The sequence below is a fragment of the Mesorhizobium sp. WSM4884 genome, from assembly GCF_029625675.1.
Taxonomy (GTDB): Bacteria; Pseudomonadota; Alphaproteobacteria; order Rhizobiales; family Rhizobiaceae; genus Mesorhizobium.
Genome location: NZ_JARTVO010000002.1, coordinates 227432 through 340618, shown reverse-complemented (window position 1 = coordinate 340618; position 113187 = coordinate 227432). Strand labels below are relative to the sequence as shown.

Here is a 113187-nt window from a genome sequence, read left to right as displayed (position 1 = left end):
ACCGAGGACGGCAAGAACCTGCTCGCCGGCACCAAGCGCGCCGCCAACATCCTGGCCGCCGAGGAGAAGAAGAAAACGCTCATCGCCGAGACCGTTGAGCCGGCTCTGTTCCGCGAAGACGCGGAAAAGAAGCTCCATGCCGCGGTGAATCACGCCGAGAAGGAAGCCGGACAAGCGATTCAAAACGAAGATTTTTCCGCCGCCATGCTGGCGCTTAGCGTTTTGCGTGAACCCGTTGATTCATTCTTTGAAGGCGTTCTCGTGAATGATGAGGACCAGGCCGTGCGCGCCAACCGCCTGGCGCTGCTTGCCCGCATCCGCGCTGCCACCGACCAGGTCGCCGATTTTTCAAAAATCGTCGGCTGACGGCTGAAAAATCGCCGATCCGAAGCTGCCTGCGTCCCATAAGGCGCGGGTGCGCTTCGACAATTTCATCGCCCGAATTTAATACGCCGGAGCCGGCTTACAGTCATATGACGATGACCTCCGCATGGGAGAACCATGCATGTCGCCCAGAGGTGTTCAGCGGTTCTGGGACAACGACATGCATCAAAAGCGCGTCGCCTGAATTCGTTTCAGAGCGACGCGCCTTGAGACGTTCCCAAACCACGGAGGCATGCCATGAATTCCGTTCACGATATCGAATTGACCGAAGAAACCCCGGCCGCCGCCGAGGGTGTCGAGCCCGCTTCTGAAAACCTTCTCGACCATGCCGCCGCCGCGGCCATCGAAGCCGCCGATCCGTCTGAAGACGACGAAGAACACGCCGGCGATGACGAGGACGATGAAGACGCTGAGGAGGAAGCCGCTGCCTCAAGCGATGCCGAGTCGGACGACGACGAGGACGAGGACGAAGACGATGAGGACGCCGACGAAGATGCCAAGGCCTCGGACGACGAGGATGAGGATGGCGAGGACGAAGACGAGTCCGATGATGACGATAAGGAAGAAGCGGCCTGAGCCGTTTCTCGTCGCTTGAAAAGTGAAGGGCGGCGCAGCAGGCGTCGCCCTTCTTCTCGAACATCGAGATCACCGGGAGCGAGGACGGCCTACATGGCCTTGCCAACCGGCCGCAACGTCGAATTGTTTTGCGGTTTGGCTTGCGGCTGCGCCTGGCCGCCCGATCCGTTTGCGGCCGGCTTGTTGTCGGCCGCTTTGGTGTCGCCGTTGGGAGCTGCCGCGGCGGCGCCGTTGGCAGGCGTGGCGGGCGCGGTGCCGTTTGCCGGTTCCGCGGATTTGGCTGCCGCGGTCGCAGCGGGTGTCGCGAAGGCGCCGCCGACGATGCCGCCGCGAATGATCGTCGGCGTCTGCGCGTGCCTCTGCTCCGATTTCTCCGGGATCGCGGCCACCTTTTCGTCGGTGACGGCTGGCACCGGTTCGCCGAGTGCCACGATCGATGGTGTCGAGGTCTTGCGTGGTTCGATCGCGGCCAGCCTGATCACGGAAGGCGTCGAGGTCGAAACGCCGAGCACGATGACGGACGAGGCCTGTGCCAGACCGGTCGTCGCCAAAAAGCCGATACCGATTGCTGCTAGGGCAATTGCGGGAAAACTGCGTAACGGTTGGGCTCGGCGACTTTGCCGTAGCCTTCCGTCTGCAATTGCGGCGAAGCAAGGCACACGCATCACGATCACTCCCCGAGCCCAACAACCGGAAATCCACACCCTAGAGGCGGCGAATTGATGCCGGCTTGCGCGGAAACTTAACATTTTAGGGATTGATAAATCGCCAATGCCCGCCTTGCCCCGCATTGCCGGCCGTATTACGGGACCGGCGTGTTCAGGATCGGTGATGAATTTGGCTGAGATACTTGCCGTCGACGAGGCGATGGAACGGGCGCTGGCGCTGCTTGAAGCCGGCGATGTCGTCGCAATCCCGACCGAGACCGTTTACGGGCTCGCCGGCGACGCCACCAATGGCGTCGCCGTGGCGCGCATCTTCGAGGCCAAGGGCCGGCCGCGCTTCAATCCGCTGATTGCTCATGTCGCCGATCTGACCATGGCAAACCGCATCGCCGAATTCGATCCGCTGTCGACGAAACTGGCCAGGGCCTTCTGGCCCGGTCCGCTGACGCTGGTACTGCCGCAACGCGCGGAAAACAACATCCATCCGCTGGTCACCGCAGGGCTGGACACCATCGCGCTGCGTATGCCGAGGGGTTTTGGCGGCGAATTGATCGCGCGGCTTGGCCGCCCCCTCGCCGCCCCCAGCGCCAACTCCTCCGGCAAGATCAGCGCCACGACGGCAGAAGCGGTTGCGGCCGATCTCGGCAGGAAGATCAAGCTGGTGGTCGACGGCGGCGCAACGCCCGTCGGCCTGGAATCGACCATCGTCAAGATCGAGGACGGCAAGCTGAGGCTGCTGAGGCCGGGCGGCATTGCCGCCCGTGAGATCGAAGCCATTGCCGGCGCAAAGATTGTCCGCGGCGCTGCCGGCATCCAGGCGCCCGGCATGCTCGCCTCGCATTACGCTCCGGGCGCCGCGATGCGTCTCAATGCCGATAGGGTGGCCGGGGACGAGGCGCTGCTGGCCTTTGGCCGCGATCGTGCCGAAGGCTGGCGGGACGCGGTGGCAGTGCGCAATCTTTCCGAAGCGGGCGATCTGCGCGAGGCGGCCGCCAATCTGTTTGCCTATATGCAGGCGCTCGACCACAGCGGCGCCGCTACCATCGCCGTCGAGCCGATCCCGCTCGACGGCCTGGGCGAGGCGATCAACGACCGGCTCGCGCGCGCCGCCGCCCCGCGTGACAAGATCGACTGAGCACCATAGTTTGGACTCCATGAACGATCAGACCGACGATCAGCCCTTCGACCTCGATCCTGCCCTCATCAACCGTTTCGCGGCCATCGTCGGCGACAAATACGCGCTGCGCGACCAGGCCGACATCGCACCCTACATCACCGAGCGGCGCGCCCTGTGGCATGGCCGGACGTCGCTGGTGCTCAGGCCGGGCAGCGTCGAGGAAGTAAGCCGCATCATGCGTCTGGCAACCGAGACCGGAACGCCGGTCGTGCCGCAGAGCGGCAACACCGGCCTGGTCGGCGCCCAGGTGCCGGACAGATCCGGCCGCGATATCGTCCTGTCGCTGTCGCGGCTGAACCGCATCCGCGAGATCGACATATTGTCGAACACGGTCACGGCAGAGGCCGGCGTTATCCTGCAGACGCTGCAGGAAGCGGCCGACGCCGCGGACCGGCTGTTTCCGCTGTCGCTCGCGGCCCAAGGCTCCTGCCAGATCGGCGGCAATCTTTCCTCGAATGCCGGCGGCACGGGCGTGCTTGCCTATGGCAATGCGCGTGAGCTCTGCCTCGGCGTCGAAGTGGTGCTGCCGACCGGAGAAGTGTTCGACGACCTGCGCAAGCTGAAGAAGGACAACACCGGCTACGATCTGAAGAACCTTTTCGTCGGCGCCGAGGGCACGCTTGGCGTTATCACCGCCGCCGTGCTCAAGCTGTTTCCCAAGCCGAAGGGCAGGGAGGTTGCCTTCGTCGGCCTGTCTTCGGCGAGAGACGCGCTGTCGCTGTTCACCCTGGCGATGGATCAAGCCGGTGCCGCGCTCACCGCTTTCGAGCTGATCGGCAAGCGGCCTTATGATTTTACGCTCAAGCATGCGCAGGGCGTGACGCGGCCGCTGGCCGGCGACTGGCCGTGGTACGTACTGATGCAGATTTCTTCCGGCCGCTCGGAAGAGGACGGCAGGGCGCTGATCGAGGAGGTGCTGGCGGCCGGCCTCGAGAAAGGCATCGTCGGCGACGCCGTGGTCGCGGCCAGCTTGGCTCAGGGCGATGCCTTCTGGAATTTCCGCGAGGTGCTGCCCGAGTGCCAGAAGCCGGAGGGCGCTTCGATCAAGCACGACATCTCGGTGCCGATCGCCTCGATCCCGGACTTCATCGAGACCGCGGCAGGCGCTGTCGACTCCGTCAGCCCAGGCGCGCGCGTCGTCTGCTTCGGCCATATGGGCGACGGCAATCTGCACTATAACATTTCCCGCCCCGAAGGCGGCGACGATGAGGCGTTCCTCGGCCTCTACCGAGCGATGAACAAGGCCGTGCACGACGTCGTGCGCTCCTTCCACGGCTCCATCTCGGCCGAGCATGGCATCGGCCAGCTGAAGCGCGACGAACTGATCGCCACTGCGCCGCCGATGGCGATCGATCTGATGCGCCGGGTGAAGGCCGCCTTCGATCCGGCCGGCATCATGAATCCCGGTAAGGTTATCTAATTCTTCCAACATCTTGTGGCTGGTCGCATTCCGATAACCATCGGCTCCGATCAGCAAAATTTAACCGACTTTCTTAAGCGCGGCGGTAAGAAGCGAGCGCTAATGTTTCTCCCATAACGAGGCCGGAAAAAAACCGGCCCGGAGAGAACCGGAAAACGGCCCTCAGGAGAAACAGGAAGGCACTCGATGAACACTGGACTGAAGCCAGTCTGGGCGGGGCGCAACATGCGTCTCGACCCGTTTCGCCTGCCGCAGATGGTGAGCTATGCCACGCGCGACGACTATGGCGATGTTACCTTCACGATCGATCAGCGTGGCGCCGTCATCCGGCGCATGCTGGAGATGAGCGGCCTGCCGGCGATCATCGCGCTGCCCGCCAATGCCTTCCGCGGCGTCGCTGCCCGCGCCATGGAGGATCCGGACGGCAACGTCACCGTGACGCTGGAACTTCTGCACAATGATCCGATGCTGTCCGTGCCGCTTCTGGTTGCCGACGATCTCGACGACGTCGCCGCCGACTGGCGCGCCTGGGCCGACGCCTATCGCCTGCCTATGCTTCTGATCGAGGCCGACGGCGTTGCCCGCACACTGGAAGAATCGCTCGGCGCCGCCATCAAGGCGCTGCCGCCGCAGGAACGCCGCAAGGGCCGCGTATCCAACATGCGCCGCCCGCGCTTCCTCGCCCGCCGCAGGACCGGCAATCTCGGCCTGAGGCTCGTCATCGGCGGCGAGGAGATCATTGCGCGGGAGTAGCGCAGTTCCCCCTTCTCCCCTTGTGGGGCCCCTTGTGGGAGAAGGTGTCGCCGAAGGCGACGGATGAGGGGTGCTCCAGGGAACGCCAACCTATCACTCCGCTGGAACACCCCTCAACCGTCTCGGCGCTGCGCGCCGATCCACCTTCTCCCACAAGGGGAGAAGGAAAAGTGGCGCTACACCAGCGGCTTCAGCGCCACCCACAGCGCGCCGCCGATCAGTCCCAGAAAGATCAGCCAGCCGACCTGATTGTTCGACTTGAACAGCTTCAGGCATTGGTCCGGATCGTTGATGTCGAGCCGGACGATCTGGCGCGCCATATGCGCGCCGGCCGCGATCAGTCCGGCCAGTGCCGGCATCGGCACCTGCGCCGAGGCAAAGGCGATCGCGAAGCATACGAGCGTGCCGCCATAGAGCCCCACCAGCCACATCTTGGTGTTGTCGCCGAACAGCCGCGCCGTCGAGCGCACGCCGACAATGGCGTCGTCTTCCTTGTCCTGATGCGCGTAGATCGTGTCGTAGCCGATCACCCACAGGATCGAGCCGATATAGAGCATGACGGCGGGGCCATCGAGATCGCCGAACTCGACCGCCCAGCCCATCAGCGCGCCCCAGGAGAAGGCCAGCCCCAGCACGAATTGCGGCCAGTTGGTGATGCGCTTCATGAACGGATAGACGGCGACGATGGCCAGCGAGGCAATGCCGAGCGGAATGGCGAAGCTGTTGAATTGGAGCAGCACCGCGAGCCCTACCAGTGCCTGGATGATCAGGAACGCCCATGCCTGGCGCTTTGTCACCTTGCCAGCCGGCAGCGGCCGCGAGCGCGTGCGCTCGACCTGGTTGTCGATGTCCTCGTCGACGATGTCGTTATAGGTGCAGCCGGCGCCGCGCATCGCCACGGCGCCGATAAAGAACAGCAACAGGTACCAGGGCGCCGGCAAAAGCGTCAGCAGCGGGTCCGTCGGGCGCGGATAGGCACTGGCCGCAAGGGCTGCCGACCACCAGCAGGGCCAGAGCAGCAATTGCCAGCCGATCGGTCGGTCCCAGCGCGCGAGCTGCGCATAGGGCCACAGCCAGCGCGGCAGCACCCGGTACGCCCAATGGCCGCTCGGCGCGTCCGCGACGCGGCCCTGGGCGGCTTTCGACTGAATGGTTTCCATTGCGCTGGAGTGGCAGCAGCGATGGACGGCGTCAAGCGGCAGCCTGGAGCAATTCCAGGAAAAGTGTGAAGCGGTTTTCCGTCCGGAATTGCGTGAAAACAAAGAGATAGAATGGTTCGCCGTTTCCGTGAAACGGTGAACCGCTCTATCCGGTCAGCCGGTGAAAACATCGTGAGGCAGCGAGGTCATCGCAGCCCAGAGCCTAGCCGGCGGGCTATTGTTCTCGTGTGCAACTGTTACCAAATTGCCAACACGCCTTGACCCGTCGCCCTTGGACCAATAGCGGGTTCAGGGCAGAGACGATCGGCAGCAAGAGGTGGCCATGAACGTTCTTCTTCTCGGTTCGGGCGGCCGCGAGCACGCGCTTGCCTGGAAGATGTCCGCCTCGCCGCTGCTCACCAAGCTCTATGCCTCGCCCGGTAATCCCGGCATCGGCCGCCTTGCCGACCTGGTCAAGCTGGACATCGCCGACCATTCCGCGGTCGCCGCCTTCTGCCAGGAGAAAAAGATCGACCTCGTCGTGGTCGGTCCGGAAGCGCCATTGGTCGCCGGCATCGCCGACGACCTGCGCGCCTGGGGAATCCGCGTCTTCGGTCCGTCCAAGGCCGCGGCGCGGCTCGAAGGCTCGAAGGGCTTCACCAAGGATCTTTGCGCGAAATTCAACATCCCGACGGCAGCCTATGGCCGCTTCAGCGACCTCGCCTCGGCCAAGGCCTATGTCGAAAAGACCGGCGCGCCGATCGTCATCAAGGCCGACGGACTTGCCGCCGGCAAGGGCGTCACCATCGCCATGACGCTAGAAGAGGCGATGGCCGCGCTCGAGGCCTGTTTCGAGGGTGCTTTTGGCGTCGCAGGTACCGAGGTCGTCGTCGAGGAATATCTGACCGGCGAGGAAGCGAGCTTCTTCTGCCTCTGCGACGGCGCCACCGCGCTACCTTTCGGCACCGCGCAGGACCACAAGCGCGTCGGCGACGGTGATACCGGCCCGAACACTGGCGGCATGGGCGCCTATTCGCCGGCCCCGGTGATGACGCCCGAAATGACCGAGCGCACCATGCGCGAGATCATCGAGCCGACCATGCGCGGCATGGCCAATCTCGGCTCGCCCTTCGCCGGCATCCTGTTCGCCGGCCTGATGATCACCGACCAGGGCCCGAAGCTCATCGAATACAACACCCGCTTCGGCGATCCCGAATGCCAGGTGCTGATGATGCGGCTGAAGGACGACCTGCTCGTCCTGCTCAACGCCGCCGTCGACGGCCAGCTCGCGCATATGTCGGCGCGCTGGAGCGATGAGGCGGCGCTGACGGTGGTGATGGCGGCGAGGGGCTATCCCGGCACGCCGGAAAAGGGCTCGGTCATCCGCGGTCTCGACGAGGCCGCGAGCGACGGCGCTGAGATCTTCCACGCCGGCACCGCCATCAATGGCGGCGCGCTGGTCGCCAATGGCGGCCGCGTGCTCAACGTCACGGCGCTCGGCAAGACCGTCGGCGAGGCGCAGCGGAAGGCTTATGCGGCGCTCGACCGTATCGACTGGCCGCAAGGCTTTTACCGCCACGACATCGGCTGGCGCGCCGTCGAGCGCGAGAAAGCTGGCGCCTGACTCCGCCAGCCTTTTGAGATCAGGCGGCTCGCGTATTGCGGTTGCCGCGCGCCCAAGCCGGCAGCCAGTCGCCATGGGCGGCGATGAGATCGTCGACCAGTGACCAGATCTGGTCGAGGTCGAGCTCGGCCGCGGTGTGCGGATCCATCATCGCTGCATGGTAGATGTGCTCGCGGTTCTCGCTCACCAGCGCCCGCACGGTCAGCTCCTGCACATTGATGTTGGTGCGGATCAGCGCTGTCAGCTGCGGCGGCAGCTCGCCGATATAGGTCGGCTGGATGCCTGAAGCATCGACAAGGCACGGCACCTCGGCAGCGCAGTCGAAAGGCAGGGAGGTGATGCAGCCATTGTTGCGGACATTGCCGTAGATCACCGATGGCTCGCCGGTCCAGACCGAGTTCATGATCGAGGAAGCGTATTCCTTCGATTGCTCGACCTCGATCCGGTCGGCCGAGCGGTAGGCCTCCGCCTGGCCTTTCCAGCGCTCGATCTGCTCGATGCAGCGCTTGGGATATTCGTCGAGCGGAATGCCGTATTTCTCGATCAGGTCGGCGCGACCGTCCTTGATGAAATAGGGCGTGTACTCGGCGAAATGCTCCGAGCTTTCGGTGACGAAATAGCCGAGCCGGATCAGCATCTCGTAGCGCACCTTGTTCGGGCAGCGCGGGTTCCAGCCCGGCTTCGGCGCGCGGCCTTCGCGATAGGCCCGCACCAGGTCGGGATAGAGGTCGCGATAGGAGCCGTCCGGCTGGCGATGCTCGAACTTGAGATAGAAGGCCATGTGGTTGATGCCGGCTGCGCGGTAGCGGATTTCCTCGTAGGGGAGGTCGAGGTCGTGCGCCAGTTCCATCGCCGTGCCCTGCACCGAATGGCAGAGCCCAACCTGCTTGATCTGGGGGTACTTCTCCGTGATCGCCCAGGTGTTTATCGTCATCGGGTTGACATATTGCAGCATGATCGCCTCGGGGCAGACCGCCAGCATGTCCTTGCAGATCTTCCACAGATGCGGCACGGTCCTCAAGCCGCGCATGACGCCGCCGACGCCTAGCGTGTCGGCGATCGTCTGGCGCAGGCCGTATTTCTTCGGCACCTCGAAGTCGGTGACTGTGCAGGGCTCGTAGCCGCCGATCTGGAAGGCGACGACGACGAAGTCGGCGCCGACGAGCGCCTTGCGCTGGTCGGAATAGGTCTCGGCCTTCGCCTTCACGCCGAGCGTGGCGATCAGCTTGTTGACGACGACGGCGCTTTCTTCCAGCCGCTGCGGATTGATGTCCATCAGCGCGATCGTCGCGCCCGAAAGCGCCGGCCGCTGCAGCACGTCGCCGACGATGTTCTTCATGAACACCGTCGAGCCGGCGCCGATGAAGGTGATCTTGGGATTTCTAGCCACTATGAACCTCCGGCATATGGTCACGCCACGTCGAAAGCGGCTCTGACGAGCCGTTCGGTGTAGGCGGTCTTGGGATTGGTGAGGACCTCGTCGACGGGTCCCTGTTCGACGATCTTGCCGTGCTGCATGACGATGACGCGGTGGCACAGCGCCCGCACCACCTTGAGGTCGTGCGAGATGAAGAGGTAGCTCAGGCCGCGCTCGTCCTGCAGCTTGCGCAAAAGGTCGATGATCTGCGCTTGCACCGAGAGGTCGAGCGCCGATGTCGGCTCGTCGAGCAGGATGAATTCGGGCTCCAGCGCAATCGCGCGCGCGATGGCGATGCGCTGCCGCTGGCCGCCGGAGAATTCGTGCGGAAAGCGCGACAGGATATCGCCGGGCATCCCGGCGCTGACCAGCGCCTCGCGCACCCGTTCGACCCGCTCGCGCCGGGTCGCACCGATCCTGTTGACGACCAGCCCTTCCTCGATGATCTGGCCGATCGTCATGCGCGGATTGAGCGAGGAGAATGGATCCTGGAAAACGATCTGCATGCGCGAACGCAGCGGCCGCATCTCGGCCCGCGTAAGACCCTGGATCGGCTGGCCGTCGAAGCGAATCTCGCCGCGCTTGGCGTCCAGCAGCCGAAGCAGCGCTTGGCCGAAAGTGGTCTTGCCGGACCCGGATTCGCCGACCAGCCCAAGGGTTTCATGGCGGCAGAGCTTGAGGCCGAGGTCGTCGACCGCGACCAGCTCGCGCCAGTCGGGCTTGAGAAACGTGCCGTGGCGCAGCGTGAAGCAGACGCGCACGCCGTCGGCGTCGAGAATGGTGCCGCATTTATCGGGCAGCGGCTTCGGCCGTCCGTGCGGCTCGGAAGCAAGCAGCCGCCGCGTGTAGGGATGCTGCGGGTCGGCAAAGAGCCGCTCGGTGACGTTGTGCTCGCGCATCTCGCCATGCTGCATGACATAGACGTAGTCGGAGAACTTACGCACCACGGTGAGGTCGTGGGTGATCAGGATCACCGCCATCCGCAGCTCTTTTTGGAGGTTGCGGATCAGGTTCAGGATCTGCGCCTGCACCGTCACGTCGAGCGCGGTTGTCGGTTCATCGGCGATGAGCACGTCGGGATCATTGGCCAAGGCCATGGCGATCATCACGCGCTGGCGCTGGCCGCCGGAAAGCTGATGCGGATATTGTTTGAGCCGCGCTTCCGGCTCGGGGATCTGGACATGCTTGAGAAGCTCGAGCGCCCGCGCCCAGGCCTCCCTGCGGTTCACCTTGCGATGCACCCTGATCGCTTCGACGATCTGGCTGCCGACCGTGTAGATCGGATTGAGCGAGCTCATCGGCTCCTGGAAGATCATCGAGATGCGGTTGCCGCGCAGCTTGCGCCGGGCGCGCTCCGGGAATTTCAGGATGTTCTGCCCGAGATATTCGACGCTCGACCTCGGCGACACGGTCGCCCGCCGTGACAGCAAACCCATGACGGTGCGCGCCGTCACCGACTTGCCGGAGCCGGATTCACCGACGATCGCGATCGTCTCGCCGCGATAGAGCTGGAACGAGACGTCCTTGACCGCGTCGACGATGCCGTGTTCGACCTTGAAGGCAACCTCGATGTTGCGGGCGTCGATGACGGGCTGGTCATGGCGCCCACCATGGTCAAGCCGGACGGCAGGTGCGAAGGATTCGGCAAGCGCGATCGTCGTCATCTCTGCACCTCAATAGGGATCGACGGCATCGCGCAGGCCGTCGCCCAGCGCGTTGAAGGCAAAGACGGTGATCAGCACGAAGCCGACCGGCGACAGGATCCAGGGATAGGTGCCGATCACCGAATAGGCCGCGGTGTCCTGCAGCATCAGTCCCCAGGAGATCAGCGGCGGCTTCACCGCGAAGCCGAGGAAGCCGAGGAAGGATTCCAGAAGCACCACCGTCGGGATCGCCAGCGTCACGGCGACGATCACATGGCTCATCACGTTGGGAAAGATGTGCTGCATGATGATGCGCCGATCGGTGGCGCCGACCGCCATGGCGGCGCGCACATAGTCGATGCGCGCCAGCGCCAGCGTCTTGCCGCGCACCTCGCGCGACATCTGCGCCCAACCCAGCGCCGACATCACGACGATGACGAAGCCGAGGAAGACATTGGTCGGCGCGGTGACCGGGATCAGCGTGGTCAGCGCGAGATAGAGCGGCAGCTGCGGGAAGGCCAGCACCAGTTCGACGAAGCGCTGCATCCAGACATCGAACCGGCCGCCGAAATAGCCGGAGACCATGCCGACGGTGGTGCCGATGACGGTAACGACGAAGACGACGGTGAGCGCGATCATCAGCGACACGCGCGAGCCGTGGATGGCGCGCGACAGCACATCGCGGCCGAACTTGTCGGTGCCGAGGAAATGCACCGGCTGGCCGTCCATCGAGCCGAAGAAGTGCCGGTTCGCCGGGATGAGGCCGAGGAGCTTGTAGGGCGCGCCTTCGACGAAGAAGCCGAGCAGTCGCGGATGGTCGTAGTCCGGCCCGACGATCGGCTGGAAGGTGACCGGGTCGAGATCGGCCGACTCGGCCAGCGCATAGATCCTCGGCCGCGCTACGAAATTGCCGTCCTTGTCGTGGAAGCTAGCCACCTGCGGCGGCGCGAAGGCGATATCGGTGGCCTTCGGGTCCAGAGGCGCCAGGAATTCGGCGAAGACCGCCATCAGCAGCAGGAGCACGACCAGGCAAAGTCCGGCCATGCCGGTCCAGGAGCGCCTCAGCCGGCGCCAGACCAGCGCGATGTAGCTCTCATTGCCATGCGCTGGCTGGCTGACGGCGCCTTCGGCCGGCGGTGGCGGGGGTGAAGGGTCGCGCGCCAGCATCTCAGTGCTCCCCGAACTGGCGCACGCGCGGGTCGAGCAGCGCGAGCAGCATGTCGGCGATGATGTTGCCGACGATCAGCGTCGCCGACAGCACCATCATGAAGGTCGCCGTCACATAGACGTCGCCCACCGCCATCGAGCCGACGATCGCCGGCCCGACGGTGGGCAGAGCGAAAATGATCGCCGTCTCGATCTCGCCGGTCAGCATGTAAGGAAGCACCACGCCCTGATACATGACCAGCGGATGCAGCGCGTTGGGCACCGCGTGGCGCATGACGACGGCGCCGCCGGTCAGGCCCTTGGCTTTCGCCGTCTCGACATATTGCGCGTTGAGCGTGTCGAGCAGATTGCCGCGCATGACGCGCATGTTGTAGGCGAGCCCGCCGAAGGTCGCGATCGCCACCACCGGCCAGACGTGCTTGACGAGGTCGACGAACTTCGCCCACGACCATGGCGCGCCGCCATATTGCGGCGAGAAGAACGAGCCGATCTCCGACACGTTGAACTGGAAGACCAGCAGGTAGACGATGATCAGCGCCATCAGGAAGCGCGGTACCGTCATGCCGAGGAAGGAGATGGCCGAGAGCGTCGAGTCGATCCAGGAATACTGCCGGGTCGCCGCCCAAATGCCGAAGCTGATGCCCAGCACCGACGCGAGCAGATGGCAGACCAGCGCCAGGAGCAGCGTGCGCGGCAGGCGCTCGCCAACCACATCTGCGACCGGCTTGTTGTAATAGAGGCTGTAGCCGAAATCGCCGCGGGTGACGATGCCGCCGATCCAGTTGAGATACTGGACGGGCAGCGGCTTATCGAGGCCGTGTTCTTTCCGGTAGGCCTGCGCCTGCGCGTCGGCCTCGGCGTAGGAGGCCCCGCCCTGGTTGATGAGCTGCGATTTGATGTAGTCGGCATAGTCGCCAGGCGGCGCCTGGATGATGGCGAAAGTGACGAGGCTCAAGATGGCGAGGACTGGAATCGCCGACGCTATGCGCATGAGCAGGAATCGCAGCATGGACGGTCCGCTTCCTTCTTCTGGGCCGGTCGCTCCCTCGGGGTGCGTTCGGAGGTTCTGTTTGTCCGGCCGCGCCGCAACGCGGCCGGACTGTCTTCGTCAGGGGAGGTAAAGCTTAATCCATCGGTCCCTTCTCTCCAGGCTTGCCCGGAAGTTCCTGGGGAAAGAGCTCATACTTGGCCTGCTTGTCGGCCGCGACGAAAACGCGTTCGCGGACGATCGAATCTTCGGCCCAGTTGAACATGAAGATCGGCGTTCCCTGCGGAATGTTCGAGAAGCGCTTGTTGATGATCAACGCGCCCGGATATTCGGTCAGGCCGACATTGTAGACATGCTCGGTCGAGATCTTCTGGAAGTCTTTCATCAGGCTGGCGCGCTGGTCGTTGTCCTGCGTCGAGACGAATTTGTTGACGATGTCGACAAGGTCCCTCTCGAAGGGCATCAGGTCGACCTCGCCGCTTTCCGGCGCGCGGTGGTTCCAGCTGGTCTTCGGACCGACAGGGGCAAGCTGCTCGGTGTTCTGCACCACGGAAGTGAGCTCGGTGTCGTTGCGCCGGATCAGCCAGTCGAAGCGGCCGGAATATTCGGCGGCATCGCGTTGGGTGCCGTTGACCCCGTTGAGCACGATCCTCAGTCCAAGCTTCTCCATCTGCGCGACGACGCCTTCCGCAAGGCCCTTGTCGGTGGTGTAGTCGTTGTTGACCAGCATCACGATCTCGACATTCTTGCCGCCGGCAGTGCCGGCCGGGAAGTTTACGAAGCCGTCGCCGTCGGTATCCTTCAGGCCGGCCTTGGCGAGCTCGGCCTTGGCGCCTTCGAGGTCGAACGGATAGTAGACGGTCGACTTGCGGTCATAGAAGCTGGTGCCGGACGAGAAACCGCCCGGATAGATGGCGGTGAACGGCCCCTTGACCAGCGAATTGCCGAGCGCCTTGCGGTCGAGCGCCATGGTGACGGCCTTGCGGAAATCCTCGTTGCGGTTGAGCTCGCGCAGCGCCTGGCCGCGCTCGTCCGGATTGCCCCAGCCATTGGCGGAGAAGTTGAAGCGCAGATTGTAGCCGATGAGGCGCGGACCGAAGGCGAGCCGTGCCGGCGCGTTCTTCTCGGCGGCGCGCTTCAGCGAGGCGACGAAGTTTTCCGGCTGCTCGAGGTTGGAGAAGTCGCCCGAGCCTGCCACCGCCTGGACGTCGCGGTCGGCCCAGGTCGAGAGCTTGTATTGCAGCTCGTTGAGATAGGGCAGCTGGTTGCCCTTCTCGTCGACCTTCCAATAGTAGGGATTGCGCCGCATGACGATGATGTCGTCCGGCCGGTATTCGACCGGCACCCAGGCGCCCATCACCGGCATGTTCATGAACTCCGGCGGGAAGGCGTTCTTGAACTGGTCGTAGGTGTTTTTCGAATATTTCGGGTGCTGCGGCTTCAATATGTGCGCGGGACCTGGGCAGAAGGTGCCGTAGGCCATCGCATAGAGATACTGCTTCGGGAACGCTTCCTTGAAGGTCCATTCGACGGTGTAGTCGTCGATCTTCTTGAGCGTCGTGCCAACGCCGAAGGTTTCCGGCGTCGCGCCGTTCAACGGCGAAACGTTCGGGTCGACGACCTCGTCGTCCCAGTAGAACATGACGTCGTCGGCGTTGAAGGGCACCCCGTCCGACCATTTGGCGCCCTCGATCAGATGCATGGTGAGCTTGTGGCCGTCCTTTGACCACTCCCAGCTCCTGGCGAGGTTCGGCAGCGGCTCGGTGTCCTTCGCTTCGACCTGGAACAGCGGCGCCGTGCGCGTCAGGCATTCGGAGAGGCCGATGTCGATGCCGCCCCAGCCTTGCGTCTGGCCGGCGCCGTAGTTCCAGCCTTCCGGCCTGCCGCCGATGACATGCCGCATCGTGTCGCCATAGACGCCGATGCCGTCCGGCATGTTGGCGGTCTTGAAGACCAACGGCTCCTTGGGCAGCCTGTCCTTGACCGGCGGCAGCTTGCCGGTCTTGACGTATTTCTCCGTCACCCAGTCCGGCTCGTGATACTCGGGCAACGCCTTGAACTCCAGGATGGAGTCGCGCGCCACATAGTGGATCTTGCCCTCGGCCGGGAACGTTGCCGGCTCCGGCGGGATCGTCGGCTCGGATGCGAAAGCGTTGAGTGCTAGAACCGAAACGCCGAGCGTCAGTCCGGCGGCAATGCCAATCCTGCGTAAGGTCCTCATTGTCTCCTCCCAGTTGTTTGGACGTCTGTTGCTGCCCGCCTCTTGTTTCGGGACGGCTGAAGCGGCCGGACGTGCCTCCTGCGCGTCCGGCCTCGCGCCGAGTTTTCAGCCGGCCTGTTTCAGCGCCGCCTTTTCGGCGCGCAATTCCTCGATCGAGCGCACGTTGCGCCGCGCGGCCCCCGCCCATTCGCGGGTCTTGACCTTCGATTTCGCAAGCCGCTCCTTTGCTGCCGGAACGGCATGCGCGTATTGCGGCAGCCAGGCGGCTTCGGCGACCACCATCTCGTCGACCATCTGCCAGACCTCCTCCGGCGTCGACACCGCGCCGACCAGCGGGTCGTGCAGCACCGCGAGCTTCAATAGGTCGATGTCGCCGGCGATCGCCGCATGCACCGACATGCGCTGGACGTTGATAGAGGCCATGCAGGTGGCGGCGCAGGCTTCGGGCAGCGTGATGCCGGCGGCCATGTTGATGCCGAAGCGGTCGACGAAGCCGGGCGATTCGATGATGGCGTCCTGCGGCAGGTTGGCGATCACGCCGTTGTTCTTGACGTTGAAATGGCCGCGATAGACGCGGTTGGTCTCCAGCGCCTCCAGAATGTGGCTGGCATGCTCGTTCGAGCGCTTTGCGGGGTCGATCGGCTTCGACGCTGCTTCGAGGAACTGCAAATATTCGGTCTCGAACCAGTTGCGGGTCTCGGTCGAGTAGCGAAGGTAGCCCCCTGTCTCGCCGTGGATCCAGTCCGACATGTCGATCCAGCGCGTGATCTCGTCGGGGCGCTTGCGGTACCAGGGCAGATATTCCGACAGATGGCCGTTGCTTTCGGTCGAATAGACGCCGAAGCGCTTCAGCACGTCGATGCGCAGCTTTTCCTGTTTCGAATAGACCGGATGCGCCTCGAAGGCGGCGACCAGCTCGTCCTTGCCGATCGGCCGGCCGTTCAGTCGCAGTTCGATGAACCAGGTCTGGTGGTTGATGCCCGAACAGACATAGTCGAGCTCCCCGGGTGATTTCGCGCCGAGGACCTCGGCGATCTGCGCGGCGCCGTGCTGCACGCCATGGCAGAGACCGACCGTGTCGACCTTGCCGTATTCGATCGCGGCCCAGGTGTTCATCGCCATCGGATTGGCGTAGTTGAGGAACTTGGCACCGGTGTCGGCGACCTCGCGGATGTCCTTGCAGAAATCGAGGATCACCGGGACGTTGCGCTGGCCATAGAGGATGCCGCCGGCGCAGATCGTGTCGCCGACGCACTGGTCGATGCCATATTTCAGCGGAATGCGGATGTCGTCGGCATAGGCCTCGAGGCCGCCGACGCGCACGCAGCTGATGACGTAGCGCGCGCCCTCCAGCGCCTTGCGGCGGTCGGTCGTCGCCGTCACCTTGGTAGGCAGATTGTTCGCCTCGACGATCCGGTCGAGGATCGCCTTGATCATCCCGAGATTGTGCTCGCTGATGTCGGTCAGCGCGAATTCGATGTCCTTGAATTCGGGCACGCACAGAATGTCGGTGAACAGCTTCTTGGTGAATCCGACGCTGCCGGCGCCGATAATAGCGATTTTGAAGCTCATTACCTTCACCTCGATCCAATCGAATGCTAGGCAAGGAGCAGCAAGGGAGGACATGGCCGCACGCCAGCATGCGTGCTCGCCATTTCGAGCCGGAAATCCGGCTCTTTCTCCTCCCGCCCGCTCCTCGACCGCGGGTCTTTCCCGTTCTTGAGGAGCCGAATTATGCGCTTATTCGAAGGCGCGGCCAGAGAAGGATTATGCTTTCGAGGGTAATTTTGTGCTGCAGGACCTGATCGCGAACGGAAAGTTGATGCGGACGATCTCGCTGCCGCGCGGACGCCAGCGCCTGCATGCCATGCCGACCAGCACCGGCTACGAGGTGCGCGAGGACGAGACCTACGATTGGGACGGGCGCAAGCGCGGCCAGACCCCGTTCACGGTGCTCCAGCATACGATCAGCGGCACCGGGCAGCTGCGCTATGAGAGCCGCAACTACCGACTGCAGGCGAACGACACGCTGCTGGTGCTGGTGCCGCACAACCATCGCTACTGGCTGGCCAGAGGCGACCGCTGGGAATATTTCTGGATCTCGATGAACGGCGAGGAGGCGCTGCGCATCCACAAATCGATTCTCAGCGTCTCAGGCCCCGTCCTCCGGCTGCAGCCGGCGACCATCGATCACCTCGCCGATTGCAGCCTGCGCCTCATCAAGGGCGCCGCCTCGCCGGGCGCGGCGTCGGCGATCGCCTATGAGGCGGCGATGGCGCTCTATGACGATGTCTTCGGCTCGCACGCCTTCGCCGAGAAGCAGAGCGCGATGCAGCCGGTGATCGATCACATCAACGCCAATCTCGACAAGCCGCTGCCGGTGGCGGAGCTGGTCGAGATCAGCGGCCTCAGCCGCGCCCATTTCTCGCGCTGCTTCGCCGAGAGCGAAGGATTGCCGCCCGCCGAATTCGTCCTGCAGCAAAGGCTGCAGCGCGCCGCCAAACTGCTGACCAAAGCGGATTTTCTGCCGGTCAAAGAGGTCGCCGTGCTGTGCGGCTTCGAGGATGCGAATTACTTTTCCAAAGTCTTTCGCCGCTGCTACGGCATCACGCCGACGCAGTTCCGCACCACCGGCATGTATGCCAGCCTGGGCAATCATCGCTGACTACTGCCTGCGGTGGTCGAGCGCCGTCGATGCGGTGTTGACCGGGTCGGCTGCGGCGAAGGCGGCGTCGAGCTGTTCAGGCGTGCGCCGTCCGGCCCGCTTCCAGGCGACATATTGGACGATGCCGAAGCTCGGGCGCCGCGGCACGGTCTTCACCACCGGGATGCGGAACCCATCGCGGAATTTCTCCCAGCGCGCGCCAAGCACCGCTACCAGTTCCTCGAAGGTCGGCGGCGTCGCCACATCGGCGTAGGTGATGGTGACCTTGCCTGCCAGGCCCGCTTCGCGCGGTATCGGCACCGGGACCGAGGCGAGGTAATCGGGCGGCACGTCGATCAGCCCGCCGAAGGCCCATTGCTGGCGCAGTTCATCTGCTTTCATCGGCGCGACGTTGACGTCGATGTCGTTGGGCGTGCCCGGCACGCGATAGGGGCAGCTGAAGCGGCCGCAATTGGCCTTTGCCGAGAACTGCCAGAGCGCGTAGCCTTGCCAATTGCCCATCGGGAAATGCACGTCGATGTCCGGCTTGTAGCGCGCGTACCAGAGCGGCAACCTGGACAGCAGCCGGTAGGTATAACGGTTGTCGGCGATATACTCGGCGGTCTTGCCGTTCGAGTAGAGCACCGGGAAGCGGCCGAGGCGGCGATGCACCTGGCGCACGAATTCTTCCGCGTCCTCGAGCGACATCCATTGCGTCGAATCGATGCCTTCGATGTCGAGGGCTATGAGGTCGTCCGGTGCCGGCTCGGCGAAATCGACGAAATTGTTGGCCTGCTCGATCGGATTGCCGGGACGGGCAAGATGATAGGCTCCCCATTTCAGGCCGAGTGCCTTGGCCACCACCTTGCGCGTCTGGAAGAGCTCGCGCGTCACGGCGTAGCGCTTCCACAACGCCTTGCAGAGTTTGACGTCGGTCTCGCCGCCGAAGCAGAAATAGGGCGGCGGCAGCCCGTCGGAGGCCTTGTTGATGAAGCCGACGATGCGCTTGTCGGTGGCAAGCTCGGCCCAGTCGATGGAATTGTATTCGTAGGCGTCGATGACCAGCGCGCGGTCGGCATTCTTCCAGGGCTCGGAGAAATCCGAGGCCTTTGCCGCCGTGCCCAGCACCATCGCAGCCGCGAGAAGCGCCAGGCGGCGAAGAGGGCGCGCCGGCTTTTTCAATCAGGGTGTCCCCACTGACCAGAGGATGATCCTGAACCGCTATGGTTAAGGAAGTGCTTTCAAAGCCGATTAGGCGTTCAGCGCCGGAACAGCGGCTGCACATCGAACGGATCGGGCGCCGGCTCTCGCGGCAGCGTGCCTTCGGCCGCGCGCTTTTTGTGATGCGCCAGCGAGCACTGCGGCGAGCACAATATGCCGCGGTCCGTCCAATAGGCCGGTCCATGCTCCATCTTGCCTTCATGATACCAGAAGCCCGAGGCCCGATAGGGGAGGCCGCATTCGATGCAGCGATAGGCGTCAGGTCTGGCAAGCATGGGTATTCCGGTTCGCTTTGGTTCGTAATCGGCGGATGATACCAGCCGGATGTAGTTCGTCGTAGAAATTTTGAGCGATAATTGCAGCCTTGAAAGTTGGCCATGGCTTTCGCGATTTCGTCATTCTATGGCGGAGCAAGGAGCGAAGCGACGCGCGCAGACCATAGAATCCATTCCGTGACGTTGAGGCGCTTTCATGGTTCGGAATTCTGCTCCGCCGAGCCCCTCGCGCGAGGTCATGGAACGGATACTCGGGTCTACGCGTCCGTTGTGCTCCCGCTCCGCCCTTGGATGAGGAAGTCTAGGCTTGCAAAATCCGCGTGACAAAGTTTGACGTTTACGTAAAAAGGAGACGGCAGCCAACCCAAAGACGGATGGTTTAGCTGCGGCTGGAGTCGTACGATCGACCGGCCGGAATGGAGGAGGAGCAGCAGATATGTATAGCGCGCCGGTCGAGGACATCGCTTTCACGCTGAAGCATGTGGCCGGGCTGAAGCCTGCACTGGATGCCGGTACCTTCGGCGATCTCGGCGAAGATCTGGTCGACGCGATCCTGGCCGAGGCCGGCCGTTTCGCCAGCGAGGAAGTCGCGCCGCTCTACAAGATCGGCGACGAGCATGGCGCGGTGCTGAAGGACGCCGCGGTCACCACGCCGCCCGGCTGGAAGGAGCTTTACCGGCGTTGGATCGACGGCGGCTGGAACGCGCTGTCGGGGCCGGAGGAATTCGGCGGCCAGGGCCTGCCCACCATGCTCGCCGTCGCGGCGCTCGAAATGTGGAATTCGGCCGCCATGGCCTTCGGCATCGGCCCGACGCTCACCATGGGCGCGGTCGAGGCGCTGGACAAGCATGCCTCCGAAACGCTGAAGGCAAAATATCTTGCCAAGCTCGTCTCCGGCGAGTGGATGGGCACGATGAACCTGACAGAGCCGCAGGCGGGTTCCGACCTCGCGGCGCTGCGCACGCGTGCCGAGCCCGCCGGCGACGGTACCTACCGCATCTTCGGCCAGAAGATTTTCATCACCTATGGCGAGCACGATTTCACCGACAACATCGTGCATCTGGTGCTGGCGCGGCTGCCCGACGCGCCGACCGGCACGCGCGGCATCTCGCTGTTCCTGGTGCCGAAATTCCTGGTCGATGACGACGGCTCGCTCGGCGCGCGCAACGACGTCTTCTGTTCCGGCCTCGAGCACAAGCTCGGCATCCATGCCTCGCCGACCTGCACCATGATCTATGGCGACGGTTTTCAGGGCACGACGCCAGGCGCCATCGGCTGGCTGATCGGCGAGGAGAACAAGGGTCTCGCCTGCATGTTCACGATGATGAACAATGCCCGCCTTGCCGTCGGCATGCAGGGCGTGGCCGTTGCCGAGACCGCGACGCAGAAGGCAATCGCCTATGCCAATGAGCGCCGCCAGGGTAGGGCGTCGGACTATTCCGGGTCCGGCATGGCCCCGATCGTCCATCACCCGGACGTGCAGCGCAATCTCTTGACCATGCGGGCGCTGACCCAGATCGCGCGCGCAATCAGCTATTCCTGCGCGCACGCCATCGACCGCGCGCGCGTCGCCGAAGGCGAGGCCGCCGCCAATTGGCGCGACCGCGCCAATCTTTTGACGCCGCTGGCAAAGGCCTTTTCGACCGATGTCGGCGTCGAGGTCGCTTCGCTTGGGCTGCAGGTGCATGGCGGCATGGGCTTCATCGAGGAGACCGGCGCGGCAGCGCTTTATCGCGACGCCCGCATCGCGCCGATCTACGAAGGCACCAACGGCATCCAGGCGATCGACCTCGTCTCGCGGAAACTGCCGCTTGGCGGTGGCGACCATGTGCATCGCTACATCGGTGAGTTGAAAGCGGTGGCCGATGGCGTGCGCACGTCCAACATTGCGGGCTTCGGCCACACCGCAGACAATCTCGACCGCGCGCTTGCCGATCTCGACGAGGCGACGCGCTTCCTGCAAGAACTGATGGACGACGGCAAGGCCGATGCCGCCATGGCCGGCGCCACGCCCTATCTGCGCCTGATCTCGCTCGCGGCCGGCGGCGCCTATCTGGCACAAGGTGGGCTGGCCGACCGCGGCCGCATCGCGCTCTGCCGTTTCTTCGCCGAAAACCTGCTCGGCGAAACGCGCGCACTGAAGGAGCGCGTCGTCGACGGCGCCGAGAGCCTTGCTGCAGCCGCCCAGGCGCTGATCTCCGCTTGAGCATTCCGACATTCAAAGGACCGATTGTGACCGACCATATCCTCATCGAGCGCCGGGGCGCCGTGCAGATCATCCGCATGAACCGGCCGGACAAGAAGAACGCGCTGACGCGCGCCATGTACGCGAAGATGTCGGCTGCCCTTGCTGAGGGCGACGCCGATCCGGCGGTTCGCGTGCACGTCTTCCTCGGCGTGCCCGGCGCCTTTTCGTCCGGCAACGATCTCGCCGACTTCCTGACCGTCGCCACCGGCGGCGAAGGCGGCAGCGAGGTCTGGGACTTTCTTATGGCGCTGGCCAAGACGGAAAAGCCGATGATCTCGGGTGTCGACGGCATCGCCGTCGGCATCGGCACTACGCTCAACTTGCATTGCGACCTGACCTTCGCCACGCCGCGCACGCTCTTCCGCACCCCCTTCGTCGATCTCGGTCTGGTGCCGGAGGCGGGTTCCAGCCTGCTCGCGCCTCAAATCCTCGGCCGCCAGGGCGCCTTCGCGCTGCTCGGTCTCGGCGAAGGCTTTTCGGCCGAGCGCGCCAAGGCCGCCGGCCTGATCTACGACGTAGTCGCGGAAGACGCGCTTGAGGGCGCGGTGCTTTCCGCCGCTGCCGAGATCGCCGCCAAGCCGCCGCAGGCGCTGAAGATCGCCCGCGATCTGATGCGCGGCTCCCGCGAGGAACTCGTCGCTCGCATCGAGATCGAAAGCGAGCATTTCCGTGAGCGGTTGACGTCGGACGAAGCGCGCGCCGCGCTGACGGCTTTCGTGACTCGCAAGAAATAGTTCGCGCTGGGCCGGGTGGGTCGAAGCGCCGGCAGGGTAGAAATCCGTTTACCGGTGCTCGGTCGCGATGCGGATACCGAGGCCGATCAGCACCATTCCGGTCACGCCCTCGATGGCGCGGCGGATCGGTGGGCGGCGCAGGAAATCCCCTGCCTTGGCGACCACGGTCGCGTAGAGCGCGAGCCAGGTGAAGGTCATGACGGCGAAGACGGCGCCGAGGCCGAGCAGCGCCGAAAAACTTTCTCCGCCGGGAGGCACGAACTGCGGCAGCAGGCTCGCGAAGAACACCGCCATTTTCGGGTTGCCGAGATCGCTGATCAGCCCCTGGCGATAGGCGCTCGCCGCGGTCAGCCGCCGAGCCGGCCTGGCGACGGTCGCCATGTCCTGCCCGAGGGACGGCCGCATCGCCTCCTGCAGCGCCTTGAAGCCGAGATAGACGAGATAGGCCGCGCCCGCATATTTGACGGTAAGGAACAGCGGTTCCGAGGCGACGAGCAGCGCTACGATGCCGGCGCTGGTGGCCAGCGCCCAGATCGTCTGGCCGCTGGAGATGCCGAGCGCGGTGAACACGCCCGCCATGCGCCCGCCAAGCAGCGTGTTGCGAATGGTGATGGCGGTGTCGCGTCCAGGCGTGGCAAGCACGATGAACGAGACACCGAGAAAGGCCAGGAACAGGCTCATGCGTCTCTCCTTTTTGCGGCCAAGGCAGCTGCGAGCGCCATCCTCACAACCTCAGGGATAAAGCCTGGTCTTGTCCCAGCCGCCCTGGGCATTGCGCGAAAAGACGACACGGTCATGCAGCCGGAACGGACGGTCGTGCCAGAACTCGATCGTCTGCGGCAGGATGCGGAAGCCGGACCAGTATTTCGGCCTGGGGATGTCGCCGATCGCGTAGCGCGCCGTGTATTCGGCCACGGCCTTCTCCAGCGCGAAGCGGCTTTCCAGCTGCCGCGACTGTTTGGAGGCCCAGGCGCCGATGCGGCTGCCGCGCGGCCGCGTCGCATAATAGGCGTCGGCCTCGGCGTCGCTGACGATCTCCACCGGCCCGCGCACGCGCACCTGGCGGCGCAGCGATTTCCAGTGGAAGCACATCGCCGCCTTCATGTTGCCGAGAATCTCGTGGCCCTTGGCGCTCTCGAAATTCGTGTAGAAGACAAATCCCTTTTCGTCGAACCCCTTGAGCAGCACCATCCGCACATCCGGCATGCCGTCGGCGTCGACGGTCGCCAGCGCAACGCCATTGGGGTCGTTGATCTCGCTTTTGGTGGCGTCTTCTAGCCATGCGGCAAAAAGCCGGAACGGCTCCGCTGCATCGGTGAAGTCACTGGTTGTTAACTCGGTTTCGTTCATAGTTTTCCAAATTTTTAACGTTGCGGGAGGAGTTCGCCGATTGTCGCGTATCGCGCAAGCTTTTGACAGCGGGCAATGGAGCGTTATTGCTTCGGCCAGTGCCAAGGCTGCGCTGCTGATATTGGCGCTTCCACTCACGGCCTGTGGCGCCGGCGGCTTCAGCCTCGAGAAGGCCGAGGTCGACCGCTCGATCGTCACCGCCAGCGCCCCTTCCGCGCCTGCCCAGCCGGCAAGCAGCGACAAGGATTCCGACCAGACCACGATCGGCAATGCGGTCTCCTCCGCCGACATTGAGGAACTCGGCGGCCAGGCCGTGCCATGGGCCAATGCCGGCACCGGTTCGCGCGGTGCGATCACCGAACTGGTGGAGCTCAAGGATGGCGGCCTCAACTGCCGCCGCTTCACCGCCACGCGGGAGAGTTTCGACGGCGTTGCCCTGTATAAAGGCGAGCTCTGCATGGCCGGCGCCGGCGGTTGGCGCATGCAGGAATTCAAGGCGCTCTGATCTGGTTCGGGGGTGCTCTGATTTTCGCCAGCCAATCCCTCTTGCGCCACTGGAATTTCTTCCTATCCGAGCGCATATAGGGGGCACCGTGGATTCATCTTCTCTTACAGGCAGGAAGCATGCGCGACCCCTATGAGGTGCTGGGCGTTGCCAGGAACGCATCGGCCAAGGAAATAAAATCGGCGTACCGCAAGCTCGCCAAGCAGCATCATCCGGACCAGAATCCGAATGATCCGAAGGCGAAGGAGCGTTTTGCCGCCGCAAACCAGGCCTACGAGATCGTCGGCGACGAGAAGACGCGCGCCGCTTACGATCGCGGCGAGATCGACGCCGACGGCAAGCCGAGATTCCAAGGCTTCGAAGGCGCGGCCGGCGGCGACCCGTTTGCCGGCTTCCGCCGTCAGCAGGGTCCCGGCGGCGCGCATTTCGAATTCCGCACCGGCCGTCCGGGCGGCGATCCCTTTGACGGCAACAGCGACATTTTCAGCCAGATCTTCGGCGATGCCTTTTCCGGCGCGCGCGGCGCTGGCCGTGGCGACCGCCGCCAGCCGGTTCAGGCGGCTGACCTGAACGTCACGCTGGACATCACCGTCGAGGAGGCCGCCACCGCCGAGAAGGTGACGGCGATGTTCCCCGACGGGCGCAAGATGGCGGTCAAGCTGCCGACCTATGTCGAGGAAGGCCAGACCATCCGCCTCAAGGGCCAGGGCGAGCAGGGGCCTGGCCAGCCCGGCGACGCGCTGGTCAAGATCCACATCCGCCGCCATCCGCGCTATCGCATCGAGGGCCGCGACCTGCATGTCGACCTGCCCGTCGATCTGGCCGACGCGGTGCTCGGCTCCAAGGTGGCGGTCGAGACGCCGACCGGCAAGCTCGCGGTCAACGTTCCGGCATGGTCGAGCTCGGACAAGGTATTGCGCCTGAAGGGCAGGGGTTTGCCGGAAAAAGCAGGTGGCCACGGCGACCTTTATGCCCATGTCCGGCTAATGCTGCCGGAGGGCGGAGATGCCGATCTCGAAGCCCTGATGCGCGATCGAAAAGGCTGATCGAGGCGGTTTTCTCCTCGAGCCAGTCCGTTTTCGGCGCTTGAAGGGGCTGTGTGCCTGTGCGATAGGGCTCCACAAAAGCTGACATCTCTTGCGGAGAACGTGCACATGGCGGGTGGACAGGGCCTGATGGCCGGTAAGCGAGGCCTTATTCTCGGCGTCGCGAACAATCGGTCGATCGCTTTCGGCATCGCCAAGGCTTGCGTCGATCACGGTGCTGAGATCGCGCTGACCTATCAGGGCGAGGCGTTCAAGAAGCGCGTCGAGCCGCTGGCGGCGGAACTCAACGCGCATGTCGCCGGTCATTGCGACGTGACCGACCCGGAAAGCCTCGACGCCGTCTTTGCCGACATCGCCAAGCACTGGGGCAAGCTCGACTTCCTCGTCCATGCGATCGCCTTCTCGGACAAGGACGAGCTCACCGGCCGCTATGTCGAGACGACGCGCGACAATTTCCTGCGCACCATGGATATTTCGGTATTCTCCTTCACCACCATCGCCAAGCGCGCCGAGCCGCTGATGGCGGAAGGCGGCTCGCTGCTGACCCTGACCTATTACGGCGCCGAGAAGGTGATGCCGCACTACAACGTCATGGGCGTCGCCAAGGCGGCGCTCGAAGCAAGCGTCCGCTATCTCGCCGTCGACCTCGGCGCCAAGAAGATCCGCGTCAACGCGATCTCGGCCGGCCCGATCAAGACGCTGGCCGCCTCCGGCATCGGCGATTTCCGCTACATCCTCAAGTGGAACGAGTACAACGCGCCGCTGAAGCAGACGGTGACGCAGGAAGAGGTCGGCGATTCCGGCGTCTACTTCCTGTCGGACCTGTCGCGCGGCGTGACCGGCGAGGTCCATCACGTCGATTCGGGCTACCACGTCGTCGGCATGAAGGCGGTCGACGCGCCGGATATCTCGACCGTCAAGGACTGAATCCTCCCGCATACCCCTCCGCCCAGGCCCTGCCCCGACCTCCGGAAGACCTGATGTATCCGCTCGTCTACATCGCGCGCCATGGCCAGACGCAGTGGAATGCTGAGCGTCGGCTGCAAGGTCAGGCCGACACCGACATCAACGCGCTTGGCCGCGAGCAGGCGACCCGCAACGGCCAGCGCCTGGCGCGGCACGTCGGAAATCCTGCGGATTTCGACTTTGTCGCCAGCCCGATGCGGCGCGCATGCGAAACGATGGAACTGATGCGGGCGGCAATGGGGCTCGACCCGCTCGCTTACCGGACGGACCCGCGTCTGGTGGAATTGAGTTTCGGCGACTGGCAGGGCTTTACTTTCGCCGAGCTCGAGGCCCGGCATCCCGGATCGACGCAAGGCCGCCGCGCCGCCAAATGGGATTACCTGCCGCCGGGCCAAGGCGCGGAAAGCTATGAGATGCTGCTTGAACGGGTCAAGCCGTGGTTCGACGCGCTTGAGCGGCGGACGGTCTGCGTCACCCATGGCGGCGTCATGCGCTGCCTGTTCCGCTTCGTCGAAGGCATGTCCAAGAAGGAAGCGGCCAGCCTGGAGATCCCGCAGGATCGTCTGCTCCGGCTGCAGGGCCGAAGCCTGGAGTGGTTGTAGAGCTTAGGGCGGCGAACTCAGGTCAGGCCGGCCTCACCTGAATTTAATTCTGATCGCTGTCCGGCAGCTGCATATCCGTCACGACATTCTCGCCGTTGGTTACGTCGTAGGCGATGACGATGTCCATGCCGGGCTTCAGCGCGTCGAGGTCGGTCTCGGCGTTGAGCTTGTAGGACTTTCCGTCGTCAAGCGTCAGGGTCAGCGTGTCCTTGTCGACTTTCTTGATCAGGCCCTCGGTCTGGCCGGCGAATGCGGCGGTGGAAATCATGAGCATGGCGCCAACGGCGCCAATCAGGGTACGCATCGTCGTCCTCTTTTGGTCATTGCGCCGGCATGAGCAACGGCGGATCCTCAACGGCGGTGGAAGAGAGCAGAAACCAACCGAATGTGTCAAAACTAAATCGGCCAGATCACAGATTGATGCATCCGATCACCGTTTGACCGCTGTGGAAAACGCCAATAGAAGGCAGCCTTGAACCGGCGAACCGGGCTTCGCCGCCGGGCAGGGCGCTTTTCCATGTCTCACAACACCTTCGGCCATCTGTTCCGCGTCACCACTTGGGGTGAAAGCCACGGCGCCGCGCTCGGCTGCGTGGTCGACGGCTGCCCGCCCGGCATCCGCTTCAAGCGCGAGGATATCCAGGCCGAGCTCGACCGTCGCCGCCCCGGCCAGTCGCGCTTCGTCACCCAGCGCCGCGAGCCGGACGAGGTGAAGATCCTCTCAGGCTTCATCCTCGACGAGGACGGCGAGACCATGGTCACCACCGGCACGCCGGTGTCGATGCTGATCGAGAATGTCGACCAGCGCTCCAAGGATTATGGCGAGATCGCTCGCCAGTACCGGCCGGGCCATGCCGACTACACCTATGAGGTCAAATACGGCCTGCGCGACCATCGCGGCGGCGGGCGTTCCTCGGCGCGCGAGACGGCGGCGCGGGTGGCGGCCGGCGCGCTGGCGCGCAAGGTGGTGCCGGGCATGGTGGTGCGCGGCGCGCTGGTTGCGATGGGCGAAAAGTCGATCGACCGCGCCAACTGGAACTGGAATTTCGTCAGTGATGCCGAGAACCCGTTCTTCACTCCCGATCCGGCCTCTGTCCCGGTCTTCGCCGCCTATCTCGACGGCATCCGCAAGGCCGGCTCCTCTGTCGGCGCGGTGATCGAGATCGTCGCCGAGGGTGTGCCGGCAGGGTTGGGCGCGCCGATCTACGCCAAGCTCGACCAGGACATCGCCTCCGGCCTGATGTCGATCAACGCCGTCAAGGGCGTCGAGATCGGCAACGGCTTCGAGGCCGCCCGCATCACCGGCGAGCAGAATGCCGACGAGATGCGCATTGGCAATGACGGCAAGCCGGTGTTTTTGTCCAACAATGCCGGGGGCATCCTTGGCGGCATTTCGACCGGCCAGGCGATCGTCGCCCGCTTCGCCGTCAAGCCGACCTCATCGATTCTCACGCCGCGCAAGTCCATCGACAAGGACGGCAAGGACGTCGAGGTGATGACCAAGGGCCGCCACGATCCGTGCGTCGGCATCCGCGCCGTTCCGATCGGCGAGGCCATGGTTGCCTGCGCGATCGCGGATCATTATCTGCGGCACAGAGGACAGACGGGAAAGGCAGTAGGGATTAGGCAGTAGACCGCCGACACAGCCGTTTTTCTTTCTTCTACTGCCTACTGCCTAATTCCTGCGAGCGAAGCGAGCGTTCCATGCCTTACGACCAGAAGAAGATCGTCGAAGCGATCCGTGCTTTCGAGCGCGGCGAGATCGTCGTCGTCATGGACGATGACGGGCGCGAGAACGAGGGCGACCTGATCGTCGCCGCCATCCACTGCACGCCGGAAAAGATGGCCTTCATCGTCCGCAACACTTCCGGCATCGTCTGCACGCCGATGCTGCGCGAGGATGCACGGCGGCTGAACCTTGCGCCGATGGTGGCGGACAATGATTCCGCTCACACCACCGCCTTCACCGTCAGCGTCGACTTCAAGCACGGCACCACGACCGGCATTTCCGCCGATGACCGCACGCTCACCGTGCGCAACCTCGCCAACGGCAATGTCGGCGCCTCCGACTTCGTGCGTCCCGGCCACATCTTCCCGCTGATAGCGCGTGAGGGCGGCGTGCTGATGCGCTCGGGCCATACGGAAGCCGCCGTCGACCTCTGCAAGCTCGCCGGACTGCCGCCGGTCGGCGTCATTTCCGAGCTGGTCAACGACGACGGCACCGTCAAGCGCGGCCCCGAGGTCCAGGCTTTCGCGGAACAGCATGGCCTGAAGCAGGTTTCGGTCGCCGACCTCATCGCCTACCGCCAGCGCAAGGAAACGCTGGTCGAGCGCGTCGCCTGCTCCGACATCGAAACGCCGGGCGGCACGGCGCAGGTCTTCACCTACACGCTGCCTTGGGATTCCATGCATCACCTCGCGGTCGTCTTCGGCGACATCCGCGATGGCGAGGAGGTGCCGGTGCGCCTGCATTCGGAGGATGTCGTGACCGACGTCTTCGGCACCAGCCACCGCCTGGACGGCATCATGAAAGCGATGGGCGAGCGCAAGCGCGGCGTCATCGTCTATCTGCGCGAGGGTTCGGTCGGCGTTGCCCATCAGGAGCGCAAGCGTCCTGCCAGCGGCGACCGCGAGGACCATGAGGAGGCACGCCGGCGCGAGAACGAATGGCGCGAGATCGGCCTCGGCGCTCAGATTCTCAAGGATCTCGGCATCTCCTCGATCAACCTGATCGCCTCGCGCGAGCGCCATTATGTCGGCCTTGAGGGGTTCGGCATTCATATCGCCAAGACCGAGATTCTCTAAATTCCCGCAGATATTCGGTCTACAAGGGCCGGACGATTTCAGCTTGGGGCTATTCGATCCCCCCGCCGGCTTCGGCGCTGCCGGATTGCCGGATGGGAAAGCCGGCGGCCACTGCGGCGGCGGCGAAGCCGGATGCCGCGCCGACACCGAGCGCCCAGCGAGGACCGAATGTGTCAGCGACCCATCCAACGATTGGCGCGCCGATCGGCGTGCCTCCGAGCGCGATGCCGATGCGAAGCGCCATCACCCGGCCGCGCATCGACGGCTCCGTCGAAAGCTGCATCAGGCTGTTCGTCGCGTTGGCGAAGGTCAAGGCGGCGACGCCTATGACCACCAGAGCACCGGCAAAGAACCAATAGCCTGGCGCCAGCGCGCCGAACGTGCAGCCGAGCCCGAAGACGACGGCGCCCGGCAGCAGCGAGCCGAAGCCGATCTTGTCGCGGCTGGCGGCTATCAAGGCCCCTGACATCGTGCCTATCGCCATGATCGATGACAGGAGTCCGAAGGCGCGCGCGTCCGCGTGGAAGACGCCGACTGCCATGGTCGAGGTGAAGATCGGGAAGTTCAGGCCGAACGTCCCGATCAGAAACAGCATGACCAGCATCGTCTTGAGGTCCGGGCGTCGCCACACGTAGCGGAAGCCTTCGAGGAAGCTGCCCTTTGCGCGACCCGCCCGCGCGCTGGGACGCAGCTCCGAGACCTGCAGCCGGGAGAGCGACATCAGCACCGCGGCGAAGGAGACCCCGTTGATCACGAAAGCCCAGCCGGTGCCGATCGCGGCAATAGTGATGCCGGCGATTGCCGGTCCTATCATCCGTGCTGCGTTGAAAGAGGTCGAGTTGAGCGCGACCGCATTCGGCAGGTCCTCGTCGCCGACCAGCTCGGCGACGAAGGTCTGGCGCACGGGGGCGTCGAACGCGGCGGCGCAGCCCTGAAGAAAAGCCAGGACATCGACCTGCCAGAGCTGGACGACGCCGGCGACAGTGAGGATTCCCAGGATCAGGGCCAGGATGCCGAGCGCCGCTTGGGTCGCGATCAGCAGGTTGCGCTGGTTGAAGTGATCGGCGGCGAAGCCCGTCCATGGCAGAAGGAGAAGCTGCGGTCCGAATTGCAACGCCATGACGGCGCCAACAGCCGAGGCGCTGTGCTGCGTGAGTTGCGTAAGCACGAGCCAGTCCTGGGCCATGCGCTGCATCCATGTCCCGATATTCGAGACGAGCGCACCGGTTGCCCAGAGACGGTAATTGGAGTTCCTGAGCGAACGGAAGACGCCGGCGCCAGGGGGCTTCACGACCGGTCCGGCGTGTTGCCGCCATTGAATCGGCCGAACCGTCGCGCCGTCGTGACTGCCAGCAGGAAGATGCCAAGTCCCAGCGCCGCGACGTCGGCAGTGTCACGCAGCTCGAAGTCGCCGACACGGCAAACAAGAAGATAACCGACGACGAGGTTGAAGAAACCCCAGAGCGCGTTCACGGTCGAGGAGGACAGACCTTGTCCCGGCGGTTTGGCAAACGGGCTTTGGAACGGCCTCCCCATCATGCCGCTGACGAGGTGCGGAACGGCGTTGGCCAGGAACGCCCCGCCGAAGAAATAGGACACCAGATAATGCCAGGGCATATCACGCGCTCCTCGTCCGCGCCAGGAGATCGATGATCTCCTGGCTGGTTCCGGTTTCTCCCAGTCGTGGGAAGACGTTCTTGATGCTGTATTCGTGTGCCTCGGAACGCGTGTCCGTCATGGCGTCGGTCGCCAGGGTGACGTTGAACCCCAGCTCATAGGCCTGCCGCGCGGTTGCCTCGACGCCCGTTCCGGTGGCCACGCCCGCGATGACCACCTGGGTCACGCCCGCTGCCCCCAACTGCTCGTTGAGATCGGTGCTGGCGAAGGCGCCCCAGCTCCGTTTGGTCACGACAATGTCGTCTGGCTGTTGGTCCAGTTCGGGGATGAAATCGGTGAACCGGTCTGGAAGGGTGCCGCCTTGACGCGGTGGCTGCTCCGTGCGGCCGGGCGCGCTGCCGGCGACGTTAATCAGCACGACCGGCAAGCCATGTTTGCGAAACACTTCGATCAGCGTGCGGGCCTGGCCCACCACGTCTTCCAAGGGATGGTTGAAGGGCGAGCCGACAAGGCCCTTCTGCAGATCGACGACGAGCAGGGCTGTATTCGGGTCGAGCGTTGTCAGCGCCATGGGATGTCCTGTTGAGAGACGTGGTTTCGCGGGTTCGGGAATGGCTCAGTCGTCAACGACGCGATTGAGCAGTTCGGCTGCCTTATCGACGATTTCCATTTCGTCGCTGGAAAGCCGGGCCCGCAGCCGTCGTGACAACCAATCCTGCCGCGCCGTCCGTCCCTCCTGCACCCATTGGCGGCAGGCGTCAGTGAGCGACAGGAGGGTCTGCCGCCCGTCGGCAGGGTCTGGCACACCGCTCACCAGGCCTGCCGATTCGAGGGCGGCGACAACAGAGGCCATGGATTGCGGCCGCATGCCCTCGGCGCGCGCGAGGCTGGACGCGGTGGCCTGACCGTCTTTTTCCAGGCGAAGCAACACCGACACCTGGGATGGTGTCAGATCACCGACATCCGCCTGTTCGCGAAGGCGGCGCTTGAGCTTACCGACCAAGGCTCGGAGTTCGGTAGCCAAGGCGGCGGCGCGTGCGGAGCGAGGGTCTTCCGATTGATCGTGCATGGCGATCAAATGTCATATATTCAGGTAAACTGTCAAGTTAAACTTAGCAGTCTATCTGTATTATTGCTTGACCGGCACAGCCGGAATCTCGCCTCCCTCAACGGCGCCAGTAGCCAGGCCTCGCAGCGCATCGCCAGTTCCAAAGACCCCGAAGCGACATCGAAGAAGGCGATAGCGGCCTTCAAGCAGCTGCTCGAAGGCTTGCGCAAAAGCCCTGACCGCACGATCGGGTAACGATATCGCCGGTTTGTGCACCGGTTTGAGGCGGTCACCGCGCCGCCGCAATTGACAATCGCAGGCCTGAGCGCATCCTTCCCGGCCAACTCTGAGGCGGGAGAGTCGGGGCCATGTGGGACTTCAGCATCGGCCGGTCGGTGTCCATCATGATGCGGACATGGCCGTTCATCGTCTTTCGCATGATCGTCTATTTCGGCATCACGGTGGCCTACATCATGGCGACCGGCACCGGCGCGAGCGTCGGCTACGGCGTCGGCCATATCTCCACCGATCCGGACGGGCCGATGTCGTTTGCCTTGTGGGGCGGCGTGGTCGGTTTCGGTGTCGTCTCCATCGCCGTCTACTGGATCCGCGAATATATCCTCTATGTCCTCAAGGCCGGCCACATCGCCGTCATGGTTCATCTCATTGATGGCCACGACGTTCCCGACGGCCAGGGCCAGATCGCCTATGCGAAGGAAGTGGTGACCCAGCGTTTCGCCGAGGCCAACATTCTTTTCGTCGTCGATCAGCTGGTGAAGGGGGCCGTCCGCGCCATCACCGGCCTGATCGGCGGCATCGCGGCGTTCCTGCCCATTCCCGGCTTGAGCGGCCTCGTCAGCTTCATCAACACGGTCATCCGCCTGTCGCTGACCTATGTCGACGAGATCATCCTCGGCTACAACATCCGCATCAACTCGAACTCGCCATTCGAGACCGCCAGGCAGGGCGTCGTGCTCTACGCGCAGAACGGCAAGCACATGGTCAAGAACGCCGTCTGGCTGGCTGTGATCATGTGGGGTGTGTCCTTCGTCATTTTCCTGCTGATGCTTGCCCCGGCAGCCGCCATCCTCTGGGTGATGCCGGGGCAGCTTGCCGGCTGGGCCTTCGTGCTCGCTATCGTCTTCGCCTGGGCCTTCAAGGCTGCCTTCATCGAACCCTTCGCCATCGCTTCGCTGATGCAGGTCTATTTCGACACCATCGAGGGCCAGGTTCCGAATCCTGACTGGGATCGGCGGCTGGCCGAGGCCTCGTCGAAATTCAGGGAGCTTCGCGACAAGGCGCTCGGCTCCTTCGGCGGCTCGCGCTGGGATTCGCCCCGGGCTGCTTGAATGGCAGCCTCCACGACGGCAGACTGATCACGGCTTCGCTCGTTCCCACGAACCAAGGCGGGCGATCGCCGACTTGAGCGGTGCCTCGCCGGCACCGCAAAATGTTTCGCTCATCACCAACTCGGGCAGCGGCAGGCGCTTGCCCCAGCCATGCGCTTCGAGGTCCGGCTTCGGCGCGAATGCCGAGACGCGGCCGACGCAGAGATAGGCGATCGGCGTGACATGCTCGGGGATCGACAAGAGCCGCTTCAGCGCCTCGGTTTCGATGATGCTCACCCAACCGACGCCGACGCCTTCGGCGCGCGCCGCCAGCCAGAAATTCTGTACCGCGCAGACGGTGCTGTAGAGGTCCATCTCCGGATTGTGCCAGCGCCCGAGCGGCGAATTCTTCGAGCGCTGTCGGTCGCAGGTGATGCACAGGTTTAGCGCGCTTTCGCAGATGCCCTCGAGCTTCAGCTTGCGGTAGAGCGCCTGCCGCTCCGCCTCGATCGCCGGCAGTTCCTGCTCGCGCGCGGCCAGAAACAGGTCGCGCACCTGTCGTCGCCTTGCCGCATCGCGGATGACGATGAAGTTCCACGGCTGCATGTAGCCGACCGATGGCGCGTGATGGGCGGCCGTCAGCAGCCGCGCAAGCACGCGATCGTCGAGATCGTCCGAAACAAAATGGCTGCGCACGTCCCGTCTTGTGAACATCGCCCGGTAGACGGCGTCGCGCGCCAATTGGTCGAAGTCGTCGCCGCTCGTGGCGGCCGTTCGTTCCTGCATCGCTTGTCCCCTTGCGATAAGCAGTCTTCCGCCTGACCATGCGGACGACCATGTCTGCCGGGCCGGTCTTCTGGCTCGGGATCGACCCGCATCCGGCGCCTTCCCGTCCAGGACAGTGGCTTTTGCCGGCGCGGTCCCCCTCACAGCGTTGGGCACGCCACGGAATTCAACCGTGTTCCCGATTCTCCCGCGTCCGCGGGCACCAGGCAGCAATGGGACCTTATCGTGAAGCGGAGGCCGCGCCAATGCCGCCAGCGACACGGCACGGCGTGATTTTCCCCAATCATTCGGTGCTGGAACATGGCTATCCGGGCGACAGGTGCCTAGATTAGGGGGCATGGCTACCCGTCTCTACACCCATCCGGTATTTCTGGAACACCTCACGCCGCCCGGCCATCCCGAGCGGCCGGACCGTTTGCGCGCCATCGAACGCGTGCTGGACGACGAGGCTTTTTCGGCCCTCGACCGTGTCAAGGCGCCGGAAGGCGACGAGGCGACGATCCTCTACGCGCATCCGGAGGATTTTGTTGCCCGCATTCGCGCGGCCATTCCCGCGAGCGGTATCGTCTCGATCGACGCCGACACCAGCGCCAGTCCGAAAAGCTGGCAGGCCGCGGTGACGGCGATCGGCGCCGCCAATGCAGCGATAGACGATGTCTTCGAAGGCCGCGCCGCCAATGTCTTCGTTGCCGCCCGCCCGCCCGGCCATCACGCTGAAAAGACCACCGCGATGGGTTTTTGCCTGTTCAACACTGCGGCGATCGCCGCTCGTCATGCGCAGAAGAAGCATCAGGCCGAGCGTGTCGCCATCGTGGACTGGGACGTCCACCACGGCAACGGTACGCAGGACATTTTCTGGGACGATCCGTCGGTGCTCTATTGCTCGACGCACCAGATGCCGCTTTATCCTGGCAGCGGTGCCAAAAGCGAAACCGGCGCAGGCAATATCGTCAACGCGCCGCTTGCGCCGAGCACCGGCAGCGACACGTTCCGCGACGCCTTCCTGTCGCGCGTGCTGCCGTCGATCGATGCATTCAAGCCGGACCTGATCATCATTTCCGCCGGGTTCGATGCGCACCATCGCGATCCGCTGGCCGAGATCAACCTGACCGAGGATGATTTCGACTGGGCGACTGGCCAACTGATGGATCGCGCCGGGCGCCACAGCGGCAACCGGCTCGTCAGCCTGCTGGAGGGCGGCTACGATCTGCAAGGACTGGCATTTTCGGTCGCCGCCCATGTCGGGCGGCTGATGAAGGGATGAATTATGGCTGATGAAGCTAACGAAGACGTCAAGGCGATGAGCTTCGAACAGGCGCTCGACGCGCTGGAGAAGATCGTCGACGATCTGGAGCGCGGCGATGTCCCGCTCGACCAGTCGATCAAGATATACGAACGCGGCGAGGCGCTGAAGGCCCACTGCGACCGGCTGCTCAAGGCCGCCGAGGACAAGGTCGAGAAGATCAGACTGTCGCGCGACGGCAAGCCGGTGGGAACGGAGCCGCTCGACGCCGAATAGAACGGAAGCGGCGGGGGGGAGAAACAGGCAAGGAGTCCAAGCATGTGCCGAAACATCAAGACCCTGTTCAATTTCGATCCGCCGGCGACCGACGACGAGGTCCATGACGCGGCCTTGCAGTTCGTGCGCAAGCTGAGTGGCTCGACCAAGCCGTCCAAGCGCAACGAGCATGCCTTCCACCACGCCGTCGAGGCGATCGCGGCCGCCGCGCGCGAGCTGCTCGACAACCTCGAAACCACCCAGCATCCGCGCAATCGCGAGGAAGAGGCCGCCAAGGCGAAAGCCAGGTCCGCGCTCCGCTTCGCCTGAGGTCGTGACATGAGCTTCTTCCCGGGTAACGATCCGGAGGCCGGCGATGCATTCGCCTGCGACCAGATCGAATTGATGGTCATCCCCAACGCCAAGGACATTGGCGGCTTCGAGGTTCGCCGCGCCTTGCCGACCGCGAAACGCAGGCTGGTCGGACCGTTCATCTTCTTCGACCGCATGGGTCCGGCCATCCTGCGCGCCGGCCACGCGATCGACGTGCGTCCGCATCCGCATATCGGGCTCTCCACCGTCACTTATCTGTTCGACGGCAAGATCAGGCATCGCGATTCGCTCGGCACCGAGATGGTGATCGCGCCAGGCGACGTGAACCTGATGACCGCCGGCCGCGGCATCGTCCATTCGGAACGCACGCCGGAAGAGCTGCGCGGCGCGCCGATGTCGATCTCCGGCCTGCAGACCTGGCTTGCGCTGCCGGACGGCCAGGAAGAAATCGCCCCGGTTTTCGCGAACACGTCGGTGATCCGCCTGCCCGAGATCGACGCCGAAGGCGTCAGCGGCCGCGTCGTCATCGGTGAATTTTCCGGCCTGCGCTCGCCGGTCGCGACCGCCTCGGAAACGCTCTATGCCGATCTGCGGCTCGCGGCGGGCGCCAGCGTGAAAATCACGGCCGACGCCGAGGAGCGCGCCATCTACACGCTGGAGGGCGAGGTTTCGATTGCCGGCGACCGCTTCCCGGCCGAGCGGCTTCTGGTGTTCAAACCGGGCGAGGAGATCGTCGTTTCGTCGGAGCGCGGCGCGCATTTCATGCTGTTCGGCGGAGCGTCGCTGGGCTCCAAGCGTTATATATGGTGGAACTTCGTTTCGTCCTCGAAGGAACGCATCGAGCAGGCCAAGGAAGAATGGAAGACAGGCCGCTTCGATATCGTTCCTGGTGATGAGGAAGAATTCATTCCGCTGCCGGAAGGTTAGAGCTGGACGGACATCCTGCGCCAACCGCGTCACTGACACGCATTTACATTCGCTCGCCAGCGGCATATTTCGCGCATGATCAAGGCGCATATTGTGAAGGTTGGAGCAATTCCGGGAAAGTGTGAAGCGGTTTTCCGTCCGGAATTGTGTGAAACAGAAAAGACAGAGCGGTGCGGTGAAACGGTTAACCGCTCTGATGCAACGTTAAGATTTCAGCAGGCCGCACCAGAGTGAACCCGAAGCCCGATACGCCGCTCCTCGACAAGGTCCGCATCCCCGCGGATTTGCGGACGCTTGAGGAGAGCGAGCTGCCGCAGCTGGCGGCGGAACTGCGCGCCGAGCTGATCGATGCCGTGTCGCACACCGGCGGTCATCTCGGCGCGGGCCTCGGCGTCGTCGAGTTGACGGTTGCGCTGCACTATGTCTTCAACACGCCGGAAGACCGGCTGATCTGGGATGTCGGCCACCAGGCCTATCCGCACAAGATACTGACCGGCCGCCGCGACCGCATCCGCACGCTCCGCCAGGAGGGTGGTCTCTCCGGTTTCACCCGGCGGGCAGAGAGCGAATACGACCCATTCGGCGCCGCCCACTCCTCGACCTCGATTTCCGCCGGCCTCGGCATGGCCATGGGACGCGAGCTCGCTGGCGGCCGCAACAACGTCATCGCCGTCATCGGTGACGGCGCCATGTCCGCCGGCATGGCCTATGAGGCAATGAACAATGCCGGCGCGCTCGACGCCCGCCTGATCGTCATCCTCAACGACAACGACATGTCGATCGCCCCGCCGACCGGTGCCATGAGCGCCTATCTGGCCAGGCTCGCATCCGGCAAGGCCTATCTGGGTTTGCGCGATTTCGGCAAGAAGCTGTCGTCCTATCTCGGCAAGCGCGCCGACCGCGCCATCACGCGCGCGGTTGAGCATGCGCGCGGCTACGTCACAGGCGGCACGCTGTTCGAGGAGATGGGCTTCTATCATATCGGCCCGATCGACGGGCACAATCTCGAGCACCTGATCCCGGTGCTGAAGAACGTCCGCGACAATGCCGACGGCCCGGTGCTGATCCATGTCGTGACCCAGAAGGGCAAGGGCTACGCGCCGGCGGAAGCGGCCGCCGACAAATATCACGGCGTCAACAAGTTCGACGTCATCACCGGCGCGCAGGCCAAGGCGCCGGCCAATGCGCCGAGCTACACCAAGGTCTTCGCCGAGAGCCTGATCCAGGAAGCGCGCGAGGACGACCGCATCGTGGCGATCACCGCCGCGATGCCGAGCGGCACCGGCCTCGACCTGTTCGGCGAGGTGTTCCCGGCTAGGACCTTCGATGTCGGCATTGCCGAGCAGCACGCGGTGACCTTCGCTGCCGGCCTCGCGACCGAAGGCTACAAGCCGTTCGCCGCCATCTATTCGACCTTCCTGCAGCGCGCCTACGACCAGGTCGTGCATGACGTGGCGATCCAGAAGCTGCCGGTGCGCTTCCCGATCGACCGGGCCGGCTTCGTCGGTGCCGACGGCGCCACCCATTGCGGCGCTTTCGACACGACCTTCCTGGCCTCGCTGCCCGGCTTCGTCGTCATGGCCGCCGCCGACGAGGCGGAACTTCGCCACATGGTGCGCACCGCAGCCGATTATGACGGTGGCCCGATCGCCTTCCGCTATCCGCGCGGCAATGGCGTCGGCGTCGACATGCCGGAGCGCGGCTCGGTGCTCGAGATCGGCAAGGGCCGTATCCTGAAGGAAGGCACCAAGGTGGCGCTTCTGTCCTTCGGCACCCGGCTGCAGGATTGCCTGCTGGCCGCGGAGGAGCTCGGCGCGGCAGGTCTTTCCACCACCGTTGCCGACGCCCGCTTCGCCAAGCCGCTGGACGAGGACCTCATCCGCCGCCTTGCCCGCTCGCATGAGGTTCTGGTGACAGTGGAGGAGGGCGCGGTCGGCGGCTTTGCCAGCCAGGTGTTGCATTTCCTCGCCCATGAAGGGCTGCTGGAAAACGGACTCAAGGTACGCCCGCTGGTGCTGCCGGACGAATTCATCGATCATGCTAAGCCCGAGAAGATGTATGCCGACGCTGGCCTCGATACGGCTGGCATCGTGCGCACGGTCTTTGCCGCGCTCGGCCACGGCGTGCAGGCGCAGCGCGCCTGAATCGAAATCTCAACGTGCTGAATCCCTTTGCCGGCTTCCGGCTGTAAGTATTTGTTAACGCTTTCGTTTGGCGTTCGGTTACCTTGTCTTTTGGCCGATTTTCAACGGCGCCCTGCTAAGACCTTGGTCCTGGGCAGGGGATAAGAGCAATGAAATCGTTCCTGAGCGGCATGGCCCTTGTGATGGCCATGGCAGCACCGGCGGCAGCCGAAACGCGTTACGACCGCAATCTCGAAAAGGCGGTAATGGACATCGTCGCCAGCAAGATGGGCAACATCCGCGGCGGCTTTTCCTACAAGCAGGTTCGTCAAATGGTGGTGCTGCCGGGGGGCGCACCGGTTCCGGCTGAGCCGCGCACGCAGGCCTCCAAGCTCGACGGCCTGATGCCGGCCGTCGAGCGCCCGGTCTTCTGATGCATGTCGCCCAAAAGTGTCCCGCGGTTTTGGGACAACGACATGCATCAAACAAAAATCAGAACCAGAGATCGCGCACGCAGCGGCCGTCGCGCGGCAGGTCGTCGAAACTGTCGAGACCGTCGAAATGGTCGATCGGCAGGTCGGCGACGGCCTCCGGCGGCGCCAGCCGGACATTGACGGCGATCCGAATGCGGCCGCTTGAGCGCAGACCGCGCCAGGCGAGCACGCAGGCGCATGTCGGGCAGAACAGGATCTCGAGCGCCGGCTTGGCCACCTCGGCCCGTGTGTATGAACTCATTGGTCCTGCGATGCGGATACGCTCGTCGAGATAGTCGTAGGCCCAGAGCGTGCCGTAGCGGCGGCAGAGCGTGCAGTTGCAGGCCGTGATCGATCCTGGATCGCCTTCCAGGGTCCAGTGGGCGGCGCCGCAATGGCAGGTTCCCTTCAGCATGGCCTCATCCTCGGCTGGGTGAGCGAACTTTCGGTATCTGCATTCTGCCGCGCTCCACGCCATATTCAACGCGCTGCCATTGCCTTCGCGTTCGGCTTTCGCCAATGAAGGCCGATGAGTTCTCCCGTGCCAGCCAGAACGCGCCTGAGGCTCGACGACTTGCTCGTCGCGCGCGGCCTGTTCGCCAGCCGTTCGCGCGCCCGCGATGCGATCGAGCGCGGCACCGTCGCCGTCGATGGCGCGCTTGCCCGCAAACCCGGCCAGCCTGTCACGCCGGATTGTGTCGTGGCGGTCGACGATCCAGCGCAGGCCTATGTGTCACGCGCGGCGTTGAAGCTGATTGCTGGGCTTGATCATTTCGGTCTCGATCCCTCGGGTCGCGAGGCGCTCGACATCGGCGCCTCGACCGGCGGTTTCACCCAGGTGCTGCTCGAACGTGGCGCCGCCCATGTCACGGCGATCGATGTTGGCCACGGCCAGATCCATCCGGATATTGCCGGCGACCCGCGCGTTACGGTGATCGAGGGTCTCAACGCACGTGACCTGACGGCCGCCGATCTCGGCGGCCGCGTTCCGGATTTCCTCGTTTGCGACGTCAGCTTCATTTCGCTGAAAATGGCGCTGCCGCCGGCGCTTGCGCTGGCCGGCGAGGGCGCCAGGGCGCTGCTTCTCGTCAAGCCGCAATTCGAAGCCGGCCGCGAAGCGATCGGCAAGGGCGGACTGCTCAAGGACCCGGGCGATGCCGAGCGCGTCGCCACCGAATTGCGCGACTGGCTTGCCGCCGTGCCGGGCTGGCGCGTGCTTGGGCTGCACCCGTCGCCGATCGAAGGCGGCGACGGCAATCGCGAATTCCTGCTCGCCGCCGTCAAGGGCGTGGCACCGAGATGAGCGCGCGCTTCACCATCTCCAGGCTCGGTTCGCAAGGCGACGGCGTCGCCAGCGCCGATGGCGGCGAGGTGTTCATCCCGTTCACGCTGCCTGGCGAGGCCGTGACCGCCGCGCGCCAGAAGGACCGCGCGACGCTGATGTCGGTGCTGCAAGCCTCGCCGCTCCGGGTCGATCCGCCCTGCCGCCATTTCACCGAATGCGGCGGCTGTGCGCTGCAGCATTTCGAGGCCGAGGCCTATCGACAGTGGAAGCGCGAGCGGGTCGTGCAGGCGCTGAAGGCCAAGGGCATCGCCGGCGAGATCGATGCGCTGGTGCCTTGCGCGCCGCACACGCGCCGCCGCGTCGTCTTCAGCGCAAGGCGTACCGAGGCCGGCATGCTGCTCGGCTTCGTGCGCGCACTCTCCTCCGAGATCATCCCGATCGAGGAATGCCCGATCTCGCTGCCGGCGATCGTTGCGTCGCTCGACCGCTTGCGGAGGCTGGCCGATCTGGTTTGCGCCACGCCGAAACCCTTCCACATGACGGTCACAGTCACGGCGTCCGGCCTCGATGTTGCCGTCCAGGATGCGGGCAAGCTCGGCGAAAACCAGCGCCGCATCGCCTCGAGTTTCGTGATGGCCGAGGGCCTGGCGAGGCTTTCCATCGACGGCGAGGTGATCGTCGAGCCGAAAAAGCCGGTGGTGCAGTTCGGGTCGGTCGCCGTCGCAGTGCCGCCCGGTGCCTTCCTGCAGGCGACGGAGGCCGCCGAGCAGACGATGGCTGGTCTCGTCGGGCGGCATCTGTCGCGCGCCAGGAAAGTCGCCGACCTTTTTGCAGGCTGCGGCAGCTTCGCGCTCAGGCTTGCGGCGAAGTCGGAGGTTCATGCAGTCGAGGGAGATGCGCCGGCCCTTGCGGCGCTCGACCGCGCCTTTCGTTTCGCCGGCGGCCTGAAGCGGGTGACAAGCGAGCGTCGCGACCTCTTCCGCCGGCCTCTGACTTTCAAGGAACTGAACGGCTTTGACGGCCTCGTCTTCGATCCGCCGCGCGCCGGTGCCGAGGACCAGTCGAAGCAGATCGCCCGCTCGGACGTGCCGCTTGTCGCGGCCGTGTCCTGCAATCCGGTAACGCTGGCACGGGACCTGCGCATCCTCCTCGACGGCGGCTATCAGCTGAAGAGCGTGACGCCGATCGACCAGTTCCTGTGGTCGCCGCATGTCGAGGCGGTCGCGCTGCTGGAGAAGCCGAAGCGGCGGCGGTAATCCGCAACCGCTGGTTCGCAAGAAATTTTGTGAAGCCTCTGTTCTTCCGACGAAATTGCGCCCTAAAGCCGCCTTTATGCGGGCTCTTAATTTTGCGCTGTTAGGGAAACATTCCTGCTTCTCCGGCGTTAATGTTGCGGAGGGATGCCGGATAAGGATAGCGGATTGCCATGCAGGCGCTTCAGAAATTCCTCGGCCTCGTCGTCATTCTCATCTTTTTCGCGGTCAGCGCCGCAACCGGGGCATTGGCGCAAGGCGAAAAGCGTCTGGCCTTCGTCATCGGTAATGGCTCCTACAAGACCGGCGAACTCGCAACAGCCGCCAACGACGCCGGCCTAATCGCACAGACATTGCAGGCCGCCGGGTTCGATGTGGTCGGCGCGCGTGACGTGGACCAGGACTCGCTGCGCGGCGCGTTCCGCGATTTCATGGGCAAGGTATCGGCCGCCGGTCCTGATGCCGTCGTTTTCATCTATCTCGCCGGGGATGGCGTGCAGTTCGAGGGCGAGAACTACTTCCTTCCGGTCGATGCCCAGATCGCCAATCCGGCCGATGTCCCGCTTCAGGCGATGCGGATCTCCGATGTCACCAGGTCGCTGTCCGGGCTGCCGACAAAGGTCAATATCGTCGTGCTCGACGCGGCGCGGCCAAATCCGTTTCCGCAATCGAAACAGCCGCTGGCCGGTGGCCTTGCATTGGTCGATCCCGATCCGAACATGCTGATTGCCTTCAACGCCGCTCCCGGAACCGTCGCGCCGGAGGGCAAAGGCCCCTACGGAGCCTACGCCCAGGCGCTTGCCGAGATGATGCGCGAAGGCGGCCTGTCGCTGCAGGACGTGTTCGACCGCACGCGACTGCGTGTCAGCGAAGTCACGCAGGGCGGCGAATTGCCATGGAGCGCTTCGAAGATCACCGCGCCTTTCGTTTTCTTCGAACGCAGCGCGGAAGCTCCCCCGCCCAAGGTTTCGGCCGCGGAGACCCGCGCGATGCGCACCAGGCCGATTCGCGACTTCAGCGCGCATGACGCCTATGTTGCCGCCCTCGAGCGCGACACGATGCGCGGCTATGAGGATTTCCTCGACGTCTATCCGCACGATCCGATGGCCAAGCGTGTGCGCGCCATCCTCGCGGCCCGGCGCGAGGCGATCACCTGGCGTGAGACCTGGATGACAGACACGCCTGAAGCCTACTGGTCCTATCTGGAGCGCTATCCGCATGGCCCGCATGCCTGGGACGCGCGCCGCCGCCTGGAGCATTTCGATGCCGAGTTGGAGCCGCCGGCGAGCTTCACCGTCATCGTCTATGACGTGCCGCCGCCGCCGGAGGAAGAAATCATCTATATCGACCGGCCGGTGCTCTATTTCGACGACCCCGATTTCGATTTCGAGCCGCCGCCGCCGATCACGGTGGTCTTCCTGCCGCCGCCGCCGCCGGATTTCGTCGTGCTTGAGCCGCCGCCACCGCCGGTTGACGTCTACATCCTGCCGACGCCGGTGTTCGTGCCGATACCCGTGTTCATCAACCCGCCGCGCCACCTCGTGCCGCCGCCGAACGACATCATCTTCAACAACATCCACAACACAACGGTTATCAACAACATCAACACGACGATCAGAAACGAGACCATCAATCAGGCCTCGCAGCCGAGCGGCAACACTCAGGGTGGCGTTACCACGAGCCAGAAGACGGTCGGAGGCGCCGTTGGCGCCCGCGCGGATGCGCTGGCGGCCAAGGTTGCGCTGCCGCCGCTGCTGAAGAAGCGGGCGGCCATATCCGGTCAGGCCCAGTCCAGGCAACAGGTGGGCTTGCCACCGAAGCCCGGCCAGCGTGTTATCCAGGGTCAGCAGCCAGGCGCCGCTGCTCCGCAGCCAGAGACCCAGTCCGCGACCGGCAAGCTGCCGCGCGACCACGCCTTGCCCGGAGCCGACGGCAAAAAGCTGCCGCTCGTCAACGGCAAGCCGGCGCTCAACGACCAGAATTTGCCGGGCAACAGGTCCAGGAAGCAGCTCGGAAAGCAAGGTATCGCGGGCGGCAACCAGGAGGCGACGGGAAATGAGGGGGCCGCCGTGACCGGAGAGCAGGGCACGGATCAGCGGAAGGGCAGGAAGTTCCGCAAGCTGCCGACCGTCAACGGTGCGCCGGCCGACAACGAGCTGAGCGCCCAAGAGAGGTTCAGGAAGAACAATCCCAACGCTTTCTCCGATCAGAACACCGGCAAGCCGAAAAAGCTGAAGCGCAGGGATTTGTCCGCCGGCCAGTCCGTGGTCGAACTGGATAATCGGGGCCCGGTCAGCGGAAACGAAAAGGGCAGGAAGTTCCGCAAGCTGCCGACAGTCAACGGTCAGCCGGCCGAAAATCGGCCGAGCGTGCGGGAGCGGCTGAGGAACAACAATCCGGACGAGTTCTCCGACCAGAACATCGGCAGACCGAGAAAGCTGCTGCGCAGGGATTTGTCCGGCGGCGAGCCCTTCGTCGAGCCGGATCAAGGCTCGGCCAACAGGGTTGACAGGGGCAGGAAGTTCCGCAGGCTACAGAACGAAGAAGGGTCCGGCGGCCCGGAGGTCAATGTCCAGCCCAACTTCAAGGTCAACAGGCCGAACGAGAATGCGCAGCGCCAGTTCAGGCAGGAAAGGCCGGCCGAGCAGGTGCTCCGGCCGCAGAGATCGGAGCCGAAGCCGGAATTCCGTGCTGAGCCGAGACCGCAGATGCAAGAGCGACGCCTTCCGCAGCCGCAGATGCAAGAGCGGCGTGTCCCGCAGGAGCAGCCGCCGCAGCAGTTCAAGAACAAGAAGAAGCAGGCTTGCGGACAGCCGGGCGAACCGGCTTGCCAGCAGTAGGCCGTCGCTAAGGCAGGGGTATCTGCCTAGGCCCGTGAAGGCCGGTTCAGTGCTGGTTTACGCGGGCCGCTCAGTCTACGGCCCGGCAGCATCCGTCAGGTTTTCGGTGTGCCGCCGCGCTGGTTGATCGATACCCAGATGTTCGGATTCTGCTGCGATTGGCGTTTGAGGAAATAATAACCGGTCGCGTTCCATGACCTGACCTCGTCGACCAGATTGTCGAGGACGAAATCGCCCTTGTCGGTCTTCACGGTCAGAATGGTGTGACCTTCATTGTTCAGGTCGCGCACCACCGTCATCAGCAGCGCCTGGCGGGGGAATCCCGCTTCCATGAGAAGCTTGCGCTTGTAGAGCGCGTAGATCTTGCAATCGCCCTTGCCGTCCACCGGATAGTCCCAGTGGTCCATTATCGTGCCCCAGTGATCGTAATTGCTGACGGGCTTGATGGCGCGGTTCGCCTTCTGGTTTATCCGCTTGAGGGTGCGCAGGTTCTGGGCGCTCAGCTTGACGCTCGTGGCCGGCAAAGCCGCGACTTTGCACTCCTTCGGCCGGCGGTGGCAGAAGTCGAGCCAGCCGTAGGGAACGCTGGTGCGCCCTCCGACCGCAGCGGCGCGGACGCCATCCGCGGAAGATTGCGTCGATGGCCGCTTCAACAAGGTCGACTGCGCCGCCGCAGGGCTGGCAGATAGCGACGTAGCGCCGATCAACGAAACAAGGCCAAGGAGGAAGGAGGAGGTCAGGACGCCAGGGGAACGCAACACTGCCAGACACCACCGCAACGAGAAAACTGGCGGCGAGTTAATGCGGAAACGCCGGCCAAGGCAATTGAACAATTAATAATTTGCTAACACGATCGTGTTCTCGCCCGGCGGGGTCGCTACGCTTCTTGCACGCCGCCATGCCCCGCCACCCGCGCTGCCTTGACCAGTTTGCGGTCGAAAGTCGCAAATCCCGCGCAATGCCCCGACTTGCCGAGATGCAGCGCGTCTGCAAAATCCATTCCTGCGCTGGTCAGATCGAGTGCGGAAGAGACGATCGCGGCCTCTTCCATCTCCACTGTGGAAAGCCCGCAAAACGCCCGCAGCGCGCTGACGATCTCGGTTTGGCCGTAGCCATAGGCGCTGCGCAACACCCACTCAGTCTCTAGGATCACGGTGACGGCGACAAACACAGCTTGACCATCGATGAGCCGGCGAGATCGCGGGGACTGTTCGGGATGGTCGTTCGTCAGGTATCTGACAATAAGGTTTGTATCAATCGCGAGCATGGCGCCGACGCGCTTCGGCAAGGACGCTCGCCTCCATCTCTTCCAACGTCTTAGGCTTGCCGCTGTGCGGCAGCATGCCAAACACTTGTTCCGGCCGCGTCGCGGCAAAGGCCGGCGCTGGCTTCAGAAGTACGCCATCGGGTGTGTCTTCGACCTGCAGACGCGTGCCGGCACCCCAGTCCCTCCGTTTCCGGATCGCGCTTGGCAGGATCACTTGTCCCTTGGTCGAGACGGTTGTTACGAGTTTTTCTGAGCCGCCCATCCGAGCTTATCCTTGCTGTAAGACAAAGGTAAGATAAGCTGTTGCAAGCTCGAATTCAAGCCGCGAGGTCGCGTAGGGCGGGCTCGACCTGCGCCCGAACGATGCTCGGCCTCAAACCCTCGTGCCGCCCACCGTCATCTGGTTCATCCTTAGATGCGGCTGGCCGACGCCGACGGGCACGCCTTGTCCGGCCTTGCCGCACATGCCGATGCCGTTGTCGAGCTTCATGTCGTTGCCGACCATGGTCACGCGGTGCATGGCATCAGGCCCGTTGCCGATCAGCATCGCGCCCTTGATCGGCTGCGTCACCTTGCCGTCCTCGATCATGTAGGCCTCGGTGCAGCCGAACACGAATTTTCCCGAGGTGATGTCGACCTGGCCGCCGCCGAAGGAGACGGCATAGATGCCCTTCTTGACCGAGGCGATGATCTCCTCCGGGCTCATGTCGCCCGAGGTCATGTAGGTGTTGGTCATGCGCGGCATCGGTTGGTGCGCGTAGCCCTCGCGTCGGCCATTGCCGGTCGCCTTCATCCCCATCAGACGCGCGTTCTGGCGGTCCTGCATATAGCCGACCAGCTTGCCGTCCTCGATCAAGACGTTGCGCGCCGAAGGCGTGCCTTCGTCGTCGACGGTGAGCGAGCCGCGACGCTCGGCAACCGTGCCGTCATCGACCACGGTGACGCCCTTTGCCGCTACCTGCTGGCCCATCAGGCCGGCGAAGGCCGATGTCTTCTTGCGGTTGAAGTCGCCCTCCAGGCCATGGCCGACCGCTTCGTGCAGCATCACGCCCGGCCATCCGCTGGACAGCACGATGTCGAAGGTGCCTGCCGGCGCCGGGACGGCCTCGAGATTGACCAGCGCCTGTCTCAGCGCCTCGCGCGCAGCATGCTTCCAGCTTTCCTCGGTGACGAATTCGCCAAAGCTCTTGCGGCCGCCCATGCCGTAGGAACCGCTCTCCTGGCGATCGCCATCGCCGACCACCACGGAGACGTTGACCCTGACCAGTGGGCGGATGTCGCGCACCACCTGACCGTCGGCGCGCACGATCTCGACATGCTGCCAGGAGGCGGCGAGCGAGGCCGTCACCTGGCGCACGCGCGGGTCGGCGGCGCGCAGCCAGGCGTCGATCTCCTGCAATAGCTTCGCCTTCGCCTCGAAGCTGGGCGAGGGGATCGGGTTCTCGTCGCCATAGAGGTGACGATTGGTGCGGGCGGGCGCTGCGGCGAGCTGGCCCGAATAGCCGCCCTTGACCGCCGAGACGGCGTCGGCGGCGCGCCGCAGCGAGGCTTCCGAAAGGTCGTTCGAATGCGCATAGCCGCTGGCCTCGCCGGCGACGGCGCGCAAGCCGAAACCCTGATCGGTGTTGAAATTGGCCGTCTTCAGCCGGCCATTGTCGAACATCAGCGCTTCGTTTTCGCTGTATTCGAGGAACAGCTCGCCGTCGTCGGCGCCCTTGATGGTGTCGGCGACGATCTCTTTGACACGATCGTCGGAAATGTCGAATTGGCCGATCAGGCTGTTCATGGCAGGGCGTCCGCTGGCGGTTGTCTTTCCCCGATGTAGGGGCGAAGACAGGTCAAGACAATCGGCGGCGTTCACACGGGATTGTCATCGCCGCGGACAAAGGACGGCCCTGCTGCCCCGTTGGGTCAGGGGAGCGCGGCGAAACCTTCCGCGAATCCCTTGAGATCGACGGGAATGCCGATGCCTTCCTCCGGCGTCTGGAAGACGATGAAGGTGGCCGAGGTGCCGTTCTTCAGCGTGTCGAGCAGCGGCTTCTCGAGGATCACTTCCGCATAACAGCCGTCCTGGAAGCAGCGCACGAAATAGGCGCGGCCGATGTCCTTGCCATCGACGTTGAGGCCAAGCCCGTTGGGTAAGAGCACGCCGAGCGGCGCCAGTACCCGCAGGATTTCGGCCTTGTTGTCGGCGGTGCGCAGCACCACGACGGAAAGCCCCATCTCCGGCCGGTCCTCGGCGACGACGTTCTGCATCATCACGCATTGCTCGGAGGTCGCGCCGGCGGGTGTGTCGCAGATGATCGACCACGCGCCATGCGTCGACTTGACCGTGCCGCTGGGCGGTGCGGCGGTCTGAGGTGGGGCCGCGCTCGCCGCGCTGGTCAGGCTGGCGCCAAGCAGGACGGCAAGGAAGACGACCTTCGCCAGGGGTCTCGAAAGCCAGGAAGTCATGACGGCTCCATTGCGAATCACGGCACTTTAAGCTGCGCCAAGGCCAAGTAAAGGACGAGACCGTCGCCGGCCCGCCCAGATACCGGCAATTACGCGCTTTTCCAGAGCAAATTCGCCCGAATTGCGACTGTCCGGCGCGCGGCGCGGCGATGGCCAGGGATGCCCTTTGGGTTGCGCGCAAAAATGCCGCACGGTTTCGTCCGCTCCTTCCTTGCGGAGGGAAATAGAGTATGGTTTGAACCACCTTAGGGACAGACCGGGATTCCCAATCCCGGCGTCGTTCGTTATTGGTGCGATCCGATCGCAGGAAGTGGGAGACGAGAGGGCGATGAGAAAATTCATGGCAAGCGCCAGACTTCTGGCAGGTGCTGCGGCTGCGGGCGCGCTCCTCTCCAGCGCGTCTGCCTATGCGGATCAGCCCAAGCCATGGGAGACCAGTTTCCAGGCGCCCGCGACCGACATGATGCGGCAGATCGAATGGTTCGGAAACTACACCTTCGCCTTCATCGTGGTGATCACCCTTCTGGTGCTGATCCTGCTCGCCTACTGCATCCTGCGGTTCCGCGCGAGCGCCAACCCGGTGCCGTCGAGGACGAGCCACAACACGCTGATCGAGGTGATCTGGACGGTCGGGCCAGTCATCGTGCTGCTGCTCATCGCCATTCCCTCCTTCCAACTGCTCACCGCGCAATACACGCCGCCGGAAGAGGCCAAGCTCACCGTCAAGGCGACCGGCAACCAGTGGAACTGGGACTACGAGTATCAGGTCGACAAGAGCTTCTCCTTCAACTCGGCCGTTCTTCAGGATGCTGACCGCGCCAAGGCCGGCAAGGAAGACCGCAGTCTCTATCCGCGCCTGCTCGCCGTCGACAACGAGCTGGTGGTGCCGGTCAACACCATGACCCGCGTGCTGATCACGGCCACCGATGTCATCCACTCCTTCGCTGTGCCGTCCTTCGGCATCAAGATGGACGCCGTGCCCGGCCGCACCAACGAGACTTGGTTCAAGGCGGAGAAGGAAGGCCTCTATTACGGCCAGTGCTCGCAGCTTTGCGGCAAGGATCACGCCTTCATGCCGATCGCGGTTCGCGTCGTGTCCGACGCGCAGTTCAAGACCTGGCTGGAGACGGCCAAGACCGACGTGCCTGCCGCCAACAAGGCGCTGATGGCCGAGATCGATGGTACCAACAAGGTAGCGGCCGCTGGCAACTGACGCCGCGGGTTAGCAAGATTTAGGGAACGGAGCGGAATATGGCAGAGGCTGCAGCTCACGACCACCACGACCACAGGCCGCATGGCTGGGTCCGGTGGGTGTACTCGACCAACCACAAGGACATCGGCACGCTCTACCTGATCTTCGCGATCATCGCCGGCATTATCGGCGGCGCGCTTTCGGTCGCCATCCGCATGGAGCTGCAGGAGCCGGGCATCCAGATCTTCAGCGGTCTGGCGCAGATGGTCTACGGCATGCAGGGCGATGCCGCCATCGACGGCGGCAAGAGCATGTACAATGCCTTCGGCGCCGCGCACGGGCTTATCATGATCTTCTTCATGGTTATGCCGGCCCTGATCGGCGGTTTCGCCAACTGGATGGTGCCGATCATGATCGGCGCGCCCGACATGGCCTTCCCACGCATGAACAACATCTCCTTCTGGCTGCTGCCGCCGGCCTTCATCCTGCTGCTCAGCTCGATGTTCGTGCCGAGCTCGCCCGGCGCCTTCGGCCCCGGCGGCGGCTGGACGATCTATCCGCCGCTCTCGACGGCCGGATCGCCGGGTCCTGCGATGGATCTTGCGATTCTCTCGATCCACATCGCCGGCGCCTCGTCGATCCTCGGCGCGATCAACTTCATCACCACCATCTTCAACATGCGCGCGCCGGGCATGACGATGCACAAGATGCCGCTGTTCGCCTGGGCGGTGCTGATCACGGCCTTCCTGCTGCTCTTGTCGCTGCCGGTTCTGGCCGGCGGCATCACCATGCTTCTCACCGACCGCAACTTCGGCACGTCCTTCTTCGTGCCGGACAATGGCGGTGATCCGCTGCTCTTCCAGCACCTGTTCTGGTTCTTCGGCCACCCCGAGGTGTACATCCTGATCCTGCCGGGCTTCGGCATCATCAGCCACATCGTCTCGACCTTCTCGAAGAAGCCCGTCTTCGGCTATCTCGGCATGGCCTACGCCATGGTCGCGATCGGCGCCGTCGGCTTCATCGTCTGGGCGCACCACATGTACACGACCGGCCTGTCGCTCGACACGCAGCGCTATTTCGTGTTCGCCACCATGGTCATCGCCGTGCCGACCGGGGTGAAGATCTTCTCCTGGATCGCCACGATGTGGGGCGGCTCGATCAGCTTCAAGCCGCCGATGCTGTGGGCGCTGGGCTTCATCTTCCTGTTCACGATCGGTGGCGTCACCGGCGTTCAGCTCGCCAATGCCGGCCTCGACCGCTCGCTGCACGACACGTATTTTGTGATCGCCCACTTCCATTACGTGCTGTCGCTGGGCGCGGTGTTCGCCATCTTCGCAGGCTGGTACTACTGGTTCCCGAAGATGACCGGCTACATGTACTCGCCGGTGATCGCCAACACCCACTTCTGGGTCACCTTCGTCGGCGTCAACCTGATCTTCTTCCCGCAGCATTTCCTCGGCCTCGCCGGCATGCCGCGCCGTACCGTCGACTATCCGGATGCGTTCGCCGGCTGGAACATGATCTCCTCCTACGGCTCCTACATCGCGGCCGTCGGTGTTGCGATCTTCCTCTACGGTGTGTTCGAGGCCTTCCAGAAGAAGCGCGTCGCGGGCGCCAATCCGTGGGGCGAGGGTGCCACCACGCTCGAATGGCAGCTGCCTTCGCCGCCGCCGTTCCACCAGTGGGAACAGCTGCCGAAAATCAAGTAAGCAACTGCCCGAAATACGAGGCCGCCGGTGAGCCGGCGGTCTTGGCCAACGGAATGATGGACTTTAAGTACGCATGGCCCTTGCCGACCACAAATTGATGGAGGAAGCGGGCTTTCGCATGTCGGAAGCAACCGCGGGCGATTTCTTCGCCCTCCTGAAGCCGCGCGTCATGTCGCTGGTCGTCTTCACGGCCTTTGTCGGCATGGTCGCGGCGCCGGTGGCCATCAACCCACTGCTGGCGGTGATCGCCATTCTGGCAATCGCGATCGGCGCCGGCGCCTCGGGCGCGCTCAACATGTGGTACGACGCCGACATCGACGCGGTGATGACCAGGACCGCCGGCCGCCCGGTGCCGGCGGGCCGCGTCACGCCCGGCGAGGCGCTGAGCTTCGGCCTGGTACTCTCCGTTCTGTCGGTGATGACGCTTGGCGTGCTGGTCAACTGGCTGTCTGCGGCGCTTCTTGCCTTCACCATCTTCTTCTACGCCGTCGTCTACACGATGTGGCTGAAGCGCTGGACGCCGCAGAATATTGTCATCGGTGGCGCCGCCGGCGCCATCCCGCCGGTGATCGGCTGGGCGGCCGTCACCGGATCGGTCAGCCTCGAAAGTTTGATCCTGTTCCTCATCATCTTCCTGTGGACGCCGCCGCATTTCTGGGCGCTGGCGCTATTCAAGTCCGATGATTACGCCCGCGCCGGCATCCCGATGATGCCGAACGTGGCCGGACCTGCATCCACGCGTCGCCAGATATTTGCCTATGCGCTGATCCTCGCGCCGGTCGGTGTGCTGCCCTGGTTCCTCGGCTACACCACCGCTGCCTATGGCGCTGTCTCTGCCGTGCTGGGCGCGGGCTTCGTCTGGTATGCCTGGAAGGTGCTGGGCATGAGCGACACCGACCGCGCGATGAAGCCGGCCAAGGCGCTCTTCGGCTATTCGCTGCTCTATCTTTTCGCTGTCTTCGCCGCCTATCTCGTCGACAGCGTGGTCGGGCGCGCGCTCATGACGGGGGGAGCATGATCGTGGCCGACAAGAACCTCGAACTGGTGACCTTGACAGAGCGCCAGCAGAAGGCGCGGCGCAACCGCTCCGTCGCCATCGGCGTGGCACTGGCCGCGCTCGTCGTCATCTTCTACGTCGCGACCATCGTGAAGTTCGGTCACAATGCTTCCGGCCTCACGCCTACGAACTTGATGTGAGGTGGCGATGAGCGGCGAGATCACCACCAGGCCCGTCAGGAAGAACAGCAACCGCGTCGTCGTGGCGGTCTGCCTGGCCTTCTTCACCGGCATGGTCGGCATGGCTTACGCGGCGGTGCCGCTTTACAAGATGTTCTGCCAGGCCACCGGCTATGGCGGCACGACGCAGCGCGCCGAGAAGCAATATGCCGGCCGCGTGCTCGACCGCGACATCACCATCCGCTTCGATGCCAACACCAACGGCATTCCGTGGCAGTTCGAGCCCGTGGCCCGCTCGGTGACGATCAAGATCGGTGAGACCACGCAGGCGCATTACAGCGCGACCAACAAATTCGACCGTCCGATCACCGGCCGTGCCTCCTTCAATGTGCAACCGGAAATGGCAGGCGCCTATTTCAACAAGGTGGAGTGCTTCTGCTTCACCGACACGACGCTGGAGCCCGGCGAGACGCTGGACATGCCGGTCGTGTTCTATGTCGATCCAGACATCGTCAACGTGCCGGAACTGAAGGACTTGAAGACCATCACCTTGTCCTACACGATGTTCCCGGTCGAGAAGAAACAGCCGGTCGCGTCGTCCGCGCCGGCCGCTGGCAGCAGCAACAAAGTTCCAGATTCCGAAGCAAGCCTCGGGGGTTGATATGGCAGACGCGCACGCAAAACCGAACCACGACTACCATCTCGTCAATCCGAGCCCCTGGCCTTTCCTGGGCTCGATCGGCGCGCTGGTGACCGCCGTCGGTGGCGTCTGCCTGATGCGGTATCTCAGGGCCGACACCTTCCCGGTCTTCGGCCACAACATCGCCAATCCGTGGCTGTTCTTCATCGGCCTCATCATCGTGCTCTACACGATGTTCGCCTGGTGGTCGGACACCATCAAGGAGGCGCATGAAGGCTACCACACGCGCGTCGTGTCGCTGCACCTGCGCTATGGCATGATCATGTTCATTGCCTCCGAGGTGATGTTCTTCGTCGCCTGGTTCTGGGCCTTCTTCGACGCCAGCCTGTTCCCGGGCGAGGCCGCGCAATATGCCCGCGCCACCTTCACCGGCGGCGTATGGCCGCCGAAGGGCCTGGAGGTTCTCGATCCCTTCCACCTGCCGCTCTACAACACCATCATCCTGCTCACGTCGGGCACGACCGTGACCTGGGCGCACCACGCGCTGCTGCATGGCGACCGCAAGGGCCTGATCAACGGCCTGGTGCTGACCGTCGGCCTCGGCATGCTGTTCACGATGGTGCAGGCCTACGAGTACATGCACGCGCCTTTCGCGTTCAAGGATTCGATCTACGGCGCCACCTTCTTCATGGCGACCGGTTTCCACGGTTTCCACGTCATCATCGGCACCATCTTCCTGCTCGTCTGCCTGGTGCGCGCGATACGCGGCGACTTCACCCCGAAGCAGCATTTCGGCTTCGAGGCGGCCGCCTGGTACTGGCACTTCGTCGACGTGGTCTGGCTGTTCCTGTTCAGCTGCATCTATGTCTGGGCATCGAGCGGCGCGATGATCGAAGCCCACTAAAATCAACGGTTTTCGGAAACCAAAGGGCGGCTGCGGCGACGTGGCCGCCTTATCTTTTTGAGCGAAAGGGTCTAGGGTGCGGAGATGAGCGAAGACAAGGCTATCTGGCCTCCCATCGACCCGGTTTCGGCAGGCCTGCACGGCCGATGCCCGCGCTGCGGCGAAGGCAAGCTGTTCTCCAGCTTCCTTACCGTCGGCAAGCGCTGCCACAATTGCGGCCTCGACTATTCCTTCGCCGATGCCGGCGACGGGCCGGCTGTCTTCGTCATCCTGATCATCGGCTTCATCGTCGTCGGCTTGGCGCTGTGGATGGAAGTGACGCTGAGCCCGCCGCTCTGGCTGCATTTCATATTGTGGATACCGCTGGCGCTGGTGCTGTGCCTGACGGCGCTGCGCCTCATCAAGGGCGTGCTGATCACCCTGCAATATTCGAAGAAGGCCGCGGAAGGCAGGCTGGACAGCGGCCAATGAGCGACGCGACCGGTTCGCCTGCCGGCCGTTCGCGGCCGCGCAATGCATTGCTGCTTGGGCTCGGCCTTGTCCTTTTCGCCATTCTCCTCGGTCTTGGCACCTGGCAGGTCCAGCGCCTGCACTGGAAGGAAGGACTGCTTGAGACCATCGACAGGCGCACCCATGCGGCACCTCTGCCGCTGGCGGAGGTTGAGAGAGAGTTCGCCGCCTCTCATGATGTCGACTACACGCCGGTGACGGTAACCGGCACCTTCCTGCACCAGGGCGAGCGGCATTTCTTCTCCACCTGGGAAGGCGATACCGGCTTCAACGTCTACACGCCCCTGCGGCTCGAGGACGGCCGCTTCGTGCTCGTCAATCGCGGCTTCGTCCCCTACGACCTCAAGGATCCGGCCAGGCGCCAGCAGGGCGAGGTCGCCGGCAAGGTGACGGTGATCGGGCTTGCCCGCAACCCCCTGCGGGGTAAGCCTTCGATGATGCTGCCCGACAACGATATCGCCAAGAACATCTTCTACTGGAAGGATCGCGACGTCATGGCCTCGAGCGCCGGCCTTCCGGCGGGCGCCCTGCTCGTGCCGTTCTTCATCGATGCCGACAAGACGCCGAATCCCGGCGGTCTGCCGGTCGGCGGCGTCACCATCATCGATCTGCCGAACAACCATCTGCAATATGCCGTCACCTGGTATGGCCTGGCGGCCGCCCTTGCCGCCGTGCTGATCCTCAGGCTCCGCCGCCCGGCGAAGGCGGGGTGAACGCGGCTGCTCTTGACAGGGCGGCGGTGCACGCTTCATCTCGCCCCAAGCTTCCGACTGAACCGGCCCGTTTCGATGATTGAGAAAAAGCCACCGCTGACGATCAGGCTCTGCCAGCCGCGCGGCTTTTGCGCCGGCGTCGACCGTGCCATCCAGATCGTCGTGCTGGCGCTGAAGAAATACGGCGCGCCGGTTTATGTCCGCCACGAGATCGTGCACAACCGCTACGTCGTCGAGGGGTTGCAGAGCCTGGGCGCGGTGTTCATCGAGGAGCTCTCCGAGATCCCGCCCGAGCATCGGAAGTCGCCGGTCGTCTTTTCCGCGCATGGCGTGCCGAAATCGGTGCCGGCCGACGCCCAGGCGCGCAATCTCTTCTATCTCGACGCCACCTGTCCGCTGGTTTCGAAAGTGCACAAGCAGGCGATGCGCCACCAGCGGCTCGGTCGGCACGTGCTTTTGATCGGTCATGCCGGCCACCCGGAAGTGATCGGCACGATGGGACAACTGCCGGAGGGCGCGGTGACGCTGATCGAGACCGAGGCGGACGCAGCGACCTTCATGCCGGCGGACCCGGCTGCACTTGGCTTCGTCACCCAGACGACGCTGTCGGTGGAGGACACCGCCGGCATCATCCGGGCGTTGCAGGAGCGCTTCCCCGAGCTTCACGCACCGGCTGCCGAATCGATCTGCTATGCCACCACAAACCGCCAGGAGGCGGTGAAGGAGACGGCCGCCGGCGCCGATCTCTTCCTCGTCGTCGGTGCGCCGAACTCGTCCAACTCCCGGCGCCTTGTCGAAGTGGCCGAGCGCGCCGGTGCGAAAATGTCGCTTCTCGTACAGCGGGCCGCCGAAATTCCGTGGGAAGAGATCGCCGGTATTTCGACGCTCGGCCTGTCGGCCGGCGCTTCGGCGCCGGAAATCATCGTCGACGAGATCATCGACGCGTTCCGGCAACGCTTCGACGTCACCATCGATCTGGCCATAACGGCCACGGAAACGGAGGATTTTCCGGTGATGCGGGTGTTGCGCGATGTCGAACTGACGGCGGCCGACATGGCCTTCGTCAACGGAGCAGCGTGAGCCCAGATGGCTGTCTACACCGACGTCACCGAAGGCGAGCTCACCACCTTCCTGAAAGCCTATCCGGTGGGTGAGCTTCTGTCCTACAAGGGCATCGCCGAGGGCACCGAGAATTCGAACTTCCTGGTCCACGCTTCCACGGGCTCCTATATCCTGACGCTCTACGAGAAGCGCGTCGACAAGGACGACCTGCCCTTTTTTCTCGGCCTGATGGGCCATCTGGCGCGCAAGGGCATTTCCTGCCCGCTACCGGTCACCGCGCATGACGGCACCGTCATCGGCACGCTGGCAGGCCGGCCCGCCGTCATCATCACATTCCTGGAAGGCCTGTCGCTCAGGCGCCCGACGGCGGCGCATTGCGGCGAGGTCGGCAAGGCGCTGGCCGCGCTCCATCTCGCCGGCCAGGATTTTCCGATGAAGCGGCCGAACGCGCTTGCGATCGAGGGCTGGCGCAAGCTCTGGGCCGCATCGCGCGACCGCGCCGACGAGGTCGAGCCGGGGCTGGCGGCCGAGGTCGACGCCGACTTCCTCGACTTCGAGCGCAACTGGCCGGCCGGCCTGCCGCAAGGCATCATCCATGCCGATCTCTTCCCGGACAATGTCTTCTTCCTCGGCGAGAAGCTCTCCGGCCTGATCGACTTCTATTTCGCCTGTGACGACCTCTACGCCTATGACGTCGCTACCTGCCTCAACGCCTGGTGCTTCGAGAAGGACTTTTCCTTCAACCTCACCAAGGGCGCGGCGCTGCTTGCCGGCTACCAGTCGGTGCGGCCGCTGCAGGCAGACGAGAAGGCGGCGCTGCCCATCCTGGCGCGCGGCTCGGCGCTGCGTTTCATGCTGACCAGGCTCTATGACTGGCTCACCATTCCCGATGGGGGGCTGGTGATGAAGCGCGATCCGACCGAATATATCCGCCGCATGCGTTTCCACCGCGCGATCAAATCCCCCTCAGAATACGGACTGACATGAGCAAGCAAGTCGAGATCTTCACCGACGGCGCCTGCTCCGGCAATCCGGGGCCGGGCGGCTGGGGCGCGGTGCTGCGCTACAACGGCGTCACCAAGGAACTGTCGGGCGGCGAGGCGGAGACCACGAACAACCGCATGGAACTGCTTGCCGCCATCACGGCGCTCAATGCGCTGAAGGAATCCTGCACGGTCGACCTCTACACCGACAGCAAGTACGTCATGGACGGGATTTCCAAATGGATCCATGGCTGGAAGAAAAACGGCTGGAAGACCGGCGACAGGAAGCCGGTCAAGAACGGTGAGCTCTGGCAGGCGCTCGACGAGGCCAACAGGCGCCACAAGGTCACTTGGCATTGGGTGAAGGGCCATGCCGGCCATCCGGAGAACGAGCGCGCCGACGAGCTGGCGAGGCAAGGCATGGCTCCGTTCAAGAAAGGGCCGGTCAAACCTGTTGCCGCTTCGCAGCCGGTTGCGCGTGCAAAGCAGCCGTCGGTCGCAAAGGCGCGGCGCTCGACCCAGAGCTACTGATCTCCGCAGCTCTCTGACTGGGGTTCTTTGTCGTGCCGATCGCCTACTACATCACGCATCCGCAGGTTCAGATCGACGCCAGCATCCCGGTGCCGGAGTGGGGGCTTTCCGACACCGGCAGAGCGAGAGCCTTTGCGATGCTCGATCAGCCCTGGGTCGGGTCGATCCGCCGCATCGTGTCGTCGGGTGAACGCAAGGCGATCGAAACAGCCGAAATCCTGGCAAAGCATCTCCGTCTTGCGGTCGAGGTCAGGCAACGCATGCATGAGAATGACCGGTCGGCAACCGGCTTCCTGCCGCCGCCCGAATTTGAAGCGGTCGCGGACCGGTTCTTCGCCAATCCGCACGTCAGCGTTCGCGGATGGGAGCGAGCTGCCGATGCCCAAAGTCGTATCGTGGGCGAAGTCGAACTGGCGCTCGGAACCAGCCGAGGCGATGACATCGCTTTCGTCGGCCATGGAGGCGTGGGAACGCTCTTGCTGCTCCATCTCAGCGGACGGGAGATCAGCCGCGAAGCGGATCAGCCGGCAGGCGGCGGCAACTATTTCGCTTACGATGCCGGCACACGACGGATCATCCACGGATGGCGGCCGATCGACAGGCTGGCACCACATCTCGGGATCTGATTGTCCGCTGAATTCAGCGGATCAGCAGCGCCGTGGAGAACAGGCCGAGAGCGAACACCGTGTGCGACACAAGGTTGAGCGTGCGCACCAGCATCGGGTTGGGCAGTTTGGACGCCGCCCAGCCGGCACCCATGCCGGGCGCCAGCAGAAACCAGCCGGCGCCGACGGTCACGACACCGAGGATGAAGGCCGGCAGGAAGGTCGGCGCGGCAAGCCAGTCCGCTCCCGCAAGCACGACCAGGACGATGCCGTAAAGGATACCGACGAGATAGTGGAACGCCCAGCCCAGCGCCTTCTCATACGCATACGGTATGGCTTTTCCGATGTCGTCGTGGAACACCTTCTCGGGCAGGTGCCGCACCCAGCGGCCGACGAGACCCCAATTCGGCCTGGGCAGACCGAAGGCCCTGTTGAGTAAAATCGCCCAGACGTCCATGAAGACCGTGGCACCGATGCCGATCGCGACGGCGCGCCAGACGATATCGAGCATCAGAGCTGCTCGAGGATCTTGGCCGCGCCGCTCTCGTCGACACCCGGCTTGGTTTCGACATTGAGCGCCACGACCTTGCCGTCGTCGACGATCATCGAAAAGCGCTTCGAGCGCAGCCCCATGCCGTTTGCGGAAAGATCGTTGTCGAGTCCGACCGACTTGGCGAAGTCGCCGCTGCCATCGGCGAGATACAGGATCTTGCCTTCGCCGCCGGTGAAGCGCGCCCAAGCGCCCATGACATGGACGTCGTTGACCGAGACCACCGCGATGGTGTCGACGCCACGCGCCAGGATGGCGTCGTGGTTCTCGAGATAGCCCGGCAGATGGTTGTTACTGCAGGTCGGCGTGAAGGCACCGGGAACGCCGAACAGCACAACCTTCTTGCCGGCGAAGATCTCGGCGCCGGTCATGGGCTTGGCGCCGTCGTCGGTCATCACCTTGAAGGTCGCCTCAGGCAGTTTTTCGCCAACCGAAATGGTCATGGGGTCCTCGCTTTGGGGAGATTGGGAAGGATCGGTGTCTGCGATACCGGACTGAGCGGCTTCCCGCAACCGCCCACCAAACCTGGATCAAGGGAAAGGCAACAATCCGTCGACCGAACCATCGGCGCTGGTCAGCGTATAGTAAAGCCCGCCGTCCGTGGGCGTCGCCGACGGTCGGTCGAGGATCGGCACCGTGAACACCAGCTTGCCGTTCCGCTCGTTGCGCACCGGTGCGCCGAACATGTAGTCGCGATCGCCGGCAATGAAGAAATCGACCGAATCCGGATCGCCCGGCGATTGCGCCTCGACGACGAGGGTCTCGTGATCCCCGGCCAGCACGTGGATGCCGAAATCGGGTCGGGCCGGTGAGGGAAGCGTTGCAAGCGCCGTCTTGACCAGCGCCGCGTCCGCTGCATTGTCCGGATCGGAAGCGGGATCGACGCTGAGCCGCGTCTGCACCGGAATGCAGATCGTCTCGCATATGCCAAGGAAGACGTTGGCATCAATGGTCGCCGGCTGGTCGGGCGATGACAGCGTGAAGGTCACCGGCAGCGATACCGGGCGGTCGTAGCCGGCCCATTTGCCGTAGCCGTCGTCGTGGCGCCGCGGCGGCGGAAACGACAGCCTCGCATCGGCGATATTGGTGCTGGCCGAGATGTCGAGCTGCGGCGGCACGCCGGAATCGCCTGGGTCGCGCCAGTAGGTTTTCCAGCCGGGCTTCAGCGCAATGTCGAGCACGCCGTGGATCTTGCCGGCCTCGTCGGGCTTGCCGCTGGTCACCAGCCGCACCTTGCCGCCTTCGCTGTTGTACCAGGCCGAGGACGAAGCCTCGGCCGGGAGGCCTGCTCCCAGGCCGGTGACGGCGCCGAGCGCCACAATGTTCAGGTATCGCATGGCGGTGATTTGATCGCCCGTTCTTGGCCGCGCAATGATTTCATGTTCCCGCCGGTATCATATTTGCGTGACATCCGGCAGCCAGAGCATCTTTTCGGCGCGGCGGAAACGCGTTACGCTCAATCCCATGGACTTGTTGCGCCACAAAAAGAAGGCCGCCGGGCGCGGCTTTCTCGACGATCAGTTCCTGATTGCCATGCCGGGCATGAAGGACGACCGTTTCACGCGCTCGGTCATCTACATCTGCGCCCACAGCGACGAGGGCGCGATGGGCCTGATCATCAACCAGACGCAGCAGATGCTGTTTCCGGATCTCCTGGTGCAGCTTGGCATCATGAACGAGCAGGAGGCGATCCGCCTGCCGGCGCATGCCCGCGACTTCGTCGTGCGCAACGGCGGGCCGGTCGATCGCAGCCGCGGCTTCGTGCTGCATTCCGGCGACTATCGCGTGGAATCCTCGCTCAGCGTCTCCGACGACATCTGCCTGACCGCCACGGTCGACATTCTGCGGGCCATCTCGACGGGCCGGGGGCCGCGTCACGCGCTGATGGCGCTCGGTTATTCCGGCTGGGGCGCCGGCCAGCTCGAAAGCGAGATCGCGGAGAACGGCTGGCTGACTTGCCCGGCGACGACCGAGCTGTTGTTCGACGCCGACATCGAGCGCAAATACGACCGCATCCTCGCCTCGATCGGCATCGATCTCGCCCATCTCAGCGCCGCCGCGGGCCACGCGTAGGCGCGTTCGTCATCCTAGGGCGGAGCAAGGAGCGAAGCGACGCGCGCAGACCGTAGGATCCATGCCGTTACATCGACCATAGAATGCAACGATGCAGAATTCTGAAACGCTTTCAACGCCTTAACGTCACGGAATGGATCCTCGGGTCAAGCCGGGTCAAGCCCGAGGATGACGATGCGATGGATGTCACGGCCAATCGCAGAGGGCCTCGCTACTCCACCGGAACAGGCCGCATCAGACGTATCTGACTAAGCCTGCGTTAGCGGATACTGCTCCCTCAGCGTCTTCAGCACCTGGTCGCCGGGCATCGGTGCGCCGAACATGAAGCTCTGGACATATTCGCAGCCCATCTGGCGCAATTCCAGCGCGTCGCTTTCGTCGGAGATGCCTTCGGCGACGACCGACAGACCGAGCTCATGCGCCATGTTGACCATGGATTTGAGCAGCACCGCCCGCTTCGGCGTGGCGTCGTCGACGAAGCTCTTGTCGATCTTGATCGTGTCGAACGGGAAGCGCGTCAGATAGGAGAGCGAGGAATAGCCGGTGCCGAAATCGTCAAGCGACAGCCCGATGCCGAGCTGCTTCAGCTTGGTCAGCACATGCGCGGTCTGCTCGGGATTGTCCATCACCAGCGACTCGGTGAGCTCCAGCCGGAAGCAGCGCGGCTTCAGGTTGGCTCGCGCGATGACGGAGCGGACATCGCTGACCAGATCGCGGCGGATGAGCTGCCGGCTCGATAGGTTGACCGACACCGACAGCGGCGCGTCGCCGATCTGCTTCTGCCAGGTCGCCAGGTCCTCGGCCGCCTGCTGCATGGCGAACAGGCCGAGCTGCACGATCAGCCCGCAATTCTCGGCCACCGGGATGAAATCCCCTGGCGGGATCATGCCGCGCCGCGGGTGATCCCAGCGCAGCAGCGCCTCGAAGCCGGCGACGCTGCCGTCCTCCAGCCGCACGATCGGCTGGTAGGCAAGCGTGAACTCGCGCCGCTCGATGGCCCTTCGGAGGTCGGATTCAAACTGCAGCCGGTCGGTGCCGACGGTGCGGAAGGCCGGCCGGAACGGCTCGATCCTGTCGCCGCCGAAACGCTTGGCCTGGTGCATGGCAAGCTCGGCGTCCTTGACCATGTCCTCGGACGAGGTCTGCGCCGTCGTCCAGGTGATCAGGCCGATCGAGGCGGTGAGCACGATCTCGCGCTTGGCGAAGGTGATCGGGTTGTTGATCGCGTGTTTGATGGCATCGGCCATGGCGGCAATGCGGGCCGGATCCTGCTCGGAGAGCAGCATCAGCGCGAACTGGTCGCCGGCAAAGCGCGACAGCGAATCCTTTGGCTTCAGCAGTCTGTGCAGCCGGCGCGCGATGGTCAGCAGAATGGTGTCGCCGGCCGAGATGCCGAGACCGTCATTGACCTGCTTGAAGCGGTCGATGTCGATGACGAAGACGGTCGGGCGCACCTTGTCCTCGGTGCGGGCGATCGAGATGATCGCCTCCAACCGGTTCATGAACAGCTCGCGGTTGGGCAGGCCGGTGAGGTTGTCGTGCACGGCGTCGTGCAGCAGCCTTTCCTCGGACTTCTTCTGCTCGGTCACGTCGACCATGGTGCCGACGCAGCGGATCACTTCGCCGTCCGATCCGATCACTGGACGGGCGCGCAGCGAGAACCAGTGATAGTGGCCGTCGGCGCCGCGCAGTCGGAAATTCTGCGCCACCCGGCCGCGGCGGTGCTCCAGCACCACGTCGAGCGTCGTGCGAAAGGTGTCGCGGTCGTCGGCATGCAGCACCGGCAGCCAGTTGCGGGCGGCACCCGACAGGCTGTTGGGAGCAAGGCCGAGCTGCATGCTGATGTCGGGCTTGGTCACCACGCGGTCGCGCAGCACGTCCCAGTCCCACACGATGTCGCCCGATCCGGCAACGGCGAGCGCCTGGCGCTCGAGGTCGGAGAACAGGCCCTGATGCAGCGCGCCGCCGGCAAAGGCGTGCTGCATGACGGTGAAGCCGATCAGGAGGATGATCAGGATCAGGCCGCCGCCCAACGCCGGCTGGGCGATGTCGTTGTCGAGCATGCCGGTGATCGCCATCCACGATCCGCATAGCCACAACAGCACCATCACCCAGCTCGGCACCAGCATTATCGCGCGGTCATAGCCGCGAATGCCGAGGAAGATGATGAGGCCGAGGCCGGTGAGCGCGGTTGCCGCGAACGAGATGCGGGCGATGCCGGCGGCGACCGCCGGATCGACGATGGCCACACCGGCAATCAAGAGCAGCCCGAGGATCCAGACCAGCGCGCCATAGCTGAAATGGCCGTGCCACCGGTTGAGGTTGAGATAGGCGAAAAGGAACACCACGAAGGTCGCCGCCAGCGCCACTTCCGTGCCCGCTCGCCACATCTGCTCGTTGCCGGGCGAGATCTCGATGACCTTGTTGAGGAAGCCGAAATCGACGCAGATATAAGCGAGCACCGCCCAGGCGAGAGCGGCCGTGGCCGGGAACATCGAGGTTCCCTTGACCACGAACAGGATGGTCAGGAACAGCGCCAGAAGCCCTGCGATGCCGATGACAATGCCGCGGAACAGCGTATAGGAATTGACCGAGTCCTTGTAGGATTCAGGTTCCCACAGATAGACCTGGGGCAGCTTCGGCGAGGCGAGCTCGGCCACGAATGTGACCACCGTTCCGGGGTTCAGCGTTACTCGAAAGACGTCCGCGTCGGGGCTCGTCTGGCGGTCGAGCGCGAAGCCTTCGCTGGGCGTGATCGCGGCGATGCGGGTCGAGCCGAGGTCCGGCCAGAAGATGCCGGAATTCACCAGCCGGAAATGCGGCGCGACGATCAACCGGTCGAGCTGCTGGTCGGTGGTATTGGCGAGCGCGAACACCGCCCAGTCGCCGGTCGAGCGCGCGTCCTTGGCCTCGACCTCAATGCGCCGCACGATGCCGTCGGGGCCGGGTGCGGTCGAGACCTGGAAATTCTCGCCCTGGTTCCGGTAGATCTCGACGGCGCCCGAAAGGTCGAGCGCCTTGTCATCGCGGGCGATCTTGATCGGCTCGACGGCGAGCGCCGGCGCGGCTGCCGAGAGCGCGACGAAGATCGCCAGGATGAGGGCGAACAGCGACGCGATTCGCGGAAAATTCGTCACATATCAGCCCTTCGTTCCATCGCCCGGCGGATCGTCCGCTATCCGGGCGTAGAGGTAGTGATCCTGCCAGATGCCGTTGATCCTGAGATAGGATCGCAGAAGTCCTTCGCGCCGGAATCCGGCTTTTTCAAGCACGCGGATCGACCGAGCGTTGTCGGGAATACAGGCAGCCTCGATCCGGTGCAACCTCAGCGTATCGAAGGCAAAACGCGACACCAGCTTGACCGCGTCGGTCATCAGGCCGCGGCCGCCGAATCGCTCGCCGATCCAGTAGCCGATATGGCCGCTTTGGGCGACGCCGTGGCGGATGTTGCCGAGCGTGATGCCGCCGGCGAGCTTGCCGCTCGACTTCTCGAAGATGAAGAAGGCGATGGCCGTGCCTTGCGCATAGTCCTCGCGGTAGCGGCTGATGCGCAGCCGCCAGGCGGTGCGGTCGAGCTCGTCGGGCTGCCAGCGCGGCTCCCATGGCTCCAAGAAGGCGCGGCTTTCGCCGCGCAGCGTCGACCACTCGCGGTAGTCGTTGGTCAGCGGCACGCGCAGCGTGACCTTTTCGCCCTTCAGTGCCGGCAGGTCGCGGCGAAAGAAAGGGAGCGCGAACACGGCTCTGGAACTAAGCAGATATTCGTGGGATGCCCCACGAATATCTGCTTAGATTCCCTGGTTTCTCGCAGGTTTTGATCGCAAAACCGTGGAACACTTTTGCGAAACCTGCTTAGGGTTAGACGGCGAGCCTGCGGGCCGTCGTCTGCGGGCCTGCAAGCGATTCGAGGATCGCCTCGTAGGGCGCCAGCGTGCCCACGGGGCCGACCGCTGTCAGCGTCGGCTTGGTCGAGAACAGCCGCGAGGAGAGGTCGGTCAGCCGCTCGATGGTCAGCGCCGCCAGCCGCTCCATCAGTTCCTCCTTGGCGATCGGTCGGCCGAACAGGAGCAACTGCCTGGCGATCTGCGAGGCGCGGCTTGCCGGGCTTTCCGCCGACATGATGAGGCCGGCGCGATATTGCGCGCGCGCACGATCGAGCTCATCCTGCTGGATGCTCTCGCCGGCTTTCTGCAGCTCGTCGATGATGACCGGCACCAGCTTGGCGATATCGCTCTGCCCGGTCGCGGCGTGTACGCCGAAAATACCGGTGTCTGAGAAGCCCCAATGGAAGGCATAGACCGAGTAGCACAGGCCGCGCTTCTCGCGCACTTCCTGGAACAGCCTCGACGACATGCCGCCGCCCAGGATCATCGACAGCACCTGCGAGGCGTAGAAGTCGCGCACGTGGTAGGCGCGGCCCTCGAAGCCGAGCACGATCTGCGCGTCCATCAGGTCGCGGTCCTCGCGGAAGTCGCCGCCGACATATTGCGCATACTGCGGGATGTTGCTGGTAGCCTTGGCGCGGAAGCCGCCGAGCTGTTTTTCCACCTCGCGCACGAAATTGTCGTGCTTGATGTCGCCGGCGGCCACGATCACCATGCGCTCGGCGCCGTATTGGCGTTCGATGAAGTCGTGCAACTGCCTGGAGGTGAAGGATTTGACCGTCTCCGGCGTGCCGAGGATCGAGCGGCCGATGGTCTGGTGGCGGAAGGCGGTTTCGGTGAAACGGTCGAACACGATATCGTCGGGCGTGTCGTGCGCGGCTCCGATCTCCTGCAGGATCACGTGCTGCTCGCGCTCCAGCTCCTCGGGGTCGAATTCAGACTCCTGCAGGATGTCGGCCAGGATATCGACCGCCAGCGGCACGTCGTCGGAGAGCACCCTGGCATAGTAGGACGTCGTCTCGACGCTGGTGGCGGCATTGATCTCGCCGCCGACATTCTCGATTTCCGAGGCGATCTGGAAGGCGCTGCGCCGCTTGGTTCCCTTGAACGCCATGTGCTCGAGCAGATGGGCCATGCCATGCTCTTCATCGCGTTCATTGCGGGCGCCGGACTTCACCCAGGCGCCAAGGGCAACGGATTCGAGGCTTGGAAGGGTTTCGGTGGCGACCGTCAGGCCGTTCGACAGACGGCTTACCTCAACACCCATATGGCAACTACTCCCTAACGGGCCGCCCGCGTGTGGCGGCTCACGTAATCTTCCACCATTTTCAGCTCGGATGGAAGTATGGTGTACTTTTCGTCGGCTGTCATCAAGTCACCCAGCCACGAGGGAAGCGCCGGGGTAACGCCGCTGGCGGCCTCGACCGCCGCCGGGAACTTCGCTGGATGCGCGGTGCCGAGCACCACCATCGGCACGGCGCCCGAGGCGTGGGCTGCCGCCACATGCGCGGCGGCGGCCGTGTGCGGATCGATGAGATAGCTGCTCCGCTCAAGCGTCTGGCGGATGGTTGCGGCGACCTCGACGACGCTGGCGCGGCCGGCGTCGAACTCCGCGCGGATCCGCGCCATTTCGCCCGCTTCGATGGTGAAGGCGCCGGACTGCTTCAGCCCGTTCATGTAGCGCCTGACGGTCGCCGCATCTCGGTCTGCTGCCTCGAACAGCAGGCGCTCGAAGTTGGACGACACCTGGATGTCCATCGACGGCGAGGTGGTGGCGAACACGCCCTTGGTGCGGTATTCGCCGCTCGAAAGCGTGCGCGCCAGGATGTCGTTGTCGTTGGTGGCGATGATCAGCCGCTCGACCGGCAGCCCCATGCGCTTGGCGGCGTAACCAGCGAAAATATCGCCGAAATTGCCGGTCGGCACGGTGAAGGACACCGGCCGGTCGGGTGCGCCGAGCGACAGCGCCGACGAGAAATAATAGACGATCTGGGCCATGATGCGGGCCCAGTTGATCGAATTGACGCCCGACAGCGACACCCTGTCGCGGAAGCCGTGGTCGTTGAACATGTCCTTCACCAGGCCCTGGCAATCGTCGAAATTGCCTTCGATCGACAGCGCATGGACATTGGTGGCCCTGGAGGTCGTCATCTGCCGCTGCTGCACCGGCGAGACCTTGCCGTGCGGGAAAAGGATGAAGATGTCGGTGCGGTCGCGGCCGGCAAAAGCGTCAATCGCAGCCCCGCCGGTATCGCCCGAGGTCGCGCCGACGATGGTGGCGCGCTTGCCCCGCTCGGCAAGCACATGGTCCATCAGCCGCGCGAGCAGCTGCATCGCCACGTCCTTGAAGGCGAGCGTCGGGCCGTGGAAGAGTTCGAGGACGAAGCTGTTGGTGCCGGTCTGCACCAGCGGGCACACCGCATCGTGCCGGAACGTCGCATAGGCCTCGCGCACCAGCCGCTCGAAGACGGGTGCGGCGATCTCATCGCCGAGGAAAGGCGTCAGGATGCGGATGGCAAGGTCGGGATAGGCGAGGCCGCGCATCGCGCGGATATCGGCAGCGGAGAACTGCGGCCATTCGCGCGGCACGTATAGCCCGCCGTCGCGCGCCAGCCCGGCCAGCACCGCATCGGAAAATCCAAGCACGGGCGCATCCCCGCGGGTACTCACATATTGCATCGTCAAAAGCCCATTGCTGCCGGCCGCGTCATCCACGGCAAATTGGTTAATTTTCCGAGCCGGCTCAGTCGCATTTTCGCCGCGGCGTTGATATACGTCACCGGCTTTGTGAGAGGGAAGTGCAGTTCATGGCGTTTTATTCGGTCAACCGTCGTCTTGTCGCGGGTCTGGCGCTCACCGGCTTTATGCTTGCCGCCGCGGGTTGCCAATCGAGCGACAATGGCATCCTGAACTTCGGCTTCAGCAAGAAGGATCCGACCGCGCCGCCACCGCCGCAGGACCCGAAAGTGCTTGCCAGCCAGCTGCGCGCCTACTGCCCGAAGGTGACGCTGCGCGACGGCACCGCCTTCTTCAACACCTACGCCAAAGGCACGGCCGCCAACCCGAAGAAAAAGAAGGCTGACGCCGCGGTGGATGCCGAGGCTGCGGGCGCCGCGGCGGCGCAGACCGGCCCCGACGGTCAGCCGGTCGACCCCAATCGCGATCCCGCCAAGATCATCTATCAGGCTTCGATCACCGACGTGACACGCGACTGCACGCACGAAAACGGCCAGCTGACGATGAAGATCGCTGTCGCCGGCAAGGTCGTGCCGGGACCGCTGTTTGCGCCAGGCACCGTCACCATGCCGATCCGCGTCGCGGTCCAGCACGGGCCTGACGTGCTCTATTCGCAGCTGCATCAGTATCAGGTGCAGGTCACCGATCCGTCGGCCGCCACGCAGTTCGTCTTCACCGACGCCAATGTCGTGGTGCCGGAGCCCAGCGCGACCGACTATCAGGCCTATGCCGGCTATGACGAAAACGCGCCGGCCGCGGTGGACAAGTCGAAAGGCAAGCGGAAGAAGCGCGCTGCGGCGGCGACGAACTAGCCAACGCAGCGCGCCTAATCCCAACCGCGATTGGCCGCGACGCCTGTCTTGGCGCGGATGTTTCCGGTCACGATCGGCTTACGCTTCGGCGTGCTCAGGGGCCTTCCTTGCAGATGCGCTCGAAGCGAGCGCGCCAACCTTGTCTCGCCGCGCCAAGCGCCTGGCCCAATCGCGTCCCGGCCGTTCGACGAGGCGGTATGTCGCCGCCGACAGCAGGATCGTGAACAGAAGCATCGACACCTGCAGCAGGTCGCCGAGCCAGAACGAGCCGTGCAGATAGATGATTGGGGCCGGCTCGTTGCCTGGGTTCAGTGCGTACGGGGTGAACAGATCGGTGTGCAGGATGCGTTGAATGAGCAGGAACGCAGCTCGAACGAGCGACCTGACCAGGGGATGCATCATATAGATCGAATATGTCAGCGTGCCGACCAACAGCATGAAAGGAGCGGTAAGCATGGCGCTGACAGAGCCACGCTCCCGCGCAAACACCAGCACGACCAAGGCAAAGATCAGCGGCGATCCGATGGAGAGCGGCAGGCTGGTTGCAGCGACCGACACATAGCCCACGGCCAAAGCGAAGCTCGCCGCTTCCAGCAGCGTCTCAACCGCCGACGATAGCGATTGTTTCAGGAGAGGGAATCGCTCCCGGAAGTCGAAGCAGACGACACCAAGCGCGAAACCAAAGAGACAGCGCACGAGCCCATAGTCATATGTGGTATCCATGCCGTGCGGGCTCATCGTGGCGATCACGATCGGGCCGGCAATGATCGGCAGCAGCCAGGGCCACATTGCGGGCCCCAGCCTTGCCACCACGACGGCAAAGATGACATAGGCGGCAAACTCAGCACTGATGCTCCAACTGACGAAATTCAGCCAGTTCTGCGGATTGACGCCGAGACCCTGCAGCAAAAACACGTTTGTGACGACTGCCTGAAGCAGGTTCGGGCCGATGCCTTCCTTTGCCGCGTCGATGGGAATGAAAAGCAGAAGCGTCAGCGCATGCAGCGGATAGATTCGCCCTAGGCGCAGGATCATGAAGCGCCCGATGCCGAATCCTTCGGCAAGGCGCGCGCGATAGTTGGCGGCAATGACAAAACCGCTGAGCACGAAGAAGAAATCGACGAACAGGTAAGCCTGCCTGACCAAAGGCAGGAAGGTGAGGTGGCTGAAAACATCGAAATGAAACAGCGCGACCATGCAGGCGCAAATGCCGCGCCAACTGTCGAGAGCATCGTAGCGAGGAGCGTTCTTGACCAAACCCATGCGGAAAAACGGGTAGGTGGAATTCGCTGCTTGCGCAAGCTGCGGTTGAATTAATACTTAACGCGCTTCCGTCCCGTCACCCGACAAAAGGAGATCGTTGGTGTGCAATAAGAAAACTCATGTCTTGGCCGGGTTGCTTTACCTGTGCATGATGGCGACCGCATCGGCAACACCGTCGAGCGGCAATGTCAGCAACTACGGCGCGGTTGGTGACGGCGTCACCAACGATACCGCGGCATTCAACCTCTGCTTGACCTACAATGTCATCTGCTGGGTCGACCCCGCCAAGACCTATGCGGTCGGTGATGTGCAGATGAAGAACGGCAATCGCCTGATCGGCCTCGGCACTGTAGAGTATGGTGATCGGACTGCAGCTACTGCATCGACGCGGCCGATCCTCGTCGGTGTCGCTGGCTCCACTAATGTCATTAATGTCAGCGGAGTCAGCAATAGCGCTGCGATCGATGGACTCTTCATCGACTGCAAGAGTTCCAGCATCAATGGTATTTCCGGCGGCAGTTTCCAACTCAGCATCCAAGGCACGACGGTGGTGGACTGCGCGGCTGGCCTCGGTGACATGGCAGGTAGCACTTACACGACGGAAGCGCACATCATCGACGCCACGTTCGGCAGCAATCAGCGTGGGATTTCAAATCCAACCGACTCGCTCATCGTCAACGCCGATTTCGCCAACAACAGCGGCGATGGCATCTATCTCGGCGGTGGCGCGAACTCCAACACCATCGTCAACAGCAGGTTCGAATGGAATCAGGGCTATGGTGTTCAGAGTTATGGCGGCACGAACAACAATAGCATTTCCAACAGTATCTTCGACCGAAACTACAAGGCTGGCATCCGCCTGGATGGCGTGACGGGCTTCACCATCTCGAACAGTGTCTTCACCCGCAATGGGCGTAACAACGTTGCCGTCGACCAGAATGCGCAAGTCTACATGAGCGGTGCGAAGAATGTGAGCATTACTGGCGGTCTTAGCCTTGTCGGCCGGGACGATGGCGGCACGGGTACTTATACGCCGGCTTATGTTTTTTCCTACGATAGCGGCACGCCGAGCACGAACGTGACGATTTCGGGCTTTGCAACGGCGGGATTGTTCAACTCCACGACTAACCCGACCGGCTCATTCATCACGGCAGCGGTGGAGGGTCCTGAGCCGACCAGCGGCTACAACGTCTCTGGCGTGAACGATATTGCCGACACAGGTAACACCGTCACGGGTATCACGGCCTTTGCATCAGGCGGCTAGGCCAGCGCGACACAATTGACCGCGACCGTCAACACGGTCTCGACCGCTTCGGCCGCTGCGGCTTCGGTGAGACTTGGTCTCTGCGTGCCTGGCCGGCAGCAGACGGTCGCCAATCTTGGCGCGAACAGCATTCAGGTGTTTGGCACCAGCCCGAACACGATCAATGGAGTTGCGAGCGCAACCGGCGTCGCACAGGCGGCAGGAAAGATCGCCACTTATTTCTGCACCGGCAGCGGCAACTGGACTCGGCTGTTGAGCAACTGAGGGAGAATCGCCGCGGCAACCCGCGATTAGCGGAAGACAATTATGAGCGAGCCGACGGCGTCATAGAGAGGCTCGCTCGCGGCACCCTTCTCAAGCGTCTTCCGACCACTCCGACAGCGCCGCAATCGTGCCGCCGAGTTCCGCGAAGCGGCGGATGACCGTTTCGGCGCCGGCCTCGGTCAGCGCGTCGGCGTGGCCGGGGTAGCTGTGCCCGGCGCCGGTGAAGCCGATGACGCGCATGCCTGCCGCCCGGGCGCCGGTGACGCCGTGCACGGAATCCTCGATGACGAAGGTGTTCTTCGGGTTCGCGCCGAGCTGTTCGGCGGCATAGAGGAACACGTCCGGCGCCGGCTTGGTCTTCTTGCTCGGGATGTCGAGCCCCGAAAAGATGCGGCCGGCGAAGAAGGGCAGCAGGCGCACCTTGTCGAGCATGAACTCGATCCGTTCCTTGCGCGAATTGGAGCAGACGGCGCGCGGCGCGGTGACGGCAGCCACCGCCTCGCGGGCGCCGTCGATGACGCGCACGTCGCTGCGCAGCTTGCGGTCGACGAGATCCTCGGCGCGATCGATCAGCGAGGCCTGGAACGGAATGTGGGACTTCTCTTCGAGCCGCAGCATGATGTCCTTGAAGGTAAGCCCGGCATAGGTCTCGAAAATCTCCTCCGCCGAGATCTCGAACCCCGCCGACGTCAGAAGCTCGGCCTCGACACGCGCGGCGACGATTTCAGAATCGACGAGCACGCCGTCGCAATCGAAGATGACAAGGTCTGGCTGGGGCATGGCAATCCGAAGCGTGGGAGGAAAATGGCCTGGCTGGCCCAAGCGGCGCGGCATACACCAACCGGTCGGTCTTCGCAAACCGGGATCACCGTGCGCCCGGCCTTCACCGAATGTTTACGCTGATCGGTAACCATAACGGTCAGTAAACCGTAACGCGTGCTTTGGGTGTTTTGATGTCTGCCGTGCGTCTTCTCGACGAGCTTTCCCACGCTCCCCTTAAGTCCGAATGGCTGGACACGATCCTGAAAGGCGACTGCGTCGCGGCGCTCGACAGGCTGCCGGAAAAGTCGATAGACGTCATCTTCGCCGACCCGCCCTACAATCTGCAGCTCGACGGCGACCTGCACCGGCCCGACCAATCCAAGGTCGACGCCGTCGACGACGACTGGGACCAGTTCGAGAGCTTCGAGGCCTACGACGCCTTCACCCGCGCCTGGCTGCTTGCGGCGCGCCGCGTGCTGAAGCCAAACGGCACCATCTGGGTCATCGGCTCCTACCACAATATCTTCCGTGTCGGCGCCCGCATGCAGGATCTCGGGTTCTGGATCCTGAACGACGTCGTCTGGCGCAAGACCAACCCGATGCCGAACTTCCGCGGCCGCCGCTTTCAGAACGCGCATGAGACGATGATCTGGGCCTCGCGCGACCAGAAGGCCAAGGGCTACACCTTCAACTACGAAGCGCTGAAGGCCTCGAACGACGATCTGCAGATGCGCTCGGACTGGCTGTTCCCGATCTGCACCGGCGCCGAGCGCCTGAAGGACGACAACGGCAACAAGCTGCATCCGACGCAGAAGCCCGAAGCGCTGCTTGCCCGCATCATGATGGCCTCGACCAAGCCGGGCGACGTCGTGCTCGATCCCTTCTTCGGCTCGGGCACCACTGGCGCCGTCGCCAAACGCCTCGGCCGCCACTTCGTCGGCATCGAGCGCGAGCAGGCCTATATCGACGCCGCCAACGAGCGCATCGCGGCCGTTAACCCGCTGGATGGCGCCGACCTCACCGTGCTTTCGGGCAAGCGCGCCGAGCCGCGCGTCGCCTTTATCAGCCTGATCGACACCGGCCTGGTGGCGCCGGGCGCCACGCTCTACGACGCCAAGAAGCGCTGGGCCGCCAAGGTGCGCGCCGACGGCACGCTGGCCATCGGCGACAGCGCCGGTTCCATCCACAAGATTGGCGCCGAGGTGCAGGGGTTGGATGCCTGCAACGGCTGGACCTTCTGGCACTATGAGCGCAGCGGTGGGCTCACCCCGATCGACGAGCTGCGCCGCATCGCGCGCCTCGGCATGGAGCGGGCAGGGGGCTGATCCGCTTGAATCAAGACTTCAGCGGATCGCCGCAAGCGATTCAGATCAAGCCGCAATCCCAAGCCGCTCAAGGTCCGCTTGAAGCGTCTTGGCATCGGTGAACAGCACCGCCTGCCAGCCCGCCGCCTTGGCGCCGTCGACATTCTTCTGGCTGTCGTCGATGAAGAGCGTAGCGGCCGGCTCCAGGCCGAACGATGCCACGTGATGGTCGTAGATGGCCTGGTCCGGCTTGATCAGGCCGATCTCGCCCGAGACGGTGACGCCACGCGGGCGGTCGAGGAAACCGAAACGCTGGCGGGCTTCGGTGAACGTGTCGGCGGCGAAATTGGTCAGCATCGTCACGTCGCGGCCGCTTTCGATCAGGCCGACCATGATGGCGACACTGTCGTCATAGGCATGTGGCACCATGTCGTGCCAGTGGCGGCGGAAGTTGCGGATGTTCTCGGCGTGATCGGGATGCTCGGCGATCAAGAGCGCCTCGGCCTCTTCCCATGTCCGCCCGCGGTCCTGCTCGATGTTCCACTCGCTGGTGCAGACATGGTCGAAGAACCATTTCCGTTCGTCCGCATCGGGGATGAGACGGCTGAACGCAAGGTTCGGATCGTAGTGGATCAGCACTCTGCCGATGTCGAACACGATGTGGCGGATTTCGGTCATTGCGGTCCTTTCAATGCGGGCGTTGCTTTTTGGTCGCGCCCGGTATCGCCGCCTCGATTACCTTTTTCATGACGGTGGGCAGCGCCTCCCCGGAAATTTCATGGGCCAGCGACCAGAAATGCCCACCCGGCGCGTCACCTTCGATGTGGGCATGAAAGACGTCGAGTTCGAGCGCGAAATGCGTGAAGACATGGCCGATCCGCCCGGCGCGCCGCCAGTCGGCCGGGAAAGGCGCGGCATCTTCCGTGGTCGCCCCATCGACTCGCGCCGTCCAGGCCGTCGTCGGCACCTCGGTCATGCCGCCGAGCAGGCCCTTGTCCGGCCGCTTGCGCAGCAGGATAGCGCCGTCGTCGCGCTCGGCGACGAAGGCGGCGCCTCGCCGGAGCGGCTTGTCGTCCCTCGGCAGCCGGACGGGGAAGCGTTCAGGATCGCTCGCGAGAATGGCGCTGCAATCCTCGCGTACCGGGCACAGCATGCAGCGCGGTCGTCGCGGTGTGCAGATCGCCGCGCCAAGGTCCATCATGGCCTGCGCAAAGTCGCCGGGCCTCGCCTGCGGCACCAGTTTCTCGACCAGCGCGCGGATCTCGGGCTTGGCCTCGCTAAGCGGCGTCTCGATCGAATAGAGCCGCGAGATGACGCGCTCGACATTGCCGTCGACGACGGCCGCCGGCCGGTCGAAGGCGATCGCCGCGATCGCCGCCGCCGTATAGGCGCCGATACCCGGCAATGCCTTCAGGCCGGCCTCGGTGTCGGGAAAGCGGCCGCCCTGCCGCGCCACGAGATCGGCGCAGGCTTTGAGATTGCGCGCCCTGGAATAGTAGCCGAGCCCAGCCCAGGCCTTCATGACGTCTTCGGCGGGCGCGGCGGCCAGCGCCTCGACGGTCGGCCATTTCTCCGTGAAAGTCCGGAAATAGGCCTTCACCGCCTCGACCGTTGTCTGCTGCAGCATGACCTCTGAGAGCCAGATGCGATACGGGTCGGGCCTTGTCCCGCGCGCGAACGCGTCCGGCGTCACGCGCCAGGGCAGGTCGCGGTGATGCGCGTCATACCAGGCAAGCAGGCGGGCGGCGATGCTGCTATCTCCGGATGCGACCTTCACGGTCTTGCGGGTCTGGTCTTGCGGTGCCATTGATCGGGTGAGCTGGGGATCGGAGAACGCACATGGCAGGGAAAAAGCCCTTCGGCAATCCCGTTCCGGTGAGCGATCTCGCGACCGAGATCCTCGATCCGGTGCTGAGGAAGCGCGCCGGTATCTCGATCGGGCTGGTGCAATCCTGGGAGGAGATCGCCGGGCCGCGACTGGCCAACCACTCGCGCCCGGAAAAAATCCAGTGGCCGCGCCGCTTGCACGAAGACGATCGGTTCGAGCCGGCGGTGCTGATCATCGCCTGCGAAGGCATGGCGGCGCTGCATCTGCAGCATGAGGCCGGCGAGGTCATCAACCGCGTCAACGCTTTTCTGGGCTTCAATGCCATCGGCCGCATCAAGATCCTGCAGAAGCCGGTCCTTTCGGCAAAAGCCCGGCCTAAACCGGCGCCGAGGCCGCTCAGCGAGGCCGAGAAATCGAAGCTGGCGCGCACGGTCGGCAAGATCGAGGACGATGGCCTGCGCGCTTCGCTCGAGCGGCTTGGAGCAACCATCATAGGACAAAAAAGGCCTTGAGCATGACTCCCGAACATGCGCAACGGTCTCGGGAAGAGACATGCGGCGTGCTGCAAAATTGTCGTCAACGTCGCGTATTCGTGATCGTGCCCGAAAAATTGGCGATTGGATTGGGGACGGCTATGCCTTAATTCGCGCCAACTCTCGCCTTTTCTAGCCCTTGCATTGCAAAATCCAACCGATATCAGGTGATTCGCATGAACCGTGCCCCTTTTGGCAAAAGCTTGTCCCGCAGGAACCTTCTGACCACGCTGGCTGCCATTCCGGCTGTGACGCTGCTTGCCGCATGCAGCGACTCGGGCGAGGAGGCGAAGGCGGCCAATGTGAAGCCCGCCGACCCGTCGACGCCTGCCAAGCCGGCAACGCCGGCGGCCGCGCAGGTGCCGGAAGCGCAGGGCACGGTCGACATGGCGGAACTGCTCAAGCCCGGCGCTTTGCCGGACAAGCAGCTCGGCAAGGACGACGCCAAGGTCACCATCGTCGAATATGCGTCGATGACCTGCCCGCATTGCGCGCATTTCAACGATGCCACCTTCCCTCAGTTGAAGTCGAAATATATCGACACGGGCAAGGTGCGCTACATCCTGCGCGAATTCCCCTTCGACCCGAGCGCCGAAGCCGGCTTCATGCTGGCGCGCTGCGCCAAGGACAACTACTTCGCGATGGTCGACGTGCTGTTCAAGCAGCAGCCGAGCTGGGTTGGCGTCAACAATACCAAAGAAGCGCTACTGCAGATCTCCAAGCTCGCCGGTTTTACACAGGAGTCCTTTGAGGCCTGCTTGACGGACCAGAAACTTCTGGACGATGTGAGAGCTGTCCAGAAACGCGGAGCGGACGAGTTCAAGGTCGACTCGACGCCGACCTTCTTCATCAACGGAAAGACCTACAAAGGGGCGATGTCGATTGAGGAAATGTCGGCCATCATCGACCCTCTGCTCTGACGTCCAGGCCGCGCCGAAGCAATCGCGCCTCGGCGTTCTAGGCTCTGCGGGGCGGCGCGAATGAAATTTTCGCGCCTTCGCCTCCTCGGTTTCAAGTCCTTCGTCGAGCCTGGCGAGTTCGTCATCGAACGCGGACTGACCGGCATCGTCGGGCCGAACGGCTGCGGCAAGTCGAACCTTGTCGAGGCGCTGCGCTGGGTGATGGGCGAAAGCTCCTACAAGAACATGCGCGCGTCGGGCATGGACGACGTGATCTTTTCCGGCTCCGGCGCACGACCGGCGCGCAACACCGCCGAAGTCACGCTTTTCCTCGACAACAGCGACCGCACGGCGCCTGCCGCCTTCAACGATGCCGACGAACTGCAGGTGTCGCGCCGCATCGAGCGCGAGGCGGGCTCGCTCTACCGCATCAACGGCAAGGAAGCCCGCGCCAAGGACGTGCAGCTGCTCTTCGCCGACCAGTCGACCGGCGCGCGCTCGCCCTCCATGGTCGGGCAGGGCCGCATCGGCGAGCTGATCCAGGCCAAGCCCCAGGCCCGCCGCGCCCTTCTCGAAGAGGCTGCCGGCATTTCCGGCCTGCACACGCGCCGGCACGAGGCGGAGCTCAGGCTGAAGGCGGCCGAGCAGAACCTCGAACGGCTGGACGACGTCGTCGGCGAGCTGGAAAGCCAGATCGAAAGCTTGAAGCGCCAGGCGCGGCAGGCTTCCCGCTTCAAGAACCTGTCGGCCGACATCCGCAAGGCCGAGGCGACGCTCTTGCATCTGCGCTGGACGCTGGCCAAGACCCAGGAAGGCGAGGCGCGTTCGGCCCTTGCCGTAGCCACCACGCTGGTCGGTGATCGCGCCGCCGCCCAAATGGCGGCTGCCAGGGAGCAGGGCATCGCCGCACACCGGCTGCCCGACCTGCGCGACGCCGAAGCCGCCGCTGCCGCCGCCTTCCAACGCCTGTCGATCGCCAAGACGCAGATCGAGGAGGAAGCTGGCCGCATCCGCTCGCGCCAGGCGGAGCTCGAACGCCGGCTGCAGCAGCTCGACGCCGACATCGCCCGCGAGGAGCGGATGGTGCGCGACAACGCCGACATCCTGGAGCGTCTGCGCACCGAGGAAGCCGAGCTCAATTCGGAAAATGCGGGTGCCGCCGAGCGCGAGGCCATGACGCGCGCCGTCTTCGAGCAGGCCGGCGCGACGCTGTCGCAAAGCGAAGCGAAACTTGCCGCGCTGACCGCCGAGCGCGCCGAGGCCGCCGCCGCGCGCCATCAGATCGAGCGCACGCTGCGCGAGACCGCCGAGCGCCGCGATCGCTTCGCTCGCCAGCTTGCCGAGGTCGACCGCGAGCTTTCCGACATCGTCGCGCGCATTTCCGGCCTGCCCGATCCGGCCGAGAAGCGACTGCTGGTCGAGGATGCGCTCGCCCGTCTCGAAGAGAGCGAGCAAGGCGCCATCGCCGCCGAGCAGGCGGTCGCCGAGGCCCGCGCCGCCGAAAGCGCCGCACGGCCGCCGTTGCAGGATGCCAAGGCGGAATTGCAGCGCATCGAGACGGAAGCGCGCACGCTGGCCAAGATCCTCAACGCCGCGAGCGGCGACCTCTTCCCCTCGGTGCTGGAGCAGATCAGCGTCGAGCGCGGCTACGAGACGGCATTGGGCGCCGCGCTCGGCGAGGATCTCGACGTGCCGCTCGACCGCAGCGCCCCGGTGCACTGGGGCGAGAGCGCGATCCAGCCCGGCGATGCGGCATTGCCGGAGGGCGTGAAGAGCCTGGCGAGTGTGGTACGGGCGCCGGCGCAGCTTGCCCGCCGCCTGGCGCAGATCGGCATCGTCGATGCCGCCGACGGCCGCCGTTTCCAGGCGCTGCTCGCGCCCGGCCAGCGGCTGGTCAGCCGTGACGGCGCGCTCTGGCGTTGGGACGGATTGACGGCCAGCGCCGACGCCCCGACCGCCGCCGCGCAGCGGCTGGCGCAGAAGAACCGTCTGGCCGAGCTCGATGCCGAGGCGGTGCAGGCGACCCGCGTCGTGCGCGAGGCCGAAGAGGCGCTGGCGCGCGCCGAGCAGGCGATGCGCCAGACGAGCGAGGCCGAGCGCAACGCGCGCCAGGCCGGCCGCGACGCACAGCACGGACTGGATGCCGCCCGCAACGCGCTGGCAGAGGCCGAGAAGGCCGGCGGCGAGCTGGCAAGCCGCCGCGCCGCACTCGACGAGGCGCGCGCGCGCATCGTCGACAGCCATGAGGAAACGCAAGCCGCTTTCCTCGAAGCCGAGGAGATGCTGAAGGACGCGCCCGACCTCGGCGACCTGCAGCTGCAGCTCGAACAGGCTTCCGCCAACGTCGCGCGCGACCGCGCCACGCTCGCCGACGCGCGCGCCGTGCATGAAGGATTGCGGCGCGAGGCCGAGGCGCGCCTGCGCCGGCTCGACGCCATCGGTGTCGAGCGCAAGAACTGGCTGGAGCGGGCCGAAAACGCGTCGACGCAGATCGCCGCTCTCGGCGAGCGCAAGGCGGAAGCCGAGGCCGAGCGCGAGAGGCTGGTCGACGCTCCGGACGAGATCGACGCCAAGCGCCGCGCATTGCTTTCGCAGCTTTCCGAGGCCGGGGCGCTGCGCCAGGCGGCCGGCGACCGCCTGCAGGAAGCGGAGACCAAGCAGGCCGAGCTCGACAAGGCGGCGACCGCCGCGATCCAGTCGCTCGCCGAGGCGCGCGAGACCCGCGCTCGCGCCGAAGAGAGGCTGACCGCTGCCGACGAGCGCCGCGCCGAGATCGAGGCGCGCATCCACGAAGCGCTGAACACGCCGCCGCATCTGGTCATCAAGCATACCGGCCTCGAAGCCGACGATCCGATGCCGGACATGGCCGACGTCGAGCGCCAGCTCGACCGGCTGAAGATCGAGCGCGAGCGGCTCGGCGCCGTCAATCTGCGCGCCGAGGAAGAGCAGAGGGAGCTGTCGGAGCGCCTGGAAACCATCGTTTCCGAGCGCGAGGACATCATCGAGGCGATCCGCAAGCTGCGCCAGGCGATCCAGAACCTCAACCGCGAGGGCCGCGAGAGGCTGCTCTCGGCCTTCGAGGTGGTCAACGGCCATTTCCAGCGTCTGTTCTCGCATCTCTTCGGCGGCGGCACGGCCGAACTGCAGCTGATCGAATCCGAAGATCCGCTGGAAGCGGGGCTCGAAATCCTCGCGCGTCCGCCCGGCAAGAAGCCGCAGACCATGACGCTGCTTTCCGGCGGCGAGCAGGCGCTGACCGCCATGTCGCTGATCTTTGCCGTCTTTCTCACCAACCCGGCGCCGATCTGCGTGCTCGACGAGGTCGACGCGCCGCTCGACGACCACAATGTCGAGCGCTTCTGCAACCTGATGGATGAGATGTCGAAGACCACCGAGACGCGCTTCGTCATCATCACCCACAACCCGATCACCATGGCCCGCATGGATCGGCTGTTCGGCGTCACCATGGCCGAGCAAGGCGTCAGCCAGCTCGTCTCGGTCGACCTGCAGGCGGCAGAGGCGATGCGCGAGGCGAGCTGAGGCTAGTCGCCCCCGACCAAGTTACTTTTCCGGCGCGGTCGCCGGGGCCGTGTAGCGGCGGCGCACGGCCTCCAGCACGAGCTTGCGGCTCTCGTCGGGCGACAAACGCTTGTCCTTCTCGGCCGCGGCCGTCTCGCGCGCGAGGTCCTTGTCCCTGATCTGTTGGCGGAACCATTTGGAATAATCGCCGGCGCGCAGGTGGTATTCCCAGGTCTCGTCGTCGATGCCTTCCGCCATTTGGGCGAAGATGATCAGATTGTGGGCTCTGAGATTCATCGCCTTTTTCGGCCCGGTGAAATAGAAGCTGCCCGCCTCGTCGAGCTCGCCTTCGGCATATTTGCGGCTGTGCCGCTTCAGCGATTGGTCAGGTTCGATCGGCTTGACAGTGAAAGGCTTCTTATCGTCCCGCGGCCGCCACAGCAGCACCCGATCGCCTTTGGGCGTGGGGATGCTCCTGGGCGCCTCCAGCCCGGCCTCCTTGCAGAAGGTCTTGATGACGCCCTTCGCCTTCGGACCGAGCGCGATGACCGCCGTCACCAGCCGCAGGACACCCGTCGAGATCGCCTCCGGATGCACGGTGATCAGCACCGTGCCGGGCAGCTCCAGCGAAAGCACCGCGCGCGTATCCTCACGCTTCTTGGGCAAGAGATGATGCGCCTCGTCGATGATCAGCCAGTTCGGCCTTGCCGTGCGATAGCGGACGTTGCCGAGGCCGGGCAGCAGCTCAGCAAAGAAATCGGGCCGCTCGTCGACCTTCAGCGCCAGTCCATTGACCACGATATTGGTGCCCGGCTTGTCGATCAGCTCCAGCAATTGGTCCTTGCTCGGCGGGCTTGAAGCATCGCCGAGGGGCACCGCGCCCTGCAGTCCGTCATAGTCGCCTTCCGGATCGAAGATGCAGAACTGCAAACCTTTTTCGACGAGCCGTTCGGTCAGCGCCGTGGCCAATGTGGATTTGCCTATGCCGGAGCTTCCGGCGATCAGAACCGTCTCGACCGGCGACAGATAAACCTTCTTGCCGTGGGCGGTTCCCAAAAGGATGCCGCGCGAGCGTTTGCGCACGATCAGATGGTCGAGCTTGATCAGCTTGCGGATCAGGTCCTCGACGCCCTTGCCGCGCGCGCCTTTCGTGACGAGGTCGGCTGTCTCCTTCACCGAAGGCAGCGCGTTGGCGACGGCCACGCTCAAGCCCGCCGCCCTGAGGAAGGCGTGGTCGTTTTCGGCATCGCCGACAGCCACCACATTGTTCGGCGACAGCCTGAGATCGGCTAGCGCCGCCGCGAGCCCGGTCGCCTTGTTGATGCCGGAGGGCAGGATCATCACCGCGCCCTTGTTGAAGATGATTTCCAGCTCCAGCCCGAGCTTCTTGATCACATCGAGCACTGTGGCCTGGTGCGGTTCCCAGGTGGCGACGATCGAGCGGCCGACCGAGAGCGGCTTGACGCCGCGTTTCTTCAGCCTGTCGACCAGGTCGGTGGAAGGGGAGGGAGAAATGGTGCGCTCTTCTTCGCTCGCCGGCGTGTAGATCAGCGCGCCGTTTTCGGCGACGACCTTGTCGAATATGCCGATCTCGCGAAACGCCTCCTTGAGGTCGGGCAATTCGCGGCCGGTCACCAGGATGAGCTTGCGGCCGGACCGCTTCAGCTTTTCCAGCGCCGAGAGCGTGCTTGCGGCAACCAGGCCGTTATGCGCCAGCGTGCCATCGTAATCGGTGGCCAATGCCATGAAATACATCGGGTGATCCTCTCCGCTGGCGGTCGCTCGGTCCGTCTGAGACGAACAACGCCTGTCGGCGGAAAAGGTTTAGGCTCGGTGCTTTCCCTCGCAACGATCAGGGCGTTTGGCCGAGCTCACGACGCATCCAGTGCGTCATGTGCGACTGGTGCGAGAAGCCTGCGGCAAGGCCCTTCCACCATTGCTTTTGCCCGCAGGCCCTTCCTTCTTCGATGGAACCCGGTCGGGGCGGTCACGTTCGATCTGGAGCTTCGCTGGAAATCGTCGAAGCTGCTTCAGCGGCAGCACCCAGCCGAATGAGAGGCCCATCCGATGCATGTTTTCCTGGAGGTCCTGACCGTCATCCTCGTGGCGAGCGCGATGGCCATGGCGCTCGCCCATGTGCTTGAGTTGCCGGGCAAATTGCGGCTCGGCAGAGAGGAGTATTTTGTCGTCCAACGCATCTACTATCCGGGCTTTACGATCGGAGGCGGCATCGCCGAAGTCGGCGGGATCATTGCGACGTTCGCGTTGATGCTGACGTCAGGCGGCCCTATCCAATTCCGGCTGATCGCCGGCGCGTTGGCTGCGCTCCTCATCATGCAGCTTGTCTTCTGGGTCATGACCCAGCCGGTCAACAAACACTGGCTGCAAGAGGTGGAATTGAGCTCTCCGGCTAAGCGCTTCTTCGCAACCGAGGGCAATGACGGAACCCTGCTCCCGTCAGCGGAAGAGTGGACGGCGCTTCGTAACCGCTGGGAACTCTCGCATGTTCTCCGCGCAGCGTTTGCGATGCTGAGCCTGGTCCTGCTGACCATGGCAATCATCCACAGTGCCTGATGTCCGACAAGGTTTCCGATCTACCATGCGAGGCTTCAAGCGAGGGGTGGCCGATCGTCTCGTTGAGATTGGCCTTCGTTTGGCAGCGCCGGCAATCATAAGCTTCGGTCCTTGCCCACACGGCCGGATATCGTGGCGGCGACCCCTGCCGGTCGCAGCACATTCCGCGAATTGTTTGCGCTTCGACAAACAAGCCGGCCCGGACCGCGATAGATCTTTGTGCCGGGCTCGCCGGCCCGAGCCACTTTCTGCAGCAGTCGGGAATTTGTCGAACATGTCTGAAACCGAAGTCGTATCCCAGCCTCAACTGGACGTGCGCGCCATCCCGCCTGTGGAGCGCCACCCTCGGATATTCGGGATTGCCCAGGCACTGGCCGAGGGCCAATCCTTTGTCATTGTGAACGATCACGATCCGCGACCTTTACGCTATCAGATGGAAGCCAGATATCCTGGCCTGTTCGATTGGGAATACCTGCAGCAAGGGCCGGACATTTGGCGCGTCGAGATCAAGAGATTGCAGTCCGGCTGCGATTGTTGCTGCGGCGGCTGATGATCGAGATCAATGCTCGACGGCACGACCTGCTGGTATGAGCCGCCACTTAGAGCAATTCCAGGAAAAGTGTGAACGGTTTTCCGTCCGGAACTGCGTAAAAACAAATAGTTGGAGCAGTTCAGCGTTTCTTCGAAACGATGAACTGCTCTAGAGCAAGCCAATCCAGACATCGAATGCGAGAGCATTCCTCGCCATGAGAATATCTTTGGAAGTCAACGGTCAGGCGGTCGAGGCAGAGGTTTCGGCCGTCTCGCGGCTGAGCAGATTTCTTCGCGATGTCCTTGGCCTGACAGGTGTCAAGGAAGGCTGTTGCGAAGGGGAGTGCGGAGCCTGCACAGTGCTGCTGGATGGGAAGCCGGTCAATTCCTGCCTGATGCTGACGTTCCAGGCCGCGGGGCACGAAGTCACTACGGTCGAGGGGCTCGGCGGGAGCAGCGGCCTGCAAGACGCGTTTCTGCAATTGGGCGCCGTGCAATGCGGTTATTGCACGCCGGGGATCTTGATGGCTGCCGAGGGTCTCTTGCGCGCCAGCCCCAACCCGCTCGAAGTCGAAATCCGCCACGCACTGGCGGGCAACATCTGCCGCTGCACGGGCTTCGAGACCATCGTTCAAGCTGTTGCCGCCCACGCCGCCACTCGCGAGGCGGCTCGTTGATGGGCGAGCCGTCAGTGGCCACACCGATCGACACGGTGGAGTTGCGGGCGTTGTTATCCGCGGTGGCAGGACCGATAAATTTCATCGGCGGCGGGACGGACATGTTGATCGCGGGCCGTCCGATGCCAACCGGCGGCCTGCTCATTGATCTCTCACGCATAGCAGGCATGGCCTTCATCTCCGCCGATGACGGCGGCATCCGCATCGGAGGCGCCACGACTGTCGCCGCGATTGCCGCCCATCGCGGGCTCGCAATGCGGCTGCCTGCCCTTGCCGAGGCCGCCGCGCAATGCGGGTCCGTTCAAATCCGCAACCGGGCCACCATCGGCGGCAACATCGCAAATGCCGCCCCGGCCGCTGATCTTGTGCCCGTGCTGGTCGCAGCAAAAGCCCGCCTGGGATGCATCGGCCGTGATGGCGCGTCGCGCGAACTCGCAATTTGCGATTATGCGCCTGACCGCGGATACCTGATCGCGGAAGTGATACTGCCGGGCGACGGCCTCCTTCCATGCAGTGCTTTTGTCAAACTCGGACCCCGGCAGGCCTTGAGCATCTCGCGTCTCAACATCGCGCTGCTGGCCGAGTTTCAGGATGGTCGCTTTGGCGATGTGCGAATGGCCGCCGGAGCGCTCGGTCCTCGACCGCTGCGCCTGCCTCTCGCCGAAGCGTCACTCGCCGGTAGGAAACTGGAACGTGCCGTACTGCGCGAGTTTCTTTCGGCCTTGGCCGCCGAGGTCGATGCGGCGATTCCGGATCGCAATTCGCAAGCCTACAAGCGTCGCGCGATCGCGGGGCTGGGGCTCGACCTGGTCGCGCAAGCACTGGGGCTGAGTCCGCGCGGGCAGCTTTTCGAGGACGCAGCCGAATGAACCAGCTATCCCGCCGCGTGCCGCTGGTTGACGGCGTCGCGAAAGTCACGGGCGCTTTGCGCTTCACCGCCGACCTGGATATCGAAAACCTGCTGCACGGCGCGCTCTTGCTGAGCACGCGTGCCCATGCGCGAGTCTCTCGCGTCGACACCACGGCCGCGTTGGCGGTCGAAGGGGTGCATGAGGTGTTTTGGCATGGCAACACGCCGGCTCATTTCTATAACAGCTCGATATGGTTTTCCGGGCAGAAGGCGCTGGCGGACGAACAGATGTTTCCGCAAATCGTTCGCCACGTGGGCGATCGAGTGGCGGCGGTCGTTGCGGATACGGAAGAAACCGCGCGCCATGCCGCGCGGCTGATCGAGGTCGACTATGTGGACCTTCCTGCCATCTTCGATCCCGAAGTCGCGCTCGGTCACGCCGGACTGCCGTTGCGGGAGGACGATACCCCGACGTTCTTGAATCCCGTAGCCGGCGAGACTTTCGTGCACGGCGATCCGGAGGCTGGCTTCGCCGCCGCGGATCTGATCGTCGAAACCCGCGTCACGACCCCGCGCAGTCATCATTGTGCGGTGGAGACCCATGCCTGTATCGCCAAGCCCGAGCCGGACGGTCGCATCCTGATACTGTCGCCGTGCCAGAGCGTCTTTGCCGTTCAGGCGGTAGTCGGCCAGGCGCTCGGCCTGCCTTCCGAGAAGATAAGGGTGCAAAAAACCCCGATAGGCGGCTCGTTCGGAGGAAAGGCGGAGCCGATCCTCGACCCTCTGTGCGCTTTCTTCGCCCTGAAGCTCGGCCGGCCGGTCATCATTCGCTACGACCGGAATGAGACATTCACCGCAACCCGTACGCGTTCCAGCGTCACGGGGCGGATGCGGATCGCATTCAGGTCCGACGGCCGCATGCTGGCGCGCGAGACCGAGACGCTCGTCGACATCGGCGCCTACTGCACCGGCGGCAACTATCTGCCCGGTTCGATGCTTCAGCGGCTGGTGCGGCTCTATGACGTTCCGGCGGAGCGTTATAGCGGCCGCGCCGTCTATACGAACACCGTGCCGGCAGGCGCTTTCCGCGGCTATGGCTCGCCGCAAATTCACACGATAGCGGAAATCTCGCTGGATATAGCAGCCCGCCGGATGGAAATGGATCCGGTGGCCTTGCGCCAGAGAAACCTCGTCGGTCCGGGCGCGATTGAACCTTGGCAGGGGCTCGACCTTGGCAACGCCCGCGCAAGAGAGTGTTTGGCGCGTGGCGCCGAGGCGTTCGGCTGGGCCGGACGCTGCCAGGAGGGCGTTGAGCGAGGGCGGTGGCGCCGGGGAGTCGGGGTCGCCTCGGCTACTCACATTAATGGCTGTTATCCCGGCTTCCATGAAGAAACCACGGCCTCGTTGAGGCTGTTGCCGGACGGGCGGGCCGAACTCGTCTGCGCGCTCCATGATCTCGGTTGCGGGGCCGATACCACGCTGGCGCAGATCGCGGCCGAGACGCTGGGGTTAAGGGCGCGCGACATCGTCATCGTTCCCGCCGATACCGACACCTGTCCCTACGACCTCGGCACGCGGGCCAGCCGCATGACCTATATCTGCGGGGAAGCCATCCGTCGCGCCGGCGTCGGCCTTGCAAAGTCGATCCGCGCAGCCGCCGGTTTGGAACTGAACACGCCGGCCGATGATTTGCGCCTGGAAGCCTGCACGGTGCTTTGCCGGGATGACGCCGGCATCGCGCTCGCGGACCTCGCTGCCCGCTTGGTCAGCCGCGGGATCGAATTGCCGGCGGCCACCGAAACCTATCGCGCCCAGGCCAATCCAGGTTCGTATGCGGCGCATTTCGCGGAGGTCGAGGTCGACAGGCTCACCGGTCGCGTGAAGGTGACCGACTATCTCGCCGTTCACGACGTCGGGCGGGCGATCAACCCGATGCTGGTGGAGGGCCAGATCCACGGGGGGATCCAGATCGGCATCGGCTACGCGCTGTATGAGGACGTCGCAATCGATCGCGCCACGGGCCGGATGCGCGGTGACAGTTTCAGCCGCTACACGCTGGCCAATGCGCCCGAGATGCCGCCGATACGCGTGCTGCTCGTCGAAGAGGGTGAGCCCACCGGCCCATTCGGCGCCAAGGCCGTTGGGGAGATTGCGACGATTCCGGTGGCGGCGGCGGTGGTCAACGCCGTCAACAGCGCTTTGGGCACCGAGCTCACGGAACTGCCGCTTTCGCCCGAGCGCGTCCTTGCGGCGATAGACTGAGGAAGCAAGCGACTGCGCCGGCGTGCTCGGCGGATCATCCTGATGCATGTCGCCCAGAAGTATGCAGCCGTTCTGGGACAACGACATGCATCAGACAAGGCTTAATTAAGAGGAATTCACCACGATCGAGCCCGCGCCGATGAGCTCGAGGCAGTAAGGCACGGCGGGGAAGACAGCGCTGAGGCATACATCGATGGAAGACGGTTTTCCGGGCAGGTTTATGATCAGCGATCGCCCGCGCACCCCGGCAGTCTGACGGGAGAGGATGGCCGTTCGCACCTGCTGCAAGCTCGCTTGCCGCATGAGTTCGCCGAAACCGGGCAACTCCTTGGTGATGACCTGCCGCATGGCTTCGGGAGTGAGGTCCCTCGGAGAGGGGCCGGTTCCGCCCGTCGTAAGGACCAGGTCGGCGCCCGCCTGGTCGCAAAGCTCGATGAGCACGTCACGGACACTCTCCAGGCCGTCGGGGACGATGCGACGGACAAAACCCCACGGCTCCGCCAGGACACCACTGAGCCAGCGCTCGATTGCCGGTCCGCCAAGATCCTCGTATTCGCCGCGGCTCGCGCGATCGGAGATGGTCACGATTGCAATCTGGGTCATTTTTGTCAGACCGGGGCGGTTACCTGCCATCCGGGCCTGGCGTGGACGTAGCCGTCGACCAGCGTGCCGGGCAGATCGAGGCACGAAAGGGCGAAGCGGGCATCTTCGGGTTCCTCTTTGCCGTCGGCAAGTCGTCTATAGATCCTCGCCACCTCGACCATGTCGCATGTCTGGGGGGACAAACGGAGGCGTCTGACGCCCTTTGCTGCGAGTGCGTCAGGCGCGGGGCAGAAGGCCTGAACCTGGTTGGAAAGGGTCTGCACGCCGTTGACCGCGAGAAACTGCTGGTCGTCAAGCGTATCGACCGAGAGGCCGTCGGGATCCTTTTCGCATGTGAACTGGCACGAATCCTTGTGAAGGCCATGGATCCGCGCATGATAACACCGTCCGGAGAGGGCGAGCGGCAGCCGGCCGAAAGCGAAAATCTCGAACTCAGCCTTCGGACACTTCACGGACATGGCGCCGATCGCCGCAAACGACAATTCCACGGGCGGGCAGATCGTTTGCGCGCCGAGTTGGATCAGGAACTTTGCCGAAGCCTCGTTGTAAACATTCACAAACGGACCCGTGACGAAGTATTTGCCGGAACGTGACGGCAGGCCGGAGACATCGTTGATCTCCACCATCCTCTCGTCCCCGCAAAGATCCCCGACGCTTCTGCGTTCCCGAACGGTCGCCGGCGCCGCCAGCGTGGACAGCACCACCTGTTTGCCGCCGCGTTCCAGCCTTTCGATGACCGACGGCCAGACGGGGTCCGAAAACGGCATGCGTTTTCCGCAGACGACTTCACCGACGTGAACCCGGTCGAGCGGGGCCTCGTCCGCTATCCTGCGGTAAAAATCGAGGAGACGGTCGGGAGACCAGTGGAAGAAGACCGGTCCAAGCGTCAGTGCGATTTCGGACACCGGCTATCTCCATTTCTTCTCGTAAGCGCCGGCCGTCTGCCGAGCCCCTTCCGACTGGCCGGCGAGAAGCCGGTCGATGTCGACGGCCTCGCCGCCCTTTTCGACCGCGTCGACGGCTTTCCTGAAGGCGCGCACGACCTCGCTTACATAGCCTTTGCCGCGCTGGCGTCCCTCGATTTTCAACGCAGTCACCCCGGCGGCCTTCAGGCCCGAAATCATCCCGCCGGCATTCAGGCTGACGGGATCCTCAAACAGATGGGAGGTCTTGCCCCCGGCTTTGAATCTGCCCTTGCAGAGCGTGGGATATCCCACCGGCTGGCCGCGCCCATACCGGTCGATCGTGAAGCCGGACAGCCGTGCCGCCGTGCCGCTCGGCTCTTCGTCGTAGCTCACCATTTCGGGTGGCGAGCAGACGCCGTTGAGATTGGGCGATTTCCCCGTCGCGTATGAAGAGAGATAGCAGCGCCCCTCGATCATCACGCAAAGGCCGCCGAAAACGAATGCTTCGGTTTCCACGTCGATCGCGCGGTTCAGCGCGGCGATCTCCTGGAGCGACAGAACCCTTGGAAGCACCACGCGCCGGATGCCGAACCGAGCCGCGTAGAATCCGATCGCTTCCGGCGTCGCCGCGGCGGCCTGCACCGAAAGATGGAGGCGGATTTGCTTGTGGTTCCTTGCCACATGGTCGAGCACGGCGAAGTCCGCGGCTATAATGGCATCCGCGCCGCTTTCCGCCGCCATGTCCGCTGCCCTCTTCCAGATATCGACATCGTCGACGCGAGCGAATGTATTGATCGCGACCAGGACCTTGCTGCCATGGCCGTGGGCGAAGCGCACGCCCTCGGCGAGTTCGTCCCGGGAGAAGTTGAGCCCGGGAAAATTGCGGGCGTTGGTTTCATCGCGAAATCCGCAATAGACCGCGTCCGCTCCCGCCTGGACGGCGGCCCTCAGCGTCGCGGGAGTTCCCGCCGGACAGACAAGTTCCATGCGTGTCGTCGTCATGCTTTCCGCGCCTCGCTTGGGCTGTTGTCGGCCAATCGCCGTGCGGCGCCCAGGGCGCCGAGGACACCCGTATCGACACAGCGGGCCAGTATGCCGTGCAGCCCGAGCAGGTCCGACGGACGAAGCTCGGCATCCTCTATCGTGTTCCTCAAGGCGAGCACCGCTTCCGTGCGCCCGCTTATCGAGATGACGCGGCTGAAGAACATCGCATCGCCGTCAAGCGTGCCGTCAAGCAGGCTCAACAGGGTCAAAAGCGGTCCCCTGATCAGCACGTCCGACCCGGCGGCTCCATCCTTGCTCACGACGCGGACGCTCGATCTTAGTCCGTCCGGGACCACGCGAAATGCGAATGCGAGGTCCACGGGGTCGATGCCGAAGCAGGCCGACCGGTATTCGCCCAGGCGCTCGAAAAGACCGGGACGTCGCCTGGCAAGCGAGCGCAAGGACAATGTCAGCAACGGGCCGGCCGGCAGCCCTGCGACTGTCGGAAACAGGTGGCGAACAAATCCTGGCAACATTGGCTCGGCGTTTTGAGGCCCCATTTTCAAGCGCTGTCCGGTCTGCGTTCGATCATGAAGATTTTACCGCCGGCTAGGCATCGCATCTCTTGCCGAGCAGCTTGGAAAAATTATCCCTGTTGGGGCAGAAATCCCGATAGTGGCTTTCGAAATCGAAGGCCTGCATATGATCGTGACATATGCGGCGATGCGGACATGTGATGCAGGTTCGGGGCATGAAGTGGTCATGCGCGAACTCCAGCGTATGAAAGTCGTCGGGATCGATCCCGACCGAAAGCATCGCCAACGTGAGGAAATCCTGCGCTGCATAAGGCAGATGCATGGCGTCATCGAATTCGTTTGGCGACATGCCGATGTCGTTCAGCATGCCCCTGCATTCCTCCGGCCCAAGCGCCCAGAACTCCCTTCTCGCGGTCCTGCTCCGCCTACGATCCCTGAAAACGGCGATCGCGGACCGGCATGCTTCAAAAGTGTCGTTGACTAGGTTGCTGGCCATCTGAACGTCTCCCCGACACCACCTCGATATCGACCTGCCCCTCAGGCGGGCATACCGTTGGCTTTAACGTACAGCGCGCAAACGGCCCGCTCTTTGACCTAGCGCAATGTTTTTGAGCGGCCGCCGTGAGAGAACGGCGCAGCCGACGGACCGGTCGTGCCGGATTTCGCCATGCATTATCGCCTTCTTCCCCAATTCTCTGATCTCGGCTCCTTTCTTTCGTACGTGGACGCGAAGGGTCAACTGCGAGAGATCCGCGCCCCGGTATCGACCCGGTTCGAATTGACGGAGATACACAAGAGGGTGATCGCGGCGCAGGGGCCGGCGCTGCGCATGGCCATGCCGATGGATGACCATAGGGGTCGTTCGCCCTTTGCGGTCGTGGCAAACATCTTTGGGACGCGGGAACGTGTCGCGTGGGGGCTGGGCACGGACATTCGCGGACTCGAGACTCTCGGCGCCCTGCTGGCATGGATGAGGTCCCCCCAAGTTCCGCAGAACTTGCGTCAGGCTCGCCACATGTTCTCCGCTGCGCGTGGCGCGTTGGCGGCGCGCCCGAAGATCGTTTCGTCGTCAAGGATATGGAGGGATGCGGAGCCGGATTTCGCGATCCTTCCCGTCCAGACCTGCTGGCCGGAGGACGCCGGTCCTCTCATCACATGGCCGGTGGTCGTCACCCGGCCGCCGGGCGACGACGATCCCGGCAAGTACAACCTGGGCATATACCGGATGCAGGTAATCGCCCGGGACCGGGCGATTATAAGATGGCTGCCCATGCGAGGCGGTGCGGCCCACCATCGCATGTGGCAGGCGAGGGGGCTCGAGATGCCCGTCGCCGTCGTCATCGGCGCGGACCCTGCGACCTTGATAGCGGCGGTGATGCCGGCGCCCGAGGGCGTATCGGAACTGTCGCTGTCTGGGATGATCAACGATCGACGGGTCGGATTGTCTCCATGCAGGAGCATCGAGCTCCATGTTCCCGCCAGTTCCGAGATTGTACTCGAGGGGACCGTTTCACCCAACGAAACGGCGCAGGAAGGTCCCTTCGGCGACCACACCGGATATTATAACGGCGTGGAGCATTTTCCCGTCTTCAAGCTGAAGCGTATTCGCGTGAGGGACGGCGCGAACTATCTCACGACGTTCACCGGGCGCGCGCCCGACGAGCCGTCCGTCCTCGCCGAGGCGCTACTCGACGTCTACAAGCCGCTGCTGCGCCAGCAGATACCGGAAATTCTCGACGTCTGGCTGCCGCCGGAAGCCTGCTCCTACAGGATTGCGGTCATATCGATCGTCAAGAAATATGCCGGACAGGCGCGGCGCGTTATGATGGGATTCTGGTCGCTGCTGCCGCAGTTCTCGATGACCAAGATGGTCGTCGTGGTGGACGAAGACATCGACATCCGGTCGTGGTCGGACGTGATGTGGGCGGTGGCCACGCGCATGGATGTCTCGCGCGATCTGATGAAGCTGGATCGGACCCCCATCGACTCCCTCGACTTCGCGTCGCCCCTGGAAGGGCTTGGGGGGAAAATCGGATTCGACGCGACGCGCAAGATCGGGTCCGAGACGTCTCGCGAGTGGGGGAAGGAACTGAAGATGTCATCGCAGATCGTTGAAAGAGTTTCGGGGCGTTGGGCCGAGCTTTTTCCGCAACCAACCGGTTCGGCGCAGAAATGACCAAACGCATAATAGTAGGGGTTACCGGCGCATCTGGTTCCGTGCTGGCCCTCGAGACCATACGCCAACTGGTCAGAGGTGGGGTGGAAACCCATCTCGTCACCTCAAAGAGCGCGCGAATGACCATTGCCTACGAGATCGGCGCCGACGGACTGTCTCAGCTTACATCGCTCGCCAACCATGCTCACTCCCACCAGGACTTGGCCGCGCCCATTGCCAGCGGCTCCTTCAGGACGGATGGCATGATCGTCGTGCCATGCTCGATGCGGACCTTGGCGGCGATGGCGCACGGCCTGGGCGACAACCTTCTTACCAGGGCGGCCGACGTCGTCCTGAAGGAACGGCGCCGGCTGGTGGTTGTGCCGCGTGAAGCACCTCTGCATGAGGGGCACCTCGATGCGATGCTGAGGTTGACGCGGATGGGAGCGATCATCGCGCCGCCGGTGCCGCCATTCTATGTCAAGCCGGCTTCGATCGAGGCGATGGTCGTCGAGATGGCCGCTCGACTCGTCAACTGGGCGGGCGTGGACCCTGGCGACAAGTTGACGAGATGGGGCGAAGACCACGCCGCAACCCGTCGATCATTCTGATGGAGCATTCAATGGGAGGAAAAGCCCGGACGAATCTTCAGGAGCAGAAGGCCGAGCCATACGACGTGAGGCGGCTTCATCCGGCGAAGAAGCAGTCGGCCGTCATGTCAATGTTCGACAGCCTCGAGCCGGGGCAGGCCTTCTCGGTGATCCTGGACTTCGATCCTCGTCGATTGAAGCGTCAGTTCGAGTCGTCTTTCGCCGGCGATCTCGTCTGGGTTTGTCTCGAGATTGGGCCACCGGAATGGCTAATCGAAATCGGGAAAAGAAAGCCAGCTCAATGATCGGCCGGCTCAAGGTCTCAACTAGCGTACAATTGCAGTGAGAGCGGCAAATTGACCGAGCTGTCGCATCGAAAGCGCGCCATCCCTTGCGATCGTCGCGATGTCGTCAAAGAGAAGGGCGAAGTCGTGGTAGACACTGCTATCCCCTTCGGCCTCTCCTATCTCGTCGAGATCCTGCAAAAACAATAGAATGGCCTCGATATGCGCGCGTTGATGGCGCGCGTTGGTGAGATGCCCGCGGGCCGCCGGCCCTATCTCCAAACGGGCGAAACGGGACAACGTCTCGTCAAGCTTGGAGCGGCACCGGCAATCCAACCCCGCCTCGTCGATCAGCCCTGCCAGCCGGGCAACGGTGATCGCCATTTCCGCGGCGCTGTTTTCGGGAAGGCCGTGCTTCATCTTCTTCTTCTCCCGTCGCAGACAGGCTGCCTGGAGTCGCTGTGCAGTTGACCTGCGCCCTGAGCAGCCTGGCCGGGAAGAACGAGACCGTCCCATGCCGGGAACCAGATCGCAGAGCTGCTTCAAGAACAATCCTCAAGATAGTCGATACTTCTGAGGGATGTTTGCGCTGGAGCAAACACCAAACCGATCCTCGCACCTATTGCGCCATACTTGTCCTTCTTGCCGGTCCGTCCAATGGCGGGCGACGCCGCAGGAGATGTACCGCCATTCCGGAGGACGGGTCGCATGAGCGTCGACGGCAACTTCAACGCCTTCAAAACGAAGCCGGCGCATTTGCCGTTTCGGCCGTTTTTTCTCGCAGCCGCGGTCGACGCCATGTTGGGCGCCGGTGGCTGGTTGCCGTCGGCGCTGGGAATACAAGCCTTCGGTGCAACCGCGATCTCTGCCGGCGATTGGCATCGCGACTTGCTTCTGTTTGGGATGGTCCCGGCAGTACTGACCGGCTTCCTGCTGACCGCGCTGCCGCGCTGGACTGGACGTCAGGCAGTGCTGCCGCGCACGACATACCTGCTCATTGTCTTGTGGGCCTGCGGCCGTTTAGCCTTCCTGTCGCTGCCACCGTCCTTCGGGCTTGCCTGTTCGGCGATCTGGATTCTCGCACTTTTGTTGATCGCGGCCAGAGTGGTGATCGCCGGTCGGGATCGCCGCAATCTCAAGATACTGCTTCTCCTGGCTGCCTTTTGCGGCAGCAATGTACTTGTCGCGACATCCTACCGGGTCGAATTTGCATTGAGACTGGCGCTCGCCTCGATCATCGGCCTCGTCATCATCATTGGAGGGCGGGTCGTGCCGGCCTTGACCGTGGCCTATATCGAGAGCGCCGGCCGCCAAGTTGCTTTGCGTCGCTCTGCTGTCCTGGAGTACACGGCAGCGCTGCTGACAATTTGCGCGCTTTGTTCTTGGGTTGCTGCACCGGAGGCGCAACTCGCTGGCGTTGCCTGCGCTCTTGCCGCTTTTAGCCAAGCGATCCGGGCCGCCCAATGGGGAGGTTGGCGCAGTCTGTCATCGTCGACGGTGCTTGGCCTTCACATAGGCTACGGATGGATCGTCGTGGGTTTTGCATTCCTGGCGATCCATATCTTTGCGCCAGCGATGCTGGGCCAGGCAACCGCTGTTCATGCATGGACAATCGGCGCTATCGGAACCATGATCCTGGCCATCATGGCGAGCATGATCCGCAAGCATAGCCGTCTCGCCTTTGTGCCCTCGGCTCCTGCAACCGGGGCGCTCGCGGCGATGACCGCCTGCTGCCTGTCCCGCCTCCTGATCGAAGCGCTGCCCGGCTATGTCGGCCCGCTGGCAAGCTTTTCAGGAACTTTGTGGATCATCTCGTTTGGCCTGTTTCTGACGGCCTATCGCGGGGTCTTGCTCGGGGTTGGCGCGAAATAGACTACCAGATCCAGAAAAGCAGGACCCACCCCGCGACGGCTGGCATCATCGCCAGCCCGACCAGGAACAGGGCGAGCATTCGTCGGACCGGTTGCCGGCTGTAGATTCCCGTCACCTGCCAGCACAGAACCCCGGACCAGAAGGTCGCCATCGTCAGGACAGCAGCGCGCAGCGGGTCGACGAACGGCAGCACGATCCCATCCGACCGCAATTGGCTGACGGTGAGGCCGGAAAGGCCGAGCAATACTCCGGCGCCCGCCAAAGGAATGAGCGACTGGGCAAGATGGTGAAGCCTCCGCGTTCGCCAGGGGCCAAGGCTGCGCGCGGCCAAAGCCAGCGAGGAAAACGTCGACGCGCCGCTGGCGATGGCAGCCGCGAGCACATAGGCGACGAGCAACGCTCCGTCGAGAAGCGTCATCACGTCGCCAGGGTAATTCGTCAGGATCCACCACGGTGCCGTGGTTTCGAGCGGCCACATCACCCCGTATTCGATCAGCCGTTCAGCCGCCCATATCTTCGCCTGCACGAACCACGGGCTGACCGACCATTGAAACGCGCCGGCGGCGAGACCCATCAGGCCCGCCACGATCAGGATCGTTTCCCAAGGCTTGGCGGCGGCGCCGGCAACATGGACGATTTCGTGATTTGGCGAGCGGCGAGCCAGACGAACTGCCCCGCGAAAGCCGCTGCAGCGCCCGCACATGTGGCAGTCGCTGGCGCCACGCATGGTCCGGATCGGCACGAGCGGTGCGCAGTTGATCGCCTTGGGCTTGGTTCCCGAGAGCTGCGAAAGCTGCCAGAGCGGTGGCTCGACACGGAAATGCAGCGGGGCGAGCTTTGCCAGCAGGCCGAAGACGCCGCTGACCGGACAGAGATAGCGGCACCATACGCGCTTGTTGCGCCCGTAGAGGAAGCCGATCAGCGCGGCCGCCAGCGTCGAGCCTCCGAGGATCAGGAGCGTCGGAGCGGGGTACTGGTAGACGCTCGTCATCTGGCCGTACAGCGTCGTGCAGGCGAAGGCGGCGGTCGGCCAGCCGGGCCATGTCATCCAGCGCGGTATAGCCCTGCCGCGCCCGTGGCCGCTGGCAAATTCGCTTATCGCTCCTTCAGGGCAGAAGATGCCGCACCATATCCGACCGACCAGCGCGGTGCCTAGGAGCACGAGCGGCCACCAGAGGCCCCAGAACACGAACTGTGCGAAGCGCGTGAAGTTGGACCACAGATAGGCCGCGTTGTCCGGAAGCGGCAGGAAGACGGGCACGATCAGGAGAACGGCGTACACGAGCACCATCGTCCATTGCACCATCCGAATCGTTGCCTGATGTCTTTGGAGCCAATCGCCGGCCTTCCGCCAGACGTCGTCGGATCGATCGGGTCGAACTGAAGAGGCGTGCCGCGGAACGATCGTTGTCGTCATGGGCATGGTTGCGTGCGATGCGGGCGCGGTGAACGCAGCAGCGCAAGCACGGCTGTCCAGTACATCGCATAGGCCAGGATGGTTGCGAGTTCGGGACGAGCACGATAGCCCGTCATGTTCGCAACCAGGCTGCCCAGCCTGCCTGTATCGTCCAGCAGCCAGGACGTGTCCCAAATGATCCCTGACAGCGGCGGGACCAGCTCCAACCCGATGGCGCGGTCGAGCGCGGTCATCAAAAGCGATCCCGCCAGGAACAACAGAAGAACTTCGCTCACCCGGAAGAAAACGGCCCAGGGAAAGCGTTTGGCGGCAATGTGGATCAGCCAGTAGGATGCAGCGGCGAAGGTAAACCCGGCGGCGACGGCGGCCAGCGTTCCGGGAAGCGTCGTTTGCCCGGCGGATGCCAGGAGGCCATAGAGGAAAATGACGGTTTCGCTTCCTTCCCGCATCACGGCGACTGCCGCTAACAGGAACAGTCCCACCCAATTGCCGGCTATCAGGGCCCGCTCGGCGCCGTGCTCGAGATCTCGTTTGAGCCCTCTGCCTTGCCGGTGCATCCAGACCACCATCTGCAGTATGAGCAAGGCGGCGAGCGCGGCCATGCCGATCTGAAAATAGTCCGCGCGCTCTCCGTCGAGCAGACTCTCCAGAAACAGGATGATGCCGGCCAGCAGAAGGGCTCCGCCCAGTCCCGCGGCGGCGCCTGTCCACAGGAAAGACCGCGCCGTCGCGGCTTTGGTGCCCGCGTGATGCGCCAGCCATCCTTGCAGGATACCGACAACCAGGATTGCTTCGGTGCTTTCCCGCCAGACCACGAAGGCGATCTGTCCGAACAGAGCAGTCATTGAACCGCCGGTTCCCTGGCGACAAGCGTGGCAGGCGGCATGCCGGGATGAAAATCGTCGAAGAAGCGATATTCGCCGGGATCGAGGCGTCGGATCACGACGAACGAAGCCGCCCCAGGCCCCAGCACCTTCTCCTTGCGCAACTCGATGCTCTCGAATTCCACGGGGCTGGATCCGCTATTGCGAAGCTCCAATCTGAACTGGGAGTTGGCTGGCACTTCGAGGGACGGCGGCGTGATCACCCCGTCCTTGAGGTCGACCACGAAGGTGGGGCTTTCGTCCGCGATCGCGGCGGTCGCCAGCAGGCAGGCTCCGACAACAATCGCCGCCAGACCGGTAGAAGCGCTATCCATCGAATTTCCTTTGCGTTTCGGGGCCGACACGAGATGAGGGGTCCGTGTGACGTGGGTTCCGCCTCGCTAGTAGCCGCCCTTCTTGCCCACGCCGGCAAAGGTGAATTCATAGTCGACGCGGAAGGGCGCGGGCCACGCCGCCACGCCCGTCTCCTTGTCGACATGCCTCCCGAACTGCGCGTGGCCGCCAGATGCGCCAAAGGAAATCGTGTAGCTCAGGCTGTATTTGCCCGGTCCCATCAGCTTAACGTTGTCGCCATAGTGGGGGCCGTCGCTGGCGACCATGGGCATCAAAACGCCGCCGGTTTGCCGATTGTCAACGAGCTTGGTCAGCACATATTCGATTTTGAGGTTGGGGATCCAATCGCCTTCGACGAAGCCGTTTGCGTTGCCGCGCGCTGCATGGATATCGGCCTCGAGATGAATGTCGGAATCGGCCGGCGGCTTCATCATGTCGGCCGGTTCCATCTCGATCGGCTGCAGGTACACGGCGCCTATTTCCATGCCGTTCGTGAGCTGAGGCTTGCCGATGGGATATTCCATCGCGCAAACGCCCGAAGCGCCGGCCAGCAGGGCCGCGACGGATGAGAACAAAATCGACTGACGTGACATACCGGCCTCCTGGCTGCCGACGGCACCGACCTGTGCCTTCAAAGGATATCTCCGGAATTGAGACGGGCCTCGACCTGCTCCGGATCGACAGATCGATAACATGATTAAGTTTGTCTACTTATTCGCCGGATCGATTGGCTCTTTGCGCCAGCGCAAAGAGCGCGACGTTTTTCTGGACGTCGCATTCTCGCGGCCACAAGGGTCAGCCCCGCGCGCTCAGCAAGCCGCGCGCCAGCGAGCGCACCATGCCGACGAACGTCACCGTCCACGCCGCCAGGGCGATGTAAAGGAACGCATGGGGCAGGGCCGACAGAAAACCGAATTCCATGGCACGATCCATCTGCCAGGTGCAGGCGGCGTACATGCCGAGTGGAAATACCGCTCCCCAATACAGCGGGTCGTACTCGAACGGAAAACGCTCGTAGCCGTAACGCCAGATGCCCAGCAAAAGCAGCATGGGTATCCACCAGGTTCCGGTCGCCCAGTAGAAGACCGTGAAGCCCTTCAGGAAAGGCAGCAGGGACATCAGGTACGGTGCGTGCGGCGCGTTCAGTATCAGCAAGGATCCGGCCAGCGTCGAAATTGCCATCGCGCCCATGTTGATCCAGTAGGGTGGCGCCAGATCGCCGGGCGAAAAGCGAAAGAACGCGTAGCGGTAGAAGATCAGCGACATCATCCAGATGTAGAGCATGCCGCCCCACAGCCACATGGATAAAGCCATCAGATTGAGTTCGAGCCGATAGGGTTGGTCGATGCGCGCGGCAAGCAGCGCCGTGGATACGGACAAGGCTTGTGTCGCCACCACCGCCAACAGCCAGCCGCCGTTGATACCCTTGTCGAGAGTGGGCTTCTGGCGCCTGACGGTGAAAGCCGTGAAGATCGTGTAGGTCAGGCATACCCACAGAACAATGGCCAACGCCCATAAGGCCGCGCCTGCGGCAATGTTTTCGCGCAGGATCATGAACTGGCTCGCAAGGATGCCAGTGCCGGCCACCGTGGTGAAATAGCCCGGTCCGGTAAGATGAGCGACCATGTCGCCGAAAAACCGCCGGGGATAGCGCCATGCCCGCAGGCCGTAGAGCAACCATAGGACCGCATATTGCCCTACGTTGAGAAAGAACAACGCGAGCGCAAGGTTCGGGTGTTCCATCATGGAGGCCGCGAGGGACACAATGCCGGTGGCCATGACCAGCGCGAAATAGGCGGGTGACATATCAGCCAGCTTCAGTTCCGGCCGCGCCGAATTCGAGTCACTGCTTCTGATCGTCATATCTCTGACCGCAACAACATCACCGGAAGCGGACTGCGAAGCAAAGCTGCAAATCGCCCGCACGGTATTTACCTGCGACAACTTGAAGAGACCGCTAGATCGACCTGTTGGCGCTGATCTGGATCAATCGAATCCAGCGACCCCGACAGAGTCTCGGCCCGGCCGGCAGATGCCTCGATATCCGCGATGATGGCGGGCCAGCCGCGATGATCAGTCAGATTGCGAAGCCCTAGGCGTCCGCATCATCGATAAGCGGGTCGGGGGCGCATGCGGCGGCAAGGCGGGATGCATCGAGAATTTCGATCGTCTGGCCGTCGACGCGGATACCTGACTCTCCCAGGCCCGACAGCGCGCGCGAAAATGACTCTCGGGTAATGCCGAGCTCCGAGGCGATAAGCGTCTTCTCGAACGGCAGAACGGCTCGGTCCGGCGTGCCTTGCCGCTTCGACAGGGCCAGTAGATAGCATCCGACACGCTGGGTCGCGGTTCTCAACTTGAGGTTCTTGATCTGACGGACCATGCGTCGAAATTGGTGCGCGAGGCTTCCGATCACGGCGTGCGCCAGCAAAGGATCGTCGTCGACGGCCGCTCGAAACGCTGCCGCGTGAATCAACAAAAATCGCGAAGGCTCGGGCACCCGGGCCTGCATGAGATAAGGCGCGCCGGTCAGGACGGCGGCGGGGATGACGAGATCCGGGGCCCGGACAGCCTCGATCAGGACTTCGCGGCCCTCGGCCGATCGTCCGAACAATTGCGCGGATCCAGCCAGCACGATCAGTTGGAAGTTCGGCACTTCGCCTTGTTCGAACAGGACGGTGCCTGGAGAAACGCTGTGCACCATGGCATGCCGCAGCAGCTCGCTCCGGCGGGATGCTGGTAGCCCCCGAAACAGCGGCAGTTCTTCCGGCACCACGCCCTCATGCGTCATTTCATCCAACAAAGATTCTTCTCCGATTTGCGGCGTTTCCATCACCGCCCGCATCGTCTGTGACAAATGTCACACCGCGCCTTGATTTGGATCAATGCTGCGCGGTGCCGGCTTAGCCATGTTGGCCCCCGTTCTTGAGGCCAACTGTCAAAGAGGCTGCCGACAATGAAAGCGACCGTGAATGAGAAGTCCGGTCAAATCCTGGGCGCGAGCACGGCCGCATTCACGGTATGCTTCGCGGTCTGGACTATCTTCTCCATCATTGGCATTCGCATCCGCCAGGAACTCGGCCTGAGCGAGACGCAGTTCGGCCTGCTCGTCGGCACGCCGATCCTGACGGGCTCCCTGATCAGGGTCGCGCTTGGCATCTGGACAGACCGCTATGGCGGCCGGATCGTCTTCACGGTGAACATGCTGGCGGCCGCGGTCGCGACTTTCCTTCTGTCCTATGCCCACACCTATCCGCAGATGCTGGTCGCCGCCCTCGGCGTCGGCATCGCCGGCGGTTCCTTTTCGGTTGGTGTCGCATATGTGTCGCGCTGGTTTCCGCCGCAAAGACAAGGCACGGCGCTCGGCATCTTTGGCGCGGGCAATGTCGGTGCCGCGGTCACCAAATTCCTCGCCCCCTTCGTGCTCGTCGCCTTCGGATGGCAGGCCGTGGCGCAGGTCTGGGCAGCGGCCCTCGTCGTCATGGCAGTCATCTTCTGGCTCACGACGGACGATGATCCGGTCATCGTCGAACGCCGGCGCTCAGGCATCAAGCCGAAAAGCGCCTGGCTCGAGCTCGAGCCTCTGAAGAACGTGCAGATCTGGCGTTTCGCGCTCTACTATTTCTTCGTGTTCGGCGCCTTTGTCGCGCTCGCGCTCTGGCTGCCGCAATATCTCATCAATGTCTACGGCCTCGACATCAAGACCGCCGGCATGATCGCGGCGTTCTTCTCGGTGCCGGCGAGCCTGTTTCGCGCCTATGGCGGACACCTTTCGGACAGCTTCGGCGCGCGCCGCGTGCTCTACTGGACCTTCTTCGTCTCGGTCGTGGCGACCTTCGTCCTGTCCTATCCGCCGACCGACTACATCGTCCATGGCGTCAACGGCACGACGACCTCCTTCCACATCGAGATGGGCCTTTTCGGCTTCATCGTCACGATCTTCGTGCTCGGCTTCTTCATGGCGCTCGGCAAGGCCGCCGTCTACAAGCACATCCCGGTCTATTATCCCGACCATGTCGGTTCGGTCGGCGGGCTTGTCGGCATGATCGGCGGCCTGGGCGGCTTCGTGCTGCCGATCCTGTTCGGCTTGCTGCTCGACCTGACCGGCCTCTGGACGAGCTGCTTCATGGCGCTCTTCCTGCTGGTCTCCGGCGCGCTGCTCTGGATGCATGTGGCTATCCGCCAGATGGAACGCGGAACCGTCGGCGAGGCTCTCGCCAAGCTGCCGCCTTTTCCCGAAATGCAGCAAATGCCTGAGCCCGTGGCAAAGACACGGACGGGCGGCGCCCTTACCGACTGGCGTCCGGAGGATAAGACCTTCTGGGCTGAAACCGGCCGCCGCATCGCGAAGCGCAACCTGTGGCTTTCGATCCCGGCGCTGCTGCTTTCCTTCGCCATCTGGCAGGTGTGGTCGGTCGTCGTCGCCAAGCTTCCGCTTGTCGGTTTCACCTTCACCACCGATCAGCTCTTCTGGCTCGCCGCTCTGCCCGGAATCTCCGGGGCGACGCTGCGCATCTTCTATTCCTTCATGGTGCCGATCTTCGGCGGCAGGCTCTGGACGACGCTGACGACGTGGTCGCTCATCATACCGGCTGTCGGCATCGGCTATGCGGTACAGAACCCCGACACGCCTTATATCGTGTTGTTGATCCTGGCGCTGCTCTGCGGCTTCGGCGGCGGCAACTTCGCCTCCTCCATGGCCAACATCTCCTTCTTCTTCCCGAAGGCGGAGAAGGGAAATGCTCTTGCGCTCAACGCCGGCCTCGGCAATCTCGGTGTCAGCGTCGTCCAGTTCGTCGTGCCGCTGGCGATCACCACCGGGATATTCGGCTGGCTCGGCGGCGATCCGGCCATGGTCAAGGGACCGACGGGCGATGCGCCGCTCTGGCTGCAGAATGCCGGCTTCGTCTTCGTCCCGTTCATCATAGTCTCGGCCTTCGCGAGCTGGTTCGGCATGAACGACATCGCTTCGGCCAAGGCATCATTCAGCGAGCAGGCCGTGATCTTCCAGCGCCGTCACAACTGGATCATGTGCTGGCTATACACGGGCACTTTCGGATCCTTTATCGGTTATTCGGCCGGCTTCCCGCTGCTCACGAAGATGCTGTTTCCGGACGTCAACGCGCTCCAGTTCGCCTTCCTCGGCCCGCTCGTCGGCGCCCTCTCGCGCTCAGGTTCCGGCTGGCTTGCGGATAAATACGGCGGCGCGCGCGTCACCTTCTGGGCCTTCGTGCTGATGATCGCAGGCGTCGCCGGAGTCTTGTGGTTCATCGGCATCAAGGATCAGCCGGGCGCGTTCTTCGGCTTCTTCGCGGCCTTCCTGCTTCTGTTCTTCGCCACCGGCGTCGGCAACGCCTCCACCTTCCAGATGATCCCGGTGATCATGGCCAAGGAGATGGGCCGCTTGTTGCCCAAGGCCAACGCCGAAGCGCGTCGCCAGCAGGCGGAGAAGGAGTCCGCAGCCATCACCGGCTTTACCTCGGCGATCGCGGCCTTCGGCGCGTTCTTCATACCGAAGAGCTACGGCACCTCGATCGCGCTCACGGGTTCACCCAACGCCGCGCTATGGGCCTTCCTGCTGTTCTACGTGAGCTGCCTGGCCATCACCTGGGCCGTCTATACCCGCAAGGGCGGCCTTCTTCACACCATCGAGCGCGCCAAGCGCGACGCGCCCATCCATCCGGCCGCAGCCGAATAACCAGGGACGAAGCAATGTCGCATTTTCTCGACCGGCTAACCTTCTTTCGCAAGACCGTCGACAGTTTCTCCGACGGCCACGGGATCGTGACCAATGAGGATCGCTCCTGGGAAGACGGCTATCGCAAGCGCTGGCAGCACGACAAGATCGTGCGCTCCACCCATGGCGTGAATTGCACCGGCTCGTGCTCGTGGAAGATCTACGTCAAGGGCGGCATCGTCACTTGGGAGACGCAGCAGACCGACTATCCGCGCACGCGGCCCGATCTGCCCAATCACGAGCCTCGCGGCTGCGCGCGCGGCGCCTCCTACAGCTGGTATCTATATTCCGGCGCCCGGGTGAAATACCCGATGATCCGCGGCCGGCTGTTGAAGTTGTGGCGGGCCGCCCGCGCCAAGATGACGCCCGTCTCGGCCTGGGCCTCGATCGTGGAGGATACGAACAAGCGTCAGTCCTACATCTCGATCCGCGGCCATGGCGGCTTCGTGCGCGCCACCTGGGACGAGGTGAACGAGCTCGTTGCAGCCGCCAATGCCTACACCGCCCGCAAGCATGGTCCGGACCGCATTATCGGCTTCTCGCCGATCCCGGCCATGTCGATGGTGTCCTATGCGGCCGGCTCGCGCTATCTGTCGCTGCTCGGCGGCGTGTGCATGTCGTTCTACGACTGGTACTGCGACCTGCCGCCGGCAAGCCCGCAGACCTGGGGCGAGCAGACCGACGTCCCTGAAAGCGCCGACTGGTACAATGCCGGCTTCATCATCGTCTGGGGATCCAACGTGCCGCAGACGCGCACGCCTGACGCGCATTTCTATACCGAGGTGCGCTACAAGGGCACCAAGAGCGCCGTAGTCTCGCCGGATTATGCCGAGGCGACGAAGTTCGCCGACATCTGGCTCAATCCGAAGCAGGGAACCGACGCCGCGCTGGCGCTCGCCATGGGCCACGTCATCCTGCGCGAATACCACCTCGACCGCAGCGTCGCCTATTTCGACGACTATGCCCGACGCTATACCGACATGCCCTTCCTAGTGCGGCTTGCGGAGCGCGACGGCAGGTTCGTCCCCGAGCGCCTGCTGCGCGCCTCCGAGATCAGGGGAGCCCTCGGCGAAAAGAACAATCCGCAATGGAAGACGGTCGCCATCGACGAGGCGAAGGACGCGTTGGTGGCGCCTCTCGGATCGGCCGGTTACCGCTGGGGCGAGCAAGGAAAATGGAATCTCGAGGAAAAGGACGGCAAGGGGCGGGATGTTCGGCTAAAGCTCACCCTTGCCGGCGACGGCGCCGACATCGCGGCCGTCGATTTTCCGTATTTCGGCGGCCGCGCGAGCGAGCATTTCGTGGCCACCGAGCACGGCGAGATCCTGACCCGCAACATCCCGGTCCGCACGATAAAGACCGTCGACGGGCCGGCGAAGGTCGCGACCGTCTACGACCTGCTCATGGCCAACTACGGCCTCGACCGCGGCTTCGGCGGCGCCAATGTCGCCTCTTCCTATGATGACGACGTGCCGTTCACGCCCGCCTGGGCCGAGCGCATCACCGGGGTGAAGCGCGACGCCATCGTCACCGTGGCGCGCGAGTTCGCCACCAATGCCGAAAAGACCAACGGGCGCTCGATGGTGATCCTGGGTGCTGGCCTCAACCACTGGTACCACATGGACATGAATTACCGGGGGATCATCAACCTCCTGGTGTTCTGCGGCGCCATCGGCCAGTCCGGCGGTGGCTGGTCGCATTATGTCGGCCAGGAAAAGCTGCGCCCGCAGACCGGCTGGACACCGCTCGCCTTCGCGCTCGACTGGGCGCGCCCCCCGCGCCACCAGAACTCGACGTCCTTCTTCTACGCGCACACGGACCAATGGCGATACGAGACCCTGACGGCGGCGGAGATCCTGTCGCCGACAGCGCCCGAAGGGGACTGGAACCAGAGCTTCATCGACTACAATGTTCGCGCCGAGCGCATGGGCTGGCTGCCTTCCGCGCCGCAGTTGAAGCAGAATCCGCTCGACATCGCCAAGCGCGCCTCGGCGGCTGGCCTCGAGGTCAAGGACTATGTGGCGAAAGCGCTGAAGTCGGGCGAACTCGACCTCGCCTGCGAGGACCCGGACGATCCGGCCAATTGGCCGCGCAACATGTTCGTGTGGCGCTCCAACATCCTCGGCTCCTCCGGCAAGGGCCACGAATACTTCCTGAAGCACCTGCTCGGCACCAGGCACGGCGTCATGGGTAAGGATCTCGGCGCCGAAGGCAAGGTGCGCAACAAGGAGGTTGTCTGGCACGACGAGGCGCCGCAGGGAAAGCTCGATCTTCTGGTCACGCTCGACTTCCGCATGTCGACGACCTGCGTCTACTCCGACATCGTGCTGCCGACCGCGACCTGGTACGAGAAGAACGATCTCAACACCTCCGACATGCATCCCTTCATCCATCCGCTGTCGGCGGCGGTGGACCCTGCCTGGGAAGCGCGCTCGGACTGGGATATCTACAAGGGCCTTGCCAGGGCCTTTTCGGCGGTCGCGCCGGAGGTTCTGGGCGTGGAGAAGGACGTCGTCCTCACTCCGATCCAGCACGACACACCCGGCGAGATCGCCCAGCCCTTCGATGTCGCCGACTGGAAGCGCGGCGAGATCGAACCGCTTCCCGGCAAGACGATGCCGGCCGTTAGCGTCGTCACGCGCGACTATCCGAACCTCTACGCCCGCTTTACCGCGCTCGGCCCGCTGATGACCGAGATCGGCAATGGCGGCAAGGGCATCGGCTGGGACACGGCGCATGAGGTCGAGGCGCTCGGCGCGCTCAACGGCGTCCAGGCCGCCGGCTCCGCCAAGGGGCAGCCGAGGATCGAGACGGACATCGACGCCACCGAAGTCATCCTGATGCTCGCGCCCGAAACCAATGGCGAGGTCGCGGTCAAGGCCTGGGAGGCACTCTCCAAGGCGACCGGCCGCGACCACGCCCATCTCGCCATCCCGAAGGAAGACGAGAAGATCCGTTTTCGCGACGTTCAGGCCCAGCCGCGCAAGATCATCTCCTCGCCGACCTGGTCCGGCATCGAGAGCGAGAAGGTCTGCTACAATGCCGGCTATACGAACGTCCACGAACTGATCCCGTGGCGCACCCTGACCGGGCGCCAGCAGCTCTATCAGGATCATCTGTGGATGCGGGCCTTCGGCGAAGGCTTCATCACTTGGAAGCCGCCGGTCGACCTCAAGACGATTCCCGCCGTCAAGGGACTGAGGCCCAACGGCAATAAGGAAATCGTCCTCAACTTCATCACGCCCCACCAGAAATGGGGCATCCACTCCACCTACAGCGACAATCTCCTGATGCTGACGCTCAATCGTGGCGGTCCGGTCGTTTGGATTTCGGAGACCGACGCCAAGGCCGCGGACATAGTCGACAACGACTGGGTCGAGGTCTTCAACGCCAACGGAGCGCTTACGGCCCGCGCCGTCGTCTCCCAGCGCGTCAAGCAGGGCATGATGCTGATGTATCATGCGCAGGAGAAGATCGTGAACACGCCGGGCTCCGAACTGACCGGCAACCGCGGCGGCATCCACAATTCGGTGACGCGCACGGTGCTCAAGCCGACGCACATGATCGGCGGCTATGTCCACCAGTCCTACGGCTTCAACTACTACGGAACCGTGGGCTCCAACCGCGACGAGTTCATCGTGGTCCGCAAGATGGCGGCCGTCGACTGGCTCGAAGAACCCTTACAAGCCAATGCTCCCAAGGAGGCAGCAGAATGAAGATCCGCGCTCAGATCGCGATGGTGCTGAACCTCGACAAATGCATCGGGTGTCACACCTGCTCGGTTACCTGCAAGAACGTCTGGACCAACCGGGAAGGCGTCGAATACGCATGGTTCAACAATGTCGAGACCAAGCCGGGCGTCGGCTATCCCAAGGAGTGGGAGAACCAGCAGAAATGGAACGGCGGCTGGCGCCGCAAGAAGAATGGCAAGATCGAGCCGAAGATGGGCGCCAAGTGGCGTATCCTTGCCAACATCTTCGCGAACCCTGATTTGCCGGAGATCGACGACTATTACGAGCCGTTCACTTTTGACTACGAACACCTGCACACGGCGAAGGAATCGAAGGCTTTCCCCACGGCCCGCCCGCGCTCGGCCATCACCGGCGAGCGGATAGAAAAGATCGAATGGGGTCCGAACTGGGAGGAGATCCTCGGCGGCGAGTTCGAGAAGCGGTCGAAGGACGTGAACTTCGAGGGCGTCCAGAAGGACATCTACGGCCAGTTCGAAAACACCTTCATGATGTACCTGCCGAGGCTTTGCGAGCACTGCCTCAACCCGGCTTGCGCGGCGGTGTGCCCGTCGGGAGCCATCTATAAACGCGAGGAGGACGGCATCGTCCTGATCGATCAGGACAAGTGCCGCGGCTGGCGCATGTGCGTCTCCGGTTGCCCCTACAAGAAGATCTACTACAACTGGTCGTCGGGCAAATCGGAGAAGTGCATCTTCTGCTTTCCGCGCATCGAGGCGGGCCAGCCGACCGTTTGTTCGGAGACCTGCGTCGGGCGCATCCGCTATCTCGGCGTGATCCTCTACGACGCCGACCGCATCGAGGCGGCCGCCAGCACGCCGCGGGAGAAAGACCTCTATCAGGCGCAGCTCGACGTCTTCCTCGATCCGAACGATCCGGCCGTCATCGCCCAGGCCCGCGCCGACGGGGTTCCCGACAACTGGCTGGAGGCGGCCAAATTGTCGCCGGTCTGGAAGATGGCGATGGAGTGGAAGATCGCCTTTCCGCTGCACCCTGAGTACCGCACCCTGCCGATGGTCTGGTACGTGCCGCCGCTCTCGCCCATCCAGTCTGCCGCGGCCGCCGGCAAGATGGGGCTGGACGGCGACATGCCGGACGTGCGCAGCCTGCGCATTCCGCTCCAGTATCTCGCCAATCTGCTGACGGCGGGCAATGAGGAGCCGGTGGCGCTCGCGCTCGAACGCATGCTGGCGATGCGAAGCTATATGCGGGCAAAGACGATCGACGGCCGTCTCGACGAGTCGATCGCGGCGCGGGTCGGCCTGACCGGCTCGGCCATCGACGAAATGTACAAGGTGATGGCGATCGCCAATTACGAGGATCGTTTCGTCATCCCGACGTCGCACCGCGAATGGAGCGAAGACGCCCAGGACATGCGCGGCTCCTGCGGCTTCTCCTTCGGCAACGGGTGCTCGGGCGGTTCCACGGAGACCAACCTCTTCGGCACTAGGCAGACCAAGCGGCCGACAAACCCGATGGAGATCGCGTGATGGTGATGCCGCTCTCGAACAGGACCTTCAAGGCGCTCTCGGCGCTCCTTTCCTATCCGACCGAGGAGCTTTGCGCGGCGATCCCGGAAGTGGCCGCGGCGATTGCGGCCGAGCGATTGGTATCGGACGAAGCGGGCAAGCAGTTGCAGCCCTTGCTTGCCGATCTGGCCACTCTGGATGTCTACGATCTCCAGGAGCGTTACGTCGAGCTGTTCGACAAGACGCGCCGTCACTCGCTGCACCTCTTCGAGCACATCCATGGCGAGAGCCGCGATCGCGGCCAGGCGATGGTCGATCTGATCGAACATTATCGGCGTGGCGGGCTTCTCGTCGCGGCAAACGAATTGCCCGACTTCATCCCGCTTTTCCTCGAGTTCCTCTCTGCCCGTCCCTTTGAGGAGGCGCGCGGCCTGCTCGATGAAACCGCCCACATCTTCTCGCTGCTGGAAGAGCGGCTCGCTAAGCGCAACGCAGGCTATGCCGCCGTGTTCACGGCCATACGCTCGATTGCCAGCGAGCCTCCCGTGGTCGCGGCCGACGCCGAAATCGACGAACCCGACGACCTGGCGGCCATCGATGCCGCCTGGGAAGAGACCGCCGTCGCATTCGGTCCCGGAAATGCGGCCGACGGCTGTTCCGTCGACCGGCTGAGAATCCAGATGCGCGCCGCCAATCGCGATGCGCGCAACAATGCGGCCTGACGGAGGGAAGCCATGTCCGACACAATCAACGACGCGCTCCTTGGCTGGTACCCTTATTTCTGCCTGACCATCTTCCTGCTCGGCAGCCTGATCCGCTTCGACCGCGAGCAGTACACCTGGAAGACGGGTTCCTCCCAGCTGCTGCGGCGGCGCCAGCTGCGCTGGGGCTCCAATCTCTTCCATGTGGGCATACTGGTGATCTTCGGCGGTCATTTCGTCGGCCTGCTGACGCCTATCTGGGTCTTCGATGCGCTCGGCGTTTCTCACAGCTTCAAGCAGGGTCTTGCCATCACCGCCGGCGGCATCGCCGGTGTTGCCTGCTTCATCGGCATATCGCTTCTTGCCCATCGCCGGCTGTTCGATCCGCGCATCCGCAACACCTCGGCGCCCGGCGACATCGCGATCTTGTTGTTGCTCTGGCTGCAGCTCACGCTTGGCCTTTCAACCATCTTCGTCTCGCTCGGTCATATGGACGGCCACGAGATGGTGAAATTCATGAATTGGGCGCAGGGCATTCTCACCTTGCAGCCGGCGGCCGCGGCCTACGTCGCCGACGTCAACCCGATCTTCAAGGCGCATCTCCTGCTCGGCATGACGATCTTCCTGGTCTTCCCGTTCACCAGGCTGGTTCATGTCTGGAGCGCGCCGGTCTGGTATCTCGGCCGCCCGGGTTATCAGGTCGTGCGCACACGCTTCGCGACCCGCCGGCAGCCAGCGCCGGCGCCGGCGATGCGGTCGCCCGCTCCGGTGCGGCGGCCCGCTGCCGCTCCCTCCCACCAGCCTGCGGAGTAGACCATGGCTGCGCTCGTTATCGATCATTCGGCCGGCCGCAAAACGTCCGAACATCCGCACGAACACCGACCCGCGGCTCCCGACACGGCGCCGTCCCGCGAGCGCGTGGCGATGCCGCCGGTCACCGTCAACGGGGTGGCGATATCGCGCAAGGCGATCGCCGCCGAGGTGCAGAACTTTCCCGCCCGCAATCCCGGCGAGGGCTGGCGTGCCGCGACCCGTGCGCTCGTCATCCGCGAGTTGCTCCTGCAGGAGGCGCGGCATCTCGGTATCGCCGCCGAGCAGAGGACCGACCAGGATGGGCGCAGGGAGACTATCGAAGACGCGCTGGTGCGCGGCCTGATCGAGCGCGAGGTACGCGTTCCCGAGGCGGACGAGGAGATGCTGCGGCGCTTCTACGAGAACAATCTTCGCCGCTTCGTGACGCCGCCGCTTTATGAGGCCGACCATATTCTCGTAGCTGCCCGCCGCGATGATCGCGAGGCCTTTGCCGCCGCGCGTGAGAAGGCGCTGTCGCTCAGGTCCAGCCTTGCGGCGGTGCCCGAGCGTTTCGCGGTGCTGGCGCGCGACTGTTCGGATTGTCCGTCGGGACCCCTTGGCGGCAGCCTCGGCCAGATCGGGCCGGGCGACACGACGCCGGAATTCGAGGCCGCTCTCGGCGATCTCGCACCAGGTGAGATTTCTTCGCCGGTGGAGACGCGTTACGGCGTCCACCTCATCCGCCTGACGCGGCGCATCGATGGCCGCCAGCTTCCGTTCGAGGCCGTGCGGGAACGCATCGCGTCCTATCTGGCCGAGCACGTCAGCCGGCAGGCGACGGCGCAATACGTCTCTCTGCTTGTCGGCCGGGCGGACATCGGCGGCATTGTCATAGACGGCGCTTCCTCGCCGCTGGTGCAGTGAGGCGGATGCGATGCTCGGAGATATCATTGCCTCGCTGGAGGACCCGAAAGCGGCGATGGCAATCGTTTCCGCTTTCGAAGAGCCGGCCTTGGCCGCGCGACTGACCGCCGCTGCCGATCAGTCCGGTCGTTCGCCGGCCGATATCGTCGGCTCGGCCGTTCGCAATTTCGTGGACACCGCATCCGACGATCTTTGGACGCAACTCATCGGCATCATGAACCGTGCGCAGGATCCGGGTCTTGCGGCCATGCGCGCGATTCTCGAAAAGACGCTGCGGGACGTCGAGGCATGACCGCGCCGGCAATACTGCCCGACAGTTGCTTCTGCGCCGGCGCAGGTGCGGTGCCCTTCGAGACGGCGCGAAGCGTTGCCGTCGCATTGGCGCGGCCGCTGGGTCAGTCGGAAATGGTGCCGTTGGCCGATGCCGTCGGACGTCTTGTGGCGACGGCCATCGAAGCGCCTCGCGCTATTCCGCCTTTCGATCAGGCGGCAATGGACGGCTATGCGATAAGCCTCGCCGGCAGGACGGGCCTGCCTCTGGTTCTGCCCATAATAGGCCGCACCAGCGCGGGTGATCCGCCGGGTGTGCTGGCTCCGGGCGCTGCGCACCGCATCATGACGGGCGCGGCATTGCCCAAGGGCGCGGACACTGTCGTCATGCAGGAGCAGACGACGCGGCGGGGCGATCTCGTGCAGTTCGCGTTCGACGTGGCGCCAGGCGCGCACATTCGCAGGGTCGGCGAGGATGTGAGCCAAGGAGCCTGCGTCCTTCGTCAAGGCTATATGATCGGCTGGCCGGAAATAGCGCTTCTTGCAGCGATCGGAATCGATAATGTCCCCGTTGCGCGTCGCGTGCGGATCGCCGTTATCACGACCGGCTCCGAGCTCCGCAGCACCGGCGGGTCGCTTGCACCCGGCGCGATCTACGACTCCAACGGTCCGCTTCTCGCTGCTCTCCTGGCGGGGCCGAACGCCGATATCGCGTTGTCGACTGTCCGCGACGACACCGCGGCCATCGCCCGAGTGCTCGAAAACAGCGCGAAATCGGCGGATCTGATCATCACCACCGCCGGCATGTCAGTTGGCGAAGAGGACCACGTGCGCAACGCCGCAATGCGTGCCGGAGGCCAACTCGATGTCGTCAAGGTGGCAATGAAGCCAGGCAAGCCGTTGGCAATCGGCAAGATAGGGGAGGCGTGCTTCGTCGGATTGCCAGGCAACCCGCAGGCCGCGGCTTTCGGGGCGCTCGCCTTCGCACGCCCGATCGTGGCGACCCTTCTTGGTCAGCGGCCGGCGAGGCGGATCACGGCCGAGTTGGCCTTCACATGTTCCCGCAAGCCGGATCGGACGGAATTGCTGCCGGTCCGCCTGAATGTCGAGCAGGGTCGATTGAGCGCCTGCCGCAGCGGCCCGGATGGCTCGCACAGAATGATGCCGATGTTATCGGCCGACGCCATAGCGATTGTGCCGGGTGCGTCGATGCCTGCCGAGCCTGGCATGCCCGTCGAAGTGCTTCCATTCAGCCCTGGGTGCTTTGCGAGATAGACCGATGGCCTTGGGCGCCGCCTCGCTGGTCTCAGCGCATAAGACCGATCCGGTCGAGTCTGCTGCACGGCAGACAAATTCAAACTGAAGGAGAACCCCATGCAGGGCATTCGTCCCGACTGTCCCATGACCGCGATCGTCTATTCGAACGGTTCGGAGTTCGAGGCATTCCTGCGGGAAGTTACTGCCATCATGGTCGAGCGGGGCATGCGCTTGGCTGGCCTTGTCCAGCTAAGCGAACCGAAACCGGGTCGCGTGAAATGCGACATGCATCTGCGGGATCTCGCGACAGGCAAGC

At 64.0% G+C, this 113187-nt stretch carries 111 protein-coding genes, 1 pseudogene and 1 riboswitch (2 of these 113 only partly in view); of the genes and pseudogenes, 64 read left to right on the top strand and 48 right to left on the bottom strand.

From position 1 onward, the window contains the following. Together glyS and P9236_RS04260 are read left to right on the top strand one after the other, a co-directional pair. Nucleotides 1-366, top strand: the final stretch of a protein-coding gene (glyS, locus tag P9236_RS04265; protein ID WP_278073346.1) for a glycine--tRNA ligase subunit beta. 1932 nt of this gene lie to the left of the window's left edge; the window shows 366 of its 2298 coding nt (coding positions 1933-2298); its start codon lies beyond the left edge, outside the window; it ends in the stop codon at nt 364-366. A 255-nt stretch (nt 367-621) separates the two neighbouring features. Then, nucleotides 622-960, top strand: a complete 339-nt coding sequence (locus P9236_RS04260) for an ATPase (protein WP_278073345.1) — start codon at nt 622-624, stop codon at nt 958-960. A gap of 89 nt (nt 961-1049) precedes the next feature. Here P9236_RS04260 and P9236_RS04255 read toward each other — a convergent pair whose 3' ends face one another. Next, a complete protein-coding gene (locus tag P9236_RS04255) occupies nt 1050-1511 on the bottom strand; it encodes a hypothetical protein (RefSeq protein ID WP_278073344.1) in 462 nt (153 codons plus the stop codon). A gap of 286 nt (nt 1512-1797) precedes the next feature. Between P9236_RS04255 and P9236_RS04250 the strand changes: the two genes are divergently transcribed. From P9236_RS04250 to P9236_RS04240, 3 genes are all read left to right on the top strand, one after another. Next, nucleotides 1798-2760, top strand: a complete 963-nt coding sequence (locus P9236_RS04250; protein WP_278073542.1) for an L-threonylcarbamoyladenylate synthase — start codon at nt 1798-1800, stop codon at nt 2758-2760. Nucleotides 2761-2779: 19 nt separating this feature from the next. Beyond that, nucleotides 2780-4222 (top strand): FAD-binding oxidoreductase, encoded by a 1443-nt coding sequence (locus P9236_RS04245; protein WP_278073343.1) that lies wholly within the window; start codon nt 2780-2782, stop codon nt 4220-4222. A 186-nt stretch (nt 4223-4408) separates the two neighbouring features. After that, on the top strand, nt 4409-4975 hold the full coding sequence (locus P9236_RS04240; protein WP_278073342.1) for a DUF6101 family protein: 567 nt from the start codon (nt 4409-4411) through the stop codon (nt 4973-4975). Nucleotides 4976-5151: 176 nt separating this feature from the next. Here the strand turns inward: P9236_RS04240 and ubiA are convergent, their stop codons facing one another. Further along, entirely contained in the window at nt 5152-6135 is a 984-nt protein-coding gene (ubiA, locus tag P9236_RS04235) for a 4-hydroxybenzoate octaprenyltransferase (protein WP_278073341.1), read from the bottom strand. Nucleotides 6136-6457: 322 nt separating this feature from the next. Here ubiA and purD point away from each other — a divergent pair, with 322 nt between their 5' ends. Continuing rightward, nucleotides 6458-7738 (top strand): phosphoribosylamine--glycine ligase, encoded by a 1281-nt coding sequence (purD, locus tag P9236_RS04230; RefSeq protein ID WP_278073340.1) that lies wholly within the window; start codon nt 6458-6460, stop codon nt 7736-7738. 19 nt (nt 7739-7757) lie between these two features. Here purD and P9236_RS04225 read toward each other — a convergent pair whose 3' ends face one another. The 6 genes from P9236_RS04225 to P9236_RS04200 form a co-directional block, all read right to left on the bottom strand. Further along, a complete protein-coding gene (locus P9236_RS04225; RefSeq protein WP_278073339.1) occupies nt 7758-9128 on the bottom strand; it encodes an alpha-glucosidase/alpha-galactosidase in 1371 nt (456 codons plus the stop codon). Nucleotides 9129-9148: 20 nt separating this feature from the next. Next, entirely contained in the window at nt 9149-10819 is a 1671-nt protein-coding gene (locus P9236_RS04220) for an ABC transporter ATP-binding protein (protein ID WP_278073338.1), read from the bottom strand. 9 nt (nt 10820-10828) lie between these two features. Further along, the gene (locus P9236_RS04215) at nt 10829-11965 is read right to left on the bottom strand and encodes an ABC transporter permease (RefSeq protein WP_278073337.1); all 1137 of its coding nucleotides are present in this window, start codon (nt 11963-11965) and stop codon (nt 10829-10831) included. A gap of 1 nt (nt 11966) precedes the next feature. Then, the gene (locus P9236_RS04210) at nt 11967-12974 is read right to left on the bottom strand and encodes an ABC transporter permease (RefSeq protein ID WP_278073336.1); all 1008 of its coding nucleotides are present in this window, start codon (nt 12972-12974) and stop codon (nt 11967-11969) included. A 115-nt stretch (nt 12975-13089) separates the two neighbouring features. Beyond that, complete coding sequence (locus P9236_RS04205; protein ID WP_278073335.1) at nt 13090-15174, bottom strand: ABC transporter substrate-binding protein; 2085 nt, start codon at nt 15172-15174, stop codon at nt 13090-13092. A 105-nt stretch (nt 15175-15279) separates the two neighbouring features. After that, nucleotides 15280-16746, bottom strand: coding sequence for an alpha-glucosidase/alpha-galactosidase (locus P9236_RS04200; protein ID WP_278073334.1), 1467 nt, complete (start codon nt 16744-16746; stop codon nt 15280-15282). Between the two features lie 250 nt (nt 16747-16996). On the opposite strand from P9236_RS04200, the gene P9236_RS04195 reads away from it, so the two are divergent. Continuing rightward, on the top strand, nt 16997-17839 hold the full coding sequence (locus tag P9236_RS04195; protein ID WP_278073333.1) for an AraC family transcriptional regulator: 843 nt from the start codon (nt 16997-16999) through the stop codon (nt 17837-17839). Here the strand turns inward: P9236_RS04195 and P9236_RS04190 are convergent, their stop codons facing one another. Together P9236_RS04190 and P9236_RS04185 are read right to left on the bottom strand one after the other, a co-directional pair. Beyond that, nucleotides 17840-18949 carry a glycoside hydrolase family 25 protein gene (locus P9236_RS04190; protein WP_278073541.1) on the bottom strand — a complete coding sequence of 370 codons (1110 nt, stop codon included), beginning with the start codon at nt 18947-18949 and terminating at the stop codon, nt 17840-17842. 128 nt (nt 18950-19077) lie between these two features. Further along, entirely contained in the window at nt 19078-19314 is a 237-nt protein-coding gene (locus P9236_RS04185; RefSeq protein ID WP_278073332.1) for a hypothetical protein, read from the bottom strand. Nucleotides 19315-19750: 436 nt separating this feature from the next. Between P9236_RS04185 and P9236_RS04180 the strand changes: the two genes are divergently transcribed. Both P9236_RS04180 and P9236_RS04175 read left to right on the top strand, forming a co-directional pair. Further along, a complete protein-coding gene (locus P9236_RS04180; protein ID WP_278073331.1) occupies nt 19751-21520 on the top strand; it encodes an acyl-CoA dehydrogenase in 1770 nt (589 codons plus the stop codon). Between the two features lie 26 nt (nt 21521-21546). Then, nucleotides 21547-22296: a crotonase/enoyl-CoA hydratase family protein gene (locus tag P9236_RS04175; protein WP_278073330.1), complete on the top strand. Its 750-nt coding sequence runs from the start codon at nt 21547-21549 to the stop codon at nt 22294-22296. A gap of 48 nt (nt 22297-22344) precedes the next feature. Here the strand turns inward: P9236_RS04175 and P9236_RS04170 are convergent, their stop codons facing one another. Both P9236_RS04170 and pdxH read right to left on the bottom strand, forming a co-directional pair. After that, a complete protein-coding gene (locus P9236_RS04170; RefSeq protein ID WP_278073329.1) occupies nt 22345-22977 on the bottom strand; it encodes a LysE family translocator in 633 nt (210 codons plus the stop codon). 51 nt (nt 22978-23028) lie between these two features. Then, nucleotides 23029-23646 carry a pyridoxamine 5'-phosphate oxidase gene (pdxH, locus tag P9236_RS04165; protein ID WP_278073328.1) on the bottom strand — a complete coding sequence of 206 codons (618 nt, stop codon included), beginning with the start codon at nt 23644-23646 and terminating at the stop codon, nt 23029-23031. A gap of 40 nt (nt 23647-23686) precedes the next feature. Here pdxH and P9236_RS04160 point away from each other — a divergent pair, with 40 nt between their 5' ends. From P9236_RS04160 to P9236_RS04145, 4 genes are all read left to right on the top strand, one after another. After that, entirely contained in the window at nt 23687-24151 is a 465-nt protein-coding gene (locus P9236_RS04160) for an RT0821/Lpp0805 family surface protein (RefSeq protein ID WP_278073327.1), read from the top strand. Nucleotides 24152-24270: 119 nt separating this feature from the next. Further along, on the top strand, nt 24271-25197 hold the full coding sequence (locus P9236_RS04155; RefSeq protein WP_278073326.1) for a J domain-containing protein: 927 nt from the start codon (nt 24271-24273) through the stop codon (nt 25195-25197). Between the two features lie 108 nt (nt 25198-25305). Beyond that, nucleotides 25306-26124: an enoyl-ACP reductase FabI gene (gene fabI / locus P9236_RS04150; protein WP_278073325.1), complete on the top strand. Its 819-nt coding sequence runs from the start codon at nt 25306-25308 to the stop codon at nt 26122-26124. Nucleotides 26125-26177: 53 nt separating this feature from the next. After that, a complete protein-coding gene (locus tag P9236_RS04145; RefSeq protein ID WP_278073324.1) occupies nt 26178-26765 on the top strand; it encodes a histidine phosphatase family protein in 588 nt (195 codons plus the stop codon). Nucleotides 26766-26808: 43 nt separating this feature from the next. Here the strand turns inward: P9236_RS04145 and P9236_RS04140 are convergent, their stop codons facing one another. Next, the gene (locus P9236_RS04140) at nt 26809-27069 is read right to left on the bottom strand and encodes a DUF1344 domain-containing protein (protein WP_278073323.1); all 261 of its coding nucleotides are present in this window, start codon (nt 27067-27069) and stop codon (nt 26809-26811) included. A gap of 213 nt (nt 27070-27282) precedes the next feature. Here P9236_RS04140 and aroC point away from each other — a divergent pair, with 213 nt between their 5' ends. Both aroC and ribB read left to right on the top strand, forming a co-directional pair. After that, a complete protein-coding gene (aroC, locus tag P9236_RS04135; RefSeq protein ID WP_278073322.1) occupies nt 27283-28398 on the top strand; it encodes a chorismate synthase in 1116 nt (371 codons plus the stop codon). A gap of 71 nt (nt 28399-28469) precedes the next feature. Beyond that, nucleotides 28470-29570 carry a 3,4-dihydroxy-2-butanone-4-phosphate synthase gene (ribB, locus tag P9236_RS04130; protein WP_278073321.1) on the top strand — a complete coding sequence of 367 codons (1101 nt, stop codon included), beginning with the start codon at nt 28470-28472 and terminating at the stop codon, nt 29568-29570. Between the two features lie 49 nt (nt 29571-29619). Here the strand turns inward: ribB and P9236_RS04125 are convergent, their stop codons facing one another. Genes P9236_RS04125 through P9236_RS04110 form a run of 4 tightly spaced genes read right to left on the bottom strand, consistent with a single transcriptional unit; the run spans nt 29620 to nt 32256 of the window. Then, nucleotides 29620-30861 (bottom strand): MFS transporter, encoded by a 1242-nt coding sequence (locus P9236_RS04125; protein WP_278073320.1) that lies wholly within the window; start codon nt 30859-30861, stop codon nt 29620-29622. Then, nucleotides 30858-31187 (bottom strand): hypothetical protein, encoded by a 330-nt coding sequence (locus P9236_RS04120; RefSeq protein ID WP_278073319.1) that lies wholly within the window; start codon nt 31185-31187, stop codon nt 30858-30860. Before P9236_RS04120 ends, P9236_RS04125 begins: the two co-directional genes overlap by 4 nt. Nucleotide 31188: 1 nt before the next feature. Next, on the bottom strand, nt 31189-31758 hold the full coding sequence (locus tag P9236_RS04115; protein ID WP_278073318.1) for an isochorismatase family protein: 570 nt from the start codon (nt 31756-31758) through the stop codon (nt 31189-31191). Between the two features lie 45 nt (nt 31759-31803). Further along, a complete protein-coding gene (locus P9236_RS04110) occupies nt 31804-32256 on the bottom strand; it encodes a MarR family transcriptional regulator (RefSeq protein ID WP_278073540.1) in 453 nt (150 codons plus the stop codon). Nucleotides 32257-32346: 90 nt separating this feature from the next. Here P9236_RS04110 and P9236_RS30850 point away from each other — a divergent pair. Together P9236_RS30850 and P9236_RS04100 are read left to right on the top strand one after the other, a co-directional pair. Next, nucleotides 32347-32490 (top strand): annotated as a pseudogene (locus tag P9236_RS30850) (hypothetical protein); the annotation flags it as partial. A 113-nt stretch (nt 32491-32603) separates the two neighbouring features. Next, a complete protein-coding gene (locus P9236_RS04100) occupies nt 32604-33584 on the top strand; it encodes a hypothetical protein (RefSeq protein WP_278073317.1) in 981 nt (326 codons plus the stop codon). Nucleotides 33585-33611: 27 nt separating this feature from the next. Here P9236_RS04100 and bluB read toward each other — a convergent pair whose 3' ends face one another. Continuing rightward, entirely contained in the window at nt 33612-34349 is a 738-nt protein-coding gene (bluB, locus tag P9236_RS04095) for a 5,6-dimethylbenzimidazole synthase (RefSeq protein WP_278073316.1), read from the bottom strand. A gap of 42 nt (nt 34350-34391) precedes the next feature. After that, nucleotides 34392-34571, bottom strand: a riboswitch (cobalamin riboswitch). 115 nt (nt 34572-34686) lie between these two features. Here bluB and P9236_RS04090 point away from each other — a divergent pair. The 6 genes from P9236_RS04090 (at nt 34687) to P9236_RS04065 (ending at nt 39664) form a co-directional block, all read left to right on the top strand. Continuing rightward, nucleotides 34687-35613, top strand: coding sequence for a histone deacetylase family protein (locus tag P9236_RS04090; protein ID WP_278073315.1), 927 nt, complete (start codon nt 34687-34689; stop codon nt 35611-35613). Nucleotides 35614-35616: 3 nt separating this feature from the next. Continuing rightward, nucleotides 35617-35868 carry an exodeoxyribonuclease VII small subunit gene (locus P9236_RS04085; RefSeq protein ID WP_124996515.1) on the top strand — a complete coding sequence of 84 codons (252 nt, stop codon included), beginning with the start codon at nt 35617-35619 and terminating at the stop codon, nt 35866-35868. Nucleotides 35869-35910: 42 nt separating this feature from the next. After that, nucleotides 35911-36177 (top strand): DUF2277 domain-containing protein, encoded by a 267-nt coding sequence (locus P9236_RS04080; RefSeq protein ID WP_278073314.1) that lies wholly within the window; start codon nt 35911-35913, stop codon nt 36175-36177. A 9-nt stretch (nt 36178-36186) separates the two neighbouring features. Further along, nucleotides 36187-37107 (top strand): pirin family protein, encoded by a 921-nt coding sequence (locus P9236_RS04075; RefSeq protein WP_278073313.1) that lies wholly within the window; start codon nt 36187-36189, stop codon nt 37105-37107. 230 nt (nt 37108-37337) lie between these two features. Then, a complete protein-coding gene (gene dxs, locus P9236_RS04070; protein WP_278073312.1) occupies nt 37338-39251 on the top strand; it encodes a 1-deoxy-D-xylulose-5-phosphate synthase in 1914 nt (637 codons plus the stop codon). Between the two features lie 149 nt (nt 39252-39400). Further along, nucleotides 39401-39664, top strand: coding sequence for a hypothetical protein (locus tag P9236_RS04065; RefSeq protein WP_278073311.1), 264 nt, complete (start codon nt 39401-39403; stop codon nt 39662-39664). Between the two features lie 58 nt (nt 39665-39722). On the opposite strand, the gene P9236_RS04060 is transcribed toward P9236_RS04065, so the two are convergent. Continuing rightward, nucleotides 39723-40118: a GFA family protein gene (locus P9236_RS04060; RefSeq protein WP_278073310.1), complete on the bottom strand. Its 396-nt coding sequence runs from the start codon at nt 40116-40118 to the stop codon at nt 39723-39725. Nucleotides 40119-40232: 114 nt separating this feature from the next. On the opposite strand from P9236_RS04060, the gene P9236_RS04055 reads away from it, so the two are divergent. From P9236_RS04055 to P9236_RS04045, 3 genes are all read left to right on the top strand, one after another. Further along, nucleotides 40233-41006 carry a TlyA family RNA methyltransferase gene (locus tag P9236_RS04055; RefSeq protein WP_278073309.1) on the top strand — a complete coding sequence of 258 codons (774 nt, stop codon included), beginning with the start codon at nt 40233-40235 and terminating at the stop codon, nt 41004-41006. Continuing rightward, nucleotides 41003-42244 carry a class I SAM-dependent RNA methyltransferase gene (locus tag P9236_RS04050; RefSeq protein ID WP_278073308.1) on the top strand — a complete coding sequence of 414 codons (1242 nt, stop codon included), beginning with the start codon at nt 41003-41005 and terminating at the stop codon, nt 42242-42244. The genes P9236_RS04055 and P9236_RS04050 overlap by 4 nt, the downstream gene beginning before the upstream one ends. Before the next feature lie 170 nt (nt 42245-42414). Continuing rightward, the gene (locus P9236_RS04045; RefSeq protein WP_278073307.1) at nt 42415-45081 is read left to right on the top strand and encodes a caspase family protein; all 2667 of its coding nucleotides are present in this window, start codon (nt 42415-42417) and stop codon (nt 45079-45081) included. 95 nt (nt 45082-45176) lie between these two features. Here the strand turns inward: P9236_RS04045 and P9236_RS04040 are convergent, their stop codons facing one another. The 5 genes from P9236_RS04040 to P9236_RS04020 all read right to left on the bottom strand — a co-directional run bounded on the left by P9236_RS04040 (nt 45177) and on the right by P9236_RS04020 (nt 48802). Then, nucleotides 45177-45842, bottom strand: a complete 666-nt coding sequence (locus P9236_RS04040) for a transglutaminase-like cysteine peptidase (protein ID WP_278073539.1) — start codon at nt 45840-45842, stop codon at nt 45177-45179. Between the two features lie 116 nt (nt 45843-45958). Continuing rightward, nucleotides 45959-46348 (bottom strand): type II toxin-antitoxin system VapC family toxin, encoded by a 390-nt coding sequence (locus P9236_RS04035; protein ID WP_278073538.1) that lies wholly within the window; start codon nt 46346-46348, stop codon nt 45959-45961. After that, nucleotides 46335-46610: an AbrB/MazE/SpoVT family DNA-binding domain-containing protein gene (locus tag P9236_RS04030; protein ID WP_278073306.1), complete on the bottom strand. Its 276-nt coding sequence runs from the start codon at nt 46608-46610 to the stop codon at nt 46335-46337. Before P9236_RS04030 ends, P9236_RS04035 begins: the two co-directional genes overlap by 14 nt. A 111-nt stretch (nt 46611-46721) precedes the next feature. Beyond that, nucleotides 46722-48134 (bottom strand): metalloprotease TldD, encoded by a 1413-nt coding sequence (gene tldD / locus P9236_RS04025; protein WP_278073305.1) that lies wholly within the window; start codon nt 48132-48134, stop codon nt 46722-46724. A 125-nt stretch (nt 48135-48259) separates the two neighbouring features. Continuing rightward, nucleotides 48260-48802 carry an invasion associated locus B family protein gene (locus P9236_RS04020; protein ID WP_278073304.1) on the bottom strand — a complete coding sequence of 181 codons (543 nt, stop codon included), beginning with the start codon at nt 48800-48802 and terminating at the stop codon, nt 48260-48262. A gap of 328 nt (nt 48803-49130) precedes the next feature. Here P9236_RS04020 and coxB point away from each other — a divergent pair, with 328 nt between their 5' ends. The 12 genes from coxB to P9236_RS03960 all read left to right on the top strand — a co-directional run bounded on the left by coxB (nt 49131) and on the right by P9236_RS03960 (nt 58848). After that, complete coding sequence (gene coxB, locus P9236_RS04015) at nt 49131-50015, top strand: cytochrome c oxidase subunit II (protein ID WP_278073303.1); 885 nt, start codon at nt 49131-49133, stop codon at nt 50013-50015. 38 nt (nt 50016-50053) lie between these two features. Beyond that, nucleotides 50054-51703, top strand: a complete 1650-nt coding sequence (ctaD, locus tag P9236_RS04010; RefSeq protein ID WP_278073302.1) for a cytochrome c oxidase subunit I — start codon at nt 50054-50056, stop codon at nt 51701-51703. Between the two features lie 73 nt (nt 51704-51776). After that, nucleotides 51777-52721 carry a heme o synthase gene (locus P9236_RS04005; protein WP_278073301.1) on the top strand — a complete coding sequence of 315 codons (945 nt, stop codon included), beginning with the start codon at nt 51777-51779 and terminating at the stop codon, nt 52719-52721. Next, nucleotides 52718-52900 carry a hypothetical protein gene (locus P9236_RS04000; protein WP_278073300.1) on the top strand — a complete coding sequence of 61 codons (183 nt, stop codon included), beginning with the start codon at nt 52718-52720 and terminating at the stop codon, nt 52898-52900. The genes P9236_RS04005 and P9236_RS04000 overlap by 4 nt, the downstream gene beginning before the upstream one ends. A 7-nt stretch (nt 52901-52907) precedes the next feature. Beyond that, nucleotides 52908-53540: a cytochrome c oxidase assembly protein gene (locus P9236_RS03995; RefSeq protein ID WP_278073299.1), complete on the top strand. Its 633-nt coding sequence runs from the start codon at nt 52908-52910 to the stop codon at nt 53538-53540. Nucleotide 53541: 1 nt separating this feature from the next. Further along, nucleotides 53542-54423, top strand: coding sequence for a cytochrome c oxidase subunit 3 (locus tag P9236_RS03990; protein ID WP_278073298.1), 882 nt, complete (start codon nt 53542-53544; stop codon nt 54421-54423). An 84-nt stretch (nt 54424-54507) separates the two neighbouring features. Further along, nucleotides 54508-54894, top strand: a complete 387-nt coding sequence (locus P9236_RS03985) for a DUF983 domain-containing protein (protein WP_278073297.1) — start codon at nt 54508-54510, stop codon at nt 54892-54894. Then, nucleotides 54891-55646, top strand: a complete 756-nt coding sequence (locus P9236_RS03980; RefSeq protein ID WP_278073296.1) for an SURF1 family protein — start codon at nt 54891-54893, stop codon at nt 55644-55646. Before P9236_RS03985 ends, P9236_RS03980 begins: the two co-directional genes overlap by 4 nt. Nucleotides 55647-55721: 75 nt before the next feature. After that, entirely contained in the window at nt 55722-56726 is a 1005-nt protein-coding gene (gene ispH / locus P9236_RS03975) for a 4-hydroxy-3-methylbut-2-enyl diphosphate reductase (RefSeq protein ID WP_278073295.1), read from the top strand. Between the two features lie 6 nt (nt 56727-56732). Beyond that, complete coding sequence (locus P9236_RS03970) at nt 56733-57695, top strand: homoserine kinase (protein WP_278073294.1); 963 nt, start codon at nt 56733-56735, stop codon at nt 57693-57695. Further along, nucleotides 57692-58222: a ribonuclease HI gene (gene rnhA, locus P9236_RS03965; protein WP_278073293.1), complete on the top strand. Its 531-nt coding sequence runs from the start codon at nt 57692-57694 to the stop codon at nt 58220-58222. The genes P9236_RS03970 and rnhA overlap by 4 nt, the downstream gene beginning before the upstream one ends. Before the next feature lie 32 nt (nt 58223-58254). After that, nucleotides 58255-58848 (top strand): histidine phosphatase family protein, encoded by a 594-nt coding sequence (locus P9236_RS03960; protein ID WP_278073292.1) that lies wholly within the window; start codon nt 58255-58257, stop codon nt 58846-58848. A gap of 13 nt (nt 58849-58861) precedes the next feature. On the opposite strand, the gene P9236_RS03955 is transcribed toward P9236_RS03960, so the two are convergent. From P9236_RS03955 to P9236_RS03945, 3 genes are all read right to left on the bottom strand, one after another. After that, nucleotides 58862-59338, bottom strand: a complete 477-nt coding sequence (locus P9236_RS03955) for a DUF2938 domain-containing protein (protein ID WP_278073291.1) — start codon at nt 59336-59338, stop codon at nt 58862-58864. Beyond that, nucleotides 59338-59820, bottom strand: coding sequence for a peroxiredoxin (locus P9236_RS03950; protein WP_278073290.1), 483 nt, complete (start codon nt 59818-59820; stop codon nt 59338-59340). The genes P9236_RS03955 and P9236_RS03950 overlap by 1 nt, the downstream gene beginning before the upstream one ends. An 87-nt stretch (nt 59821-59907) precedes the next feature. Then, nucleotides 59908-60714 carry a protein-disulfide reductase DsbD domain-containing protein gene (locus P9236_RS03945; protein WP_278073289.1) on the bottom strand — a complete coding sequence of 269 codons (807 nt, stop codon included), beginning with the start codon at nt 60712-60714 and terminating at the stop codon, nt 59908-59910. 127 nt (nt 60715-60841) lie between these two features. On the opposite strand from P9236_RS03945, the gene P9236_RS03940 reads away from it, so the two are divergent. Continuing rightward, complete coding sequence (locus tag P9236_RS03940) at nt 60842-61450, top strand: YqgE/AlgH family protein (RefSeq protein WP_278073288.1); 609 nt, start codon at nt 60842-60844, stop codon at nt 61448-61450. Nucleotides 61451-61698: 248 nt separating this feature from the next. Here the strand turns inward: P9236_RS03940 and P9236_RS03935 are convergent, their stop codons facing one another. The 4 genes from P9236_RS03935 to thrC all read right to left on the bottom strand — a co-directional run bounded on the left by P9236_RS03935 (nt 61699) and on the right by thrC (nt 68010). Next, nucleotides 61699-64587 (bottom strand): EAL domain-containing protein, encoded by a 2889-nt coding sequence (locus P9236_RS03935; RefSeq protein ID WP_278073287.1) that lies wholly within the window; start codon nt 64585-64587, stop codon nt 61699-61701. Nucleotides 64588-64590: 3 nt separating this feature from the next. After that, nucleotides 64591-65187, bottom strand: coding sequence for a GNAT family protein (locus P9236_RS03930; RefSeq protein ID WP_278073286.1), 597 nt, complete (start codon nt 65185-65187; stop codon nt 64591-64593). Between the two features lie 118 nt (nt 65188-65305). Further along, nucleotides 65306-66598 carry a pitrilysin family protein gene (locus tag P9236_RS03925; RefSeq protein ID WP_278073285.1) on the bottom strand — a complete coding sequence of 431 codons (1293 nt, stop codon included), beginning with the start codon at nt 66596-66598 and terminating at the stop codon, nt 65306-65308. Nucleotides 66599-66612: 14 nt separating this feature from the next. Beyond that, the gene (gene thrC / locus P9236_RS03920) at nt 66613-68010 is read right to left on the bottom strand and encodes a threonine synthase (protein ID WP_278073284.1); all 1398 of its coding nucleotides are present in this window, start codon (nt 68008-68010) and stop codon (nt 66613-66615) included. A 128-nt stretch (nt 68011-68138) separates the two neighbouring features. Here thrC and P9236_RS03915 point away from each other — a divergent pair, with 128 nt between their 5' ends. Then, nucleotides 68139-68879: a hypothetical protein gene (locus tag P9236_RS03915; protein WP_278073283.1), complete on the top strand. Its 741-nt coding sequence runs from the start codon at nt 68139-68141 to the stop codon at nt 68877-68879. Between the two features lie 78 nt (nt 68880-68957). Here P9236_RS03915 and P9236_RS03910 read toward each other — a convergent pair whose 3' ends face one another. Continuing rightward, complete coding sequence (locus P9236_RS03910) at nt 68958-70142, bottom strand: acyltransferase (RefSeq protein ID WP_278073282.1); 1185 nt, start codon at nt 70140-70142, stop codon at nt 68958-68960. A gap of 100 nt (nt 70143-70242) precedes the next feature. Between P9236_RS03910 and P9236_RS03905 the strand changes: the two genes are divergently transcribed. After that, on the top strand, nt 70243-71406 hold the full coding sequence (locus P9236_RS03905; RefSeq protein WP_278073281.1) for a right-handed parallel beta-helix repeat-containing protein: 1164 nt from the start codon (nt 70243-70245) through the stop codon (nt 71404-71406). Between the two features lie 15 nt (nt 71407-71421). Further along, a complete protein-coding gene (locus P9236_RS03900) occupies nt 71422-71670 on the top strand; it encodes a hypothetical protein (RefSeq protein ID WP_278073280.1) in 249 nt (82 codons plus the stop codon). Nucleotides 71671-71760: 90 nt separating this feature from the next. Here P9236_RS03900 and P9236_RS03895 read toward each other — a convergent pair whose 3' ends face one another. After that, entirely contained in the window at nt 71761-72450 is a 690-nt protein-coding gene (locus P9236_RS03895; protein WP_278073279.1) for an HAD family phosphatase, read from the bottom strand. Between the two features lie 173 nt (nt 72451-72623). Between P9236_RS03895 and P9236_RS03890 the strand changes: the two genes are divergently transcribed. Further along, a complete protein-coding gene (locus tag P9236_RS03890) occupies nt 72624-73757 on the top strand; it encodes a site-specific DNA-methyltransferase (protein WP_278073278.1) in 1134 nt (377 codons plus the stop codon). 45 nt (nt 73758-73802) lie between these two features. On the opposite strand, the gene P9236_RS03885 is transcribed toward P9236_RS03890, so the two are convergent. After that, nucleotides 73803-74414, bottom strand: coding sequence for an HAD family phosphatase (locus P9236_RS03885; RefSeq protein WP_278073277.1), 612 nt, complete (start codon nt 74412-74414; stop codon nt 73803-73805). Nucleotides 74415-74424: 10 nt separating this feature from the next. Further along, nucleotides 74425-75543 carry an A/G-specific adenine glycosylase gene (gene mutY, locus P9236_RS03880; protein WP_278073276.1) on the bottom strand — a complete coding sequence of 373 codons (1119 nt, stop codon included), beginning with the start codon at nt 75541-75543 and terminating at the stop codon, nt 74425-74427. Between the two features lie 32 nt (nt 75544-75575). Between mutY and P9236_RS03875 the strand changes: the two genes are divergently transcribed. The 3 genes from P9236_RS03875 (at nt 75576) to smc (ending at nt 80536) form a co-directional block, all read left to right on the top strand. Continuing rightward, on the top strand, nt 75576-76076 hold the full coding sequence (locus P9236_RS03875; RefSeq protein WP_278073275.1) for a DUF721 domain-containing protein: 501 nt from the start codon (nt 75576-75578) through the stop codon (nt 76074-76076). 197 nt (nt 76077-76273) lie between these two features. After that, complete coding sequence (locus P9236_RS03870) at nt 76274-77017, top strand: DsbA family protein (RefSeq protein WP_278073274.1); 744 nt, start codon at nt 76274-76276, stop codon at nt 77015-77017. A 60-nt stretch (nt 77018-77077) separates the two neighbouring features. Continuing rightward, the gene (gene smc, locus P9236_RS03865) at nt 77078-80536 is read left to right on the top strand and encodes a chromosome segregation protein SMC (protein WP_278073273.1); all 3459 of its coding nucleotides are present in this window, start codon (nt 77078-77080) and stop codon (nt 80534-80536) included. Nucleotides 80537-80557: 21 nt separating this feature from the next. On the opposite strand, the gene P9236_RS03860 is transcribed toward smc, so the two are convergent. Then, nucleotides 80558-82270, bottom strand: coding sequence for an HAD family hydrolase (locus P9236_RS03860; protein ID WP_278073272.1), 1713 nt, complete (start codon nt 82268-82270; stop codon nt 80558-80560). A 312-nt stretch (nt 82271-82582) separates the two neighbouring features. Between P9236_RS03860 and P9236_RS03855 the strand changes: the two genes are divergently transcribed. The 5 genes from P9236_RS03855 (at nt 82583) to P9236_RS03835 (ending at nt 87409) form a co-directional block, all read left to right on the top strand. After that, the gene (locus P9236_RS03855; protein ID WP_278073271.1) at nt 82583-83089 is read left to right on the top strand and encodes an anthrone oxygenase family protein; all 507 of its coding nucleotides are present in this window, start codon (nt 82583-82585) and stop codon (nt 83087-83089) included. A 274-nt stretch (nt 83090-83363) separates the two neighbouring features. After that, nucleotides 83364-83639: a DUF2249 domain-containing protein gene (locus P9236_RS03850; protein ID WP_278073270.1), complete on the top strand. Its 276-nt coding sequence runs from the start codon at nt 83364-83366 to the stop codon at nt 83637-83639. A 208-nt stretch (nt 83640-83847) separates the two neighbouring features. After that, complete coding sequence (locus P9236_RS03845) at nt 83848-84297, top strand: (2Fe-2S)-binding protein (protein ID WP_278073269.1); 450 nt, start codon at nt 83848-83850, stop codon at nt 84295-84297. Beyond that, nucleotides 84297-85166 (top strand): FAD binding domain-containing protein, encoded by an 870-nt coding sequence (locus P9236_RS03840; protein ID WP_278073268.1) that lies wholly within the window; start codon nt 84297-84299, stop codon nt 85164-85166. The genes P9236_RS03845 and P9236_RS03840 overlap by 1 nt, the downstream gene beginning before the upstream one ends. Continuing rightward, nucleotides 85163-87409, top strand: a complete 2247-nt coding sequence (locus P9236_RS03835; RefSeq protein WP_278073267.1) for a molybdopterin cofactor-binding domain-containing protein — start codon at nt 85163-85165, stop codon at nt 87407-87409. Before P9236_RS03840 ends, P9236_RS03835 begins: the two co-directional genes overlap by 4 nt. 105 nt (nt 87410-87514) lie before the next feature. On the opposite strand, the gene mog is transcribed toward P9236_RS03835, so the two are convergent. The 5 genes from mog to P9236_RS03810 form a co-directional block, all read right to left on the bottom strand. After that, entirely contained in the window at nt 87515-88012 is a 498-nt protein-coding gene (mog, locus tag P9236_RS03830) for a molybdopterin adenylyltransferase (protein ID WP_278073266.1), read from the bottom strand. A 5-nt stretch (nt 88013-88017) separates the two neighbouring features. Then, nucleotides 88018-88917, bottom strand: a complete 900-nt coding sequence (locus P9236_RS03825) for a U32 family peptidase (RefSeq protein ID WP_278073265.1) — start codon at nt 88915-88917, stop codon at nt 88018-88020. 3 nt (nt 88918-88920) lie between these two features. Further along, the gene (locus P9236_RS03820) at nt 88921-89919 is read right to left on the bottom strand and encodes a peptidase U32 family protein (RefSeq protein WP_278073264.1); all 999 of its coding nucleotides are present in this window, start codon (nt 89917-89919) and stop codon (nt 88921-88923) included. Continuing rightward, nucleotides 89916-90362: an SCP2 sterol-binding domain-containing protein gene (locus P9236_RS03815; RefSeq protein WP_278073263.1), complete on the bottom strand. Its 447-nt coding sequence runs from the start codon at nt 90360-90362 to the stop codon at nt 89916-89918. Before P9236_RS03815 ends, P9236_RS03820 begins: the two co-directional genes overlap by 4 nt. Before the next feature lie 148 nt (nt 90363-90510). Further along, nucleotides 90511-90804, bottom strand: coding sequence for a hypothetical protein (locus P9236_RS03810; RefSeq protein ID WP_278073262.1), 294 nt, complete (start codon nt 90802-90804; stop codon nt 90511-90513). A 300-nt stretch (nt 90805-91104) separates the two neighbouring features. On the opposite strand from P9236_RS03810, the gene P9236_RS03805 reads away from it, so the two are divergent. The 3 genes from P9236_RS03805 to P9236_RS03795 are packed head-to-tail and all read left to right on the top strand — an operon-like array spanning nt 91105 to nt 93487. Then, nucleotides 91105-92613: a UbiD family decarboxylase gene (locus P9236_RS03805; protein WP_278073537.1), complete on the top strand. Its 1509-nt coding sequence runs from the start codon at nt 91105-91107 to the stop codon at nt 92611-92613. After that, nucleotides 92610-93203: a UbiX family flavin prenyltransferase gene (locus P9236_RS03800; protein WP_278073261.1), complete on the top strand. Its 594-nt coding sequence runs from the start codon at nt 92610-92612 to the stop codon at nt 93201-93203. Before P9236_RS03805 ends, P9236_RS03800 begins: the two co-directional genes overlap by 4 nt. An 11-nt stretch (nt 93204-93214) precedes the next feature. After that, nucleotides 93215-93487: a DUF2249 domain-containing protein gene (locus tag P9236_RS03795; RefSeq protein ID WP_278073260.1), complete on the top strand. Its 273-nt coding sequence runs from the start codon at nt 93215-93217 to the stop codon at nt 93485-93487. 21 nt (nt 93488-93508) lie between these two features. On the opposite strand, the gene P9236_RS03790 is transcribed toward P9236_RS03795, so the two are convergent. Next, nucleotides 93509-93886, bottom strand: a complete 378-nt coding sequence (locus P9236_RS03790) for a hypothetical protein (protein ID WP_278073259.1) — start codon at nt 93884-93886, stop codon at nt 93509-93511. A 288-nt stretch (nt 93887-94174) separates the two neighbouring features. On the opposite strand from P9236_RS03790, the gene P9236_RS03785 reads away from it, so the two are divergent. Beyond that, complete coding sequence (locus P9236_RS03785; protein ID WP_278073258.1) at nt 94175-95338, top strand: NnrS family protein; 1164 nt, start codon at nt 94175-94177, stop codon at nt 95336-95338. 1 nt (nt 95339) lies between these two features. On the opposite strand, the gene P9236_RS03780 is transcribed toward P9236_RS03785, so the two are convergent. The 6 genes from P9236_RS03780 to P9236_RS03755 form a co-directional block, all read right to left on the bottom strand. Further along, nucleotides 95340-96755 carry a 4Fe-4S binding protein gene (locus tag P9236_RS03780; protein ID WP_278073257.1) on the bottom strand — a complete coding sequence of 472 codons (1416 nt, stop codon included), beginning with the start codon at nt 96753-96755 and terminating at the stop codon, nt 95340-95342. Continuing rightward, a complete protein-coding gene (locus tag P9236_RS03775) occupies nt 96752-97600 on the bottom strand; it encodes an FTR1 family protein (protein ID WP_278073256.1) in 849 nt (282 codons plus the stop codon). The genes P9236_RS03780 and P9236_RS03775 overlap by 4 nt, the downstream gene beginning before the upstream one ends. Beyond that, a complete protein-coding gene (locus P9236_RS03770; RefSeq protein WP_278073536.1) occupies nt 97597-97953 on the bottom strand; it encodes a cupredoxin domain-containing protein in 357 nt (118 codons plus the stop codon). Before P9236_RS03770 ends, P9236_RS03775 begins: the two co-directional genes overlap by 4 nt. A 66-nt stretch (nt 97954-98019) precedes the next feature. Then, a complete protein-coding gene (locus tag P9236_RS03765; RefSeq protein ID WP_278073255.1) occupies nt 98020-98565 on the bottom strand; it encodes an iron transporter in 546 nt (181 codons plus the stop codon). 202 nt (nt 98566-98767) lie between these two features. Beyond that, nucleotides 98768-99835 (bottom strand): tellurite resistance/C4-dicarboxylate transporter family protein, encoded by a 1068-nt coding sequence (locus P9236_RS03760; RefSeq protein ID WP_278073254.1) that lies wholly within the window; start codon nt 99833-99835, stop codon nt 98768-98770. A gap of 229 nt (nt 99836-100064) precedes the next feature. Further along, entirely contained in the window at nt 100065-100829 is a 765-nt protein-coding gene (locus P9236_RS03755) for a helix-turn-helix domain-containing protein (protein ID WP_278073253.1), read from the bottom strand. Nucleotides 100830-100928: 99 nt separating this feature from the next. On the opposite strand from P9236_RS03755, the gene P9236_RS03750 reads away from it, so the two are divergent. The 9 genes from P9236_RS03750 to P9236_RS03710 form a co-directional block, all read left to right on the top strand. Further along, a complete protein-coding gene (locus P9236_RS03750; RefSeq protein ID WP_278073252.1) occupies nt 100929-103670 on the top strand; it encodes an MFS transporter in 2742 nt (913 codons plus the stop codon). A 14-nt stretch (nt 103671-103684) separates the two neighbouring features. Then, nucleotides 103685-107425, top strand: coding sequence for a nitrate reductase subunit alpha (locus P9236_RS03745; protein WP_278073251.1), 3741 nt, complete (start codon nt 103685-103687; stop codon nt 107423-107425). Beyond that, a complete protein-coding gene (narH, locus tag P9236_RS03740) occupies nt 107422-108948 on the top strand; it encodes a nitrate reductase subunit beta (RefSeq protein ID WP_278073250.1) in 1527 nt (508 codons plus the stop codon). Before P9236_RS03745 ends, narH begins: the two co-directional genes overlap by 4 nt. Further along, nucleotides 108948-109649, top strand: coding sequence for a nitrate reductase molybdenum cofactor assembly chaperone (gene narJ / locus P9236_RS03735; protein WP_278073249.1), 702 nt, complete (start codon nt 108948-108950; stop codon nt 109647-109649). The genes narH and narJ overlap by 1 nt, the downstream gene beginning before the upstream one ends. A 12-nt stretch (nt 109650-109661) precedes the next feature. Next, complete coding sequence (gene narI, locus P9236_RS03730; RefSeq protein ID WP_278073248.1) at nt 109662-110441, top strand: respiratory nitrate reductase subunit gamma; 780 nt, start codon at nt 109662-109664, stop codon at nt 110439-110441. A 3-nt stretch (nt 110442-110444) separates the two neighbouring features. Further along, the gene (locus P9236_RS03725) at nt 110445-111344 is read left to right on the top strand and encodes a peptidylprolyl isomerase (RefSeq protein WP_278073247.1); all 900 of its coding nucleotides are present in this window, start codon (nt 110445-110447) and stop codon (nt 111342-111344) included. A gap of 10 nt (nt 111345-111354) precedes the next feature. Next, a complete protein-coding gene (locus P9236_RS03720; RefSeq protein WP_278073246.1) occupies nt 111355-111636 on the top strand; it encodes a hypothetical protein in 282 nt (93 codons plus the stop codon). Further along, a complete protein-coding gene (gene glp / locus P9236_RS03715; RefSeq protein ID WP_278073245.1) occupies nt 111633-112889 on the top strand; it encodes a gephyrin-like molybdotransferase Glp in 1257 nt (418 codons plus the stop codon). Before P9236_RS03720 ends, glp begins: the two co-directional genes overlap by 4 nt. Before the next feature lie 99 nt (nt 112890-112988). Beyond that, nucleotides 112989-113187, top strand: partial view of a DUF2478 domain-containing protein gene (locus P9236_RS03710; RefSeq protein ID WP_278073244.1) — the start only. The gene runs 395 nt beyond the window's last position; only the first 199 of its 594 coding nucleotides appear in the window; it begins with the start codon at nt 112989-112991; its stop codon lies beyond the right edge, outside the window.

Coding starts and splice junctions, on each gene's coding strand:
- P9236_RS04260 (WP_278073345.1), top strand. CDS start 622: ATGAATTCCGTTCACGATATCGAATTGACCGAAGAAACCCCGGCCGCC.
- P9236_RS04245 (WP_278073343.1), top strand. CDS start 2,780: ATGAACGATCAGACCGACGATCAGCCCTTCGACCTCGATCCTGCCCTC.
- P9236_RS04240 (WP_278073342.1), top strand. CDS start 4,409: ATGAACACTGGACTGAAGCCAGTCTGGGCGGGGCGCAACATGCGTCTC.
- ubiA (WP_278073341.1), bottom strand. CDS start 6,135: ATGGAAACCATTCAGTCGAAAGCCGCCCAGGGCCGCGTCGCGGACGCG.
- purD (WP_278073340.1), top strand. CDS start 6,458: ATGAACGTTCTTCTTCTCGGTTCGGGCGGCCGCGAGCACGCGCTTGCC.
- P9236_RS04220 (WP_278073338.1), bottom strand. CDS start 10,819: ATGACGACGATCGCGCTTGCCGAATCCTTCGCACCTGCCGTCCGGCTT.
- P9236_RS04215 (WP_278073337.1), bottom strand. CDS start 11,965: ATGCTGGCGCGCGACCCTTCACCCCCGCCACCGCCGGCCGAAGGCGCC.
- P9236_RS04210 (WP_278073336.1), bottom strand. CDS start 12,974: ATGCTGCGATTCCTGCTCATGCGCATAGCGTCGGCGATTCCAGTCCTC.
- P9236_RS04205 (WP_278073335.1), bottom strand. CDS start 15,174: ATGAGGACCTTACGCAGGATTGGCATTGCCGCCGGACTGACGCTCGGC.
- P9236_RS04200 (WP_278073334.1), bottom strand. CDS start 16,746: ATGAGCTTCAAAATCGCTATTATCGGCGCCGGCAGCGTCGGATTCACC.
- P9236_RS04195 (WP_278073333.1), top strand. CDS start 16,997: ATGCGGACGATCTCGCTGCCGCGCGGACGCCAGCGCCTGCATGCCATG.
- P9236_RS04190 (WP_278073541.1), bottom strand. CDS start 18,949: ATGGTGCTGGGCACGGCGGCAAAGGCCTCGGATTTCTCCGAGCCCTGG.
- P9236_RS04185 (WP_278073332.1), bottom strand. CDS start 19,314: ATGCTTGCCAGACCTGACGCCTATCGCTGCATCGAATGCGGCCTCCCC.
- P9236_RS04180 (WP_278073331.1), top strand. CDS start 19,751: ATGTATAGCGCGCCGGTCGAGGACATCGCTTTCACGCTGAAGCATGTG.
- P9236_RS04170 (WP_278073329.1), bottom strand. CDS start 22,977: ATGAGCCTGTTCCTGGCCTTTCTCGGTGTCTCGTTCATCGTGCTTGCC.
- pdxH (WP_278073328.1), bottom strand. CDS start 23,646: ATGAACGAAACCGAGTTAACAACCAGTGACTTCACCGATGCAGCGGAG.
- P9236_RS04155 (WP_278073326.1), top strand. CDS start 24,271: ATGCGCGACCCCTATGAGGTGCTGGGCGTTGCCAGGAACGCATCGGCC.
- fabI (WP_278073325.1), top strand. CDS start 25,306: ATGGCGGGTGGACAGGGCCTGATGGCCGGTAAGCGAGGCCTTATTCTC.
- P9236_RS04145 (WP_278073324.1), top strand. CDS start 26,178: ATGTATCCGCTCGTCTACATCGCGCGCCATGGCCAGACGCAGTGGAAT.
- P9236_RS04140 (WP_278073323.1), bottom strand. CDS start 27,069: ATGCGTACCCTGATTGGCGCCGTTGGCGCCATGCTCATGATTTCCACC.
- aroC (WP_278073322.1), top strand. CDS start 27,283: ATGTCTCACAACACCTTCGGCCATCTGTTCCGCGTCACCACTTGGGGT.
- ribB (WP_278073321.1), top strand. CDS start 28,470: ATGCCTTACGACCAGAAGAAGATCGTCGAAGCGATCCGTGCTTTCGAG.
- P9236_RS04120 (WP_278073319.1), bottom strand. CDS start 31,187: ATGCCCTGGCATTATCTGGTGTCCTATTTCTTCGGCGGGGCGTTCCTG.
- P9236_RS04115 (WP_278073318.1), bottom strand. CDS start 31,758: ATGGCGCTGACAACGCTCGACCCGAATACAGCCCTGCTCGTCGTCGAT.
- P9236_RS04110 (WP_278073540.1), bottom strand. CDS start 32,256: ATGCACGATCAATCGGAAGACCCTCGCTCCGCACGCGCCGCCGCCTTG.
- P9236_RS04100 (WP_278073317.1), top strand. CDS start 32,604: ATGTGGGACTTCAGCATCGGCCGGTCGGTGTCCATCATGATGCGGACA.
- bluB (WP_278073316.1), bottom strand. CDS start 34,349: ATGCAGGAACGAACGGCCGCCACGAGCGGCGACGACTTCGACCAATTG.
- P9236_RS04090 (WP_278073315.1), top strand. CDS start 34,687: ATGGCTACCCGTCTCTACACCCATCCGGTATTTCTGGAACACCTCACG.
- P9236_RS04085 (WP_124996515.1), top strand. CDS start 35,617: ATGGCTGATGAAGCTAACGAAGACGTCAAGGCGATGAGCTTCGAACAG.
- P9236_RS04080 (WP_278073314.1), top strand. CDS start 35,911: ATGTGCCGAAACATCAAGACCCTGTTCAATTTCGATCCGCCGGCGACC.
- P9236_RS04075 (WP_278073313.1), top strand. CDS start 36,187: ATGAGCTTCTTCCCGGGTAACGATCCGGAGGCCGGCGATGCATTCGCC.
- P9236_RS04065 (WP_278073311.1), top strand. CDS start 39,401: ATGAAATCGTTCCTGAGCGGCATGGCCCTTGTGATGGCCATGGCAGCA.
- P9236_RS04060 (WP_278073310.1), bottom strand. CDS start 40,118: ATGCTGAAGGGAACCTGCCATTGCGGCGCCGCCCACTGGACCCTGGAA.
- P9236_RS04055 (WP_278073309.1), top strand. CDS start 40,233: ATGAGTTCTCCCGTGCCAGCCAGAACGCGCCTGAGGCTCGACGACTTG.
- P9236_RS04050 (WP_278073308.1), top strand. CDS start 41,003: ATGAGCGCGCGCTTCACCATCTCCAGGCTCGGTTCGCAAGGCGACGGC.
- P9236_RS04045 (WP_278073307.1), top strand. CDS start 42,415: ATGCAGGCGCTTCAGAAATTCCTCGGCCTCGTCGTCATTCTCATCTTT.
- P9236_RS04035 (WP_278073538.1), bottom strand. CDS start 46,348: ATGCTCGCGATTGATACAAACCTTATTGTCAGATACCTGACGAACGAC.
- P9236_RS04030 (WP_278073306.1), bottom strand. CDS start 46,610: ATGGGCGGCTCAGAAAAACTCGTAACAACCGTCTCGACCAAGGGACAA.
- tldD (WP_278073305.1), bottom strand. CDS start 48,134: ATGAACAGCCTGATCGGCCAATTCGACATTTCCGACGATCGTGTCAAA.
- P9236_RS04020 (WP_278073304.1), bottom strand. CDS start 48,802: ATGACTTCCTGGCTTTCGAGACCCCTGGCGAAGGTCGTCTTCCTTGCC.
- coxB (WP_278073303.1), top strand. CDS start 49,131: ATGAGAAAATTCATGGCAAGCGCCAGACTTCTGGCAGGTGCTGCGGCT.
- ctaD (WP_278073302.1), top strand. CDS start 50,054: ATGGCAGAGGCTGCAGCTCACGACCACCACGACCACAGGCCGCATGGC.
- P9236_RS04005 (WP_278073301.1), top strand. CDS start 51,777: ATGGCCCTTGCCGACCACAAATTGATGGAGGAAGCGGGCTTTCGCATG.
- P9236_RS04000 (WP_278073300.1), top strand. CDS start 52,718: ATGATCGTGGCCGACAAGAACCTCGAACTGGTGACCTTGACAGAGCGC.
- P9236_RS03995 (WP_278073299.1), top strand. CDS start 52,908: ATGAGCGGCGAGATCACCACCAGGCCCGTCAGGAAGAACAGCAACCGC.
- P9236_RS03990 (WP_278073298.1), top strand. CDS start 53,542: ATGGCAGACGCGCACGCAAAACCGAACCACGACTACCATCTCGTCAAT.
- P9236_RS03985 (WP_278073297.1), top strand. CDS start 54,508: ATGAGCGAAGACAAGGCTATCTGGCCTCCCATCGACCCGGTTTCGGCA.
- P9236_RS03980 (WP_278073296.1), top strand. CDS start 54,891: ATGAGCGACGCGACCGGTTCGCCTGCCGGCCGTTCGCGGCCGCGCAAT.
- ispH (WP_278073295.1), top strand. CDS start 55,722: ATGATTGAGAAAAAGCCACCGCTGACGATCAGGCTCTGCCAGCCGCGC.
- P9236_RS03970 (WP_278073294.1), top strand. CDS start 56,733: ATGGCTGTCTACACCGACGTCACCGAAGGCGAGCTCACCACCTTCCTG.
- rnhA (WP_278073293.1), top strand. CDS start 57,692: ATGAGCAAGCAAGTCGAGATCTTCACCGACGGCGCCTGCTCCGGCAAT.
- P9236_RS03955 (WP_278073291.1), bottom strand. CDS start 59,338: ATGCTCGATATCGTCTGGCGCGCCGTCGCGATCGGCATCGGTGCCACG.
- P9236_RS03950 (WP_278073290.1), bottom strand. CDS start 59,820: ATGACCATTTCGGTTGGCGAAAAACTGCCTGAGGCGACCTTCAAGGTG.
- P9236_RS03945 (WP_278073289.1), bottom strand. CDS start 60,714: ATGCGATACCTGAACATTGTGGCGCTCGGCGCCGTCACCGGCCTGGGA.
- P9236_RS03940 (WP_278073288.1), top strand. CDS start 60,842: ATGGACTTGTTGCGCCACAAAAAGAAGGCCGCCGGGCGCGGCTTTCTC.
- P9236_RS03925 (WP_278073285.1), bottom strand. CDS start 66,598: ATGGGTGTTGAGGTAAGCCGTCTGTCGAACGGCCTGACGGTCGCCACC.
- thrC (WP_278073284.1), bottom strand. CDS start 68,010: ATGCAATATGTGAGTACCCGCGGGGATGCGCCCGTGCTTGGATTTTCC.
- P9236_RS03915 (WP_278073283.1), top strand. CDS start 68,139: ATGGCGTTTTATTCGGTCAACCGTCGTCTTGTCGCGGGTCTGGCGCTC.
- P9236_RS03910 (WP_278073282.1), bottom strand. CDS start 70,142: ATGGGTTTGGTCAAGAACGCTCCTCGCTACGATGCTCTCGACAGTTGG.
- P9236_RS03895 (WP_278073279.1), bottom strand. CDS start 72,450: ATGCCCCAGCCAGACCTTGTCATCTTCGATTGCGACGGCGTGCTCGTC.
- P9236_RS03890 (WP_278073278.1), top strand. CDS start 72,624: ATGTCTGCCGTGCGTCTTCTCGACGAGCTTTCCCACGCTCCCCTTAAG.
- P9236_RS03885 (WP_278073277.1), bottom strand. CDS start 74,414: ATGACCGAAATCCGCCACATCGTGTTCGACATCGGCAGAGTGCTGATC.
- mutY (WP_278073276.1), bottom strand. CDS start 75,543: ATGGCACCGCAAGACCAGACCCGCAAGACCGTGAAGGTCGCATCCGGA.
- P9236_RS03875 (WP_278073275.1), top strand. CDS start 75,576: ATGGCAGGGAAAAAGCCCTTCGGCAATCCCGTTCCGGTGAGCGATCTC.
- P9236_RS03870 (WP_278073274.1), top strand. CDS start 76,274: ATGAACCGTGCCCCTTTTGGCAAAAGCTTGTCCCGCAGGAACCTTCTG.
- smc (WP_278073273.1), top strand. CDS start 77,078: ATGAAATTTTCGCGCCTTCGCCTCCTCGGTTTCAAGTCCTTCGTCGAG.
- P9236_RS03860 (WP_278073272.1), bottom strand. CDS start 82,270: ATGTATTTCATGGCATTGGCCACCGATTACGATGGCACGCTGGCGCAT.
- P9236_RS03855 (WP_278073271.1), top strand. CDS start 82,583: ATGCATGTTTTCCTGGAGGTCCTGACCGTCATCCTCGTGGCGAGCGCG.
- P9236_RS03850 (WP_278073270.1), top strand. CDS start 83,364: ATGTCTGAAACCGAAGTCGTATCCCAGCCTCAACTGGACGTGCGCGCC.
- P9236_RS03840 (WP_278073268.1), top strand. CDS start 84,297: ATGGGCGAGCCGTCAGTGGCCACACCGATCGACACGGTGGAGTTGCGG.
- P9236_RS03835 (WP_278073267.1), top strand. CDS start 85,163: ATGAACCAGCTATCCCGCCGCGTGCCGCTGGTTGACGGCGTCGCGAAA.
- mog (WP_278073266.1), bottom strand. CDS start 88,012: ATGACCCAGATTGCAATCGTGACCATCTCCGATCGCGCGAGCCGCGGC.
- P9236_RS03820 (WP_278073264.1), bottom strand. CDS start 89,919: ATGACGACGACACGCATGGAACTTGTCTGTCCGGCGGGAACTCCCGCG.
- P9236_RS03810 (WP_278073262.1), bottom strand. CDS start 90,804: ATGCTGAACGACATCGGCATGTCGCCAAACGAATTCGATGACGCCATG.
- P9236_RS03805 (WP_278073537.1), top strand. CDS start 91,105: ATGCATTATCGCCTTCTTCCCCAATTCTCTGATCTCGGCTCCTTTCTT.
- P9236_RS03800 (WP_278073261.1), top strand. CDS start 92,610: ATGACCAAACGCATAATAGTAGGGGTTACCGGCGCATCTGGTTCCGTG.
- P9236_RS03795 (WP_278073260.1), top strand. CDS start 93,215: ATGGGAGGAAAAGCCCGGACGAATCTTCAGGAGCAGAAGGCCGAGCCA.
- P9236_RS03790 (WP_278073259.1), bottom strand. CDS start 93,886: ATGAAGCACGGCCTTCCCGAAAACAGCGCCGCGGAAATGGCGATCACC.
- P9236_RS03785 (WP_278073258.1), top strand. CDS start 94,175: ATGAGCGTCGACGGCAACTTCAACGCCTTCAAAACGAAGCCGGCGCAT.
- P9236_RS03780 (WP_278073257.1), bottom strand. CDS start 96,755: ATGACGACAACGATCGTTCCGCGGCACGCCTCTTCAGTTCGACCCGAT.
- P9236_RS03775 (WP_278073256.1), bottom strand. CDS start 97,600: ATGACTGCTCTGTTCGGACAGATCGCCTTCGTGGTCTGGCGGGAAAGC.
- P9236_RS03770 (WP_278073536.1), bottom strand. CDS start 97,953: ATGGATAGCGCTTCTACCGGTCTGGCGGCGATTGTTGTCGGAGCCTGC.
- P9236_RS03765 (WP_278073255.1), bottom strand. CDS start 98,565: ATGTCACGTCAGTCGATTTTGTTCTCATCCGTCGCGGCCCTGCTGGCC.
- P9236_RS03760 (WP_278073254.1), bottom strand. CDS start 99,835: ATGACGATCAGAAGCAGTGACTCGAATTCGGCGCGGCCGGAACTGAAG.
- P9236_RS03750 (WP_278073252.1), top strand. CDS start 100,929: ATGAAAGCGACCGTGAATGAGAAGTCCGGTCAAATCCTGGGCGCGAGC.
- P9236_RS03745 (WP_278073251.1), top strand. CDS start 103,685: ATGTCGCATTTTCTCGACCGGCTAACCTTCTTTCGCAAGACCGTCGAC.
- narH (WP_278073250.1), top strand. CDS start 107,422: ATGAAGATCCGCGCTCAGATCGCGATGGTGCTGAACCTCGACAAATGC.
- narJ (WP_278073249.1), top strand. CDS start 108,948: ATGGTGATGCCGCTCTCGAACAGGACCTTCAAGGCGCTCTCGGCGCTC.
- narI (WP_278073248.1), top strand. CDS start 109,662: ATGTCCGACACAATCAACGACGCGCTCCTTGGCTGGTACCCTTATTTC.
- P9236_RS03725 (WP_278073247.1), top strand. CDS start 110,445: ATGGCTGCGCTCGTTATCGATCATTCGGCCGGCCGCAAAACGTCCGAA.
- P9236_RS03720 (WP_278073246.1), top strand. CDS start 111,355: ATGCTCGGAGATATCATTGCCTCGCTGGAGGACCCGAAAGCGGCGATG.
- glp (WP_278073245.1), top strand. CDS start 111,633: ATGACCGCGCCGGCAATACTGCCCGACAGTTGCTTCTGCGCCGGCGCA.